Annotated in this window: 75 protein-coding genes and 1 pseudogene (1 of these 76 only partly in view); 62 read left to right on the plus strand and 14 right to left on the minus strand. The window is 42.8% G+C overall.

The genetic code is table 11. The features are described from left to right. A protein-coding gene (locus tag KHM83_RS01785; RefSeq protein ID WP_213235184.1) for an extracellular solute-binding protein crosses the window boundary here: on the plus strand, positions 1-678 show its 3' portion. The gene continues 765 nt to the left of window position 1, outside the view; the window shows 678 of its 1,443 coding nt (coding positions 766-1,443); its start codon lies beyond the left edge, outside the window; its stop codon occupies positions 676-678. Positions 679-688: 10 nt separating this feature from the next. Continuing rightward, positions 689-2,833 (plus strand): sensor domain-containing diguanylate cyclase, encoded by a 2,145-nt coding sequence (locus KHM83_RS01790; RefSeq protein ID WP_213235185.1) that lies wholly within the window; start codon positions 689-691, stop codon positions 2,831-2,833. A gap of 21 nt (positions 2,834-2,854) precedes the next feature. On the opposite strand, the gene KHM83_RS01795 is transcribed toward KHM83_RS01790, so the two are convergent. After that, complete coding sequence (locus KHM83_RS01795; RefSeq protein ID WP_213235186.1) at positions 2,855-3,643, minus strand: hypothetical protein; 789 nt, start codon at positions 3,641-3,643, stop codon at positions 2,855-2,857. Between the two features lie 119 nt (positions 3,644-3,762). On the opposite strand from KHM83_RS01795, the gene KHM83_RS01800 reads away from it, so the two are divergent. The 4 genes from KHM83_RS01800 (at position 3,763) to KHM83_RS01815 (ending at position 7,654) form a co-directional block, all read left to right on the plus strand. Next, a complete protein-coding gene (locus tag KHM83_RS01800; RefSeq protein ID WP_213235187.1) occupies positions 3,763-4,707 on the plus strand; it encodes a 2-thiouracil desulfurase family protein in 945 nt (314 codons plus the stop codon). 339 nt (positions 4,708-5,046) lie between these two features. Further along, a complete protein-coding gene (locus tag KHM83_RS01805) occupies positions 5,047-5,493 on the plus strand; it encodes a hypothetical protein (RefSeq protein WP_213235188.1) in 447 nt (148 codons plus the stop codon). A 1-nt stretch (position 5,494) separates the two neighbouring features. Next, the gene (locus KHM83_RS01810; RefSeq protein ID WP_213235189.1) at positions 5,495-7,021 is read left to right on the plus strand and encodes a sodium:solute symporter family transporter; all 1,527 of its coding nucleotides are present in this window, start codon (positions 5,495-5,497) and stop codon (positions 7,019-7,021) included. Between the two features lie 24 nt (positions 7,022-7,045). Then, positions 7,046-7,654 (plus strand): flavodoxin family protein, encoded by a 609-nt coding sequence (locus tag KHM83_RS01815; RefSeq protein ID WP_213235190.1) that lies wholly within the window; start codon positions 7,046-7,048, stop codon positions 7,652-7,654. Positions 7,655-7,893: 239 nt separating this feature from the next. On the opposite strand, the gene KHM83_RS01820 is transcribed toward KHM83_RS01815, so the two are convergent. The 3 genes from KHM83_RS01820 to KHM83_RS01830 all read right to left on the minus strand — a co-directional run bounded on the left by KHM83_RS01820 (position 7,894) and on the right by KHM83_RS01830 (position 12,339). After that, positions 7,894-10,344 (minus strand): M56 family metallopeptidase, encoded by a 2,451-nt coding sequence (locus KHM83_RS01820; protein ID WP_213235191.1) that lies wholly within the window; start codon positions 10,342-10,344, stop codon positions 7,894-7,896. A 2-nt stretch (positions 10,345-10,346) separates the two neighbouring features. Further along, positions 10,347-10,709, minus strand: a complete 363-nt coding sequence (locus KHM83_RS01825) for a BlaI/MecI/CopY family transcriptional regulator (protein WP_213235192.1) — start codon at positions 10,707-10,709, stop codon at positions 10,347-10,349. Positions 10,710-10,923: 214 nt separating this feature from the next. Further along, the gene (locus tag KHM83_RS01830; protein WP_213235193.1) at positions 10,924-12,339 is read right to left on the minus strand and encodes a sigma-54 interaction domain-containing protein; all 1,416 of its coding nucleotides are present in this window, start codon (positions 12,337-12,339) and stop codon (positions 10,924-10,926) included. Between the two features lie 245 nt (positions 12,340-12,584). Between KHM83_RS01830 and KHM83_RS01835 the strand changes: the two genes are divergently transcribed. Both KHM83_RS01835 and KHM83_RS01840 read left to right on the plus strand, forming a co-directional pair. Beyond that, positions 12,585-13,610 (plus strand): 3-oxoacyl-ACP synthase, encoded by a 1,026-nt coding sequence (locus KHM83_RS01835; RefSeq protein ID WP_213235194.1) that lies wholly within the window; start codon positions 12,585-12,587, stop codon positions 13,608-13,610. Between the two features lie 4 nt (positions 13,611-13,614). Then, on the plus strand, positions 13,615-14,943 hold the full coding sequence (locus tag KHM83_RS01840) for an acetyl-CoA hydrolase/transferase family protein (protein WP_213235195.1): 1,329 nt from the start codon (positions 13,615-13,617) through the stop codon (positions 14,941-14,943). Positions 14,944-15,014: 71 nt separating this feature from the next. Here KHM83_RS01840 and KHM83_RS01845 read toward each other — a convergent pair whose 3' ends face one another. After that, on the minus strand, positions 15,015-16,424 hold the full coding sequence (locus KHM83_RS01845; RefSeq protein WP_213235196.1) for a DUF6179 domain-containing protein: 1,410 nt from the start codon (positions 16,422-16,424) through the stop codon (positions 15,015-15,017). Continuing rightward, positions 16,421-16,897, minus strand: coding sequence for a DUF6323 family protein (locus KHM83_RS01850; protein WP_213235197.1), 477 nt, complete (start codon positions 16,895-16,897; stop codon positions 16,421-16,423). Before KHM83_RS01850 ends, KHM83_RS01845 begins: the two co-directional genes overlap by 4 nt. 215 nt (positions 16,898-17,112) lie before the next feature. On the opposite strand from KHM83_RS01850, the pseudogene KHM83_RS01855 reads away from it, so the two are divergent. Then, positions 17,113-17,565, plus strand: a pseudogene (locus KHM83_RS01855) (O-acetyl-ADP-ribose deacetylase); the annotation flags it as partial. Positions 17,566-17,635: 70 nt separating this feature from the next. Here KHM83_RS01855 and KHM83_RS01860 read toward each other — a convergent pair. Then, complete coding sequence (locus KHM83_RS01860; RefSeq protein WP_213235199.1) at positions 17,636-18,982, minus strand: hypothetical protein; 1,347 nt, start codon at positions 18,980-18,982, stop codon at positions 17,636-17,638. 145 nt (positions 18,983-19,127) lie between these two features. Here KHM83_RS01860 and KHM83_RS01865 point away from each other — a divergent pair, with 145 nt between their 5' ends. From KHM83_RS01865 to KHM83_RS01960, 20 genes are all read left to right on the plus strand, one after another. Continuing rightward, the gene (locus KHM83_RS01865; protein WP_213235200.1) at positions 19,128-20,345 is read left to right on the plus strand and encodes a M20 metallopeptidase family protein; all 1,218 of its coding nucleotides are present in this window, start codon (positions 19,128-19,130) and stop codon (positions 20,343-20,345) included. Between the two features lie 15 nt (positions 20,346-20,360). Continuing rightward, a complete protein-coding gene (locus tag KHM83_RS01870) occupies positions 20,361-21,083 on the plus strand; it encodes a DUF5058 family protein (protein ID WP_213235201.1) in 723 nt (240 codons plus the stop codon). A 10-nt stretch (positions 21,084-21,093) separates the two neighbouring features. Then, entirely contained in the window at positions 21,094-21,828 is a 735-nt protein-coding gene (locus KHM83_RS01875; protein ID WP_213235202.1) for a hypothetical protein, read from the plus strand. 151 nt (positions 21,829-21,979) lie between these two features. Beyond that, positions 21,980-23,101 (plus strand): aldo/keto reductase, encoded by a 1,122-nt coding sequence (locus KHM83_RS01880; RefSeq protein WP_213235203.1) that lies wholly within the window; start codon positions 21,980-21,982, stop codon positions 23,099-23,101. 194 nt (positions 23,102-23,295) lie between these two features. Further along, on the plus strand, positions 23,296-24,528 hold the full coding sequence (locus KHM83_RS01885; protein ID WP_213235204.1) for a GGDEF domain-containing protein: 1,233 nt from the start codon (positions 23,296-23,298) through the stop codon (positions 24,526-24,528). 294 nt (positions 24,529-24,822) lie between these two features. Continuing rightward, positions 24,823-25,671: a CPBP family intramembrane glutamic endopeptidase gene (locus KHM83_RS01890; RefSeq protein WP_213235205.1), complete on the plus strand. Its 849-nt coding sequence runs from the start codon at positions 24,823-24,825 to the stop codon at positions 25,669-25,671. A 179-nt stretch (positions 25,672-25,850) separates the two neighbouring features. Further along, positions 25,851-26,123: a hypothetical protein gene (locus tag KHM83_RS01895; protein WP_213235206.1), complete on the plus strand. Its 273-nt coding sequence runs from the start codon at positions 25,851-25,853 to the stop codon at positions 26,121-26,123. A gap of 447 nt (positions 26,124-26,570) precedes the next feature. Further along, positions 26,571-27,128 (plus strand): DUF4825 domain-containing protein, encoded by a 558-nt coding sequence (locus tag KHM83_RS01900; protein WP_213235207.1) that lies wholly within the window; start codon positions 26,571-26,573, stop codon positions 27,126-27,128. A 355-nt stretch (positions 27,129-27,483) separates the two neighbouring features. Then, a complete protein-coding gene (locus tag KHM83_RS01905; RefSeq protein ID WP_213235208.1) occupies positions 27,484-28,506 on the plus strand; it encodes a BsuPI-related putative proteinase inhibitor in 1,023 nt (340 codons plus the stop codon). A 341-nt stretch (positions 28,507-28,847) separates the two neighbouring features. Beyond that, positions 28,848-29,264 carry an SRPBCC domain-containing protein gene (locus tag KHM83_RS01910; protein WP_213235209.1) on the plus strand — a complete coding sequence of 139 codons (417 nt, stop codon included), beginning with the start codon at positions 28,848-28,850 and terminating at the stop codon, positions 29,262-29,264. Between the two features lie 27 nt (positions 29,265-29,291). Continuing rightward, the gene (locus KHM83_RS01915; RefSeq protein ID WP_213235210.1) at positions 29,292-29,909 is read left to right on the plus strand and encodes a DNA-3-methyladenine glycosylase family protein; all 618 of its coding nucleotides are present in this window, start codon (positions 29,292-29,294) and stop codon (positions 29,907-29,909) included. 283 nt (positions 29,910-30,192) lie between these two features. Next, positions 30,193-31,680, plus strand: a complete 1,488-nt coding sequence (locus KHM83_RS01920) for an aminotransferase-like domain-containing protein (protein WP_213235211.1) — start codon at positions 30,193-30,195, stop codon at positions 31,678-31,680. Between the two features lie 10 nt (positions 31,681-31,690). After that, positions 31,691-32,671, plus strand: a complete 981-nt coding sequence (locus KHM83_RS01925; protein WP_213235212.1) for a S66 peptidase family protein — start codon at positions 31,691-31,693, stop codon at positions 32,669-32,671. Between the two features lie 42 nt (positions 32,672-32,713). Then, positions 32,714-34,537 carry an ABC transporter substrate-binding protein gene (locus tag KHM83_RS01930; protein ID WP_213235213.1) on the plus strand — a complete coding sequence of 608 codons (1,824 nt, stop codon included), beginning with the start codon at positions 32,714-32,716 and terminating at the stop codon, positions 34,535-34,537. Positions 34,538-34,546: 9 nt separating this feature from the next. Next, positions 34,547-35,515, plus strand: a complete 969-nt coding sequence (locus tag KHM83_RS01935; RefSeq protein ID WP_213235214.1) for an ABC transporter permease — start codon at positions 34,547-34,549, stop codon at positions 35,513-35,515. 136 nt (positions 35,516-35,651) lie between these two features. Further along, positions 35,652-36,500 (plus strand): ABC transporter permease, encoded by an 849-nt coding sequence (locus tag KHM83_RS01940; protein WP_213235215.1) that lies wholly within the window; start codon positions 35,652-35,654, stop codon positions 36,498-36,500. Between the two features lie 14 nt (positions 36,501-36,514). Continuing rightward, positions 36,515-37,474, plus strand: coding sequence for an ABC transporter ATP-binding protein (locus KHM83_RS01945; protein WP_213235216.1), 960 nt, complete (start codon positions 36,515-36,517; stop codon positions 37,472-37,474). Next, positions 37,474-38,487 carry an ABC transporter ATP-binding protein gene (locus tag KHM83_RS01950; RefSeq protein ID WP_213235217.1) on the plus strand — a complete coding sequence of 338 codons (1,014 nt, stop codon included), beginning with the start codon at positions 37,474-37,476 and terminating at the stop codon, positions 38,485-38,487. Before KHM83_RS01945 ends, KHM83_RS01950 begins: the two co-directional genes overlap by 1 nt. Continuing rightward, the gene (locus KHM83_RS01955) at positions 38,480-39,688 is read left to right on the plus strand and encodes a M20 family metallopeptidase (protein ID WP_213235218.1); all 1,209 of its coding nucleotides are present in this window, start codon (positions 38,480-38,482) and stop codon (positions 39,686-39,688) included. The genes KHM83_RS01950 and KHM83_RS01955 overlap by 8 nt, the downstream gene beginning before the upstream one ends. Beyond that, on the plus strand, positions 39,688-41,103 hold the full coding sequence (locus KHM83_RS01960; protein ID WP_213235219.1) for a Sapep family Mn(2+)-dependent dipeptidase: 1,416 nt from the start codon (positions 39,688-39,690) through the stop codon (positions 41,101-41,103). Before KHM83_RS01955 ends, KHM83_RS01960 begins: the two co-directional genes overlap by 1 nt. A gap of 221 nt (positions 41,104-41,324) precedes the next feature. Here the strand turns inward: KHM83_RS01960 and KHM83_RS01965 are convergent, their stop codons facing one another. Further along, entirely contained in the window at positions 41,325-42,377 is a 1,053-nt protein-coding gene (locus KHM83_RS01965) for a threonine aldolase family protein (RefSeq protein ID WP_213235220.1), read from the minus strand. A gap of 212 nt (positions 42,378-42,589) precedes the next feature. Here KHM83_RS01965 and KHM83_RS01970 point away from each other — a divergent pair, with 212 nt between their 5' ends. The 3 genes from KHM83_RS01970 to KHM83_RS01980 all read left to right on the plus strand — a co-directional run bounded on the left by KHM83_RS01970 (position 42,590) and on the right by KHM83_RS01980 (position 45,843). After that, positions 42,590-44,044: a DNA-3-methyladenine glycosylase 2 family protein gene (locus KHM83_RS01970; RefSeq protein ID WP_213235221.1), complete on the plus strand. Its 1,455-nt coding sequence runs from the start codon at positions 42,590-42,592 to the stop codon at positions 44,042-44,044. A 61-nt stretch (positions 44,045-44,105) separates the two neighbouring features. After that, on the plus strand, positions 44,106-44,576 hold the full coding sequence (locus KHM83_RS01975; protein ID WP_213235222.1) for a methylated-DNA--[protein]-cysteine S-methyltransferase: 471 nt from the start codon (positions 44,106-44,108) through the stop codon (positions 44,574-44,576). A 121-nt stretch (positions 44,577-44,697) separates the two neighbouring features. Beyond that, positions 44,698-45,843 (plus strand): J domain-containing protein, encoded by a 1,146-nt coding sequence (locus tag KHM83_RS01980; protein ID WP_213235223.1) that lies wholly within the window; start codon positions 44,698-44,700, stop codon positions 45,841-45,843. A gap of 184 nt (positions 45,844-46,027) precedes the next feature. Here the strand turns inward: KHM83_RS01980 and KHM83_RS01985 are convergent, their stop codons facing one another. Together KHM83_RS01985 and KHM83_RS01990 are read right to left on the minus strand one after the other, a co-directional pair. Then, positions 46,028-46,780, minus strand: a complete 753-nt coding sequence (locus KHM83_RS01985; protein WP_246542822.1) for a TPM domain-containing protein — start codon at positions 46,778-46,780, stop codon at positions 46,028-46,030. Between the two features lie 25 nt (positions 46,781-46,805). Further along, positions 46,806-47,375 (minus strand): LemA family protein, encoded by a 570-nt coding sequence (locus KHM83_RS01990; protein WP_213235224.1) that lies wholly within the window; start codon positions 47,373-47,375, stop codon positions 46,806-46,808. A gap of 500 nt (positions 47,376-47,875) precedes the next feature. Here KHM83_RS01990 and KHM83_RS01995 point away from each other — a divergent pair, with 500 nt between their 5' ends. The 4 genes from KHM83_RS01995 to KHM83_RS02010 all read left to right on the plus strand — a co-directional run bounded on the left by KHM83_RS01995 (position 47,876) and on the right by KHM83_RS02010 (position 52,989). Continuing rightward, positions 47,876-50,056, plus strand: a complete 2,181-nt coding sequence (locus KHM83_RS01995) for a methyl-accepting chemotaxis protein (RefSeq protein WP_213235225.1) — start codon at positions 47,876-47,878, stop codon at positions 50,054-50,056. 336 nt (positions 50,057-50,392) lie between these two features. Then, complete coding sequence (locus KHM83_RS02000) at positions 50,393-51,118, plus strand: 5-oxoprolinase subunit PxpA (RefSeq protein WP_213235226.1); 726 nt, start codon at positions 50,393-50,395, stop codon at positions 51,116-51,118. Positions 51,119-51,250: 132 nt separating this feature from the next. After that, entirely contained in the window at positions 51,251-51,967 is a 717-nt protein-coding gene (gene pxpB / locus KHM83_RS02005) for a 5-oxoprolinase subunit PxpB (protein WP_213235227.1), read from the plus strand. Next, positions 51,946-52,989, plus strand: coding sequence for a 5-oxoprolinase subunit C family protein (locus KHM83_RS02010; RefSeq protein ID WP_213235228.1), 1,044 nt, complete (start codon positions 51,946-51,948; stop codon positions 52,987-52,989). Before pxpB ends, KHM83_RS02010 begins: the two co-directional genes overlap by 22 nt. Before the next feature lie 112 nt (positions 52,990-53,101). Here the strand turns inward: KHM83_RS02010 and KHM83_RS02015 are convergent, their stop codons facing one another. Then, positions 53,102-54,736, minus strand: a complete 1,635-nt coding sequence (locus KHM83_RS02015; protein ID WP_213235229.1) for a methyl-accepting chemotaxis protein — start codon at positions 54,734-54,736, stop codon at positions 53,102-53,104. 373 nt (positions 54,737-55,109) lie between these two features. Further along, the gene (locus KHM83_RS02020; RefSeq protein ID WP_213235230.1) at positions 55,110-56,081 is read right to left on the minus strand and encodes a LysM peptidoglycan-binding domain-containing protein; all 972 of its coding nucleotides are present in this window, start codon (positions 56,079-56,081) and stop codon (positions 55,110-55,112) included. Positions 56,082-56,447: 366 nt separating this feature from the next. Here KHM83_RS02020 and KHM83_RS02025 point away from each other — a divergent pair, with 366 nt between their 5' ends. From KHM83_RS02025 to KHM83_RS02070, 10 genes are all read left to right on the plus strand, one after another. Beyond that, positions 56,448-56,735 carry a CC/Se motif family (seleno)protein gene (locus tag KHM83_RS02025; RefSeq protein ID WP_213235231.1) on the plus strand — a complete coding sequence of 96 codons (288 nt, stop codon included), beginning with the start codon at positions 56,448-56,450 and terminating at the stop codon, positions 56,733-56,735. An 88-nt stretch (positions 56,736-56,823) separates the two neighbouring features. Next, the gene (locus KHM83_RS02030; protein ID WP_213235232.1) at positions 56,824-57,786 is read left to right on the plus strand and encodes a 2-hydroxyacid dehydrogenase; all 963 of its coding nucleotides are present in this window, start codon (positions 56,824-56,826) and stop codon (positions 57,784-57,786) included. A gap of 380 nt (positions 57,787-58,166) precedes the next feature. Beyond that, the gene (locus KHM83_RS02035) at positions 58,167-58,967 is read left to right on the plus strand and encodes a DeoR/GlpR family DNA-binding transcription regulator (protein ID WP_213235233.1); all 801 of its coding nucleotides are present in this window, start codon (positions 58,167-58,169) and stop codon (positions 58,965-58,967) included. Next, positions 58,933-59,862, plus strand: coding sequence for a 1-phosphofructokinase (gene pfkB, locus KHM83_RS02040; protein ID WP_213235234.1), 930 nt, complete (start codon positions 58,933-58,935; stop codon positions 59,860-59,862). The genes KHM83_RS02035 and pfkB overlap by 35 nt, the downstream gene beginning before the upstream one ends. Before the next feature lie 143 nt (positions 59,863-60,005). Continuing rightward, positions 60,006-60,452, plus strand: a complete 447-nt coding sequence (locus KHM83_RS02045; RefSeq protein ID WP_213235235.1) for a PTS sugar transporter subunit IIA — start codon at positions 60,006-60,008, stop codon at positions 60,450-60,452. A 36-nt stretch (positions 60,453-60,488) separates the two neighbouring features. Continuing rightward, positions 60,489-61,859 carry a PTS fructose transporter subunit IIC gene (locus KHM83_RS02050; RefSeq protein ID WP_213235236.1) on the plus strand — a complete coding sequence of 457 codons (1,371 nt, stop codon included), beginning with the start codon at positions 60,489-60,491 and terminating at the stop codon, positions 61,857-61,859. 85 nt (positions 61,860-61,944) lie between these two features. Then, positions 61,945-63,654 (plus strand): phosphoenolpyruvate--protein phosphotransferase, encoded by a 1,710-nt coding sequence (gene ptsP / locus KHM83_RS02055; RefSeq protein WP_213235237.1) that lies wholly within the window; start codon positions 61,945-61,947, stop codon positions 63,652-63,654. Positions 63,655-63,656: 2 nt separating this feature from the next. Further along, positions 63,657-63,911 carry an HPr family phosphocarrier protein gene (locus KHM83_RS02060; protein WP_246542823.1) on the plus strand — a complete coding sequence of 85 codons (255 nt, stop codon included), beginning with the start codon at positions 63,657-63,659 and terminating at the stop codon, positions 63,909-63,911. 292 nt (positions 63,912-64,203) lie between these two features. Next, positions 64,204-64,641 carry an Hsp20/alpha crystallin family protein gene (locus tag KHM83_RS02065; protein WP_213235238.1) on the plus strand — a complete coding sequence of 146 codons (438 nt, stop codon included), beginning with the start codon at positions 64,204-64,206 and terminating at the stop codon, positions 64,639-64,641. A gap of 175 nt (positions 64,642-64,816) precedes the next feature. Continuing rightward, positions 64,817-65,641 (plus strand): nitroreductase family protein, encoded by an 825-nt coding sequence (locus KHM83_RS02070; protein ID WP_213235239.1) that lies wholly within the window; start codon positions 64,817-64,819, stop codon positions 65,639-65,641. Positions 65,642-65,796: 155 nt separating this feature from the next. Here KHM83_RS02070 and KHM83_RS02075 read toward each other — a convergent pair whose 3' ends face one another. Then, positions 65,797-66,573 carry an ABC transporter permease gene (locus tag KHM83_RS02075; RefSeq protein WP_213235240.1) on the minus strand — a complete coding sequence of 259 codons (777 nt, stop codon included), beginning with the start codon at positions 66,571-66,573 and terminating at the stop codon, positions 65,797-65,799. Between the two features lie 3 nt (positions 66,574-66,576). Then, on the minus strand, positions 66,577-67,257 hold the full coding sequence (locus KHM83_RS02080; RefSeq protein ID WP_213235241.1) for an ABC transporter ATP-binding protein: 681 nt from the start codon (positions 67,255-67,257) through the stop codon (positions 66,577-66,579). Between the two features lie 142 nt (positions 67,258-67,399). Between KHM83_RS02080 and KHM83_RS02085 the strand changes: the two genes are divergently transcribed. The 16 genes from KHM83_RS02085 to KHM83_RS02160 all read left to right on the plus strand — a co-directional run bounded on the left by KHM83_RS02085 (position 67,400) and on the right by KHM83_RS02160 (position 81,114). Then, on the plus strand, positions 67,400-67,714 hold the full coding sequence (locus tag KHM83_RS02085) for a PadR family transcriptional regulator (protein WP_213235242.1): 315 nt from the start codon (positions 67,400-67,402) through the stop codon (positions 67,712-67,714). A gap of 194 nt (positions 67,715-67,908) precedes the next feature. Further along, the gene (locus tag KHM83_RS02090; RefSeq protein WP_213235243.1) at positions 67,909-68,475 is read left to right on the plus strand and encodes a glycerol-3-phosphate responsive antiterminator; all 567 of its coding nucleotides are present in this window, start codon (positions 67,909-67,911) and stop codon (positions 68,473-68,475) included. An 18-nt stretch (positions 68,476-68,493) separates the two neighbouring features. Next, a complete protein-coding gene (locus KHM83_RS02095) occupies positions 68,494-68,844 on the plus strand; it encodes a Lin0368 family putative glycerol transporter subunit (RefSeq protein WP_213235244.1) in 351 nt (116 codons plus the stop codon). Positions 68,845-68,855: 11 nt separating this feature from the next. Further along, a complete protein-coding gene (locus tag KHM83_RS02100) occupies positions 68,856-69,185 on the plus strand; it encodes a Lin0368 family putative glycerol transporter subunit (protein ID WP_213235245.1) in 330 nt (109 codons plus the stop codon). A gap of 19 nt (positions 69,186-69,204) precedes the next feature. Then, a complete protein-coding gene (gene glpK / locus KHM83_RS02105; protein ID WP_213235246.1) occupies positions 69,205-70,701 on the plus strand; it encodes a glycerol kinase GlpK in 1,497 nt (498 codons plus the stop codon). A 267-nt stretch (positions 70,702-70,968) separates the two neighbouring features. Then, positions 70,969-72,429, plus strand: a complete 1,461-nt coding sequence (locus KHM83_RS02110; protein ID WP_213235247.1) for an NAD(P)/FAD-dependent oxidoreductase — start codon at positions 70,969-70,971, stop codon at positions 72,427-72,429. Beyond that, on the plus strand, positions 72,416-73,690 hold the full coding sequence (locus KHM83_RS02115) for an NAD(P)/FAD-dependent oxidoreductase (RefSeq protein WP_213235248.1): 1,275 nt from the start codon (positions 72,416-72,418) through the stop codon (positions 73,688-73,690). Before KHM83_RS02110 ends, KHM83_RS02115 begins: the two co-directional genes overlap by 14 nt. Then, positions 73,687-74,052: a DUF1667 domain-containing protein gene (locus KHM83_RS02120; RefSeq protein ID WP_213235249.1), complete on the plus strand. Its 366-nt coding sequence runs from the start codon at positions 73,687-73,689 to the stop codon at positions 74,050-74,052. The genes KHM83_RS02115 and KHM83_RS02120 overlap by 4 nt, the downstream gene beginning before the upstream one ends. A 21-nt stretch (positions 74,053-74,073) precedes the next feature. Then, positions 74,074-75,435: a sigma-54 interaction domain-containing protein gene (locus KHM83_RS02125; RefSeq protein ID WP_213235250.1), complete on the plus strand. Its 1,362-nt coding sequence runs from the start codon at positions 74,074-74,076 to the stop codon at positions 75,433-75,435. A gap of 303 nt (positions 75,436-75,738) precedes the next feature. Then, complete coding sequence (locus KHM83_RS02130; RefSeq protein WP_213235251.1) at positions 75,739-76,404, plus strand: MBL fold metallo-hydrolase; 666 nt, start codon at positions 75,739-75,741, stop codon at positions 76,402-76,404. A 33-nt stretch (positions 76,405-76,437) separates the two neighbouring features. Beyond that, positions 76,438-77,577, plus strand: coding sequence for a glycerate kinase (locus tag KHM83_RS02135; RefSeq protein ID WP_213235252.1), 1,140 nt, complete (start codon positions 76,438-76,440; stop codon positions 77,575-77,577). A gap of 148 nt (positions 77,578-77,725) precedes the next feature. After that, complete coding sequence (locus KHM83_RS02140; RefSeq protein ID WP_213235253.1) at positions 77,726-78,166, plus strand: Lrp/AsnC family transcriptional regulator; 441 nt, start codon at positions 77,726-77,728, stop codon at positions 78,164-78,166. Positions 78,167-78,195: 29 nt separating this feature from the next. Then, a complete protein-coding gene (locus tag KHM83_RS02145) occupies positions 78,196-78,780 on the plus strand; it encodes a LysE family translocator (protein WP_213235254.1) in 585 nt (194 codons plus the stop codon). A 180-nt stretch (positions 78,781-78,960) separates the two neighbouring features. Further along, positions 78,961-79,371, plus strand: a complete 411-nt coding sequence (locus KHM83_RS02150) for a hypothetical protein (RefSeq protein WP_213235255.1) — start codon at positions 78,961-78,963, stop codon at positions 79,369-79,371. 212 nt (positions 79,372-79,583) lie between these two features. After that, the gene (gene ybaK, locus KHM83_RS02155; protein WP_213235256.1) at positions 79,584-80,084 is read left to right on the plus strand and encodes a Cys-tRNA(Pro) deacylase; all 501 of its coding nucleotides are present in this window, start codon (positions 79,584-79,586) and stop codon (positions 80,082-80,084) included. A gap of 52 nt (positions 80,085-80,136) precedes the next feature. Next, a complete protein-coding gene (locus tag KHM83_RS02160; RefSeq protein ID WP_213235257.1) occupies positions 80,137-81,114 on the plus strand; it encodes a GNAT family N-acetyltransferase in 978 nt (325 codons plus the stop codon). Positions 81,115-81,448 lie beyond the last annotated feature (334 nt).

An 81,448-nucleotide genomic window follows, 5' to 3' on the forward strand; every position in this document is an offset into this window, starting at 1 on the left:
AAGGGCTATATCAATGGTTACTTTGAGAAGACTGGGCGTTTTAGTTCGGATGACGCCAAAACGGGAACGGTCATCAGTTACACGGGCTCAACTGCCGGTGCTGCGTATTTTCCGACGGCAGTGGTCATCGGCGAAGAAATGCCCATGACAGTTGAACCTATTGTGATGCCGTATCCCCATCATGAAGCGCTTCAAAGCATTTCAATACAGCAGGGGGCCGGCATGTGTATTGCACATAGTGACGAAGCGCATGAGTATGCTGCGGCACTTTTTTTAAAATGGTTTACAGCAGCAGAGCAAAATACAAAATTTGCTGTTTCAACGGGCTATTTTCCGGTGACAAATGATGCGCTGGAAGGTGAACGGCTAGGGAAACAAGCAGAAGCGCTCAGCATTGACAATGCAGCAATATTGGGGTCTATCAGTGCATCCAAAACGATGTTTGAAACCTATACGCTTTATAATAATAAACCTTTTGAAGCCAGTTATGAAATGCGTGAATTGCTGGAAACACATCTTTTTAATCAGGTTATTGGAGACTTGGCAATCGTGGATCGTGCAGTCCAAAACGGTGAGGATCGAGAGGCTGTTATACAGGAGTTGACATCAGAAAAAGCATTTATGGCGTGGTATACGGATCTGAAAAATCAGGCGGAGCAGCTTTTAAGCAGGCAGTGAGAGGAAACACATGGATCATATGACCGAACATTCAATAAACCGAACAGTACATCAAAAAACCATTGTCACGAAACTAACGCGTTTTGTTCTTGGCATTATTATATTACAAGCCATTATCTTCAGTGTTATTCTCATTGTTGGCGGCGTTATTGAGCAGGCACGTGAAAGTGCATTTCAACTCTTTCATGATAAAGTAACCAATCGGAGAGATTACGTTCAGCGCGAAATGAAGAACAGCTGGATTAATTTTGATCCCTATGTTTCGAATATTGTCGAATATTTGCCGATGGATTCAACTTCTCCGGATCGTTTCTTTGAAAGTGCTGTTCAGGATTTGATTGCAATGCTTAGAGCAACACAAGTGACAGGAGCCTATGTTATTCTGATTCCAGAATACAGCCGTATGAGCAATGATCTAAAGAGCTTGCCAGCACTCTATCTCAGAGATTATGATCCGTTAATGAACAGTTATGGCGATGATGATATCTATATGCTCTGCGGTCCATCTGGACTCGCTGGGCAGTTAAAACTGCCATTGGATCAAACATGGCTTAAAACATTGAATGTTGCGCAAGCCGATAATGCATTTATAGCAAGACCTTATCAGAATGTGACCACAGCATCAAAAGCGGCTTATTATGGCTATTGGAGCAAACCGTTTAAACTCAGTGACAATGATGTTGCCATCGTCACGTATTCCATGCCGCTGTTTGATAAATCCGGAACGCTTCGAGGCATTATCGGCATCGATTTAACCCTTAATTATCTTGCAGAATATTTGCCGGCATCAGAATTGCAGCCTCAGGATTCGCTGGGATATCTCATTGCATATCGCGAGCTGGATGAAAGAGGCGAATTTGCTTATTATCCAATGATTATGGGAGGCCCACTACAGCAGCGTATGATCGATTCCAACAGCGCACTTTCACTAAAAAATGTTGATGATAATTTAGGGATTAGCGAGCTGATTAATCATGAAGGGAATGAGGCGCTCTATGCTTCAATGGAAAGAATTGGGCTCTATCAAACCAATACGCCATTTGAAGATGAAGAGTGGTATCTGGTTGGGATTATGCGTTCAGATTATTTGTTCAGCTACGTTAATCGTATTCGACAGACGCTGGTGGTGTCGTTATTTGTCGCCATTTTAATTGGTGCTATTGGGGGTATTATTATCAGTATCCAAATGACAAAACCCATTGTCGCCTTGGCCAAACAGGTGAAAGAGGGTGAGCGCCATCGCGAAATAAAATTTGAGCCCACAGGGCTTGCGGAATTGGATGCACTGGCATCAGCAGTTGAAAGTGCAAATCAGGCGATGATGGAATCCGCTTCGAGATTGTCAAAAATTGTTGATATGTTCGAACTGCCAATTGGTGCTTTTGAAATGAATATGACGATGAACAGAGTCTATATTACGGATCATTTTGGTGAAATTATTGGTTGGCCGGAGATTGGTGAACACACTGAAATGACGCCTGAAGCATTTACCTCCGTGCTTCAAGCGGTTTTTACAGTCCCCGAAGGCGACAGCCCAGATGTATTTGAAATTGGTGATCGCTGGATACGGTTTAAAAAGACGGACAATGGCATTGGCATTGTCATGGATGTAACGGATGAAATATTAGAAAAACGTCAAATGATATTAGAGCGGGATCACGATGCACTAACGATGATTCTTAACCGCAAGGGATTCCAGTGGGCGTTTGAACGATGGTATGCATCTAAGCGAGAAGGTGAAGCGGCACTTATCATGCTGGATCTCGATAATCTTAAGGGTATCAATGACAGCTATGGTCACCACTGGGGCGATCAGTACATTATCTATGCTGTTAAGCATCTCATAGGGATGGCATCAGCGGAGAATACAATCATTGGACGGCGGTCGGGCGACGAAATCGTCGTATTGCTGCACAGCTTTGAAACGAAAGCGATTATTCGGCAGCATCTGGATTCTTTCTATGAAACATTAAAAGACAGTCCGATGTCATTTCCGAATGATACGTGGAAAACGGTTACAATATCCGCAGGTGTCATGTGGATTGAATCGGATTCTATGACATATGAAGGACTGCTTCACTATGCAGATGAAGCGTTATATGAGGCAAAACGAAGCGGTAAAGACCATTATGTGGAAAGTGATAGAATCAGCTGATCGTGGCGGGCAAGAGCCTGCTTAGACTGGCAGTGTCAAAATTAGATACCCGCCTAAGACCAAGCTAGCCAGATTAGCAACAATGGCGTAAAGAATGCGTCGAAGCGCACGATGTTCACGAATAAAGAGCCCAAAGGCAAAGCTTTCGACGATGATGATCCAGAATTCATAATAGACGAGTCCGAATATAGCGTAACCGTTATAAGGTGAAAACATGCTCAAAAGGTAATTGAGAGTGCCTTGTGTTATGAGGTTAATGATAAGGAAGCCAATCCAGCTGCGGCGTGTACGGAAGCCAAAGAGCCAAAAGGCAGCACCTTCTAAAAGCAATGTCAACATGACGCGAAGTGAGATCAGCAAGGCGTTGCGTGATGGCAGCTTGCCTTCTGTAATAGAACGTGTTGCTACATCCAGTGTCACAATGCTGTTATAATGATTGAGCAATTCAGGCGGCAATGTGATCAGAAAATGATCTTCGGCAGTATCAACATATAAACTCGCATTGGAATCTAAAAACTCGTGACGGTAAAAGGCGGTATAATTTTCCCAAGCTGCTTTTCGCTGATTGCCCGATGTTACGGACAAGTGTCCCGATTCATCGTAAGCTTCGGAGTCTGAAAGAAAAGCGTCACTTGTTACCAGTGCTTCTACAGCCGTTAAATCGGGCTCATCATCGCTGTTGACGAGTAAGACCGTCGTATCATCCGGTATGATAACGATCAGCGAAGGGGGTTCTGCGGCATTGGCAAAAGCAGCTGACTGACATGTAATAACTGCAGCGATTATGAATAATAGTATGTATCGGCGCATGGTGATACCTCCTAAGATTAAGCATAGAATTAATTGGGTATAGTTTATCATAAATATGTGGCGATTACGTGTCCTAAATAAAAAGCGAGGCATTTTGGCGCCAATTGGAGGATGAAAAGATGTCCAACCAACCGATCATTATCACAACCAAACTTAAAATTGGCATTAGCGCATGTTGCATGGGATGTCCAGTACGATACAATGCAAAAGGTTGGGACTTGGTGAAGTCCCTCGGCAGAGAGAAGAGCGACTTTGTCTGGGTACCGGTCTGTCCGGAAAGTATGGCGGGGCTTGGCGTGCCGAGAAATCCTATACATGTGGTAGGTGCTGATGGTCGTGCGATTTGGACGAATGAAGCAAAAGTAGTTAATCGCGGCGGCGCTGAAGTAACCGATGCTGTAAAGGCTGGTGCGTCAGCCTGTATGGAAGCGCTTGAAAGAGCTGACATTACTGCTTATATCTATATGGATGGCAGCCCGACATGCGGTGTATACCGAACGACATTAAAAAAACAGAAACGTGGCAATCCGCCTGGCGTCTTTGGTGCGTTATTGCTGGACAAGGGTTACTTTCTCATTCCGGCATCTGATCTTCAAAGTCCATTGAAATGGTGGGACTGGCGTAGGCGGCTTTTAGCTTTTCATTGGATCAAAACTGTTGAGATTGAAGATATGAAGACATTGTATGCTGTTTGGCATCAGTTGAAATTCATTTGTCAAGAGCTTGATGAACCTTGGGCAAGAGCGTTGGGGAAAAAACTGGCGGCTGTTAATCGAGAGGCTTTTATGGATTTTGTCGAAGTTTTTCGCAGTGAAATTATGATGGTTCTGAGAAAACCGTCAACACCGGCTAAGATTACCAATCGGCTTTGGAAGCATTATGCGCATTATCGAAAAGCGAGCGGTAAATCAATTCCGGAAATTAACGAACCGACTTTTAAGCGCAATGTCACGACGATTGCAGGTGAATTGATTAAAATGGAAAGAGCAGCCGTTGACGATGGTATTTTATTTGGCAATACGCCGGTCATCTACCGTCACCGTAAACCGGATTACGATTCATAGATAAAACGGGTGAAGGCAATGGCGGTAGTGTGATCAATCTTGATAAAAAACAATCCTTTTGGGATTGTTTTTTTATTGCGGTCAGCATTCAAATGATGCGATTGGTAGCAGCCGAAATGCACTTCGATTTAATGAGGCATTTGATGTATATCTGACGGATCGTTGTATCATAAATGTGACGATTTTCATGAAACATACAATGCTTATAGATGATTATATCTCAAGAATGCTCAAAAAAACTCAGTTTACTGCGCTATTGCGATTGGCATGTCATTTGCAATAGTATAGGGCACGTTCGCAGATAGGCCTGCTGCGGGTAGTAAATGACAGGAGGGTTTTATGGAAATTGGTCAATACAAAACACAAATGGTTTTATTGATTACGGGGTTATGGGTTGCCATTACTTTGTGTGGTTGGTTTGGTCACTGGTATATTGGTTTACATCTCAGTGTTGTCCTTATGCTTTTGCATATGATGATGGGCGCGGCTCAAAATGGTAAGCTGGATCGAAAGCTGCTCGTTTATCCGATGCTGACGTGGGCGGTCGTATGGATTATAGGCTTCGTATTGGCAAAACAGAATTCAGATGCATTCTTAAATATGGCGCCAACATACAAAATATTCGGTTTTCATCCTTCTTTTGCATGGATTATTCTTTGCTATTGGATTGGTGGTGTGCTGACTTTGACCATTGGGTTTGTTAAATACAAAAACCTATGGCTCAGTGATGAAGCTTGGGATCGTTTTACTGAGAAAATGAAGCAATTCAATAAAGGAGGTCAATAAGATGACGGATTCGGTTAAGTGGCTTATACTACTTTTTTCATTTGGAATGATTGTTGTTTCATTTCTCATTGGCTGGGCAGCGAAGAAAAAGGCATCAGATGCACAGTCGTTTTTTGGTGGAACGGCGCTTTTTGGTCCCTTGACGGTAAGTTTATCAACGGTTGCTGCCGTTGCCAGTGCTTTTGCGGTAGTTGGCGTTCCAGGGCTTATTTACTCGACGGGCAATACGATGAACCTCTGGATGCTGTCATCTTGTGCTTTTGCCATGGCGTATATGGCAATTGGCAAGCGTATTCGTGCAATGGCAGAAGTGGCGCCGATTGCCAGTTTGGGTGATATAGCCGACTTGAGATACGGCTATCACAGAGGTATTAAAGCATTGTTGTCTTTGGTGCTGTTTATTGGTGCCATTGCCTATTTAGCATCTCAAATTAGTGCTTGTTCAGCACTTTTTGCGCATTTGTTGGGATGGGATCCCTATGTTGCTGGGTTTATTATTTTTGGTATTTTAACGGTTTATACAAGTTTGTCGGGTGAAGTTGGTGGCGTGCTGACACAGGCTTTTCAAGGTTTTATCATGGTGCTGGCAGGGCTTATTATGATTATTGCATTTTTCTTTATTACAGGTGGCTTCAGTGGTGTTGTGGACATCGTCTCATCAGCGGGTTCTGTTTCAGCTGTGGTTGACGGGAAGGAAATCGTAAAGCAGTTTACGCCAAATGCTATGAATGCGTGGGGAGCACTTCCAGGTTCTATAGCCATGGCGTGGATGGTTATTCCGATTATTGGCACAATGGGACAGCCGCAAGTCTTAACCCGCATGTATGCATTAAAAAATCCAAAGGATATGCCGAGTTTAGGGCTTTATGCCGGACTTGGACACTTTGTCGTCGGTTTTTTTGCACTGACCATGGGCTATGCAGCACTTTACCTCGTTGGAAAGGGACTGATATCACCTTTGGCAGTTGCAGACAATGCTATTTTTGCCGTTGCCGATTATGTTGGCGTTTATGCGCAGCTATTTGTCTACGCGGCGATTCTTGCGGCATCCATGTCAACAGCGTCCATGTTTTTAACACTTTCAGCCAATATATTATCACGTGATTTGCCCAATGCATTCGGCTTGCGTCTGGAAGGCAAGAAGCAAATGAATGTCTCCAGAGGGATTACCGTTGTGATCGGAATCGTGTCAATTTTGTTTGCGTTATCCAGCGGGGAGGCGGTTGCCATATTAGGAACATTTGGCTGGGGGACATTAATGTCTGCAACTTTTCCAACATTTATACTGGGTCTGAACTGGAAAGGCGCCAGCAGTGAAGGTGTCTTTGCCGGGCTTATTACGGCCTTTGTCGGCAATATTGGCAGCCTTTGGCTCAATAATCACGGTTTTGTTTGGCCTGGTGGATTGCCATGGTATGTCAATGTCATCACGGCATCTATCGTCGTAACAGTTATCGTTTCATTGGTGACAAAATCAAATAAGGAAACACAGATTGATCCGCGCGTTGATGCTGTGATTGATTTATAGCAAATGCAAACAGGAGGAAATAAAATGAAGGCAATTGGTATTTGCGGCAGTCCGAGGGAGGGCAATACGGAAACTTATATTAAAAAAGTTTTGTCACAGCTCTCACAGGCCGATCACGACACAATTTATTTGCCGCTAAGGCTTTTAAACATAGCGCCATGTGAAGGTTGTTATCAGTGTGTGAAAGAGGGGCGCTGTGTGATTGAAGATGATTTTCAAGCGGTGTTTAAACACATGACGGAGGCGGATTGCCTTGTTGTTGGCAGCCCGGTCTACAACGGTTCAATAACGCCAAAACTGAAAGCGCTTCTGGATCGCGCAGGATTTTCCGCAAGGTGGATGAAGAATGCACTTGAGACTTCCGATGATAATTATCAATGGGGAAAGATGGTGTTTTCGGGGAAACTCTTTGCACCCATCACAGTGGCGCGCAAAACCGGACAGACATTTGCACTGGCGCAGCTGATGCTGTGGGCGCAGGTAAACGACTTGATAACGGTGGGCTCAAATTATTGGACGGTGGGAACTGCCGGGACTTCCGGCAGTATTAATGCCGATGAAGATGCAGAGGGCATGTCGATTATGTCCCACCTTGCAGAAAATTTGAATTTTTTAATGGAACGCATTGGTTAAAAGATTACGCATGATCGGCGGCATCCGAAAAAAGAGGCCGTTAAACAGCATCTTATTTAGAATACACTGACGATGTTCAGTGCCTCGAGCACATCCAAGAACTGAAACATTGATTTGAAATGAGATGTTTTCATAAAGAATGGTCATTAAAACGAAAGTCGTCTATTAATTCAGTAATTCAACGCAGTATTATTATGAATGCCCGCAGTCACTTTAAAGGACTGCGGGCATTTTTTAATCTATTCCATTTCCGGTAGCATTGTAAGCATAAGGTATGATTTGGGATAGCGTTCGCGCATTTCATCTTCTCCTATGGCGGATAATTTATTCTGTCCGTGTTCACGCCATGTGTTAAAATACGCCTGGCCACTCTCTGCGGCTATAGGCATCCCATCGTTGGCAATCAAGTCGTCCATTACAATCCGCATGAGGCGTCCTTTCAGACCTATCTGACCACCTTTCAGAAATTCTGAAAATATATACTGCAAGGTATAATCACCGTAGTAGGTTAATTCACGATAATCCAGTCTATGCGCAACAATATAATCTTCCGGATTGGAAGAACCTGCTGGAGAAGACATCAATCTATCAAAAAGGTTTTCAATAATGGAAGTGGTATCAAGTTGTTTATAAATGATGGCTTGAGCATAGCTATTCTGAATTTGTGCCAAAATATACTTTTGTGTATCCAGTGCATCAGCCCAGATGGCAGGGGGGAATTTTTCTTTAATATCGGGCCCATAATAAGAACCATCGCGAGGAATCCAGTATTCTTTTAATAGGTAATTTCCAGATTTATTTACATCGAAGGTTATAGCTGTCGGAATGTGACTGCCTCCAACCGGATCCAAGCCATCATTTACAAAGTCGTATTTCTGAACAAGTACCATTGTATAAACGGTGACCATATCAACATTCTCGCTGTTGCCTGTCGGACTGTGTCTTTCGGTCATTAGTGTCACGTGGCTTTCACAGAGAAACTCGCTACTGGAGCTGTCTTTTTCTCGATCCAAAATCGCAGCAGAGATTGCAAGTTCAAGCGGATCAATAAACGCCTGTTCGCCGCCGTCTGTTCCAACACCGGCAATTTCAAAGTTGCCAGTGCCTAAAGCCTTTACATATAACTCGCGGAACAAGTTCTGAAAAGTTCCTTTCCCGGAGGCGCCGTCACCGGGGGCAAAGTATTCCTCTGATGCTGTGGCAATGTCGTAGTTAACCCGTACCACATAGTGGTATTCCATATCCGTCCATTTTTGCCCCACCTTAGGATCGCCGGCAATGACTGTGACTGCATTGATTGTGTAGTCTGCAATCCGTTCTGTTGAGGCAATATTTTCTTCCATATGAGACTTTAACCAGATATTCGCTGCGGTTTCGCCGATGACCTGTACAGGTTCATCAGGCTTGATAAAAAAGGAAAGTGCGATGTGCTGTGAAGGGGTTGATTTTTCGGAATTTTCAGTGATTTCGGACGTTGCGCTGCTAGGGGCTGTTGAATTTTGCGACTGCTTTACAAAAGAAATGTAGAATCCTTCAAAATCCTCTAGGTAAATGATGTTTTCATTCAGACCGCTCTGATACAAGTGGTTTCCTGCATATTTTTCATCCAGTCCCACACCTTGAAAATTGTGTTCCGGCATACTGCCGGGAATGTGCAGAATGCTGTCTAATGTACCTATTTCATAAGCGTTGGCAGGGAGCGCACCAACAGTTTTACGATTGCTTTCATATAGTGCATTATTTGTCATAATGATTGCTTTGCTGCGAGGGTTTGCCATAAGGCCGACAATCATGGTACCGCAAAACACGATGGCTATCACTGCAATCCAGAAAGGCTGTTTTTTATAGTTCAGCACATTTTTGATGCGGCTTTTCGTATCCCCTTCGCCAAAGGCCAAAGGAGTACCGCCGATCATCCGTCGTTCGACAGCAAGAGAGAGTAGTGAGGCAGAGTATTCTTTTTTTACATCATTACCCAGTTTTTTGATAACTGTTTCATCGCAGGACATTTCCATATCCCGACCAGAGAGGAAAAACGCTACCCATGCCAATGGGTTGAACCAATGAATACAAAGCACCAGAAAGCTGACAAGCTTAATAAGATAATCAAGCCTGCGGATATGCGTCTGCTCGTGAAGCAGAATGTAGCGTTTTTCCGTTTTGGAAAGTGACAGCGGTAGATAGATTTTAGGCTGAATCACGCCCATGACAAAGGGCGTCGACAAGTTGGCTGAAAGATAAATATTCTCCGTATCATGTACAGCGCCTTTGAGCTGTTTTTTCAGTTTCAGCATCATCATTAAATTGTAAATCATCAAAGTAGCTATCCCTATGAGCCAAATCAATGTAAAGATATTATCGAAAAGAGGTTCTTTCAGCGCATGAGAAACAGGGGCTAGCATTATCCCGTCCCCATTAGTGATCACAGAGCTGTGGACTGTTCCCAGCGTCACAAATTGTTCGGGAAGAGGCTGAAACTGCTCTGTAGTTCTTCCGCCTATTGATAGCAAGCTGAAAGCACTTTCAAATGACCACGGGCAGATGAGCCGAAATAAGACGACGCTCCACAGCGTATAGGAAAAACGCTTAGGCGCTTTTTTGATCAAAAGTCTTATCAATAGAACAGCAAGGATGACATAGCTGGCGGTATAACTCATATTTAGGATCTTTAAAAAAACTGTATCCAGCACAGCTATCCCTCCTTATGTGTGTCAATCAAACGTTGGATCTCCAAAATTTCTTTTTCGCTCAATTTATTTCTGCGGGTGAAAGCGGCAAGAAACTGCGGCAGAGATCCATCAAACGTTTCTGTCAAAAACTGTTCCCCCTGTATGACTAAAAAATCTTCACGGGCGATTAGCGCCGTAACCGTTCCCTTTTGGTTTTCAAATATACCCCTGTCACACAATCTTTTGAGCATGGTGTACGTCGTGGATTTTCTCCAGTCAAATGCTGTATCACAAAGCTTGACAAGCTCTCCTGAGGAAATCGGTTCACGCTGCCAAATCAAATCTGCAAACCGTTGTTCCATTTCTCCAAGTTTATAAGTTTCCATATAGTAAGCCTCCCGATAAAAAAAGTCTAATCGTGTTAGACCTATGTAAGTCTAACACGATTAGACCCGATTGTCAACGTGTTGATTGCAGTATGCCGCTTTATCAGTGATATAACGACTTGGAATGCCTGTGCGGCAGTTGTGCTCAAAATCGAGCAGCTTACGAATGAGATCAGTGTCTCGACTTGTCGTTATGAATGTTTAGACGCCAATGCTATTTTTTTAACTTTCGATACAGTGTCATACGCTTGATTCCAAGGAGATCAGCAGCTCTCGACTTATTGTTGTCGCAGAGTTTTAATGTATCTTCAATGATCTGCGATTCAATTTCTCGCATGATATGGTTTAGGGTACTGCGGTTTTCAAGCAGGTCATTTGGATCGTACTGATCGGCGTAAAGGGAAAAATGCGCTTCTAGAATATCCTTTGGAATGAGCTCGTGATTGATCGTCTCAGCTTCGGCAATGACCATTAAGCGATAGACGATATTTTTAAGTTCGCGAACGTTTCCCGGCCAACCGTAAGCGGTTAGTATTCTCAATGCTTCTTTTGAAAAGACCTTATAAATACCGTTTTTTTGATAAAAAAGCGATTTAAAATGTTCAATGAGTAGCGGGATATCCTCTGAGCGCTCTCTCAGAGAGGGGATGTTGAGGTTGAGTACGTTAAGACGATAATATAAATCAGAACGAAAAGTTTTGTTTTCAATATTTTCTAAGAGATCGACATTAGTTGCTGCAATCACGCGAACATCAATTTCACGTGATTCACTGCTGCCGATTTTTTCGATCTGATTTTCCTGTAAAACGCGAAGGAGTTTAGACTGCATCATTGGCGGCAATTCGCCAATTTCATCAAGGAAGATGGTGCCGCCCTGTGCCATTTCAAATTTGCCGATTTTTCCCTGTTTGCTGGCACCGGTAAAAGAGCCAGCTTCATAGCCGAAGAGTTCTGATTCAATAAGGGTATCGGGAATAGCGGCACAATTGATACTGACGAATGGTTTGTCGCTTCGTTTGCTCGCATTGTGAATGGCGTGTGCAAAGAGTTCTTTACCGACACCGCTTTCACCGGTAATAAGCACGGGAAGATCTGTTTTGGCGAATGAGCGTGCACGCTGTTTAAAGTGCATAATGAGCTTTGATTTAGAAATAATATCGTCAAAAGTGTATTTTGCCTGATTTGGCCCGCCATCCGTTATTTTGTCAAAAGGATAGTCAGGGCGAATTTTGCGAATGATGGAGCATCTGATTTTGTTCTCAATGCAATCAGGTGGTAAATTGTCCATGAAGACAATGCCTGCGCCGCCAATAACGCGATCACCATCGAAAATGGGAATGCGATCAACAATTGCTTCTTGGCCGGATTTAAAGCGGTGCTTGTGACCAATTTCAGGAATGCCGGTCTGGAGGACGACTGGAAAACGCGTCGTATTGTCAATATCGACGAGATTCTGGCCGACAGTGTCCTTTAACGGCAAATTAAGGTATTCTACAAATGCGCGATTCATGACGAGAATATTGCAATTATGATCGACAAAATTAATGGGAAGCGATAATTCATTAAACAGCGACGCAGGAATGTCTTCCATGAATTTGTCGAGTTTTTGATTCAACATATATTCGTTCATAGTGCCCCCTTCTATCAATTTGACTCAAATAATATCCCTCTAAATTATATCATTGATGCGGCGGAACGCATACTGTCACAAATTATCAAACTGTATCATGGCGTTACGGCAAACCGTGTCGCTCTTGTCGTTCCACAAAAAATATACGGAATAGATATATTAAAATTTCAATGTTTTCATACTGTTTGGACGATTTTTATGCTTTGGCAGCAATTTTGCAATAGTATCGTTCAGGAGGTAATCACATGAAAAAACAAAACATAGGGATTGTCGATTTTGAATTGTATTTGCCCGAGGAGACTGTGAGTGCTGAAATGCTAAGTGAAGCAGTCAATATTCCTGCAAATGTCTTAAGGGAGAAGATGGGCGTGAACGCAAAACACGTCGGCGGTCCGGAAGATCATTCAGCCATGATGGCAACAAAAGCGTCGAAACGGCTTTTGGAGAAAACGGGTACAGACCCAAATGAACTGGATATGATCTTATATGCAGGTGAAACTTATTGCGAGTATATTTGCTGGACAGCAGCGATTAAAATTCAAAATGAGCTCGGTGCGGACAGAGCCTATGCATGGGATATGGGCTTCCGCTGTGCGGCAACGCCGCTGGCGCTAAAGGTGGCAAAGGATATGATGCTGGCGGATTCATCGCTAAATACGGTTCTCGTGACAGGCGGAAATACCAACGCATACCTGGTAGACTATCAGGACAAAAACCAGTCTTTCATGTTTGACATGAGTCCGGCAGGGTTGGCTTTACTGCTCAAGAAAGACCACAATCATAATATCATTTTGGAGACGGGGATTATAACCGATCATGTTTTTTGTGATGATGTTATTGGCAAATGGGGTGGTTCACTATATCCGATTACAGATGAAATTGCAAGCGATTCTGAAAGTTTGCGACGCGCTAGGCTATTGCATCTACCGGATCCGGCGGGGATGAAAGTCAGACTAGGCGAACGCTCACTGCCGAATTTTGTTGAAGCAGTCAATCGGGCAAAAAAGGGTTCCGGTTTGACGGCGCCACTTGATTTTATCGGCATTACACATATTAATCCAAAGGCGCACCAGGCGATTTTAAAAGCGATTGACATGCAGGAAAATCAAAGTGTTTACCTGTGTGATGATGGCCACTGCGGTCATGTTGATCAGTTTTTGGCGCTGCAATATGGTTTGGAACGCGGTCTCGTAAAAGCGGGGGATTATGTTGGGCTGCTTGGCGCCGGCACTGGCTATGCTTTTGCCTGTACCGTGGTGAAATGGGGGTAATGACATGCAATATGAAAGAGAAAGACAGCATAAAACGATGTCGATTGAGAATATTTTATCGACTATAGAGGACAATGACTTTATCGTGGTGGGGCTGGGCGGCAGTGAACCCATACCATTAATGGAAGCAATGCATCAGCTGGCGGCATATGATGTCAAGGGATGCGAACTCTCCAATACATTGCCTGTGGGCAATTATCCGTTTTTTGATATGCCGGCGTTAAAGGAGACGCTGCATATCAACAGTTGGTTTTTTAATGGCGGTCTGCGGAAAGCACATGGAAAGGGTCATATTTCATTTCAACCGCAGCACCTTCACCGCGCTCTGGATAAGCGACTTGATGCAATGACAGGAAGGCGAAAAGTGTTGATGGCCGTTGCATCACCTATGGATGAACATGGCTATTTTAGCTTATCAATCGGCAATACCTATGAGATGCAGCTTATTCGCTCGGGTAATGTTCACATTATTTTAGAAGTGAGTCCGCATTTTCCAAGGACGTTTGGTGACAATCAGGTACATGTAAAAGATGTTGCTTGTATTTTGGAAACAACGCGCAGTTTGCCGATTTTGCCGGCAGGCGAGATTAGCGAAAAGGATGAGGCAATCGGCGCCTATATTGCAGAACTGATTGAAGACGGTGCCACCATACAGCTGGGAATCGGCGGCATTCCAAATGCAGTTGCAAAGGCATTAAAGACAAAGAAAAATCTCGGGATTCACACAGAAATGTTTACAGACGGTATGATTGATTTAATTGAGTCGGGTGCGGTGACCAATAAAAACAAAACGCTGTACCCAGATAAGACCATTTGTACTTTTGCGCTGGGTAGCCAAAAGCTCTATGACTATATTCACAACAATCCATCTGTTTGGTTTATGCCGGGCAGATGGACAAATGATCCTTATGTCATTCGTGAAAATGACAACATGGTTTCTATTAACACGACAATAGAAGTCGATCTGACGGGGCAATGCTGCTCGGAGAGCATTGGCTACAAGCAATTTTCAGGAACAGGCGGGCAGGCGGATACGGCAATTGGCGCACAGCTCTCCAGAAATGGGAAGTCTATTATTGCGCTCTATTCGACGGCATCTGTCAAAAATGAAAACGGCGAGAAGGTACTGACATCCAAAATCGTACCGTGTTTAAAAGAAGGTGCCGTTGTTTCCCTTACCCGCAACGATGTGGACTATGTCGTCACAGAATATGGTGTCGCATGGCTGCGAGGACAGTCGATTGGCGAGCGCGCCAAAAGGCTTATCGCCATTGCACATCCCGATTTTAGAGAAACACTGACGGCTGCGGTTAAGACATATTGCTATTTTTAACGGATTTGGATAAAAATTTTAGAAAAAATTTTAATCTAGCCATAACCAATAAACAGATGCAATAGACTTAACTATTTAGGTGTATGACGTGATGCTGACAACTGTTTTGAAAAAGTCTGCTGTTTAAAGGTCACAGAAGCCGAAAGATTGTGAAGCGACAGGTGTTCATCAGGTGCCAGTGACTGCATGTAAAGTGACAGTGCCTGTCTGAGGGCTCTGTCGCTGTCATTTTCATCGGGGTCGTATTCAGATGTGGCAAAAGGGTGACGTACCAGCAGTGCAGCCAATGTTATATCAGGAAGTTTACGAAATAGCCTATGCAGTGTTTCCGGCGGCATTGGCACATCTAGCAGCAGATTTTCGAGATCGCGAAAGTTATGGACATCTTTTAACAGCAGCTGGCATTGATCTTTAGCATGGCGGCAGCTTATCAGTTCATGATAAAGGCGTCGATAATCTGGAAGCGGCATGGTCGTCGATGCATCTACAAAAACCAAATCTCTTTTGATAGGTGAACGAACAATACAGAGCCGCTGTTCCAGCGTATCGGTTTCGATAGCAAAATGGAAGTTGTGGTAAAGTTCGCGTTCATAAGCCAAAAGATAATTCGAGGCAAGCGATGAGGCCGTTAAGTTTAAAAGTACAATTAGGTGCAAAAGACCGAGATGAATGGTCTCGGAGAGATCCTCTTTCATCGAAAGAACTGTATACAGCTGTGCGGCATCGGTGGCTGACAGATTCAGCTGAAGTGGTGGACGTCCAGCGTACAAGCAGCCTAAAGCCTGCGTCATCATGATATCCAATAAATTGACGATCATGATGGCATAATGACGGTGGTACCGACGCATACAGTCTAGGATCGCCTTTTTTGGAAAGGCACTGAGAATGAGATTTTCAAGGTAGATTGCCTCTAAATAGTCAATGATGAATTCAACGCCCTCTGAAACTGGACGCGGCGAAGCAGTTGGGTAATCTGCTGTAATGTGTATTTCATGCGCGGCATAAATCGGGTCATACAATTTTAAAAAACCTTTAATACCGCCGCGGATCGTCGATTGATAGACGTGATTGTTAACTGGACAGCGGGTTTTAAGGACTTCAAGATGGCGATGTTTGACAGTGTTGATTTTTATGCAAATACGTTTTTGTCCAATTTCAAAGAGCTGATCAACGCGACTGCTCTTCACGAGGTTTACGGCATTTATAACAGACATGGGTTTTAAGCCGATACCAATGGTGTAGAGGATGGAAATGAGAACGTTTTCAGCAAATTCAGCGGGAACAGAACTGCTCTCTCCAAGTGTGTAACGCGAAAGCAATGACGCTAAAAGCGCATAGGTTTCTGACTCGATCCGATCAAGCTGATTTTGAAGAAACCGGTCACATAAGCTTCTAAAATAATGGCGGGTGGCGCAGGTGTATCGCATGGTTTCAAATTGATCAAAAGGTGTTGAGAGCGCATTTGAAGATGATATTGTCATTTTTCAACCTCCGAAAGGGCGTATTTGGCAGCGCGGGTAAAAGGCATGCCCTGATCAAGTGCAGAAGCAAGCGATGGCAGGATTAAATCTGTCAGCAGCGTGACAGCGCCGTTACAGGGATCGTCATAAGCCCTTCGCATAAATGCAATAAGGGCATCATCCCCCATGCGGTCGTGCAGTTCGTTTTTAAAATAATAAAAGGCATCAATGAGATCGGTGAGTGTTTCAACGTATTCCGATGCCATTAGATAAGGTGAATCATAAAAAGCTTCAATTATTTTGTCAATGATCCCACTGCCGAATTCCAGTCTTCCCGTTGATTTTAAAGCGGTGTCGCGTGTGGCTAACAGCAGTGCCGCATCCGCCTGCGTCAAAGATAAACCGTAGGGAGCGGTTATGTCATTAAGCGTCATTAATTGCGGGACGGTGGTTTTTAATTGTCTAGGGACGAGATCAATCGCGTTGAGCGGCATAAAGAACTCCTTTCAAAAAACATTTGACAAAACGATTTAAATATGCTATCATTTTATTGTAACATAGGCTTGCTGTTTTGACTGTAAAATACGGCGCGTGTAAGTTTAATTATATGACTTCTGGTGATTTTTGTCAAGTACCGGAAGTTTTTTTAATGCACAAATCATATGAAGTGGTATGATGATAATGACGAACAATAAAAGGAGTGAAAAGTATGTCTCTGGAAATTGTAAGAGGTGATATCACGAGATTTAGCGTTGATGCGATTGTCAATGCGGCCAATACATCTTTGCTGGGAGGAGGCGGTGTTGACGGTGCGATTCACCGAGCGGCCGGACCGGAGCTCTTGGCGGCATGCCGGCTTTTAAATGGCTGCGCAGTTGGTGATGCGAAGATAACGGCTGGCTATCAATTGCCTTCGGCGCATGTCATCCATACCGTCGGACCAATTTGGCGTGGCGGTACGCAAAATGAACGTGCCCTTTTAACCTCGTGTTATAAAAAATCAATTGCACTTGCAAAGGAACATGGCTTAAAGTCGATTGCTTTTCCATTAATTTCATCAGGTGCATACGGCTATCCAAAAGCTGAAGCGCTTGAAGTCGCGGTCAATACGATTTTAGACAGTATCACTGACGCAGACCTTAAGGTTATACTGGTACTTTTCAGATAATTAATCCCCCATCCAGAACACAAATGTTTTAGGTGGGGGATTTTTGAAACTTTAAGAAAAACGGTTAAACCTGAAATCGGATGAGGTTGCCGTTAGAATCTAAAAACAGCATTTGATAATATTTTTTAGGGCGTCCTTTGGACGCTTGTTTTTTTTCTGTCATGACAACGGCACCGCCATGATCGACAATGCGATTTAAGATGCGGTTGGCAGATCGAAGCGCAATATCTAAAAGTGATGCCACTTCGTCAGTAGCAAGGCGATTCGTTTTATTTTTTGCAGCGTAGGCGATCAATTTTTGAAGGTAGGCGCTACTGATGTTTAAATCATTTGACAGGCGCATGATTGCGCCATTTGGCTGATTTGAATATAACAGTCGTTCACCTGCTTCCAGTGGACCGAAAACCCTGTGGTCGTCATCGACAAAATAGCTTTTGTCACCGCCGGATTCAAGTGCATTGTTCAGCGCAGTCACGGCATTTGTCTTTGCCTGTGTTATGTTTTGGCCGCTGCCGTATCCGATAGCGATTTTTTTTCGAATAGTGTCTTTGAAGTGCAGTTGCAGCTGACAGTTCGTAAAGTCATTGGTAATGAGCGCAATTTCTTCAAATGTCGAAAACATGGCAATGACTTCTTCCCGCTGCTGGATGACGAACTCGTAGTCTGATGTTTTGGCGAAAGACATCGTTTCCCGATAGAGCTTGTCAATATAGTATTCCCGCTCGAAATTGTCTTGTGAAAGGCGTTCGTCTGGTGCAAACGAAATATAGCCAACGACGATCTTATTGGCACTTAGCTTTTCAAGTTTGACATGATTAATGGCCTGCATTAGTAAGTTATAAACGTATTTTTCAGATGGCTCAACAAAATAACAGCGCATACCGGCAGCTTTCATTCGATCGATGTGCATACCGAAGCGTGTGACAGACAAGTCGATTTGATTGTTCTGCCAAAGCGACAAATGCTTTTGAAATATTCTTTCTGCATACAGATCAAGATCTTCTTCAAAAAAAGGAAAGACATAGGGTCTTTTATCTGCGGGAAATATTTCTGAGAGTGTTTCGATCATATTATCACTGGCAGAATCGAAATAGACACGAGAACTGTCAATTTCTGGATGATTGACAAAGAGCTTGAAAAGATGCTTTAAAATATTGGCATCATCGTCATAAATGACATAACAGGGTTTGTCGATCGGATTTATGTTTTTGTTGAGATAATTACTGAGGGTGGGACCGCTGAGGATAAAAGCATCAACGTCGTTGTAGTGTTTTAAATAACAATTGACGATGTCGGGAAAATCTCTAATAACGCATAATTGCATCTGGCAATAGCGTTCGAGTTTTTGCTGCATCTCTTTAATATACACAACATGACTTTCAGAAATGATTAAGCCCAATTTAACGATCAAAAAAATCAACTCCTTGTAGCAAGTATACCATTATTCAATGAAAGACGGTAACCTAAACCTAGAAAATCATTGACGAAAATTAATATGTTTGTTAAGGTTTATTAAAGGACGTGACCATAAATGTCATAAAATGTGGAGGGAAATTATGGAATTGAAAGCACGATTATTGGAATCATCAAGGGCGATGCAGGATGAACTCGTTGCATTTAGACGATATTTGCATCAGAATCCAGAACTTTCACTGGATTTGCCTATCACGACAAAATTCGTGAAGGAACAGCTTATCGCGATGGGTTATGAACCTCAAGACTGCGGGAAATCAGGTATTGTTGCCATCGCAGGTGGACAACGGCCAGGAAAAGTATTTTTGATCCGGGGGGATATGGATGCGCTTCCTGTCGAAGAGGCAGCAGATGTCCCTTTTAAATCAGTCAATGGCAATATGCATGCCTGTGGTCACGACCTACATACGGCGATGCTTCTGGGTGCAGCTAAATTACTTAAAGCGATGGAACCCGATATTCAGGGACAAGTAAAGTTAATGTTTCAGCCGGCAGAGGAAACCTTAGCCGGTGCAAAGAACATGATTGAAGCTGGTGTTTTAAAGGCGCCGGATGTCGACGCAGCGATGATGATTCACGTGATGACGGGATTTCCGCTGCCTGCCGGCAAAGTAATTGTTTCCCAGGCTGGGCTTACAGCGGCAGCATCCGATTGGTTTGAGATACATGTTCAAGGAAAAGGCGGTCATGGTGCGATGCCCAATAATGCCGTCGATCCCATCAATGCTGCAACACATATTTTTCAAGCGATCCAGACGATTCACAGCAGAGAATTGGCACCGGGACAGGCTGTAGCATTGACGATCGGCAAATTTGTCTCCGGAACAACTTCAAATGTCATTCCGGATACAGCGCATATGTATGGAACACTTCGTACTTATGAGCCGGAAACGCGAACTTTTGTCAGAGAGCGTCTCGAAGCCATTGCCAAGGCAACGGCAGAAGCAGTACGTGCGACAGCTGAAGTGAAAATAGTAGATGGTTGCCCTGCGCTTAATAATGATGCGGCACTAGTTGAATCAACCAGAACGATTTTGAAAGAATTACTACCTGAAAATGATTTGCTCGATATGAGTGTTTTAACAGGTGGTGGTAAAATGAGCGGTTCTGAAGACTTTGCCTATGTTAGTGAAAAAGTGCCGACAGTCATGCTGGGGTTATCTGCAGGCAATGCTGACGAAGGTTATCGCTTTCCACAGCATCATCCGAAAGCTATTTTTGATGAGAGCGTTCTGTCAACTGGCGCAGCTGTCTATGCTTATGCGGCAGCAAGATGGCTGGATGAACACAGCAAAGCGTAGAGAGGGGGCGCACAGATGACTTTTTTTGAAATTTCAAACAGTAAACTGCTTTATGGACTCGTTATTATTGGTCTGCTCTATATTTTGGGATTTGCAGCTGTTTTTTTAAAGCGCAGTTACCAGCGGTGTGTCGAACTGGGGATTGACCGTTCGACTGTTAACGATGTTATTAAGTCGAGCCTTGCCTTTACGCTGGTGCCAAGTATCGCCATCGTAATTGGGTTCTTTTCACTTTCGGCAGTCATGGGAATTCCATGGCCGTGGTGGCGTCTTTCGGTACTCGGTTCTGTTGGTTATGAATTGATGGCAGCCGATCTTGCTTCGAAGGGTATGTCTTATGCCAATGTTGCGGCAATGGCTGAAGCCAATGATCCACAGGTTTTTTCAGTTATCATGATTGTGATGACCATTGGTATACTGGGCGGATTTTTAGTGCTGCTGCCATTTGGCAAGAAAATGACGACAGGTCTCATGGCTGCACGGGAGAAAAAAGACAGTACGTGGGGCATCGTCATGAGCAGCTGCTTTATGCTGACATTGGCATCTGTTTTTTTGCCAGTCATGATCTTTGGCGATGCCGTCAGTGCAGCGACGCTTTTTACGAGTGCGCTGATCACACTGTTGATGACGCTGATCATTAAACAATTTAAAATACACTGGCTTAGTAACTTTGTACTGGCGGTAACGCTGCTTTTGTCGATGGTTGCTTCTGTGGGATGGCAATCAATCTTAGGATAGGGGGGAAACCATGAAAGAGAAGAAAGAAACCGTTATACTTGATGACTACACGAACTGGGTGCACCGCTTCGGTCGCATTGGTGCGTTAATTGCCATTCTTTATATGATGTTTATTCCAATTGCAATTGCAGTAGCTTATGATAGCTTTCCGCCCCTTTCGGCTATTTTAAAAGGTGGTATTGGCGTTATGGCGCTCTTCATCCCAATTGGTATTTCAGAAGTTATTAGTTATACGCCAATCCTTGGCTCGGCGAGTTACTTGACATTCTTGACAGGGAATATCTTAAATTTAAAATTGCCTTGCGTACTCAATGCGTTAAAATTAGCAAAAGCGGATCAGAATACACCGGAGGGCGATGCAATTGCAACTGTTGCCGTAGCAGCATCTTCCATACTGACAATGCTGATTATTGCAATTGGCGTATTACTGTTGGTACCGCTTCAACCGCTCTTTCAGACTGAGTTTGTCAAAAGTGCGACCTCCTATATGCTGCCGGCGCTCTTTGGCGGTATGTTCTTAGGCATCCTTGGCCCTGAACAGGGTTCATTTCGCATTAAAAACAAACTGCTCATCATGATTGTTCCAGTAATCATTGTATCGATAACCGTGATTACAGGTATCCTTATCAGCGGATTAGAAGGTGTGGCCATTCTGCTTATGCTGCCGATTGCTATTGGTATTGCAAGAGTTTTATGGAAAAAGGGTATCGTTCACGTTGTGGCCAATGAAGTGAAAGATAATTGATCAAAAAGTGATGCATTTATAAGAACCGACCGATTGAATTGCTCAAGCGTATCATGCTGGAAGGCGTGATGACTTCCATGTGCCCTTTGTTTGAAATGCACTGTAAAAAGAGTATAATAATGCTAGAGACAAAGTGTAAGGAGGGAATCGAATGACGTATTTAGGTGAAGACATTCGTAAATTAGGGTTCGGACTAATGCGCCTGCCAAAGCGTGACGGCGAAATTGATATTGAACAGACAAAAGCGATGGTAGATGTCTTTATGGCAGAAGGCATGACGTATTTTGACACAGCTTATGGCTATGATAATGGCAAATCAGAGGAAGCGGCTAAAATAGCTTTAGTGGATCGATACCCAAGAGATTCATTTCAGCTGGCTACAAAGCTTCCGGCATGGGCTGGTGCCAAGAGTGCAGAGGAAGCAAGGCAAATGTTCTGGACGTCACTGGAAAGAACGGGTGCCGGGTATTTTGACTTTTTCCTGCTCCACAATCTAGGCGATGATAGAACCAAGTGCTTTGATGATTACGATATATGGACATTTCTTGAAACGCAAAAATCAAAAGGGTTGATTAAGCACTTGGGTTTTTCATTTCACGATAAAGCGGCAGTGTTGGATAATCTATTGACGAAACATCCGGAAATGGAATTTGTTCAGTTGCAGATTAATTATGCTGATTGGGAAAGTTATGCCATCGAATCCCGAAAATGCTATGAAGTTGCAAGAAAACACGGTAAGCCGATTATTATTATGGAACCGGTCAAAGGCGGTCTTTTGGCGTCGCTGCCTAAAGGGATCGACAACTATTTCCTTGAATATGCACCGACGGCATCCGTGGCTTCATGGGCGGTTCGGTTTGCTGCTTCTCTTGAAAGCATCATAACAGTGTTAAGTGGTATGTCATCCATTGAGCAAATGCAAGATAATCTTTCTTATATGAAATCATTTAAGCCGTTGGTTCACGATGAGCGGCAAATTATTGAAAAAGTGCAGAAAGAGCTTGATAAAATAGACAGCATTCCATGCACAGACTGCCAGTACTGCATGAAAGACTGCCCTGAAGGCATCCCGATTCCAAAAATCTTTGATGCTGTCAATCTTTATTATATCTATGACGATTTGTCAACTGCCAAGCGCAAATATGGTTTTGCGACTTATAACAGCAGTCTTGCATCACAATGTATTGCCTGTGGTCAATGTGAGACAGCTTGTCCTCAGCATATTCAGATTATTGAGGCATTGAAGCAATCGGCTGTATTACTTGAAACATAATAGAGATGCGGTTATAAAGACAAATAAGAAACGCCTGCAAAGCATATTTACTTTGCAGGCGTTTTAAAATGACACAAACATTACACAATTGCAAGGTTTGGGAGAAGAAAACTACTTTTCATAGGCATGATAATGGCATAAAATAGGTTATAATAGTAATTTGATACCAAAATAATTAACAAAGGAATAGTAGTATGAAACAATTGGATATCTATACGGTTGTTCAGATTTTTATTCTCATCCGCTTGGTCTGTACAGCTGTACTCCTTTTTTTATGGATAAAATATGGGAACCGCTATCTAGGTATTCGGGATATGGCGTTATCATTCGGTTTAACGGCAATCGCACTAATTCTTTTCCTCTTTGCTGATCAGCTGTCGGTTTTTGCAGGACTTGCATTGCCGAATATACTGGTATTGGTGGGGATTTGTACTTTTGGCATAGGTGTGCTGACTTTTGCTGAAGCAGCAGTCCACAAAAAAGAACTGATTGCTTACGTGGCTATTTTTGTATGCGTCATGAGTTATTTTACATACAATCAGTTTTCGGTTCGTTACATAATGCTAATTTCGTCAAGTTTTACGATACCTGTGTATATTTATATTATATGGCAGCTTCATTGGCGAACATCCACCTTTTACCGTACCTTTACAGCCAGTGTTCAATGGGTTGCATGCGGGTTTGTCTTGATGCATATGATGAGAGTGGGCTGGCTGCTTTATTGCCATCCCGTTTTGAATTATCATGGAGACTGCGACAATACTCAAACGCTCTTGTTTGCCCTATCGCAAGTGCTGACGCTCTTGCTGGCATTTGCCATTGAGCATATGATCGCCAATAAGCGTGCTCATGAAGCGTATAATGAAACGAAGACATTGGCAATACAGTTGGAAAAAAAGGAAGCGCTTGCATCGACAGATGCACTGACGGGGATTTACAATCGTCGTAAAATTGAATCGCTCATTCGCGAACAGCATCATATTCTGGTTAGTGCTGGAACGGCTTTCTCAGTTTTGCTCATTGATGTAGACCATTTCAAGAATGTGAATGATCAATATGGGCACACTGCCGGTGACGCTGTACTCAGGCACTTATCGCAATGTATTCGAGATAATATCAGAGGATTTGATGATGTCGGCAGATGGGGTGGGGAAGAATTTCTCGTCCTTTTGCCAAATGCTGCTCTGGATGAGGCGCGAAAAACAGCGGAAAGACTTCGCCGCATTGTATCTGACAATGCTTATACGCAATTGCCTGAATTGACACTGACCATTAGTATTGGGGTCATTGAAGCCAGCAGTGCGATGAGTATTGACGAAACGCTTAAAAGGGTTGATCAAATGCTTTATAGTGCAAAAGCCAATGGTCGGAACAGTGTGTTTTCGGGGAATGCTGAAGTGCTGACATCCGTTTCCGGAGTTGATTAAGTTAGCGAAATATCGATCCTCAATAACAGCGGATTATCTTCGCTGTTATTTTAATGCAAATATTGATCTGCCAAGTGCTTGACATTATGAAATACATATTGTAAAGATTACTTGCAGCAAACAGCTGAACTTGCAACGGCATATAATTTTCAATATAATATGAAGGGTACATGAAAGAGGATTCTTTCTATCAGCAGGAAATCGCTCAGTACAAATCTATTGAGTTTATGCCGACAATGTATGCAATAGGATTTGACAAATCTATATAAGCATTTGACTTAAGGAGTATTTCGTTTGAATGAATTAGTCGTTATAACCATGATCTTGTGTGGCATTTTGAGCATCCCCTGGGGAATCTATGCGCTTTCTGCCAATAAAGAAATGCGATTTTTTGAATGGGTGGATTATAAACAAATATCAAAGTTTGAATTTATCTTTCTCGGTCTGTGCATCGTATGGCTTTATTTAACCAATACGATCAAGGTCATTCCATTTGTCATTGCATTGTTTATTTTACTATTTTCTCTGGATTCTATTTCAAATGACGCGATTAAAATTGAAAAAAATCAAAATTTAATGAAGGCGTTTGTTGCCTCATTTCTGTTGTATATGAGCATACAGCTCGCCTGCAAATACTTAAATCTGTTTAGCAATGTGCATCTGTATAGACTTGTTTTAACCACCAGTGTTTTTTTAGGTTACTTGTTTAACATTAAAGTGAGCAGCTTTCATTGGACGACAGCCATTAAAACTATTATAGTGATGCTGGTTGTTTATTTTTTTATCGAGATCCCATATTTGCTTATCTATGATATTGAAGCGTTAAAGGCTGTAACATTCAGCGGCTATTTAGCAAGCTTTGTGGGATCACTTTATTTTCCAAGCATTGTAGAGGAAGTGATTTTTAGAGGATTTTTACTTGGGGGTCTTGTTTCGCTTGGCATTAGAAAAGATAAAGCAAATATTTTTCAGGCGATTGTATTCGGTTATATTCATCTTTTAAATTATGAATCAATCACCCTCGTTTCTTTTTTATGGCCAAGTTTTCAAGTGTTCGCAGGGTATCTCTTTGGCAAAATCTATTTATCGACAAAATCATTAACGCCATGTTTGATTTTACATGCGCTGTTTGATACGATTTAATGTCAGCGTTTATACTTGTATCTGCAATGGATAAAGACAGAGAAAGTTACATCATTCAAATATTAATCCTTTCGGCAAATTAGGGCTGGTTTTCATGAGATGGAAATTTAACCAATTGTGGTGAAGGATCAACGAAAGGCTATTATTCGATTGCCTTGAATAGCAGAAAAGAGAAAATTATGAGAAAAGAAAATTTTAGTGAACGCATCATCATGGCAGGCTATAAAACGATTGTTCTGGGTATTTGTCTGTACATTATTGAATTAATGCTGCTGCCCATCTTTGGTTTTCTGCAAAAAGAACAAGTAAATGGCAATGGTTTTTACACGGAGTTTTGGCGATATACAGGCGAGCAGCCCTATCCAACGATTTTTTTCTTAACGGGTGTCATCGTTGTGCTGGGCGTGATTTTGCTATACCTCGGCATGCGTGAAAAGAAAAAGAATGGCTAATGGATCAATCGATTAGCGTTGCTGGCAAAAGAATTTCTAAACAATCGTGAAAAATGTTGGCGATTTATTTGGAGAAGATGGTGAATAAGCTGATTTCGGTGAGCCTTGGGATGGTGTAGGAAAAATGGCTTACTAAATTTGGCATTGCGGCAAAAAAACCTTTATGAGATAATAAATGCAGATGTGATAGCATACTGGGAAATGATGTCATATTTGACGATTACAATCACGTGAACTTGTTCACTTTTTTGAAGCAAATAGGGATGGGGCCTAAAGTAGATGACGTATATAATCGAAATGATCCTTTTTTGTTTTTCTAAGCAATGGCAATATGGAATCACTGTAATATGAAAGTAATCATGATATTTGTACCGTTATCATTAATCATTAGAAGGCATCGTAAACCGACTAACGGTGAATTGTTTGATTGAAGGGATGTTCAATAAGATGAATAGGATAAAATGGGTCAATCAATTGGCTGTTTTGATGACAATGTGTATGATGCTGATCGGTTGTACAGGCGGAGTTCTAGAAGAAACAGCGACAGAGGATGTGCAGATGCGTGATTTGCTGGAAAATAAAATGCAGTATGTCAGCGATCGTACACAACTTGTGACCTTAATAGATCTGTTGCCGATGCCAGCTGGTATAAACCACCTCACAACGACTGTGGAGACGTCGGATTCGTCAAATGGTGTTGCTGTTGATTATGAGGTCTTTCATTATGACGGCATTTCGCCGAAAGGTTATATTGAAGAGGCACCTTTTTTTAGAAGTGCTGTTATACTGCTAAGTTTAATTGAAAATGCAGATTTTGTAACCTATCATTTGGTCGATAAACAATCAGAATATCCTGGTGCTGAGTATAGCTATACCATTACAAGAGAAACAGCTGATGAGCAATTAGGTTATGCTGTCCTATCGCAGACTGATTCGTTAGCAAATTTTGAATTATTGCTTGCAGATATTGAAAGTAAAATAGTAGAAATGGATTCACCTCAATAACGGTTGTATCCTTAAGATCAATACGAGTGAATATGCAAAACGATGAACTGTTTTTATACAGCATGATGTTACAAAATAATGTTAAAAAAATGAAAATCAAAAGTGGGGGAATAGCCTTGATAATGCAATTGATAAACCTAATAATCTTTCTGGCGCTTCTGATAGGCGTGCCGTATTTTATGTTTATGACATTAAGAACATTGGACCGCATTGAACAATTATTAACCGTACTTGTTGAAAAATCAAATCATGAATAAATAGAAGCTATTAAACAGGATGCTGTTTATTAAAGATATAGGGAACTTTTTGCATACGGACAACGTCTTATCATATGACATAAACAGGAGGGATCTACATGAAAAAAATGATAAAAACTTTTACCGCAGTCGGATTGATGCTGGTTATCAATACATCTATGGTATTTGCATCAGTGCCATTTAACGATACGGCGATGACATCTTATAACGATGCCATTGAAGCGCTTGCCTCGCAGGAAATTGTTGGCGGTGTGGGGCATGGTTTATTCCAGCCGGATCGACAGATTACCAATGCTGAAGCAATCCAAATGATTACAAAAGCATTTAATATTAATCTTTCGTATATGACATTTATCAAGGCGCCTGAATTATCAGATTTCTTTGATTTTGCCAGTGCAGATGCATGGTATGAGGATGCGTTTATTAATGCCGGCGCCAACGGATTGCCGATAGATCGTACAATTATGCCAAATGAAAGTATGACACGCGAAAACTTTTACAGCATTTTAGAAGCGGCAATGGAAATGCGTAACGAATTGCCCATGATCAATTTAATCCCAACTGCCATTGAAGATTTTGAAAGTATGGACGTTCTAAAGTCAGGTGCCATTCACAGGGCCCTTGCTTATGGTATTTTAAAGTTAGACGAAGACGGAATGTTCTATCCAAATGCATACCTTACGCGGGGAGAAGCTGCACAAGCAGTATATGATGCTATGAATGTGGAACATAAACTTGAAGCAGCAGGTAATGCAATGACAGGGAAATTAGAAGTGACAGAGGCTGAAGATGGTGTGACGTTGACGTTTACAATGAAAAACGATTCCGACGAAACGGCGCTGCTAACGTATCATAACGGTCAACGATACGATATTTACATTTATGATTCTTATGGTACTTTAATTTATCAATGGTCAAATGATAAAGTCTTTACCATGGCAATTGAAAGTGTCGTCGTCGATCCCGGTAAAACCATTGAATATGAAACTGTTTGGCCGATGACAGATAATGAAGGCAAACGGGTATTGCGCGGTCAATACAACGTTGTCTTTGAAAGTGCTTATGACATCGTTGGCAATAAGGCAACCACGACAGACAGTATGTTTATCATTGTACCGTAAAAAAGTAAATGGCCCCGTTATGACATGATTGCGATCAATGTCGTAACGGGTTCTTTTTTTGCTGTGGTTTGTTAGGTCATGTTATTTTGAGGTATAAATGCAATAAGTTTATAATGAGGTTATTTAGCCAATGGTCATGTGTCATAATCAGAAATAAATAGATTATTCTTGGTAGGTGCTTAGTACAGTTCCAAAAGCTGAACAATGCAGATGGCTAAAAGATCAGTTTGACGTTCCGTGGAAAACTGGATATTGCTGCAATTGATGCCGCCCGAGGAGAATAAAAGTCTTTGGAAGAAGCGGCTGAAATAATTTTCAACAATTTTTTAAGGAGGTTTACAATGTCAAAGACGGTTATTCAAATTGGCACAAAAGTAGGCAGCACGCTTGAGAAAGTATGGCAGTACTATACGATGGCAGAACATGTTGTGAACTGGAATCATGCCTCTGATGACTGGTATACCCCGGAAGCGGAAAACGATCTAAAAACAGGCGGATACTTTACGTACAAAATGGCGGCAAAAGACGGCAGTTTCAATTTTAATTTTGCAGGAATTTACACACTCGTCGAACCGCTTAAAACCATTGCTTATACACTGGGTGACGGCCGTAAAGTAACAATTGTTTTTTCTGAAGCAGAAGATGGTATTGTCATTGATCAAAGTTTTGAAGCGGAAGCGGTTCACGATGTCGAAATGCAGCAGCAGGGTTGGCAGGCAATTCTTGACAACTTTAAACAATACACAGAAACCCATTGAAATAAATTCGGAAGATAAGGAGAGGTCATGCAGCAATTGCAAACAACACAATCGGCATGTGACTGCTTAGCCAATGATCCCATTATGGCAAAACTAATGGATACGATTGGGCCATTGTCATACGCGCTGAGCGACAATCAGTTTACAGGGCTGGCGAGCACCATTATCGGACAACAGCTTTCCAATAAAGTGGCAAGTGTTATATGGGGGCGTCTGCACACTTATTTAGAGGGTAATGTAACGCCTGACTCTGTATTGGCAGCTGATGCAGCGTCGTTGAGAGCACTTGGGATCTCATATGCCAAAATACGTTATATTAAGGATTTGGCTGAACACGTTAAAGACGGAAGACTCGTCTTTGATGAACTGCCGACGATGGCAGACGATGATGTCATGAAGAAGCTGACGGCGGTTAAAGGCATCGGCCAGTGGACAGCAGAGATGTATATGATCTTTGCGCTGGGACGCAAAGATATTTTTTCACTGGGAGATGCGAGCTTGCAGGGTGCCATTCAATCGTTGTATGGCGTAGCCGGCAAGACGTCTTTAATTGAACTGTCGGATAAATGGCAGCCTTATAGAAGTATCGCTTCACTCTATTTGTGGGCATATATTGATCAGGATATACAGAGCCTGTGGGCATAAGGCGAAGCTTAAAAAATCGATTTAGAAAAGGCAGAGATGTAAAACCGCTGCAAATCAATTAATTTAATAATGTAAGATGCCATTAAATGGGCCGTATAAACGAAATGTTTTTCAAGTTTGTTGTTTATAGGGTCTATTTTAATACTTTTAAACAGTTGTATTGGATTGCAGCAGAGATCACAATTTTGGACTACGCCAAAAAGCGTTATTTGGTACTTTTGGAATAGTCCAAGAAGTGCTATAATTCACTTCATAAATATGACAAATTCTTAAAAGGTGATGTATGGAGATTAAAATTATTAAAGATCACAAGACACCTCTTTACATGCAAATACGCAATGCCATCGTGGATATGATTATACGTGGCGAGCTTTCCGACGGCAATAAATTGCCAACGGAACGCGCACTGGCAAAGCGTTTGGCAGTACACCGAAATACAGTCATCAAAGCTTACAGTCTATTGGTTGATGAAAAATATATTCGTGTTTCACAAAAACCGAAAGGTTATTTTGTGACCTACGGCCAAGGTGAAGCGAATCGTCAAAATCATTTTTTGGCACGACACTTTACGCCATTTGAATACATTGTTTCAGATGAGTTCTTACAGACAAATGCACTTTTTAGCCGATTGTTTCATACATCAATTGACCGTAAGATCATTTCATTTGCCACGGCGATGCCGTCTCCAGCGTGCTATCCAAAGGATGACTTCAATGCTATTCTGACAAATCTCGTTGCAGAGAAAACAGATCAAATTTACGGCTACGCCAGTCCTCAGGGAGTAATGCCCCTTAGGAAACAACTTTCAGAAATGCTTGAATCCAATCACATATACGCGAATGCATCCGAAATAACCGTTTGTGCAGAGACATACCAGGCGCTGGATTATCTTGTAAAATTAACGGTGTCGCCGGGTGAAACCATTATTGTTGAAGAACCAATTAATCCGGATATTTACGATCTCATCAAACTTCTTGGGATCAATATTGTGACGATTCCAACCGATGAAGACGGCATGATCGTCGCTTATTTGGAAAATCTCATCTTGAAATTTAAACCAAAATTTATTTTAACCATCCCAACATTTCATAATCCGACGATGACCGTTATGTCGCTGAACCGACGCGAGAATCTTCTTGAGCTTTCTTACCGCTATAATATACCCATTATTGAAATAAATCATGACTCTGGTCTTCGCTATGAAGGCATTGCAATACCTTCACTAAAGGCGATGGATACACTTGGCAATGTCATTTACATCGATTCTTTTATCTTCCGTGTTATCCCGGGGGTGAAAATCGCCTATATTGTTTTGTCAAAGGGAATTGCGCAAAAGTTAGCGCGTATCTTGGAAAAAAATCAAATCTTTCTGAGCTCTTTAGACCAGTATGCGATGGCGGCATACTTAGAATCCGGTGTGTATGAAGCACACCTTGCGGAGATTACGGATACTTACCGTGAAAAACGCGATTTTATGGTGGCCATGCTGCGGCAATACTGTTCAGATTACTTAACGTATGCCATTCCGGCGGGGGGCGCCAGTCTTTGGTGCCGATTTAAAGTGCCAATTGATCAAACCAAACTGCTGATCCATGCTGAGACGGCTGGTGTTTCCTTTGCGCCGGGACATGTATTTTACCCGTATGGCAATGCCGATGCCGATTATATTCGTTTGAGCTATAGTGCCATGGAAAAACGGGATATTAAAGAGGGGGTAAAATTGATGCAAATAGCGATTGAAAAAGCCCTGTCGAATGAAAAGAAAACCTAGGAGGATGCCTATGCCTATGATAAATCTGATTACCAAACCGATTATAAAACCAAAAAGGCTTAAACCTGGCGATACCATTGCCATCGTATCACCATCAAGCGGTATTTGGGAACGACGGGAGCTTTCACAGAGCATTGAGGCGCTGGAGTCAATGGGGTATCATGTCAAACTTGGCGATCATGCACTGAAACGTCATTACTACTTGGCCGGATCAGATGAACAAAGGGCAGAGGATCTCATGTGGGCATTTTCTGATGACACTGTTGATGCCATTTTTGCAAGTCAAGGCGGCTACGGTGCCGCAAGGCTGTTAAAGCATCTTGACTTTGATAGGATACACCAGAACCCAATGATCTTTATGGGGTACAGTGATATTACATCGCTTCACTTAGCCATTGCAAAAGAAACCGGACTTGTGACATTTCATGGTCCAAGTGCCCTTAGCTTTGGATCTGAAGCAATGACGCCCTATCGTATGACGGGTATTCAAAAGGCGATTATGCTGTCAACACCTATTGGTGTGATAAAAAGAGGCTCATTGCCAAAGGCGATTGTCAAGCTCAATGGCGGGACTGCTGAAGGGGCGCTTATCGGCGGCAATTTGTCGCTGGTATGTGCGACGCTTGGGACGCCTTGGGAAATTGATACGCGCGGCAAAGTCCTGTTCCTTGAAGATATAGAAGTCGAACCGTGGCAAATGGATCATTTGCTGACCCATATGATGAACGCCGGAAAATTTGAGAATGCAGCGGCAATTGTCATTGGCGAATGCAAGGCGTGTGAACCTTTTGAGCATCGGCCCGGTTTTCCAAACCAATGCAGTTTGGAAAATTTAATTTATGAGTTTTTTGAAGGACTTGAAAAACCTGTCCTGTATGGCTTTCCAATTGGACATACCAAGGATTTAGCAACACTTCCCATGGGTGTCAGGGCGAGGGTCAACGCAGATGACGGCGTTTTTGAAGTAATAGAAGCAGGTGTCTGCGATTAAAAAAAGAAATTAACGTTTAATGATTGACAAGGAGGGGGAACAATGAAAAAGAAAATCAGTATCATGTTGGTCACAATACTGGTGCTCATGAGTGCAATGCCACTGATGAGTTTTGGTGCAGCACAAGATGAGACCATTTTAAAAATCGGCGTCAAACAAGAGCCCGATTCACTCAACCCATTTGTTTCATGGGAAATGGCATCTTTTGAAATCTTTATGCTGACGTATGATTCACTGGTCAAATTTGACCGCAATTACGAAGTGGTGCCGTCACTGGCAACGTCGTGGGAACTTTCAGACGATCAACTCACTTGGACATTCCATTTGAGGGATGACGTCAAGTGGCATGATGGTGAGCCCTTTACATCGGCTGATGTAAAGTATACCTATGAAGCATTTCAAGAAAGCGAAATGGGCATGTATTATACATCACTCGGTGGTATTACGGCGATTGAAACACCGGATGATTACACAGTTGTTATCTCAACTGATTCGCCTAAGGCCAATATGCTGCAGAATGTGACACCGATTTTACCGGCACATATCTGGCAGGATCAGCCGCTTGACAGTATTGCCGATTTTGAGGATACGGCAATGGTCGGTACGGGGCCGTTTAAATTTGTCAGCTGGGATATGAACCAGCAGGTCGTTCTTGATAGAAACCCAGACTATTTTGGTCAGCCTGCTAATGTTGACCACTTAATTTATGTCATTTACGCCAATAACGACACCATGGTTCAAGCCATTCAAAACGGCGAAATTGATGTGGCGCTTGAACTGGACTATGTTGATATAAAAAGTGCATTGAGCAATGAAAATATTACGGATTATGCTTATGAAGAGAATGGCTTTACGGAATTGGCGTTTAACCAGTCTGAATGGTCAGGCAACTTCAATCAATTAATACAAAATAAAATGATCAGACAAGCCATCAGTTATGCTATAGACAAACAGAAAATTGTTGATCTGGTATATGACGGTTCTTCGACGATCGGCTCTACTTATATTCCACCATCACAAGGTGAATGGCATTATGCGGTGGAAGGCGATAAGTTAAGAGGCTACGATCCTGAAAAAGCGATTTCGCTCTTAGAAAGTGAAGGTTTTACAAGTGTTGATGCCGATGGTTACCGAAGCAACGATTCAGGTGATAAGCTGTCATTCTTGCTGTTGTCCAGAAGTGACAATACTTCAGAAGTCAAAGTTGGACAGATGGTTCAAAGTTATTTAAAAGCAGTGGGGATTGAACTCAATATTGAAACCGTTGATGACGGCGTACTCTATGATCGAACCATGGGCGAAAAAGACTATGATATGTTTATATGGGGATGGGGCGGCGACATTGACCCAACCGTTCTTTTAAATGTCTTGACAACAGACAATATTGATAATCTAAACGATATTTTTTATTCTAATCCAGAATACGATGCCATTGTGGAAGCGCAGACGCATGAAATGGATCGCGCAAAACGTGTTGAAATGGTTCATGAAGCACAGGCACTTCTTTACGAAGAATTGCCATATGATATTTTGTATTACGCTGAAAACCATCAGTTAGTGCGCAACGACCTTATTACGGGGCTTACACCAACTGTTTCGGGCGCAGTATTTTTCGCCAATACCATTGTCAACTATGCGGATGCTACTTTTATAACAGAAGCTGCTGAAAGCAGTATGAACAGCAGTGCGCCTGCCGAAAATACAGCTGACAGTACGCCGGCAGAAAGTGAAAGTGAAAGTGATGGCGGCGGCAGCAGCGGACTCGTCATTGCCATTGTGGTGATTGTCGTCATCGGCGGCGGATTCTTTATATGGCAACGAAACAAATCGAAGAAAGCGAATGAAAACCAGAAAAATGAATGGTGATGGTAAAAAATGAATCGAAAGTATATTGTCAAAAAACTCTTTTATGCATGTATTACGTTGATGGGCGTTCTGCTCATCAACTTCTTTCTATTTCGCATCATGCCGGGTGATCCCGTCAGCATGCTCGTTCGAAACCCCAACGCCAATATTGAGACGGTTGAGAAAATGAAAGCAGCTTATGGTCTTGATAAATCGTTGGCTGCACAGTTTGTAACGTATGTCAGCAGTATGTTCATCGGCGATTTTGGCACCTCGTTTCATTACAATATGCCGGTGATGAAGGTCATTGGTGACCGCGTGTTTGCCACCATTCTCCTTGTTGGGACAGCAGAGATCATCGCCATCATCTTTGGTACTTTTCTCGGAATCGTTGCAGCGCACAAAAGGGGAACAAAACTGGACGTCGGTGCACTAAGCTTTTCACTTGTCACTTATGCGATGCCGTCATTCTGGCTCGGCATTCTTATGATTGCCTTTTTCAGCGGTTTTTTGGGTATTTTACCGACTTCCGGCATGACATCGCCTTCTCTCTATTTTGCTGTGGGCATGCAGCGGGCGTCTGATATAGCGGTGCACTTAGTGCTGCCCGTATTGACGCTTGCACTGGTATTGCTGGGAGAGTATATGCTGGTGATGCGCAGTTCGCTGATTGAGGTACTGACGGAAGACTATATTCTAACAGCGCGCGCAAAAGGATTCGATGATAAAACCATTCTAAAGAAACACGCGCTGCCCAATGCCATGATACCAATGGCGACACTTGTGGCAATGAGTCTTGGCTTTGTGATTGCAGGCGCGCTGCAGGTAGAGACTGTCTTTTCATGGCCGGGACTGGGGCGTTTGATGTATGACGCGCTCCAAAACAGAGATTATCCGCTGCTGCAGGGGATCTTCTTTATCACGAGCATGTGCACCATTGGCACGAATCTTATCTCAGATCTGTTATACGGCTACCTTGATCCAAGGGTAAAAGAGTAAAGGCATCAAAAGGCATCAAAAGGCGTGGAAACACAATAAAGGGTTAACATCGTGACATATAAAAGGACAATCGCTTATTAGCAATATAAAGCGAATTGAAGCAGTAACGAATAAAGCAACATAAAGGATTTAACATATGAAAGAAAATCAGTTTATCAAACAGTTTCTGAAGAATAAAATGGGCGTCGTCGGGTTTAGTATGCTCGTCATCTTCATACTCATTGCACTCTTTGGCCCAATGATCGTCCAATACGATCCTCAGGTCTTCGGCGAGAGAGCAGATGTTTTGAATCCGCCAAGTGCGGCACACTGGCTTGGAACCGATGATCTGGGGCGAGATGTCTTTAAAGCGCTGATTGCCGGCAGCCGCGTCTCCTTAATCGTCGGTGTTGCGGCGACGTTTATCTCGATGTTTATTGGCACCAGCGTCGGTATTTTCTCCGGCTATCTGGGCGGAAAGACGGACAACGTGCTCATGCGCATTACCGATGTGTTTCTGGTTTTACCGTGGCTGCCGCTAATGCTCGTGCTTGCGGCACTGCTTGGCTCAAATATCTGGAATATTATTTTTGTCATTGGCATCACGGGGTGGGCGGGTACCGCCAGAATTGTCAGAGCGCAGACACTCACTGAAAAAGAGCGTCAGTACATTGAACGGTCAAAATCGTTTGGGGCATCGAATCTCTTTATCATTTGGCATCATATATTCCCAAATGTATTCCCGTTGGTATTTGCCAATACGATTTTGGTGACAGCTACCTCTATTTTGTCTGAAACGACGCTGAGTTTCCTAGGCATGGGGGATGTATCGAAGCCGAGCTGGGGAACGACACTGCATTTTGCCTTTGAATCAGGTGCACTGAGCAATAAGGCTTATTGGTACTTTATGCCGCCCGGGGTTTGCGTGCTGCTGTTGGTGCTGGCATTTACACTTATGGGGTTTGCACTGGATGAAATCGTTAATCCTAAATTGAGACAACGTTAAACGGGGAGGCACAATTGGCATTATTAGAGGTTGATTCACTAAAAATAGCATTTGAACTCACCGGCGGCAAACGCTTAAAAGCGGTTAACGGGATCAGTTTTTCCCTAGATGAAGGCGAAACACTGGCACTCGTAGGCGAATCCGGTTCGGGTAAAACGACGGCAGCGCTGTCGCTAATGCGGCTGTTGCCTAAGAATGCCGTCATTGATGGCGGTGAGATTCGATATAAGCAGAGAGATGTCCTGACGGCACCGGAAGGCATGATCCAAAAGTTAAGATGGAAAGAGATCGCCATGATTTTTCAAGGGGCGATGAATGCATTAAATCCCGTTTTGACCATTGAAAAACAAATGGTTGAGGCGATTTTACTCCATGAAACGGTATCAAATGAGGCCGCCTACGCGCGTGCTGAAATGCTGATGCGGCGCGTGGAGATTGACCCAAAACGGTTGAAACAGTATCCGCACCAGTTCAGCGGTGGCATGCGTCAGCGGGTTATGATCGCAATGGCGCTTGCATGTGAACCGAAAATTGTTATTGGTGATGAGCCGACGACAGCATTAGACGTCATGGTACAGGCACAAATCTTTGAATTGCTGGAGTCATTGAAAAAGGAAATGGGCTTGTCCATGATTCTCATTACACATGATTTATCCATTCTTGGGGACATCTGTGATAAAGTAGCGGTTATGTATGCAGGTGAAATTGTGGAAAGCGGCAGTGTAGAAGCGATTTATGAAGATGCTCGTCATCCCTATACGCAAAAACTGCTGGCGGCATATCCGATTATTGGGAAAAAGAGAGGGTTGCCGGATTTTATTCCCGGTCAACCACTGGATATGACGAAACCTGTACAAGGATGTGCTTTTTACAGCCGATGTCACAAGGCAATGCCGATCTGCCTATCGCGGCCGCCGCTGCGAACGGTTGAGGGTGCACATCAATTTCTTTGTCATTTAGAGGGGGAAGCATAATGGACGCATTAATTGAACTTAAAAATGTCACCGTGAAGTTTCCTGTAAAGCCCAGTTTTATAGATGTGCTAAAAGGCAAGCCGCAACGGGTTGTCCACGCGGTAAATGGCGTTGATTTAACCGTGATGCCCGGTGAAATCATAGCGCTTGTCGGTGAAAGCGGTTCTGGCAAGACGACGTTGGGCAAGGCAATCAATGCACTTCATCCAAGTGAGGTTGTGGGCGGTACGATTTGCTTTGAAGGGGAGCCGATATTTGGTACGGATGGAAAATTAAAACCGGGTTACCGTGAAAAAGTCGCCATGATTTTTCAAGATCCCTATCAGTCGCTTAACCCTAAGCAAACCATTGAAAAAATTGTCGCAGAGCCCCTTATGATTCAACAGAAGAATCTCTCGCGGGATAAAATGCGGGCAAGTGTTGTGACAGCATTGGAGCAGGCTGGTTTAACACCGGGAGAATCGTTTTTAAATCGGTATCCCCACGAACTCTCCGGCGGGCAGCGCCAGCGTGTTGTCATAGCAGGTGCGCTTATTGTTAAACCAAAATTGATTATTGCCGATGAACCTGTTTCAATGCTGGACGTATCCATCCGCTCTGAGATTTTAAAATTACTGATGGAATTGAGAGAACGCCAACAGATTGCCTATCTCTTTATTACACATGATATTGCTTTGGCTTGGGCCATTGCAGATAAGATTGCCGTGATGTACCTAGGGACGATTTTAGAGTATGGCAGTGCTGAAAATGTTATTCAATCACCCAAAAATCCCTATACGCAAGCACTGATTGAGATCATGCCAAAGATGAAGATGCGACGTTCGGAAAAGCGCGCACTGTTGACTGGTGAAATGCCTGATCCAATTGATTTGCCTAAAGGCTGTGTTTTCCAAAGCAGATGTCCACGTGCAGCAGATGGGTGCATGCATGAAAAACCTAAGCTGACCCTTGTGGGTGAAGCGCATTACAGTGTGTGCGAATGTCAATTAGAGGAGATGCGTGTGAATGAATAATCATCACTGGATTTGGGATGTAGTAACGTCGGACGAAGTTGTTGAGGCGACGGCAAATGCAGTCAAAACGGCAAGTTATTCGGGATTAGAGAATCAGGAAGCGCAGATGGCAGCCTATATTGGCCGTATTCTGGCTTCAGAGGGGATTGAACATACAATTGAGTGCGTCGAGAAGGGGCGCTATAACGTCATTGCAAGACTGAAAGGCGGGCGAAAAGGCAAAAGACTGATACTGAACGGCCATATGGATACGGTGCCGCTTTATGGTATGTATGATGGTTTAATGCCACGCATTGAAGACGGCAAGCTGTATGGACGCGGTGCCGTTGACATGAAAGGCCCTTTGATGGCGATGCTCTACGCGATCATTGCCATCAAGCGCAAAGCGATTGCCTTTGACGGTGAAATTATACTGGTGTGTGTTGCCGATGAAGAAGAGCGCAGTCTTGGCAGTATTCATTATTTGGAAAATCATACAGATGGCGCTGATGGCGTCGTCGTGGGCGAACCGACAAATTTAATCATATGTCCTGCTCATCGCGGGCTGCAATGGATTGAAATTATGGTTGAAGGCAAAACCGTGCACGGCGGTAATCAGGCATCAGGGCTCAATGCCATTGACGTAGCAGGTGAATTGATCTGCTATTTAAAAGTCGAGATGGCAAAAGTTATCGAAGCATCCAGCCATCCGCTGATTGGCAAGGGCTCTTTTAATATTGGAACGATCAATGGCGGCACACAGCCGAGTACAGTTGCAGGAAAATGTATGCTCACTTTTGATCGAAGATGGGTGCCGGGCGAAACGCTCGAGACCATACTCAGTCAAGTGTCAGCGATGCTCGAATGTTTTCTGAAATTGCATCCGGGGTATAAAATATCGTATCGGTCAATGGCAGAAAACGTTATGAAGGGCGACTACAGTCATGAGAGCATGAACACACCATTAAATGCGGCAATTGTACAGGCTGCGGTGAAATCAGTCGAATCGATTGGCCGCCAAAGTGAAATCAGCTTTTTTCCCGCGTGGAGTGATGGCGCACTTTTTCAGCATTTTTTTAATATGCCGACGATTGTTTTCGGACCCGGCAATTTAGCGACGGCACACTCGGACGAAGAATACATTGAAATTGAAGAACTCGTTGCAGGAACAGAAGCATATGCGGGATTAATACGATCTTTTTTTGAAGAGACGGTGGTGTGATGCATAAGCAGAAACAGAAACGTGATTCGAAGCGTGCTTTTAAAGCGTTGGATCGCCTTAAATTTAATAAAGATCTTTCACAGTTAATTGCCATTCAAAGTGTTTCTGAAAATCCGACAGGCGTTAAGCAAGCACTGCATACAATGCTTACCTTGGGCAAAGCAATGGGGTTTGAGACACATGCGCTGCTTGAAGATCGCGTCGGGGTTATCGAAATCGGAAAAGGCCTTGAAACCGTAGGGATTCTCGTGCATGTTGACGTCGTCCCGGCCGGCAATGATGCACATTGGCATTATCCGCCGTTTGAACTGACAGAAGCACATGACAGCTACTATGGACGAGGTGTGGCAGATGACAAAGGGCCTGCTTTGGCAGCGCTTTATGCGATGGCACAGCTTCTGCCCTATAAAAACGAAATGAAAAAACGCGTTCAGATGATTGTCGGGACACAGGAAGAAACCACTTGGCATGATATGGCTGCTTATTGCGAAACACAAGTGCTGCCGGATTACGGTTTTACGCCAGACGGTGAATTTCCCATTACCAATATGGAAAAAGGTTATGTTGACGTCGAATTAAAATTCCCTCGGCATTTTCAAGGCAGGACAATTGATTTGATGGGCGGTGATTCCAAGAACACCATTCCAGATTTTGCACAAATTGAATTGAGTCATTTTTCTAAGGAGATGCTCAGTGTCTTGCGGGACACGGAGACAATGACTGAAAACGATAATGGTACGACAACCGTGCGCGCTATGGGAAAATCAGTTCATTCCTCAAGCCCTCAAGATGGTGAAAATGCCATTGTCAAACTTTGCCACACACTTTTTGGCAAACTGTCATTGCTGCCGGAAATTGCAGCACTCGTCATTTTTGTTGAAAGAGAATTGAAAGACGATCTCTTTGGGACTTCTTTGGGACTGAATAGGGGACAGCAGATTTATGAAGGCCAAGATGCGCATGTCACCGTGATATCGCCAACCATGCTGCGAACAACTGAAGATTCCTTTATTTTAAATATCAATATGCGCCAAACGATTGGACTGACTCAATCGCAAATTGCTGCAGCTTTTCATGAAAAGGCGGCATGTTATGGATTCACATTTGAGATCGTCGACTACAAACCTTTTTTGTATGTTTCACCGAAACGGCCATTTCTACAGTGTATGGCTGAGGCATATGAAAAGGAAACCGGAAGGGAAAATGCGTTTGTTTTGGCACATGGGACTTCATATGCAAAGGCAATGCCGAATTTTGTAGCGTGGGGTCCTTATTTTCCTGAGGATGAAGACACCTGTCATGAAAATGATGAAAGTATTCGGATAGAAACGCTTCATGCTGCTTACCGCGTTTATGCAGAGGCGCTGTTTCAAATGGCGTTTGATGAGCGGCTTTTAATAGGCGGGAATGATTGAATCGTGTGATACATGGGGCGCTTATGTCATCATATCGCCATTGAACCATCTATTGAACATCCATAGAGCCATCCATCGAACCATCCATTGAGCCATCCATATCCATCGAGTCATCCATAGAGCCATCTATAAAACTATCTAAAAAGCCGATCGATACGCTTTCCCATAAGAAAGTTTAGTCGATCGGCTTTTATCATGGCTGAATGAATAAGGTGATTGATCTAATGAAGCGCATCAATGAATTTTATCAGTGTTTTAACATCTTCGGGACGCGTTGCCCAGCTTGTGCAAAAACGAACGGCACTGTGTGTCGCATCAATGCGCTCGATGTATGCGTAAGTAAAATATTTTTCAATTTCTAGGAGATCGGCATCAGGTAGAATAAAGAATTGCTGATTGGTGGGGCTGTTGACATAAGGGGTATAGCCCTTTGCCAGCATTGCGGTCTTTAAATGCATTGCCAACTCATCTGCGTGATTGCCGAGCCGACGATAGAGATCCTTTTCAAAAAAAGACAGAAACTGAATGCCCAGCAGGCGGCCTTTGGCGAGCATAGCGCCCTTTTGCTTCATGATATATCGAAAATCCTGCTTTAGCGCCGGATGATTAATGACGACAGCTTCGCCAAAGAGTGCACCCATCTTTGTACCGCCAATGGTAAAAACATCAGAAAGCGCTGAAAAAGTCTTATCATCCAGATCATTGTCAGCGCTGCTGAGACCGTAGCCGAGACGCGCACCGTCGATAAAGAGATAGAGACCATGTTTCTGGCATATTTGATAGATAGCGGTTAAGGCATCTTTCGAATAAATGGTGCCAAGTTCTGTTGGCTGAGAAATATAGACCAATTTAGGCTGTGTGATGTGTTCGTGTGTTTCATCATTATAATGTGCTTTAACATAGGCGTCGATTTGCTCGGCGGTGATGGTGCCTTCGTTGTGCGGCAATCCGATAACCTTGTGGCCGCAGGCTTCAATGGCGCCTGTCTCATGGACATTGATATGGCCCGTCTCTGCACAGATAACGGCTTGATGCGGTCTTAGGGCCGCGGCAATTACAGTTAGATTGGCTTGCGTGCCGCCGACGAGGAAGTGAACATCAGCCTGTTGACATCCGAATTGACGTTTAATGGCATCGCGGGCAGAATCGCAGAAAGGGTCTTCGCCATACCCGGCGGTTTGAATCATATTGGTTTCGTTAAGACGTGCCATAATCTCTGAATGCGCGCCTTCGCTGTAGTCGTTGTTGAATCTGATTTTCATTTCAGGTTTCATAGCGTACTCCTTTATAATGGCTTGTTCTGAACAGCATTATACGCTTTGTCTGCTAAAAAAGCAATGAAGAGGGCGATGATTACAATTTATGTATCTATGCGGCTTCAGCAAAAAATGATCAAGAGACTGATGAGATACAATTGCCGAAAAGTGCTAGAGCCGGTGTGTCCTTTTAAGGTATAATGACCATAAGGGTAGGTGATGAGCTAAAGATGAAATCAACAGTTACTGAATTGGAATGGCTTAATTTTGAAAAAGCGAGGCAACAAAAGGATATGGGCTTTGACGGCGTATTTTACTTTGCCGTTAAAACCACAGGCATTGTCTGCAGACCCTCTTGTCCGGCACCACCGGCAAAAAAAGAGAACGTCACCTATTACAAACAGTTAAAAGATGCCTTTGAAGACGGCTATCGGCCTTGTCACCGATGTCATCCCGAACGCGTCACCCTCGTTGATGAAGCTGCGCAAATTGTTTCCAAAGCGATGATGCTGTTGGGAAGCGGTGCCTTAAACGGTGCAGATACTGAAAAGCTTGCAAAAGCACTATTTATTAGCGAGAGACGATTAAGACAGGTTTTTAAAACCGTTCTGGGCATTTCGCCGACAAAAGTTTTAAATTATCAGCGTATTCTGTGCGCCATTCCACTTATTCAAGAGACGGCACAAAGTATGACGAGCATTGCATTTGAAGTAGGATACAGCTCCGTTAGACAATTTAATGCGCAGTTCAAATTAATTGTCGGATGTACGCCGACGGCAATGCGCGATAAAATGATGCCGACTTATCCAATGCCTAAACTCACGCTCTATCTTCGGTCGAAATCTGAAGTGGGATTTGAAACTGTTTTTTCATTTATGAAACCAAGACTCTTGCGCGGGGTTGAGGCGATAAACGGTGATGCCTATCAACGTACATATTATATTGAAACGGGCAGCGGCTATTTTACAGTTTGTCCCGGCGATCATCCTGCATTACTAAAGCTTGACGTTTATACTCGTGATTTTGACAGCATTTTTGACGTTTTTCTGCGTGTTCGGCGGATGTTTGATATGGATGCTCCCATTTCAGAGATCACAGCCTATTTAAAGCGTTTTGAAATGCTGCAATCAGGCTTTGTCGATCAGTATGTACCGCGACTGCCGACAGCATTTGATGCTTTTGAATTTTTAGTCAGGGCTATTTTAGGACAGCAAATCACCGTGAAGGCGGCAACGACTTTAGCCCAACGCATTGTCGAAAGGGCGGATTTGAAAACAGCCGATGATTTTCCGACTGGCTTGACACATTTTTTTCCCAATATTAATACGTGCAGTGTGCTTTCGCTTGAAGGATTGGGGATTACAGCAACGCGTCAGGCGACGCTAAAGCGCGTCATGCAAGCATTGTTGGACAATGAATTCAGTTTATCACCCTACCAGTCCTATGACGTTTTCAAAAAGGCGTTTGGTGTTGTAAAAGGCATTGGCGACTGGACGGTCAATTATGTTGCCATGCGCGGGCTAGGCATGAAAGACAGTTTTCCGGCATCGGACCTCGGTGTGATAAACGTTCTGGCGGCTATGAACGATGGACAAAAGATGAAGCCGAAGGCAATTGAACAGCTTGCCGAACAATGGCGGCCGTATCGGGCGTATGCAACGCTTTGCCTGTGGCGAAACTATTAAATAGAATAAATTGATAAGCGATTTGAAGCGGCAGTCAGTACAATATATTGGAGGCATAGAGATGAAATACACATCTTTTGAAACGAAATTCGGCATGATCACCGTTGTTGGCGATGAAGAAGGGATTCAAATTGTCCATATTGAGACGCCTGAAAGTAAACGGACATTAGCATTGGCGCCGGATTGGCGGCGGGATGATTTCTTTTTTGACGAAGTGAGACGGCAGCTTGTTGAATACTTTGATGGTCAACGTAAAACATTCGATGTAAAGCTGAATCCTCAGGGAACTGTTTTTCAAAAACGCGTTTGGCATGCACTTAAAGCTATTCCATATGGTGAGACGCGAACTTATGGTGAAATTGCGGCAGCCATTGAGATGTCAACGGCAAGCCGCGCTGTAGGTGCGGCCAATGGGCGCAATCCGATTCCAATTATCATACCGTGTCATCGCGTAATCGGACAAAACGGCAAGCTCACGGGATTTGCCTTTGGCCTCGAAATGAAACGGCAGCTACTGGGTCTTGAGCAATAGAAGGGAATGACCTTTTACGTAATCTTTACAGAATGGCAATGCATCATGCCGTTGATTTATTGAATAAAAATCATGAGCGGGGTATAATAGTGAAAAGAAAAAGAACTGAATGGAAAACATTATGCCTCAAAGAAAAGCAAAATATCACGATAAAAACTATATTATGAATTGTATGATGCCTTCTCAACTTTTTACAGTGAAAGGCATAAAAGGTGAGTATAGAGCGCTTGCGAAAATATGGCATCCGGATGTGTCCGATGTAAAGGAAGCACTTTTTATCATGAGTAAAATTAATGCGCTCTACAATGAGGGGCAGTTGCTGATCAGCGAAAATCGCTTTTACGAAAAAGAGCGAATCCTCAACCGCAATCGGCATAAGGACGCGTATGAAAAAGACAAAATGGCAGCAGCAGATTGGCATACATCATTTGCTGGTGAAGATACGGCACGTTCAAATGTTCAAAAGGATCCATTTAAAAGGGCACCTCAAAAGCGCAGCAAGAAAAAGCGTACGATTGAACTCATTGCCACAAGCGGCAAATGTATACGCTTTAAGTATTTAAAACGCGTTATGATTGAACTGGGATTTATGTACGTTTCAGAAACTTACATTATGCTGGAAATTACGAAACTCAAGCTCAAAATATTTTTGGATTCACTGCACATTGTCGAAGAACAGCCTGAAAATTATTTTCATATTTCAACGCCCCAGCTCATCGACAGTTTTGAGACGACTTCACACGGATATCTCGTCTTCAAGAAAGAACGGGGCATTGAACCCATCGTTGTTTTGGAAACGGTTATGGGCTATTTAAAACCGCTGGGATGCCGTAAAATATGTGAGGGACTGTTCTACGATTTAACAGCACTCAAACATCAGGGACTGACGTCTACAGGATTAGACAAGGACTTGTGGTTTATAGATGTCAACACTGGAAAACTCTATAATTTCGGCTTGTTTTTCTACTTGCACGAATTTAGCTCTAAATTAAGTCGAGCGCCCAGTGAGATAACGGATATTTTAAATGCATTGCAGCCAAAAGACAATGAATCAATGATTATCGATCTCGTCAAAAAGGCAATTATGGCATTGAGTGTCAAGAGCGGGCTTAAAAAAGATGATTTCTATTGCTGGCTCGAAGCGCTTGGCAGCGATTCGCTAGAGGCTTCGCTTGCGGAAAGTCAAGTATTCAACCGTTCAATTGCATCGGTGACAACGCATGGTTTTGACTTGGATTCTTATTACCGTGCGATTTCCTATTCATAGGAATGGTATCACAAGTGAGATGATATCATACTGCAACTTACATTTTAAGATTAAACGAAAAGCTAGATTTTATCTATTGTAGGGCATAAAAAAAGCGCCGAAAGCCATGTTGGTTTTCAGCGCTTTTAATCATTTTACAAACAGTGTGCGATTGAAACTTGACGGAATGGTTTTGGAATCCCTGTTAAAAGCTTCTGGAACTGCCGCCGCCGCCGCTTCGACCACCGCCGCCGCCGAAGCCGCCACCGCCGCCTCTGCCGCCGCCTCGCATGGATGCGTAAGCGAGCATTCGGATAATGCGGCCGCGGTTAAAGATAATATCAAACAGCATTAAGATGAATACGATAATGCCGATAATGATTTTGCCAATCGTAATGCCGCCGCTGTCACTGGTTTCGGCAACTGGATTGTAATAAACATTCTGCGCTGCCAAATCGTCAGCGCTTAAATCGTATTCTTGATAGACTTCTTCGGCAATGGCGAGGTAAGTGCCGAGGACGCCTGCATCATAGTCACCGGCTTTAAGGTTTTCGATAAGGTAGTCATCTTGAATCCTACCGGTTTTACCATCGTTCAAAATGCCTTCGAGACCGTATCCAACTTCGATTCGCGTCATTCGGTCGTCCATTGCAATCAGAAGGAGAACGCCGTTGTTTTTATCGGCATCGCCAATTCCCCAATTTTGGAATAAATTATAGGCATAGTTTTCAACAGTATCGCCTTCAAGCGAGGGGACGGTAACGACGACAATCTGAGCGCCTGAAGCGGCTTCAAGCGCTGCTGATGTTTCAATGATGGTCTGTTCAGTATCACTCGCCAAGAGATCTGCATAATCTTCTACATAGAAATCACTGGTAGGTGAAGGATAGTCAACGGCAAATGCAAAGGGCATTGCCAATATGAGTATTGCGAGCAAAACAATTAGCTTTTGCTTCAAAATAACCTCCCGGTATGGTTAAGTGTTAATTGGTAAAGTCGACTGTTGGCACTGTTTCGGCACCTTCAGCTGCTTCAAAATAGTTGACGGTTTCAAAACCGAACATGCCGGCAAAGATGTTCATAGGGAATTGTTTAACTGAAGTATTAAAAGTCCTTGCTACACCGTTGTAAGACTGCCTAGCGACAGCAATGCGATTTTCAGTGCCTGCCAGTTCATCTGAAAGCTGTATAAAGTTTTCATTGGACTTGAGTTCTGGATAACTTTCAGAAATTGCGAGGAGCCTTGACAACGAAGAAGACAGTGCCGCATCGGCCTCGGCTTTTTCTGTGATGCCTGTGGCACCAATCAATTTAGAACGTGCATCGGCAACGTTTTCGAATATTTCTTTTTCTTGTGAAGCATAGCCTTTAACCGTTTCAACAAGATTTGGAATCAAATCGTTTCTGCGCTGCAGTTGATTTTCAATTTGACTTTCCGCTTCATTGACCTGTTCGCTTAGAGAGACCAGTGCGTTATATTTGGAAATGATTGACCCGCCAATTGCGAAGATGACGAGTACGATGACGAGCAGTACGATCATGCTTTTTTTCATAATTCACCTCAATAAGTATTTGTAATGTTTACATCATTTATTATACTGAACGAAAGTTAAAAAACTGTTAATAAAAGCCTTAAAAAACATTAAACAGCGAAATATTGATTGGTGTGCCTCTATATAGAAGGGTAAAATGTTGCTGGGGAAGAGTAAAAAATTGATATAAGACGTGTATTGTTGCATCTCAATGTCGCTCACTGAGCATGATATTAAAGAATATAAGCTATAAGTCCTATGTTTATATGCTTTTCGATTGACAAGCGAAAGGCAAAACATTAAAATTGACACAGGGAAACGAGAGTCTTTACCACAATTAAATGAATTGAGCAAAGCAGCTCTATGCCATCTATAAAGAGAAATGGCATAGAGTTTTTTGTTTTTAAATGTGTTGAGGAAAAATGGTGACTGATATTCACCATAAGAGAGAAATGAAGGGCAAATGTACGGTATTGTTCCAAACAAATGGGCAAATAAAGAGAGATAAAGGAGATGAAGTCATGAATATCGTTAGAAGAAAGCTCTCGTTTTTCCTAAACCCGGGGCTAAAAGGTCATACAGAAAACACATTCAACGGCATCGCAAAAGGCAGGGAAAAAGCACTATACAATTGGTTTGATGATTCTTGGACGGCTATGATGCTCACTGTTAAGCGCTTGCTCGTCGAACCATCAAACCTTACGAAGGAAACGTCATCGGCATTAAACAATTGCTTAAAGCAGCAGCATGCACTTTTTAGTGATTTTTCAGAACTTTTTGTCGCGAATGCCAAACAAACGGTTATTGCATCGACGCATGCATCACACATGGGGAAAAAAATTAATAAACCCTATGTGAGCGCATTTGGGAGTGCGCCCTATATGTATGGTCCCTATGCAGATGAAGATACCATGACGGTAAAGCACTTTAATTCACGATTTTCAGATGAGATCACGCTGATGTTTATTCAGCCGATTCCGGTAGAGGATGCCGTATTCTACTTATGTGGAAGGGTTCCGAATGATGTGATGAGCGATGTGCTTCAAGATGAAGATGCCCATGTTTATAAAGAATCAGGAGACAACTATTTGTTTATGATTCAGAATAAACGCGGTATACCTAAAGGCAGTGCCATTTCAAGGAGTCGTTTTGAAGACAACGCTTTTACGCTTGGCGACAATTTAAAAGACGGCATTCGAACCAATGGTTTTGGGACGGTAAAAGTAAAAAAATATACAGAATTTGAGATTGTTTTTAACGACCCAGCGACGGATAAACTGCATGAAGGCGTACAAAAGACAATTGATAATGGCGAAAATTTGAATGCATGGCCGGGTTATCCGGAATATCGTCATATTGATGTTGGCGGCAAGGGGATTACAATAAGGCCGCCGCATACAGATGAAATCTGGGGCCTTCTATGTGAGGGCGATATTGATGAAATCTATAAATACAGAAGTCTCAATTTGAAATTTTTACTGGCGCTTGGTTTTTTGTATGCATTGATTCTGATTGTCGGCAGTGCTGCTGGTACGATGCTTCACGGAAGCGAAAGCATACGCATGATCGTAGAATGGTTGCTGCTCTTGTTAAGTGCTGTTGTGACGCTGAATATATTGGCGATTAGGCCGTTGAGCGATACGATTGGTCTTGTCAATGAAATTGCAGAGGGTGAAGGTGATTTGACGAAGCGCGTCAAAAGCAATAAATACGATCAGATGGGTGAACTGTCAAAGTGGTTTAACAAGTTTATCAACAACCAGATGAATATTATTAAACGCATTAAATTTGCAACCAATATTTCAAAGTTTTCTGTGGATGAAATGGAAAAACTCATGGGAGATATCAATGATAACTCAACGCAAATTGACGGCACAATGCAAAATGTGCTTCATGTATTAGAACAATCCACAACGGATTTAAACCATATGAAAACGGATTTTGGAAAATTGAGCAAATCCATTGATGATGTTAATCAGACTATCTTGGAAGCAACCAGCCAAATGCAGTACATTAATAAAAATGCACTAGACAGCAAGGAAATTTCAATGGAAACGTTTAAGATTATGTCTGAAATCGTCGGTGAGATTCAAGAGACGACACAGTCGATTAATCAATTAAAAAAGTATGCTTTTGAAATTAACGAAGTGATTGATATCATTGGCAATATTTCGAGTCAGACAAAGCTGTTGGCACTTAATGCATCCATTGAAGCTGCAAGGGCAGGGGAACACGGTCGCGGTTTTGCCGTCGTTGCTGATGAAATTGGTACGCTTGCTGAAATGACAATGGATTCAACGAAAAAAATATCGGAGAAAATTGTGAATATTCAAGATGAAGTCAATGTAAATACCGGCAATATTCTTCAAATCAGCGATCGTATTAATGCAGGCAGCGACAGCGTTAACAAGACGATTGACAGTTTTTCTCAAATTCAGCTGGATATCGATAAAGTCACAGGTGATATTACGGCATTGTCTAAACAGATGAAGGCGGATACAAAGCTTATTGGAGATATATTACAGGCCCAGGATCGGTTTATCGACAGTTTTGAGCGCAAATCATCCGAGGCGCAAAGCGACAGTAAACGTATGATGCGAGCGCTTGAAAGCAATAGTCTCAATTTGCAGCAAGTAAAGGAAACGCTTAATTATACGGCATCCAACATGTATGCGATTGTTAGTCAATTTACCATTGAGTAGTAGATCGCAATGAGGCAATAGCAGCAGCTGGACCATATGTATCGTATGATAATAGAATAATGGATAAAAGAAACCAGCTTTTGAGGCGTGCTAATCGCAAAAGGCTGGTTTCTCGATGTTCATTGTTATAGAAGTGATGCTGGAAGTGATGCTGGAAGTGATGCTGGAAGTGATGCTGCGGACTAGATTAGTACAATGTAGGGGCGGGTTCTTTACAGCGATTTGACTTCGCGGTAAACTGAGTAATAAGATAAAATGTGTTTTCGATCAAGGGGTATATATTAGATAAATGCAGGATGAATGCTTCTCGTTGAGAACGGCTAAGGAGTGGATACAATGAAGATTGATATTAACAGTGATGTAGGTGAGAGTTTTGGCATTTATACCTTGGGCAATGATGCTGCGTTGATGCCCTATATTACATCGGCAAATATTGCATGTGGTTTTCATGCCGGCGATCCATTCGTGATGAAGCGAACGGTTGCACTGGCTTTGAAACATTACGTTAAAATTGGGGCGCATCCCGGTTTCGATGATCTTGCTGGATTTGGCAGAAAGACAATGAATATATCGCCTGCTGAAGTTGGACCGCTCATGCATTATCAAATTGGTGCGCTTTACGGTATCGTTCGGGCGCAAGGCGGAGAATTACACCATGTTAAGCCGCATGGTGCGCTTTATAATATGGCTGTTAAATCAGATGTGCTGGCAGAGGCTGTTGTCGTGGCCGTTAAGGCATTTAATCCGGCGCTTTTTCTTTATGGTTTACCCAATAGTGCTCTTGAAAGAGCAGCACATAAATATGATTTACCATTTAAAGCGGAAATTTATGCTGATCGGAATTTGACGGATGAAGGGATGTTGGTACCTCGGGATGCGTCAAATGCGATGATTCATGATGTCGACGTCAGCGCGGAGCAAATTATGCGCGTTATTGAAGAAGGCTGTGCGTTAAGTGTGCATGGTAAATGTATACCAATGCGTGGCGAAACAGTATGTGTACATGGTGATAATCCTGCAGCGGTGACATTCGCCAAGACGCTTTATGCACGCTTGAAATAGATGTTTTGGGAATGTTCCGGGTGAGTGTTTAAAAATTGGGAATAGGAACATCTGATAGAAAACACTTGAATGGATCGTTTGAACAACCACTGGAAAGTGGTTACGATTTAAGATAACAGACTGGGGCGCAGTATGATGAAAAAAATTGAAATAATGACAGAAAGTGAGTCGATGCTGCTCATTCGATGGCAATCAGTCATCGATGTATCATTAAACCAGCAAGTGCATCACACAGCACAAGCAATTCGTACGGTATTTAATGAATCGATACGCGATGTTATTCCGGCCTATCATAGTATTGCGGTGATCGTTGATCCTCTGGAGACTTCCGTGAGCTCACTTTGTGATGCCGTCGAAGCATTTCTGCTTACATTTGATGAAGTGATGATACAGCATACCATACGTAAGCTTTATATTCCGGTGTGTTACGAAGGTGATTATGCACCGGATATGGATGAACTTAGCCAATACGCACAGATGATGCCGGATGAAGTTGTAAAGCGCCATACGGCGCCAGACTATCCAGTTTACATGATTGGCTTTTTGCCTGGATTTCCATATTTAGGCGGTCTTGATGAAAAGCTTCATATGCCAAGAAAAGAGCGGCCTAGGAAAGCTATTGCAGCGGGTTCGGTAGGCATCGCAGGTGGACAGACCGGCATTTATCCGCTTCAAAGCCCGGGCGGCTGGCAGCTGATTGGCAGAACCCCTATAAAACTTTTTGATGTGGCGGCACTTTCGCCTTCGTGTATTCACGCAGGCGACGTGGTAAGGTTTGTCGCTATTTCTGAACAGGATTATGATGCGATAGAGAAAGGTAAAAAAAGATGGGATCTATACACGTTGTAAATGCAGGCGGAATGGTCACGGTTCAAGACATGGGGCGATATGGCTATCAGTCGCTGGGGGTACCTGTCAGCGGTGCAATGGATACGAATGCCCTTAAAATTGCCAATCGTCTCGTAGGAAATGATGATGGTGAAGCGTGTTTGGAATTTGTGATGACAGGTGGTCAATACCATTTCAGTACTGATACGGCGGTAGCGCTGACCGGTGCTGATATGGATTTCAAAGTAAATGACCGGACAGTACCAATGTATGAGACGCTTTATCTCCATCAGGGTGATGAACTAACGGCAAATTACGCCAAAATGGGCGTTTATGCCTATATGGCGGTTTCGGGTGGCATTGATGTGCCCAAGGTACTTGGAAGTCGATCCACTTTCATAAGAGGGCGATTTGGCGGTGTAGAAGGACGGGCGCTGAGGCCTGGCGATCAATTGCCGCTTATTGATACGGCAATGCCCAAATACTTAAAAATGCCAAATTCGCTGGTTAAAATACCTTATGAGGAAAGAACGGTGCATTTTACACCTTCTTCAGTTGACCGTGAGCAGTGCGCATCCTATCATCAGTTATTTCAAAAAAATGATTATCGCATTGACGCGATGTCTGATCGAATGGGGTATCGACTTTCAGGTGATGCGATTCAAATGATGGGCGGCAATGACATGCTGTCAGTGCCGGTGGGGGCTGGCACAATACAGCTTCCTGGTAATGGACAACCAATTGTCCTGTTGGCGGATCGTCAAACAACGGGTGGGTACAGACAGCTTGGTCAAATATGGACATCGGATATGTCGTATTTCGTTCAGCAGCAGGCTGGTAGCCGCATACGGTTTTGCGCCGGAGCGATATCGGCAGCTCGGGCGCAATTAAAGGCCTATGAGGATGCGTTAACGGCTTTTTTTTCAAATTCGCCATCCAAGAAAGTAAAAAATGCGGCACCAAAACGGTACCGCATTACCATAGCCAATAAGACATATCAGGTTGTTGTCCAGCCATTAAATTCTGATGAGTCTATCTTTTAAAGCTATTCTGACTGATCTATCTGTGCAAAGCTTCAACATTAGATTTAAATGAGATCATGATGTCATTACTTTAAACAGTACTTTATACATTACTTTAAATAAGCGGCAATCGTTATGAAAGGGCGTTTTCACCTTTAAAATGCATAAAATCTGAGGCTTCAAGGCCGCATTGAACGACGTATTGATGATCGTTCGTAATGATACCCGCATACTTGAATAGTTTTCCGTCGACATCTCTAAAATCTGATTTTTGGTTGACGCGACGTGATGGGTTTTTGAAAATTTGCATAAAGTCATAAGTTTGAGAACCGGGTTCACTGGAAAATTGAAAACCGATAATGGCTTGGCTGCTGCTGAATTTAATAAAACCATTGCGATCGATAATATGAATTTCTGTTAGACCGACGGTTTTAGACAAGGTGATCAATGCCTCATTGGAGAGCGGCAGACGAGAGGCAATCTTTTCGCAGACGGCAAGCAGTTGATCGCCAATATTACTGTCGAATACAGCCATTGTTTTGTCAAGGTTACTGGCAATTTTCAGTAGGTCAGCAGCGCTCTGATTATTCTGAGCGAGAAAGTCGAGCTGTGTTTCGACAACACTGGTAATTTCTTCGACTGACGCTGTGCCGGTTTCGGCCTGTGAAGTGATTTCCTGAATGCTGGCAGAGATCCCGGTCGTATTGTCTGATTGAAATTTTACATCATTGGAAATATTATCAATAAGCGTTTCTGCCAGAGATACGGCACTAATGATATTAGCTAAACTATCGCCTGCATTTTCGGCGACGCCGACGCCTTCATCCGCTTCATCATGTACTTTTTGAATGGATTTGACAACATCGGCAACCTCAATCTGCATTGCGCTAATAAGGGTATCAATCTTTTGAGCGGCATGATGACTTTCGTCGGCGAGCTTTCTTACTTCGTCTGCAACGACAGCAAAGCCTCTGCCGTATTCGCCGGCACGTGCGGCTTCTATGGCGGCATTTAATGCCAATAAGTTTGTCTGCTCTGATATTGCGGCAATGGTTTCTGTAATATTGCCGATCTCAGATGAAGCTGCTTCGAGTTTTAAAATCATGGCTTGTGCATTCTTAACATCTAAATTGATGCGCTTCATAGCACCAACGACTTGTGTAACGGCTGCACCGCCGGATTGAGCGGTATCAGATGCGCTGTGCATTTTGGCCACTGCTTCATTGCTATGATCGGCGATGGTTGTACTGCTCTGTGCCAAATCAACAGTTAAGCCGGAAATGTTGGAGAGCATATGTGTTGTCTCTTCAAAGATCTTTCGGATATCACTGAGACTGTGGTTGAGGACCTGGATGCTGTCGAAAGTTTGTGTTGTTGCTGTGTTGATTTTTTCAGAAGATGTTTTGACAGCAACAGCAGAGTAAAGCAAGTCTGTCATCCATTGATTAAACATTATTCTGAGTTTCTCAAAGAGCGTGCCGGTTTTGCCGAAATGCATATGTTTCGATTCGGCAGCAGCCAAAGAGGTAAAATTTCCGTTGCTAAGTGAATCGAGATTGTCGTTGACGGTTTCCATTAATGACGAGGCTCGTCTGTTGGCAGCCCAAAGTAAAATAGCGCTGAAAATAAAGATGATGATACCAATAATTAAGGCAATGATCGGTGTACTGAATTTCGTATGGTATTGAAAGGTCAAAGTCAGATAAAAGACGATGCTGTTGATAACTGCCAAAATTAGGGCATAGATTAGGATATTTTTATTACGCATGTGCATGCCTCCTTTATGTTTATGTAATGTGCAAAATGATACTGCTAACGACTTGTATAAAATATGGTAAAACATCACAGAAAGAAGGGAAAATGCAGACGGTTTCAACGTCTTAGAAAGTTAGAAATGCGAAAACAAGCTTTGTCATAAAGCTTATTTTCGCATCGTTGCGACATAGTTTTCTTCAAAAGAAAATGATGTATTTAGACTAAAACGACAAGTAAGGCAGAAATATCTGCGGCAACGTTTGCCCTTACGCTGTCCATTACTTATCATTTGAATAGTATTTGATAATATTATCACATTCACCTTTGAATCTCAAGTCTTGACACAAAAAAAGCCAGCTGAAAGCTGGCTTAAAATGATCTAATCGTTATTTTACAGGTGTCCTGTTTGCATATGCATTTGCAAGTGCCCCTAGAAAATCGCCATGGGCATCACGAATCGACATTGTCGCACCTGAGACGACGTCAACATGGACTTGCATTTCGTCCGGTGTAAGTGCTGCCAGTTTGGCGAGATCCTCTTCATTTGTCGTATCAAGTTTGATCGGACGTCCCGCTGATGTTGTGTTCTTTGCGAACCATTCTTCCAGTTCAGCGACTGTTTTACCAACGAAGAATGATTGATAAAAGTCCATTTGCTCATACCATTCATTGGATTCATTCATATGGTATGAATCACCGCGCTGGCGCTTTGTTACCCAAGCGTTGACTTCTGCGGCAGCCGATTCGGCAGTATTAACAGATACACCTGAAACTTTTTCTGTTTCGTGATCCGTAATATTGTAACCTTCTTTATCGGGCCATCCTGAAAAATGCGGCATAGAGGCACCATCGTAATTTGGCGTCGCAATTTCGTAACCATCAATGAAAACGTCTACGATACGGCCTTCAGCATCAAAAATGGCACTTGCCATCGCAATGTTAAAGCTGTATACAGGAACATCTTCGCTGTCTTTTCCCGGGCCGTTTCTAAAAGCGACGGTATGGCCGAGACCTTGGTAGAGCTGACCGTTTACCGCAGTCATGGCAATTGATGCTTTGAGGTTGAGCACTTGGCCAACTGCGATGCTGTCTGGTGTTTTAAGCTGTGGATTAACAGCAAGCAGTTCTTTTAAAGTCATACCATTGTCCATTGCGATTTTCCATAAGACATCGCCGGCTTTAACGGTGTAAGTGGCATAGTTGCCTGATACGGCAACCGGCACAGCAATTGACGGACCCATCGTCGGCGTCTCTTCAACCCAAGTAGACGCTGAAGTCGTTGCATCGACATCGCCGAAAACGAAAGTAGATGACAACATGACAAAAAGAGCAAGTGCAATTGAAAATTTCTTGTTCATAGGACCCCTCCCTTTAATAATTTCAGTAGATGATCAATCATTATCTATAATCTGTATGATTGTAAACACCTCACATCGTTTATATATTAACACTATTATAAATAAAATTCTATGATATTTTTTGAAAATTCAAAAAAAAGCAAACGCATTGTAAATAGCACGGTTGATGGGGTGTGTGAATTTTGAAAATGAAGTTTTTAAAAGCAAATAACGGGTATAATATATTATTAATACTGTTATAAACAAGTGTGTGTGCGGCAACAATAAAAGATCTCGTTATATTTATGACGATAATGCCCTGCAGTGACATTGACGACCTGAATGATAATGATTATACTCAAAGTGTAAAGTATGAGGAGGCTGAGTATGCAAATTGAAATATCTGAAAAGGCTAAAAATTATCTGGACAAAAAGAAATCGAATATCTTAACGGTAGGACTTGTGATTGCAGGTGCCTGTGTTGAGATTGGCGAGCCCAATGTTACTATAGGCGAACCGAAAGATGATGTCAGCAAATACGACGTTTTTAATGTTGAAAACTATACGGTATATTTTTACAAGAATCCAAGTTTAAAAACGGATACGGTTACGATTGATACGAGTAAATTTCTCGGCATGGAATCATTATCCGTCAAAGGACTGAAACTGATGTAGACTGAGCAGCAGATGGACAGGTGCTTTTAAAGGATTAGGTAAATGCTCTACAGCATCTGAAACGCAATTGATTCAAAGGAGTATTCATATGAAACCTACGATCCTTGTGACACAGCAACTGCCGGAATCGGTGAGTGCTTTCTTAAACGCGCATTGCGAATGCCGTTATTGGACACCAAATGACAACAGTTCAATAGAAGAAGCGCTTAAAGATGTTGATGGCGTTATGGTCAGCGGTATGCCAGTCACGGAAAAAACACTGTCGAAGGCAGATCAATTAAAAGTTGTCAGCACTATTTCAGTAGGATACAATCATTTGGATTTAGAGGCAATGAAAGCGAAAGGCGTTGTTGGGACTCATACACCGGAAGTATTGGATGATACCGTTGCAGATCTCGTCATGGCTTTGATGCTTGGGACTGCCAGGCGTATTGCCGCACTGGATTCTTATGTTAAGTCCGGCAATTGGCAGCCAACTGATGTAGAGACCCTCTTTGGCTTGGATGTTCACCATAAAAAATTAGGCATCATCGGCATGGGGCGTATCGGCAGAAAAATCGTTCAGCGGGCAAAAGCCGGATTTGACATGTCGGTGGTGTATCATAATCGACACCGTGATGAAGATGCTGAAAAGGCATGGGGGATCGCATATGCGTCAATGACAGCATTGCTTTCAGAATCGGATTTTGTCATTCTCATGGTGCCGCTGACTGAATCAACGTACGGCATGATGGATGCTGCTGCTTTCAAGCAGATGAAAAAGACGGCTGTTTTTATAAATGCTTCAAGAGGTCAAACAGTTGACGAAGCCGCACTGTTTGATGCCGTTAATACAGGTGGTATATGGGGTGCTGGATTAGATGTATTCTGCCATGAACCCATCAATACAGATAGTCCGCTGTTAAAGCATCCAAGGATCTTAACGGTACCGCATATAGGATCGGCAACAGAAGAAACGCGAACGCGTATGGCAATGGCGGCTGCTGAAAGCCTTGTTGCTGTTCTTTCAGGTAAAGAAGCCCCATATCTTATCCCAGAATTTAAAAAATAGTGTTTTTAAATGTACAAATAATTTTTAGGAACGGTTTTAAAATGATTATTTTGAATCGGCTATCCAATCAGTTCGTTTTTATGCAAACTGATTGAGTGCGGTTCATAATGCATTTGAGATCGTTCTTTTTTGTTAAAAGAAAGTATAAAAGAGATAAATATAGTAAAATGCGTTTAAAACGAAAATAAACGAGTATAATAAAAAATAAAAGAAAGCGAATCGTATTGACATTTGAATAAAACTAAATTATCATAATTTTAAAACGACAAAACGAAATAAATCGAAACGAATCAAAAAACAAATTAAAACAAGGCGAACTGAAACAGAGCATAACAATCGCAACGGTTGATACACAAAATGATAAATGTTTGGAGGCATTAATGTTTGCAGAAGAACGAAAACGGGAAATACTTAGATTGCTTCATATGAATGGCAAAGTAAGAAATCTGGAATTGGCACAAAAATTCGCTGTTTCAGAGCCGACAATTCGAAAAGATATCAGCGAATTGGAAGAACAGCATTTACTGATTAGGACGCATGGCGGTGCAATGGCCATTGATGAAGGCGAGTGGGAACCGACTTATATTGAAAAGTCAGATCGCTATCAAGAAGAAAAGCGTACGATTGGTTTTTTGGCGGCAATGATGATAAAAGATCATGATGTTGTGATTTTGGATGCGGGCACGACAACGGTTGAAATTGCAAAGCGCATTAAAGCGAAGCATTTTACGGTCATTACCAATTCTCTTGATGTCGCCAATGTGTTGGAGAATAATCCCGATTGTGAAATCATAATGACCGGCGGTATGATGCGATGGAAAACGCATGCGCTGGTGGGGCCACTGGCAGATAAAAATCTTCAAACACTAAGTGCAGATATCGCATTTATTGGTACCAATGGGATTTCTAAAGATGGCTTTTCAACGCCGAACTTGATTGAAGCTGAAACGAAGGCGACGATGATCAAACGGGCTCGCCGAAACTTTATCGTTTCAGACAATAACAAGTTTGGTCATGTAAGTTTGGCGTACTTTGCCGATTTAACGGAAGTAGACGGAATCATTACCGATCAGTCCCCTAATAAAGAATTTTTTGAATTATTTGAAAAATCAGGGGTAGATTTAATCATGAAAGCAGGTGATTCAATTGATATTAACGGTAACACTGAACCCGGCAATTGACAGAACGATTATTATCGACAACTTTCGTGTTGATCAAGTTAATCGTGTTCAGCGCATTCGCCGTGATATTGGCGGCAAAGGATTAAATGTTACAAAGACCATTAATGCCATGGGCGGATCTTCTAAGGCGCTCCTCGTGCTCGGCGGTGAAAACGGCAAGTTTATCAAAGAAAGGGCTAACGCTGACGGGTTAAATATTGCAGTATTCGAAATAGAGGGTAATACACGTGAGAATATAAAGCTAGTTGATCCGGTCGATCATACATTTACAGATGTTAATGAACCGGGGCCTGCATTAAATAGGGAAACATGCCAATTGTTGGCGAAGACGATTACACAAGCCGTTAAACAACGCGATTGGCTGGTGATTTCCGGATCATCACCCAAAGGGATTGATACAGCATTTTATGAAACGATCTTCTCACATGCTGAAGCCATTGGTGTAAAGATTATTGCTGATGTCAGCGGAAAACAACTGGAAACACTGCTTCAATATAAGCCGTGGCTCATCAAGCCCAATATTCATGAACTCGGTGAATTGTTTGATGTCGAAATAGAAGATTCAGTATCTGCCATAGCATATGCAAGGCAAATTATCAAAAGAGGTATCTCAACGGTTGTCGTCAGTATGGGGGAAAAAGGTTTGCTTTGGGTTGATGCCGAGCGGGCCATTGTAGCAAATGCAGTGAAGGTTCCGGTTAAGTCAACGGTTGGTGCAGGTGATGCCATTGTAGCAGGACTTACACTCGGACTTAGCCGTGGTGAAGCACCGGAGACGATTATTCGCGAAGCCATAGCGGCAGCAACCTGTGTTATTACTACAGAGGGCAGTATGACAGGTGATTTGGCAAAGATGCCTGATTATCAAAAGCGTGTGATTGTTCAAAAATTATAGCGTGTTTAAGCAAGCGCGAGCGTTTGGGATAAGTTGTACTCAGATCTCGACGACAGTCTTCATTGAATGATTTAACCATCATATCATTTAACGTGTAGGATAGGTGAGAATGCTTGTATTCACATAATAGGGAGGAGCAAAGGATGATAACGGATTTATTGACAAAAGAACTTTTTATTGAATCGCTTGAAGCAACTGAAAAGGCAGATGCGATTGAAGCGATGATTGATTGTTTGGAAGCGAGCGGAAAGCTCAATAATCGAAGTAAGTATGCGGAAGCTGTATTTCATAGAGAGGCTGAATTCAGTACGGGTATTGGCATGGGCGTTGCTATCCCGCATGGCAAGAGCGATGGCGTTAAAACACCGTCGCTGGTATTCGCCAGAAGCCAAAAAGGCGTTGAATTTGAATCGATGGATGATGCGCCGGCTTATCTGCTTTTTCTGGTAGCCGTTCCTGAAGCAGGAGGCGATGAACATCTTAGAATTCTTGGGATGCTCTCGCGAAAATTGATGCATCAAGCGGTTAGAGATGCGTTGATGCAAGCCAAAAGCTATGAAGACGTGATTCGCATCTTAGAGGAATCATAAATTTAATTGAGGTTGTTTTGAAAAGGAGGCATTGCTATGAAAATTGTAGCTGTAACTGCATGTCCAACCGGGATCGCCCATACTTATATGGCGGCCGAAGCACTCCAAATCGCAGCAAATGAAATGGACATCAACATGAAGGTTGAAACAAGAGGGTCAGTTGGTGCAGAAAACGAATTGACTGAAGCGGATATTGAAACAGCGGATGCGGTGATTATTGCAGCGGATACAAATGTGCCGCTCGAACGGTTTGCCGGTAAAAAACTCGTGAAAGTATCTGTTAAAGATGCCATTAAAAATGCTAAGGGTCTAATTGATGAAACGAAGACGGCATCTGTTTACGGCAGTGACTTGCTTGAACAAGTCGCATCTGCGAAACAGGACAAGAAATCCAAACAGCCAGCTTTTTATAAGCATTTAATGACGGGGGTATCTTTTATGATCCCATTTGTCGTCGCAGGCGGTATTTTGATTGCATTGTCGTTCGTATTTGGCATTCAAGCATTCCAGGAGGAGGGAACAGTTGCAGCAGCGCTTATGACTATTGGCGGCGGATCAGCTTTCGCACTGATGGTGCCAATCTTAGCTGGTTATATTGCATACTCCATTGCCGATAGACCAGGTTTGGTTCCCGGCATGGTTGGAGGGATGTTGGCAGCATCTATCGGCGCAGGTTTTCTAGGCGGCCTTCTCGCAGGCTTCTTTGCAGGCTATACCGTTGAAGCCTTGAAAAAAGTGATTAAATTGCCGAAGACACTTCAGGGGCTAATGCCAGTTCTTATTTTACCAGTACTGAGTACGTTAATTGTCGGTCTCGGCATGATTTATATTATCGGCGGACCGGTCAGTGCAATCAATACAGCGTTAAACAACTGGTTGTCTGGCATGAGTGGTACCAATGGTTTTATACTGGGGATTATCTTGGGAGCAATGATGGCATTTGATATGGGCGGGCCTATTAACAAGGCTGCCTATGCCTTTGGTGCCGGCACCCTGGTAGCGGGTCAACCTTCGATGGTCATGGCAGCTGTCATGGCAGCCGGAATGGTGCCACCACTTGGTATTGCCCTTGCAACCACACTTGCAAAGAAAAAATTTACAGTTGAAGAATATGAAGCCGGTAAAGCTGCCTATGCACTTGGTGCTTCCTTTATTACAGAGGGCGCCATTCCGTTTGCAGCGGCAGATCCAGCACGTGTTATTCCAGCCATTGTCATTGGTTCTTCTTTGGCAGGCGGGTTGTCAATGCTCTTTAACTGCGGCTTAGCAGTACCGCATGGCGGGTTATTTGTTTTCTTTATACCAAATGCCGTCACCAATTTGTTAATGTACGTGGTATCAATTGTTGCTGGATCAGTAGTAACCGCTGCCATTTTGGTAGCCATAAAACCCAATAAGCGAGACTAGATAGACATGCACTTTGCTGCAAGGCGATTTTGGTGACAGGCCGAAATCGCCTTCATCAAAGATTAGTAGAATGTGAGGTTAAATCATGAATGGAATTGCGGCATCCGACGGAATCGGCATTGGAAAGGCACGAATTGTCAACAAGCCAATCATAGAAGTGACAAAGCAGAATAAGGTACAAACTGATGTAGAACGGCAAAAATTGACGGACGCTGTAGCGATGACAGAAAAACAGCTTAAAAATTTAGAAGACGTAGCTAAACGGCAGATTGGTGAAGATGAAGCGAAGGTTTTTGAGGCGCATCAAATGATTCTTCAGGATCCCGAGTGGATGAGCAGTATTGAACAAATTCTCAAAGAAGAGAAGTGTGATGCGGCCTATGCGACTGATAAGGCGACGCGTGCCTTTATTCAAATTTTTGAAGGGATTGACGATGCCTACATAAAAGAGCGCGTTGCAGATCTGCGAGATGTTTCGCATCGTTTGCTCAGTAACATGCTCGGCATCGATCTTGTGGACTATTCACTTATTCAAGAAGACACTATTCTCGTTGGCCGTGATTTTGAACCCTCAGATACCGTTGGCTTTACAAATCCATTTATTAAAGGGTTTATCACTGAAATTGGCAGTGCCAGTTCACATTCTGCCATTATCGCTAAAACGATGGGACTTCCAGCTGTCATTGGTGTTCCCGAAGCAACAAAAAAAATTGAAGAGGGCATTCAACTGATTATTGATGGCGGTACAGGCGAGGTTTTTGAATCTCCTAGTACAGATATGATGCAAAAGCTAACGACAAAACTTGAACAGCAAAAAGAAGAAGCGGAAGCGCTTAAGAAACTGATTACAGCTGAAAGTATGACGATAGATGGCATTGCCGTTGAGATTTCCGGCAATATCGCTAATCCGAAAGATGCTGTTCACGTTATGGAAAACGGTGGTGATGGTGTTGGACTCTTTAGAAGTGAGTTTCTCTTTATGGATCGTGAAACGGCACCAACGGAAAATGAGCAGTTTGAAGCGTATAAACGCGCGGCTGAGATTTTAAAAGGCAAGCCCCTAATCGTTCGGACATTGGATGCAGGCGGTGATAAGCATGTACCTTACTTAAATATCGCTTCAGAAATGAATCCATTTTTAGGCTATCGGGCGATTCGCATATGTCTCGACCGCGATGATTTGTTTCAGACGCAGCTCAGGGCAATATTGCGGGCAAGTCATTACGGCTTTGTCAAAATTATGTTTCCAATGATTGCAACATATGATGAGCTTCGGTCGGCAAAAGAAGCTGTTCAAAAGGCGAAAGAGACATTAAAAAAATTGAATCAGCCTTATGACGAGGCAATTCAAGTGGGAATTATGGTAGAAGTGCCTTCGGCAGCTGCGATTGCCGATATTTTAGCGACAGAAGCTGATTTTATGAGCATTGGTACCAATGATTTGACACAGTATGTTATGGCAGCTGATCGTATGAATGAATTGCTGGGCAATTTGAACAATACTTTCCATCCTGCTGTTTTGAGGATGATTTATCAGACCATTAAAGCGTGTAAGAATGCAGGTAAAATGGTTGGCATGTGCGGTGAAGCAGCTGGTGATAAATTATTAATTCCGCTTTTACTGGGTATGGGACTTGAAGAATTCAGCATGTCGCCAACAAAAATTCTAAAATCAAGAGAGATTATTCGTCGTTTGGATACAAGAGCGCTTGGTACATTGGTGGATACCGTGATGGCACTTAAAACAGCTGACGAAATAAAAGCATATCTCGAAACATTTTCAAGGAGGTTATGATCATGAAACAAGAAATCGTTATCGCAGCAGAGGCAGGCTTTCACGCAAGACCAGCTTCTATTTTTGCCAAAAAAGCAATGGGTTATCAGTGTGATATTAATATCTCTTGTGAAGGAAAAGAGATAAACGGCAAATCCATCATGAGTATTTTAACGCTTGGTGCCGCAAAGGGGTCTGTTGTAACACTTACTTGCGAAGGTGCAGATGAAGCAGAAGCGATGGCTGAATTGGCTGCTTTTATTGAAACCATGGATTAATGATGCCGTTACAATGGCGATGTATAAATAGGAAGATCAAAGAGAATGTATCAAGTGAACCAAGTTAATGGACACGAATTTTAATACAAAAAGCTGTCAGATCATCAAGTGAATGACAGCTTTTTTATCGTTACAAACGGTTTACATAATCGTTACAAAAAAATATGTAAAAACCCCTTGAAATTTTTAGAAGGAGGGTGTATAACATAATTAAGAGTTAGCACTCAACGAGATAGAGTGCTAACAATTCAAATATATTACCAATTATAAAAATTGAAAGGAGTTGTTTAACATGACAGGTTTAGTACCATTTAACAGAAGAAGAGGCGATGTTTTTAGTAATGATTTTTACAATGTTTTAGACGACTTTTTCTCAGATAGCTGGCCAGCACGCAGAAGTCTCGCAGCAGATACGTTTAAAGTTGATGTTAAAGATGAAGCTGATCACTACGAAATCGTCGCAGAAGTGCCAGGCGTTCGTAAAGATGAAATTAATGTTACATTAGATGAAAATCGGCTGATGATTAACATTGATCGCGATGAAACAGTAGAAGAAAAAGAAAATAATTACCTTCACAGAGAAATAAGAAAATGCGCCATGAAGCGCAGTGTCTATTTAGGTGATGTCGATTCTGAAAACATCAGTGCGAAATTAGAAGATGGCATGCTGAAACTTTATGTGCCAAAACAGCAAAAAATCGAAAGCAAACGACAAATCGAAATTCAATAATCTGCACATTTGTGTGTGATTGGCAACCTAATATAAGGGAGGTTGTTTCGAAGCGATTTAGAAAAGCGATGCAATTTATTTTAACCTTTGGAAATAGCCAATTGAGTTGGCGTTCCAAAGGTTTTTTTATGTTATAATGAGCATGAGTATAACAATATAAAGAGGGAGATTAACCATGTTTATCGTTAACCAAGAAAAATGTACAGGGTGTGGAAAATGTATAGCGGATTGTTTTCCAAGAGATATCAAGATGAATGAGAATGGCAAGGCTGTTATCCGAAATCGTACTTGTATTGCCTGTGGGCATTGCGTTGCGATTTGCCCCGTAAACGCGGTGACTTGTGATCATTTAGACATGTCGGAAGTTGTTGAATACAATGCTGATGACTTTGATATTGCGCCGAAAAAGTTGATGAATTTTATTCATTTCAGACGTACGATACGCAATTTTAAGAATCAGCCATTGACACAAGAACAGATTTTGAAAATTATTGATGCAGGCAGATTTACACAAACCGGCGGCAACTTGCAAGATGTTTCATTTATTGTTGTACAAAAAGAACTCGATGCTTTAAAAAGTCTTATCTTTGAAAGTTTAAATGACGCGGCAAAGTTTTTTATTAAAGAAGTCGAAGAAGGCAAACGCGAATCGTCCGGCTATGCAAAGCTGTGGTTAAAAATGTATGAGGCATATCAGCTGGATCCGGTTGCCAATGACCGACTTTTCTTCAATGCGCCCGCCATTATTGTCGTCGTTGCTGATTCGCAGGTAAACGGCGCATTGGCATCTTCGAATATGGAACTAATGATAAACGCAATGGGTCTCGGAACCATGTTTAGCGGTTTCTTTATCCGAGCATCTGCGATGAATCCGAAAATTGCTGATTTTTTAGGTGTGCCAGATCGTACGAAAATTGTGACATGCATGGTTGTTGGGCAGCCAAATGTCACCTATAAGCGAACGGTGCCGAGGAATAAACCGGATGTTGTTTGGATGTAGTGCTTTTAACTGGTATTAAAAGTACAATAAAGATTTTTGCATAAACAGGATTTTTATTGATTTCACAGCGTATTGATCATCGAAAAACGGTATCCATCATCAGTGTGTTGGATACCGTTTTGTATAAACTAAAAAAATTGACTGTATTTGAATACTTAGGGAAGCCGAATCTGCTGTCGATGATTATAAAGAGATTGATAACCAAAAGTGAGTGATAAAAAGACAGAAAGGCAAACCGCTGTACAGATGGCAACCATAATGGCGATTTGATACATGATTGCTGTAAGCGGAAGTGTCCCCGAAAGAATTTGACCGGTCATCATCCCCGGAAGTGAGATGATCCCCATGCTCAACATGCTGTTGAGCGTCGGTAATAATGCTGTCTCAAGCGCTTGATTAACATAGGGCAATAGTATTTTCCGCGGTTCGACACCAAGATTCAGCAGGGTGTCTATTTTATTGCGATCTGAGGCGAGGTTCGTCATAAAAGTTTTTATGCCAAGTGAAACGCCAGTCATTGCATTGCCAATAATCATGCCGCCTATGGGAATGGTATATTGCGGATTGAAAACGCTGATTCCAATGACACCGCCGATAAAGTAGAGAATGACAAGTAAACCGCTCAGGGCAATGGAAATCATAATGCCGATTTTGAAGGCGCGATTGAGCCCCGGCTGTTTTGACAGAACACGGTGAAAAGCAAAGGCGATCATCGAAAAGATATAGAGAAGCGTCCAGAGCGGGTGTGGATTATCAAAGATGTAAGTGAGAACAAGCCCTGCGAGAATAAGCTGTATCGTCATGCGAATACTGGCGATGACCAGCAGCTTTGACTGTTCTATTTCGGCACGTTTCATGACAGCTAGAACGACGAGCAAAAGCAGGTAAATGCTGCTGAACTGAATGAGGTTTAACTGAATAATATCATTCATGGATTATGCCTCCTTTTGGGTCAAAGCCGTATTGACGACAGATCGCTGAGTCTGTTCTTTTATAGCATCAAGGTCGATGACAGCATCTGCATATGTTTCGATCAGCCGCTGGTCATGACTGACGACAATAAGCGTCCTGTTTGTATCAGTCATCAGTAGTTTTAGGTTTTCAAAGAGTTTCCGGCTCGTCGTTTCGTCAAGTGCCGAAGTTGGTTCGTCAAGCATCAAGACGTCTGATTGAAATGAGAGAAAAATTGCGATATAAATGCGTTGCCGTTCACCGCCGGAAAGTGTTTGACAGTGTGTATCCAGTGGAAACGGTGCTAAACAGAGCGTGAGATACTTTTGTATGGTGTCATCATCGGGTATTGCCAAATTTCGATAACGGTAGTAATGGGCGAAATTTTCGCGAATGGTGCTGTCGAATAAGTAGACGGTTTGACCACATAGCAGCAATTGTTGCCGCAGCAAAACTGCGTCAATAGAATCGATGGATTCATCATTTAAACAAATGGTGCCGGATGCAGGTGATGTCGTCGCATTCAACAGTTTCAGCAGTGTTGTTTTGCCGGTACCGCTTGGTCCTTTAATAAAAGTAAGCTTTTCAGCCTGAATTTGAAGATCCGGATACCGAATCATATGGTTAAAATTAAGAGATTCTGTTTTTATTAAAATACGTGGCATAAATGCCTCCTTAGCAGGGTATATCATTCATGGTTGATCGGTTGAAATAGAGATGCCGCCATGTTACAATATCATTACGGTAAACGATATCGAAATACGATATCGTTATTAATAATCATATTATAGCAGTAGGAGGCAATTGATGCAAGAAAGGATCTTGAGAAAGCTTTTTCTCGGTTTTATAGAAGTTCATATTTTATACCATGCGGAAAAAGCGCCTGTTTATGGCGCTTGGCTAATTGACGAACTCGCTTCACATGGCTATGCGCTTAGCCCTGGAACACTTTATCCTATTTTAAAGCAAATGCTGTCTATGGAACTTTTAACGCAGGAAATGGTAACCGTTTCAGGAAAACAACGGAAGTACTACTACATAACACCGACTGGCAGGACGGCGCTAGATGAGGCAAAAAAGCGCGTTGATTTGATGCATGAAGAATTAAATGGTGATCATTAACAGCCTTAAATATGATTTAGCAAGTATAAAACGACGCAAGCGTTGGTAAAAAATATCAAAACGATGCGAAAAAAACGCGAGCAACTTGGGAAAATTTTACCTTTCTAACTTGCAGATGTACGTCAAACAGTACAATATGCGCAATTCTATGTTTGGCATGACATTTGCAACGTATATTAGTTGTGGAGGTGCAAATGGGAAACCAATTATTATCTGGTCTTCATATTAATCCTATCATTGCAGCTATCCATCATGAAGATGCACTGGATGAAGCGCTTAATTCACAAGTGGAAATTGTTTTTCTTCTGACGAGCAATATTCTGTCACTTGAAGAAACGGTGAGTCGTGTGAAGGCGACCGGTAAAAAAGTATTTGTTCACGCAGACCTTGTGGAGGGATTGTCGAGGGATTTAATGGGGCTGAAATTCATATGTGACGTCACGAAGCCCGACGGGATCATTACGACAAAAACGCATTTGATTAAGGCGTGCAAAAAAATGAATGTCATGGCCATTCAACGTATTTTTTTACTGGATTCTCACAATTTTGAATCAGGTGTGAAGTCCGTGTACGACTGTTCTCCCGATGCAGTGGAAATATTGCCAGGAATCATGCCGACGATGACCAGTCAGTTTGTCAGCTTAACGAAGAAGCCGATTATAACTGGCGGCCTCATCACGACAAAGGATGACATTATCCAGAGTCTGAAGGCAGGTGCGAGCGGTATTTCAACGAGCAAAAGGGAAATATGGAACGACTAAGAGAAGGGGTGGAATGAAGTGAAACATTTATTTACGATCATTGGAACTGCGATTGCAGGTATGTTCGTCATGAGCGTTTGGGGCGCATTCTCAGGTGCTTACGGCATTGGCGGCGGCTGGTTTGCCGGCTTTTTAATTATCGGCTCAATGTGGTATATGAATCACTATCTCGGTGTACATAACAATGACGGCGCTTGGGTAGACATGGCACTCGGTATTGGTACGGCGGGTTTAATGCGCGGCGTGTTTGAAAATGGGATCAGCGTTGGCGTGGATGCGCTTCCAACTTTATTATTTGTTGCTATCGGTGGGATTCTTGGTGGGGTCACAGCCGTTGCTTTTCAACGCTATAAAGCGAAAGCAGAATAGGAGGCGGAATCATGACAATGGCAAATATCATTACGACAATCGCTGGTGGTTTTATTTTTCCATTTTTAGTCAGACTTTTATGGGATAAGTTTGTTGAAGATTTTGGACCGATTGGTGGCTGGATGGCTGCATCATTTATCGTCGGTCTTGCATGGACCATTAATCACGGCGTCGGTTTGATCGTTCAAACAGGCGCATGGGTAGATATGGCATTTGCAGCGGGTATTGGCTTGTTCGTTGCCTCTGCTGTTTCTGGTGATCACGTTGGCAAAGGCCTTACCAATGCACTCTTTGCAATTATCGGTGGTACACTCGGCGGTTTCATTTTATCTTGTTTATAATATTTAAGGAGGCATATCCATGGATAAAAAGTACATCTTAGCATTAGATCAAGGGACGACGAGCTCGCGCGCAATTCTCTTCAATAAAGCGGGACAAATTGTCAAGGTCGCTCAAAAAGAGTTCACACAAATCTATCCAAAGGCAGGCTGGGTTGAGCATGATGCGATGGAAATCTGGGGCTCACAGTCAGGTGTTGCCAGAGAAGTTCTGGAAACAGCAGGCGTTAGCCCGGATGAAGTTGCGGCAATTGGGATTACCAATCAACGTGAAACGACGGTGGTTTGGGATAAGGCAACAGGCAAACCCGTCTATAATGCAATTGTCTGGCAATGCCGTAGAACAGCTGCAATTTGTGATGATTTGAAAGCAAAGGGCCTTGAAGCATATATCCGTGATGCGACCGGACTTGTTGTTGATGCCTATTTCTCAGGGACAAAAGTAAAGTGGATATTGGATAATGTAGAAGGTGCCAGAGAAAAAGCTGAAAAAGGCGAACTCTTATTTGGCAATATTGATACATGGCTCGTTTGGAACCTCACTCGTGGTGCAGTACATGTGACTGATTACTCGAATGCATCTAGAACGATGCTTTACAATATCGGCGATCTTAAATGGGATGATAAGATTTTGGCAGAGCTCGGTATTCCAAAATCAATGCTGCCGGAAGTGAAACCTTCATCTGAAGTATACGGTCATACAGATGCCAAAACATTTGGCGGCGCGAATATTCCAATTGCAGGAATTGCAGGGGATCAGCAAGCAGCTCTCTTTGGACAGGCGTGTTTTGAAGACGGTATGGTTAAAAACACTTATGGCACAGGCTGCTTTATCCTGATGCAAACAGGTGAAAAACGCGTTCAATCTAAGAATGGCCTCTTGACGACCATCGCTTGGGGTGTTGACGGCAAAGTAGAGTACGCACTTGAAGGTTCGGTCTTTATGGGTGGCGCAACGATTCAATGGCTTAGAGATGAGCTCAAGCTCATTAATGACTCTGCTGATAGTGAATACTTTGCGACAAAAGTTGACGATACAAATGGCGTTTACTTAGTACCTGCTTTTGCAGGTCTTGGCGCACCGCACTGGGATATGTATGCACGTGGTACGATGGTTGGTTTAACACGCGGTGCGAACAGAAATCATGTGATCCGCGCAGCGCTCGAGTCAATTGCATACCAGTCAAAAGATGTCATTAGTGCGATGGAAGATGATTCCGGCATTAAACTTGCAGCACTGAAAGTTGATGGCGGTGCAACTGCGAATAACTTCTTGATGCAGTTCCAGTCTGATATTTTAGGTGTCGAAGTACATCGTCCAAAAGTTACGGAGACGACAGCGCTTGGTGCGGCTTATTTGGCAGGTTTGGCAGTTGGCTTCTGGCAATCTAAAAATGAAATTGTCAAGAACTGGGCGGTCGATCAAGTTTTTGAACCGGCAATGGCTGACGCAGACAGTGCAAAAATCTATAAAGATTGGGTCAGAGCAGTTGAACGTGCGAAAGCCTGGGAAAAATAGTTATCCGGCTATACAGGACAGTTTGACTGTGATATACTGGAAATAACAATTGGATATTGAAAGGTAAGAGTGATGAGAACCGCTAATAAGTGGCCCACGGGAGTGGGCTTGCTTAGTAGCGGTTTTTTTTATGAAGAGATCATAGAAGAGATCATATAGATTTAAACCTGTCCTTGGTAGCCATGAACCAAGGTGCAGTTTGATATAGACGCTGTTGGGATCGTCTCGGCGGCGGGATGGATCAAATGGAAATCTAGGGGGATATCTATGTACGATATTGCAATTATTGGTGCGGGCGTTATTGGCAGCGCCGTGGCAAGAGAACTCTCACGCTATGCATTAAAGATCGTCATACTTGAGCGTGGCAACGATGTCGCCGTCGGTACGACGAAGGCAAACAGTGCGATTGTTCATGCAGGCTATGATGCACCTGCGACTTCATTAAAAGGCAAAATGAACGTGAAGGGGAATGCCATGTACGATGAAGTCTGCCAAGCACTGGATGTACCTTTTAAACGCGTGGGATCACTGGTCGTGGCGCAGCATGATGAGGAACTTGAAACACTGGAATCGCTGCTGGAAAACGGTAAATTGCTTGGTGTTCCCGGACTCGAAATTTTGTCAGGCGATGCCGTTGCTGCGCGAGAGCCGAATCTTAATCAGTCTATAAAAGCAGCACTGTATGCGCCAACAGCAGGTATTGTCGAACCGTGGGAACTTGCAATTGCCTATTGTGAGAACGCAATGGACAATGGTGTATCGTTAAAGCTGAATTTTGAAGTTAAGGGAATTGATCGGAAGGCAGGATGCTTCGAAATTCATTCAAAAGATGAAACGGTGACTGCTAGCACCGTTATCAATGCGGCTGGTGTCTATGCAGATGCCGTTTACAATATGGTTGCTGATTCACACTTTACAATAAAACCAAGACGCGGACAGTACTATTTACTTGACAAAGAAGCGAATGGCCTTGTCAATCACGTTATTTTCCCATGTCCGAGTAAACTCGGCAAAGGGATACTCGTCGCACCTACTATTGACGGCAATGTGCTCATTGGCCCTGATTCGCAGGACTTAACGCCATTTGATAAGGAAGCGACCAATACCACCGGGGATCGGCTGCAATATATCAGGGAGACAGCGGCCGCTATATGTGAAGTTGTGCCTTATAAACTGAATATAACAACCTTTGCGGGTCTTCGTGCAGAACCGTCAACCGGCGATTTTATTATTGAAGAATCAATGGAAGTCAAAAATTTCATTAATGTAGCCGGCATAAAATCGCCTGGGTTGTCATCAGCGCCCGCCATTGCAGAGCGCGTTGCCAGTATTTACCTTGACATTAATCCGAATACAGCTGAAAATCCGGCCTTTAATCCAATCAGGCGACCGAGGGTCAAGTTTGCGGATATGACGATTGAGGCAAAACAGGAGATGATTGAAAAAGATCCGCGATATGGCAGGATTATTTGTCGGTGTGAGATGATTTCAGAAGGTGAGATCATTGATGCGATACACCGCAATGCCGGAGGCAGAACACTCAACGGCATTAAGCGGCGTGTGAGACCGGGAGCCGGTAGATGTCAAGGCGGTTTTTGCGGCCCACGCGTAATGGAAATTCTGACGCGGGAACTTTCACTCAAGATGACAGATATCAAACAAGAAGGTTTGGATTCTTATATCTTGACGGGCAAGACAAAACGGGGGGATGAAGATGACGCAATATGATATTGTTGTAATTGGAGGCGGTCCGGCGGGGTTGGCTGCGGCAGTTGAAGCGCGGGAGCAAGGGGCTAAGTCGATTTTGGTCATTGAGCGCGATCGCGAGCTTGGCGGTATTTTGCAACAGTGTATTCATAACGGTTTTGGTCTTCGCGTGTTTAATGAGGAATTGACAGGACCGGAATACGCAGAGCGGTTTATCGATGAACTTGAAGCAATGGCCATTGAATACCTTTTGGATACGATGGTTCTTGAGATTACACAAGATCGGCAAATCATCATTAGCAATTCGGAAAAAGGCATTCAAATAATCAATGCGAAGTCGATTGTGCTTGCCATGGGCTGTAGAGAGCGCACGAGAGGTGCCTTAGCTATCCCAGGATATCGCCCTGCAGGTGTTTTTAACGCAGGGACAGCCCAGCGCTATATCAACGTCGAAGGTTATATGGTTGGCAAGCGCGTCGTCATTTTAGGATCAGGCGATATTGGGCTCATTATGGCGAGAAGAATGACACTTGAAGGTGCGCAAGTGTTGGCGGTTGCAGAAATTATGCCGTTTTCAGGCGGTTTAACGCGTAATATCGTTCAGTGTCTTGACGATTATAATATCCCACTGATGCTCAGTCATACAATAACGGCAATTAAGGGAAAGGATCGTGTTGAAGGGGTTGTTATTCAGAAGGTAGATCAGAAAATGCAGCCAATTCCCGGCACAGAAATTGAATACAAATGCGATACCATCCTCTTGTCGGTAGGTCTCATTCCGGAAAATGAACTCTCCAGAAAAGCTGGCATAGCAATTGATCCTGTGACAAACGGCCCTGTTGTCAATTCGAATATGGAAACGACAATACCGGGGATCTTTGCCTGTGGCAATGTGGTTCACGTTCATGATCTCGTCGACTTTGTAACAGAAGAAAGTCGCCATGCCGGCAATGCGGCAGCAAAATATGTTATGGATGAATCGCGTTCTAATCATAAGGGAACTGTTATACGAACGAAAGCGGAAGAAGGCGTTGGGTACATTGTTCCACAGCAAATTGATATGGATAGTATTGATGGCAAAGTGGCACTTTTTATGCGTGTACGCAATGTCTATCACAATGCGTCGCTCTCAGTAAAATTAGGAGGTGTGGAAATCAAACGCGTTAAACATCGCCATTTGGCGCCGGGCGAAATGGTACGCGTTGACATTGATAAGCAGCTGATTAAAGAGACACAGGCTGAAATGACGGTATCAGTTGTATTAGAGGAGGGAAGGGTATGACCAAGGAAATGGTATGTATTGTCTGTCCAATGGGCTGTCGCTTAACGGTGACGTCAGCAGATGATACAGGAACATTAAATGTGATTGGCAATCAATGCAAGCGCGGTGAAGCATATGCCATTGAAGAAATGACGAATCCAACTCGAATGCTGCCGACGACGATGATCATACGTGGCAGCTTGCTAAAACGTTTGCCTGTGCGAACCGAAAAGCCAATACCAAAAGAACTCATTTTTGAAGCGATGAAAAAAATTGATGACGTCGTTGTAGAAGCGCCGATTAAACGTGGCGATGTCGTCATCAGCAATTTATTGGGAACGGGTGTTAATGTTATTGCGTCGAGAAGTATGAAGCATATTTAGGAAATCACTAGGGGGTGCAATGTGAATATTTCTAAATTACCGATTCAAGAAAAGCGATCTCAGGACTTTATCATTGAAAATGCACATGCGATTTTCGATGGCATACCAAAAGGCGTCATCGTTGTCGACGTCAGTGGACGGGTATGGTATGCAAACAAGAAATATTGTGAATTATTTGGCGAATTACAAAGTCATATGATCAAAGATAAGCTTTTTAATCATCGTCATGATGATCTGCTCCTCAAGTCTTTAAAGACTGGACGGTCAATGGAAGGCTATGTGAACACCCAACATGCCGTTTACCGTGTTGAGACAAGCCCTATTGTCAACAATCAAGCATTGGAGGGGATTATTGCATTTTATCAAGCCGTTGATAAAACACCTGTTAAAATGATGTCAATGCAGTCAGATTCTCTTTCGAATCCGTTTCCAAAAATTATCGGTCAAAATAATCGACTTATTAAAGAGCTCAATGTCGCATATCGTGTTTCGAAAGCAGATGTCAATGTTTTGATAAGGGGTGAGAGCGGTACGGGAAAAGAGCTCGTGGCCCGTTCGATACATGAGTACAGTGAACGTGAAGCCGATCGTTGGGTAGCGATTAACTGTGCGGCAATCCCTGAGAATTTGATAGAATCCGAATTGTTTGGGCACGAAGCGGGTGCTTTTACAGGGGCAATTAAACGGAAGATCGGTAAAATAGAAGTAGCTCAGGGCGGAACCCTGTTTTTAGATGAAATTGGCGATTTGCCGCTGCAATTGCAAGTGAAGCTTTTGCGCGTACTGCAAGAGCGTGAGTACTGCCGTGTCGGCGGCAATGAAATGCTTCAAATGGATACGAGAATCATTGCTGCAACACATCGGAACCTTGAAGAAATGATTGAAAATGGCCAGTTTCGTGAAGACCTATATTATCGGCTAAACATTGTAGAAATTCATATGTTGCCGCTTAGGGAACGGCAAGAAGACATTCCGATTCTCATCGATTATTTTGCAAAGCAGATTGCAGAAAAATATCAATTAAAGGACTTTCAAGTTGATGCAGAGGTGATTGACCTCCTCTCGCAACACTCATGGAAAGGAAATATTCGAGAGCTGAAAAATATTCTCGAACGGTCGATTATACTTAGTGACGGAATGAAATTGAAATCAGAGAATTTGCCGACAACTGTGACGCAGTATTATCAATCCATTCCCGTAAAAAAACAGTCGCAGCTTATCAACTTAACACCACAGGGCGAACTGGCGCCGCTGGAAGCCTATGAAAAAGAAATTTATTGTATGGCGATTGAGAAATACGGCAGTTACAATTCTGCTGGAAAAATACTCGGTGTAACCCATAAAACAGTTGCGGCAAAGCACCGAAAATTCTGTGATGTATAACGGATGCACTTATTTATAAAAAGCGCGCATTTACATTTTCTAATTGCGCAGAAGTTGTATGAGACGACTAAAAGAAGGGGGAAGAAGATGACCAATCGGTCATCTTCTTTGTCTGTGATAAAGAAAGGGCGCATGCTATAATAAGGAAATAGCAATGATTTAACAAAGTCATAAAATGATACATACTTCAAAACGTTAAGATAGGTTAATGACAAGCAATAAAAGGGAGAAACTTATTCGTAAATGGTGCACATTGCATTAAAGAATGGGTATATAAACTTTAATGATGAGAGAGGAGAGCGTATGAGAGTAGTACATCTTAGGCATAGCGGCGTTATGGTGACACATGAAGAATATCAACTCTTCTTTGATGTCATTTCTGATATTAGTGCATACATTGATTTTAGCAAGAAGATTTTTATTTTTGTTTCACATAGTCATTCAGATCATTTTGTTAAATCATTCATTCAGTTTAAAACGGGAAAAGTACATTACGTTTTTTCTGAGGATGTGCCGACAGACGGTTTTAAAAATGTCTTAATAATGAAACCCGGCGACCAGCTTAAGATTGCCGGACTGTCCATCAATGCTTATGCGTCAAGTGATCTGGGCAATGCCTACGCGGTTTCGCTAGCGGCGTTAAATGTCTTTTTTGCTGGCGATTTAAACTGGTGGCACTGGGAAAATGCTGGAACTGAGGCCAATCGTGCAGAAGAAAAGCTTTTTAAGGACATTGTCGACACCATTGAAGTGAAATCATTTGATTTGGCATTTATCCCTGTAGACCCGAGACTGGGAGATGCCTATTGTTGGACGGGTAATTACTTCTTAGAACGTTTTGAAGTACGCCATTTTATCCCAATTCACTTCGGGACTAATTTTGCGATCACAGAAGCCTTTCAGAAAAAGCATCACACTCGAAGCAATATTCATTGTATTCATCATCTAAATGAAACGATTATTTTTTGATGAACATACAAGGATTAAAGACAGGAGCGCGGCATGAAACAAATTGTTGTTGCATCAGATTCATATAAGGGTAGCCTTTCGACGATTCAAGTGGCAAATGCTATTGCCCGCGGCATTAGGCGCGTCTATCCCGATGCATTGATTAAATCGTTTCCGGTTGCTGATGGCGGCGAGGGAACACTGGACTCGATTTTGTCAGCAGGAGGTGGTGAGCGTATAACCGTTCCGGTACATGATCCGCTTGGCAGAATTGTGCAGGCGGATTACGGGATTTTGAAAGCAGGTACTGCCATGATTGAAATGGCAACAGCTTCTGGTTTAACGAGATTATCACAAGATGAGCGAAATCCAATGATCGCGACGACCTATGGCACAGGTGAATTAATGATGGATGCTTTAAGTAGAGGCTGTCGGGAATTCTATATCGGCATTGGCGGCAGTGCGACAAATGATGGCGGTGCAGGTATGGCGCAGGCACTGGGTGTAAGATGTCTTGATGTGAACGGAAACGAGCTTCCACAGGGCGGTGCTGCGCTTAAAAGACTGCATCGAATAGATTTAAGCGGTATTGATCCACGTATTGCAGAAAGCCGGTTTACAGTATTGTCGGATGTAGATAATCCGCTCTGTGGTACGCGGGGAGCATCGGTTGTCTATGGGCCGCAAAAAGGTGCAACGAAAGCAATGACATTTGAGCTTGATCGTGCATTGCATCAGTTTGGCAAAATCATTACGCGTGATTTGGGGATAGATGTTGCAGAAAAAGCAGGTGCAGGTGCTGCAGGCGGACTTGGCGCGGGATTAATGGCATTCTGTGGTGCAGCGCTAATGCAGGGTGTTTCGGCAGTATTGTCCCTTTTAGACATTGAGCAGGCCATGAAGTCGTGTCATTTGGTGATAACTGGAGAAGGCCAGATGGATTACCAAACTGCCTTTGGAAAAGCGCCTGTCGGTATTGCTAAAGTGGCAAAACAGTTTCAGCGCCCAGTTGTCGCAATCGTTGGCGGCTTAGGGGAAGGTTATAAAAAGGTTTTTGAATGCGGTATTGATGCCGTTTTTAGCATCGTCGACAAACCAATGACACTGGATGAAGCGATGTTAAACAGTGCAGACTTAGTTGCAGATTGTGCTGAAAATGTAATGCGGCTGTATCAGTTGTCTGAAATATTTTAGGTATGATGGTTATCAAGTCAGAAACATCGAAAATATTTTAAATTTCAAACAGTAAAAACTTAAAGTTGTTTTGTATTCATGGCGATATCTTTACAAATTTAAATCGATTATATACAATAGGTTAAAGAATAAAATTGGGGGAATAGTAATGGATGCAATTGATCATGATATTTTGGAAGTGATGAAGATGAATGGGCGTGCGACGGCATCTGAAATAAGCAGGAAGGTGAATCTTTCTGTGCCGGCTGTGTCTGAGCGCATTCGAAAATTAGAAGATGGCAATATTATTGAGCAGTATACCATTAAAGTGAATCGAGAAAAAATGGGCTATAAGCTCATGTCAATTATTTTTGTCAACATTGATCAGACGGAGAATATCGAAAACTTTAGAAGTGCCGTTTTACAAATGGAAGAGGTACTGGAATGCCACCATCTCGCCGGTGAGTATGATTTTATGCTGAAAGTGCTATTAAAGGATACGGGGGAGCTAGAGCATTTTCTTAGCAATCGCATAAAACTCATCAAAGGGGTGAAAAAATCCAATACATTGATTGTATTGACAACGTTGAAGGAATCAATCAACCGATAGCGATGTTGATAAGCGGTTTTAAATTTGGCATGCTGTTGCAAATTGCGATTGGCCCCGTTAGCATTTTTATTTTTAACCTTGCGATGACGAAAGGGGTGTGGCATGCTCTTTCAGGGGTTTCAGGCGTTGTTTTAGGCGATGCATTTTTTATAGTTCTTGCAATTATCGGAATTGGAGCACTCATTGATCGATCGCCAAAAGTGAAAGGATGGATGGCTTATCTCGGTGGTATCATTCTCGTTCTGTTTGGCCTAAAAATGAGTATTGATGCGGTTCAGTTGAAAGAAGCTGTGGGACTGACGGATCACGCGTTTGCAAAGGCGCTCTTTTTAACGGTTTCCAGTCCGTTGACCATTGTTTTTTGGGGAGGCGTTTTTTCATCTAAGATAGTGGAAGCACATTTGAAGCGATATCAGCTTTACTTATTTGGGTTTGGTGCAGTCCTTTCGACAGCGCTTTGTCAGTCGGCAATCGCTGTCTGTGGGACTGTTTTTAAGCAATTCTTGCCACCGATAATTCAGATGCGGCTAAATGTAGTCGTAGGTGTTGTCCTGATTGTGTTTGGTGTACGAAGTATTGTCAAACAATACAGACTTGCTTGCGATCAGTCGTGATTGAAGTGATAAGAGGATAGGATAAGATAGGACCCTTATATTGTAAGAATGAATGATCGCAGTTTAGTTGTTTAAAACATACAAGATTAGTAGTGTTTCGTTAAAATTTGATTGTCTGTATGGTTTTATGAAATCAAAAAAGGTATGATGGTGTCGAATGAAAATGAGAGGTGGCTTATTATGAAACGCTTTTTAACGGGGCTCCATTTTTTTATCGGTATCGGTGCCATTGCAGGCGGCAGTGCTGCTGTAATCAATCCTATTAACCCAATGGGAATGCCTGTATCTGCTTTGGCACATTCGCCGTTTACATCCTTTTTAATTCCCGGACTTTTCTTGGTGGTGGGGATCGGTATCGTTAATTTATTGGCCGGTGCAGTATTTCTTATCTTGCCGGACAAGTGGTGCTATAGCAGCGGTGTTTCAGGTGTTATCCTGATGGCTTGGATTGTCATTCAGTGCATAATGCTGCAAAATGTGAATATTCTGCATGTTATTTTTGGCGGATTCGGTATTTTGATTACACTGTTGGCATTGCGTGAAGCTGTAAAAATGCGTATATTTCCGATAAATTTATTATTTGAGAAATGACATCGTTACCTTAAACTCGAAATTAAATAGTGATGTTTCTAAAAAAGCTCGTGTTAACATGCCTATTGGTATGCTAATACGAGTTTTTTTAGAATAGTGAGACATTTGGCTTGCGTCATCGGTACGAAGACGTAAAGCATATTGACTTCAAATTCGTTTTGAAGTATTTACGAATACCAAATAAAGTTGTACGATGATAACGAGGTGACAGAATGGGAAAAGCATCAAAAACAGTAAAAACCAACGCCTTGCGCATCGTTGCTGCCGAAGGTATAAAACATGAAGTGTTGACGTATCCAACGGATGATGGCGCACTTGACGGCGTATCGGTTGCAGCGAAAATTGATATGCCGATGGAAAATGTCTATAAAACATTGGTGACACGCGGCAATGGCAATCAAATCTATGTCTTTGTCATACCGGTTGCAGAAACGCTGGATTTAAAATCGGCGGCGCAGGTCGTTGGCGCTAAACGTGTTGAAATGGTGCATGTCAGTGAAATTACACCATTGACTGGTTACGTAAAAGGAGGATGTTCTCCCATCGGGATGAAAAAGCATTATCCAACCTATATAGATGCATCTTGTCTGCATCTTGAAAAAATTGTTGTCAGTGCCGGCAAAATAGGCATACAGTTGGTTATTGAACCAGAAGCGCTGATAAGACTTGTCAGTGCGAATACAACAGCACTGACGCAGCGGCCTTTATATTAAGAAATAACAGTATAGCATAAATGGATGCAGCAAAAGGGGAGCGTAGAGGGGTATGATGAAAATAGAGATTTATAAGGGATTAAACGAAGCCTTGTATGATTTGATTGATAATTTGGCAACTTTTTGTGCTGCGAGAGATCACGTTACATTAAAACTTGAGCTGGGCGGCAAGCAGAATCCAGATTTGACACCGGTTGTGTTGCCATTAAAGAATGCGGTTGAGACATGGAAAACCGTTGCGAACCGCGGAAGTTATTCGGAATTTCTATGTTATGAGGGAGCGCAGCTTGTAGGGTATATAGGTATCTGCAACTTTGGGAATTCACCACTTGAAGTCAACGGCATGGTGCATCCAGAATTTCGACGCAGAAAAATTTTTTCGACACTGTTTCAACTGGTTGTCTTATCGTGGCATCAGCTTGAAAATAGGGGGCTTCTCTTGCTCACAGACCGTTTGTCTATTGGAGGTCAGTCCTTTGTACAAATGCATAACGGCGCTTACTCTCATACGGAGTTTGAGATGATTTTAAATCGATTTGAGGCAGATGATCTCCTGCAGGGCACGATTATGTTGAGAAAGGCCACCGATCGAGACGCAGCAGAAATTGCTTATCAAAATTCATTGTATTTTTGTTGTGATTTTGATGAAACACAGATGACGATGCCTGAAGCAGAAGAAGCAAAAGGGATACGAACTTATTTAGCAGAATATCAACACAAAGTCATTGGCAAAGTCAGCATTGAGGTAGATCGTAATGTCGGCGGTATTTACGGACTGGGCGTTTTGCCAACCTATAGAGGGCGAAGTTTCAGCCGTATAATACTCCAGAAGGCGATAAAAATGCTGAAAGATGAACATGTTTCGCAAATAAAACTTCAAGTTGAGGCAAGTAATGAAAGGGCATTGGGACTCTATCAGTCCGTAGGGTTTGAAACGGTAGCATCTATGGATTACTATTTGTTTAGCCAGCCTCGAAAAACCGAGATTGCAATTGATAAAACGCTGGCAGCAAATACAGAGGAAGCATAGCGTGTTGATTGACATGTTCTGTTTTGCAGGATGTATTGAACAGATGAGATAGAAGAGCGTCTCATCAAATCCTTCAGATTTTTGGTACAACATGATACCAAATGTCGGGATAGAGTTTAAGATAATGATCGTCGTGGCAATAGAATAGAAATGATAAAATGAAAGAAAGAGCTATCTTCAACAATGCGAAGATAGCTCTTTTTAGTGGTGTGCCCGGTATGGGCGTAATCTAACGGGTGAGAGTCCCTAACACACCCTGGTAGTGGGAAGTGTATAGCTTAAGGCAAGGGTGTCCTTGGCGACGAGGAATCTGAAGAAAGCCGGCGGCAAATCT

It is taken from the genome of Fusibacter paucivorans (genome assembly GCF_018390735.1).
Lineage (GTDB): Bacteria > Bacillota > Clostridia > Peptostreptococcales > Acidaminobacteraceae > Fusibacter > Fusibacter paucivorans.

What these genes read in the sequence shown, in the direction of transcription:
- KHM83_RS01845 (WP_213235196.1), bottom strand. Translation starts at nt 16,424, where the DNA reads ATGACAATATCATCTTCAAATGCGCTCTCAACACCTTTTGATCAATTT.
- KHM83_RS01990 (WP_213235224.1), bottom strand. Translation starts at nt 47,375, where the DNA reads ATGAAAAAAAGCATGATCGTACTGCTCGTCATCGTACTCGTCATCTTC.
- KHM83_RS01795 (WP_213235186.1), bottom strand. Translation starts at nt 3,643, where the DNA reads ATGCGCCGATACATACTATTATTCATAATCGCTGCAGTTATTACATGT.
- KHM83_RS02030 (WP_213235232.1), top strand. Translation starts at nt 56,824, where the DNA reads ATGAAACCTACGATCCTTGTGACACAGCAACTGCCGGAATCGGTGAGT.
- KHM83_RS01805 (WP_213235188.1), top strand. Translation starts at nt 5,047, where the DNA reads ATGGAAATTGGTCAATACAAAACACAAATGGTTTTATTGATTACGGGG.
- KHM83_RS02110 (WP_213235247.1), top strand. Translation starts at nt 70,969, where the DNA reads ATGTACGATATTGCAATTATTGGTGCGGGCGTTATTGGCAGCGCCGTG.
- glpK (WP_213235246.1), top strand. Translation starts at nt 69,205, where the DNA reads ATGGATAAAAAGTACATCTTAGCATTAGATCAAGGGACGACGAGCTCG.
- KHM83_RS01830 (WP_213235193.1), bottom strand. Translation starts at nt 12,339, where the DNA reads ATGAACGAATATATGTTGAATCAAAAACTCGACAAATTCATGGAAGAC.
- KHM83_RS01915 (WP_213235210.1), top strand. Translation starts at nt 29,292, where the DNA reads ATGCAGCAATTGCAAACAACACAATCGGCATGTGACTGCTTAGCCAAT.
- KHM83_RS01875 (WP_213235202.1), top strand. Translation starts at nt 21,094, where the DNA reads ATGAAAGAGAAGAAAGAAACCGTTATACTTGATGACTACACGAACTGG.
- KHM83_RS01895 (WP_213235206.1), top strand. Translation starts at nt 25,851, where the DNA reads ATGAGAAAAGAAAATTTTAGTGAACGCATCATCATGGCAGGCTATAAA.
- KHM83_RS02050 (WP_213235236.1), top strand. Translation starts at nt 60,489, where the DNA reads ATGAAAATTGTAGCTGTAACTGCATGTCCAACCGGGATCGCCCATACT.
- KHM83_RS02130 (WP_213235251.1), top strand. Translation starts at nt 75,739, where the DNA reads ATGAGAGTAGTACATCTTAGGCATAGCGGCGTTATGGTGACACATGAA.
- KHM83_RS02025 (WP_213235231.1), top strand. Translation starts at nt 56,448, where the DNA reads ATGCAAATTGAAATATCTGAAAAGGCTAAAAATTATCTGGACAAAAAG.
- KHM83_RS01810 (WP_213235189.1), top strand. Translation starts at nt 5,495, where the DNA reads ATGACGGATTCGGTTAAGTGGCTTATACTACTTTTTTCATTTGGAATG.
- KHM83_RS02000 (WP_213235226.1), top strand. Translation starts at nt 50,393, where the DNA reads ATGAAGATTGATATTAACAGTGATGTAGGTGAGAGTTTTGGCATTTAT.
- KHM83_RS02115 (WP_213235248.1), top strand. Translation starts at nt 72,416, where the DNA reads ATGACGCAATATGATATTGTTGTAATTGGAGGCGGTCCGGCGGGGTTG.
- KHM83_RS01905 (WP_213235208.1), top strand. Translation starts at nt 27,484, where the DNA reads ATGAAAAAAATGATAAAAACTTTTACCGCAGTCGGATTGATGCTGGTT.
- KHM83_RS01920 (WP_213235211.1), top strand. Translation starts at nt 30,193, where the DNA reads ATGGAGATTAAAATTATTAAAGATCACAAGACACCTCTTTACATGCAA.
- KHM83_RS01825 (WP_213235192.1), bottom strand. Translation starts at nt 10,709, where the DNA reads ATGGAAACTTATAAACTTGGAGAAATGGAACAACGGTTTGCAGATTTG.
- KHM83_RS01980 (WP_213235223.1), top strand. Translation starts at nt 44,698, where the DNA reads ATGCCTCAAAGAAAAGCAAAATATCACGATAAAAACTATATTATGAAT.
- KHM83_RS02150 (WP_213235255.1), top strand. Translation starts at nt 78,961, where the DNA reads ATGAAACGCTTTTTAACGGGGCTCCATTTTTTTATCGGTATCGGTGCC.
- KHM83_RS02140 (WP_213235253.1), top strand. Translation starts at nt 77,726, where the DNA reads ATGGATGCAATTGATCATGATATTTTGGAAGTGATGAAGATGAATGGG.
- pxpB (WP_213235227.1), top strand. Translation starts at nt 51,251, where the DNA reads ATGATGAAAAAAATTGAAATAATGACAGAAAGTGAGTCGATGCTGCTC.
- KHM83_RS01790 (WP_213235185.1), top strand. Translation starts at nt 689, where the DNA reads ATGGATCATATGACCGAACATTCAATAAACCGAACAGTACATCAAAAA.
- KHM83_RS01940 (WP_213235215.1), top strand. Translation starts at nt 35,652, where the DNA reads ATGAAAGAAAATCAGTTTATCAAACAGTTTCTGAAGAATAAAATGGGC.
- KHM83_RS01885 (WP_213235204.1), top strand. Translation starts at nt 23,296, where the DNA reads ATGAAACAATTGGATATCTATACGGTTGTTCAGATTTTTATTCTCATC.
- KHM83_RS01865 (WP_213235200.1), top strand. Translation starts at nt 19,128, where the DNA reads ATGGAATTGAAAGCACGATTATTGGAATCATCAAGGGCGATGCAGGAT.
- ptsP (WP_213235237.1), top strand. Translation starts at nt 61,945, where the DNA reads ATGAATGGAATTGCGGCATCCGACGGAATCGGCATTGGAAAGGCACGA.
- KHM83_RS01955 (WP_213235218.1), top strand. Translation starts at nt 38,480, where the DNA reads ATGAATAATCATCACTGGATTTGGGATGTAGTAACGTCGGACGAAGTT.
- KHM83_RS02080 (WP_213235241.1), bottom strand. Translation starts at nt 67,257, where the DNA reads ATGCCACGTATTTTAATAAAAACAGAATCTCTTAATTTTAACCATATG.
- KHM83_RS02035 (WP_213235233.1), top strand. Translation starts at nt 58,167, where the DNA reads ATGTTTGCAGAAGAACGAAAACGGGAAATACTTAGATTGCTTCATATG.
- KHM83_RS02070 (WP_213235239.1), top strand. Translation starts at nt 64,817, where the DNA reads ATGTTTATCGTTAACCAAGAAAAATGTACAGGGTGTGGAAAATGTATA.
- KHM83_RS02100 (WP_213235245.1), top strand. Translation starts at nt 68,856, where the DNA reads ATGACAATGGCAAATATCATTACGACAATCGCTGGTGGTTTTATTTTT.
- KHM83_RS02145 (WP_213235254.1), top strand. Translation starts at nt 78,196, where the DNA reads ATGCTGTTGCAAATTGCGATTGGCCCCGTTAGCATTTTTATTTTTAAC.
- KHM83_RS02015 (WP_213235229.1), bottom strand. Translation starts at nt 54,736, where the DNA reads ATGCGTAATAAAAATATCCTAATCTATGCCCTAATTTTGGCAGTTATC.
- KHM83_RS02065 (WP_213235238.1), top strand. Translation starts at nt 64,204, where the DNA reads ATGACAGGTTTAGTACCATTTAACAGAAGAAGAGGCGATGTTTTTAGT.
- KHM83_RS02120 (WP_213235249.1), top strand. Translation starts at nt 73,687, where the DNA reads ATGACCAAGGAAATGGTATGTATTGTCTGTCCAATGGGCTGTCGCTTA.
- KHM83_RS02090 (WP_213235243.1), top strand. Translation starts at nt 67,909, where the DNA reads ATGGGAAACCAATTATTATCTGGTCTTCATATTAATCCTATCATTGCA.
- KHM83_RS02020 (WP_213235230.1), bottom strand. Translation starts at nt 56,081, where the DNA reads ATGAACAAGAAATTTTCAATTGCACTTGCTCTTTTTGTCATGTTGTCA.
- KHM83_RS01880 (WP_213235203.1), top strand. Translation starts at nt 21,980, where the DNA reads ATGACGTATTTAGGTGAAGACATTCGTAAATTAGGGTTCGGACTAATG.
- KHM83_RS01870 (WP_213235201.1), top strand. Translation starts at nt 20,361, where the DNA reads ATGACTTTTTTTGAAATTTCAAACAGTAAACTGCTTTATGGACTCGTT.
- KHM83_RS01965 (WP_213235220.1), bottom strand. Translation starts at nt 42,377, where the DNA reads ATGAAACCTGAAATGAAAATCAGATTCAACAACGACTACAGCGAAGGC.
- KHM83_RS01950 (WP_213235217.1), top strand. Translation starts at nt 37,474, where the DNA reads ATGGACGCATTAATTGAACTTAAAAATGTCACCGTGAAGTTTCCTGTA.
- KHM83_RS02135 (WP_213235252.1), top strand. Translation starts at nt 76,438, where the DNA reads ATGAAACAAATTGTTGTTGCATCAGATTCATATAAGGGTAGCCTTTCG.
- KHM83_RS01900 (WP_213235207.1), top strand. Translation starts at nt 26,571, where the DNA reads ATGAATAGGATAAAATGGGTCAATCAATTGGCTGTTTTGATGACAATG.
- ybaK (WP_213235256.1), top strand. Translation starts at nt 79,584, where the DNA reads ATGGGAAAAGCATCAAAAACAGTAAAAACCAACGCCTTGCGCATCGTT.
- KHM83_RS02075 (WP_213235240.1), bottom strand. Translation starts at nt 66,573, where the DNA reads ATGAATGATATTATTCAGTTAAACCTCATTCAGTTCAGCAGCATTTAC.
- KHM83_RS02010 (WP_213235228.1), top strand. Translation starts at nt 51,946, where the DNA reads ATGGGATCTATACACGTTGTAAATGCAGGCGGAATGGTCACGGTTCAA.
- KHM83_RS01850 (WP_213235197.1), bottom strand. Translation starts at nt 16,897, where the DNA reads ATGCCGCTCAACGCGATTGATCTCGTCCCTAGACAATTAAAAACCACC.
- KHM83_RS01800 (WP_213235187.1), top strand. Translation starts at nt 3,763, where the DNA reads ATGTCCAACCAACCGATCATTATCACAACCAAACTTAAAATTGGCATT.
- KHM83_RS01925 (WP_213235212.1), top strand. Translation starts at nt 31,691, where the DNA reads ATGCCTATGATAAATCTGATTACCAAACCGATTATAAAACCAAAAAGG.
- KHM83_RS01815 (WP_213235190.1), top strand. Translation starts at nt 7,046, where the DNA reads ATGAAGGCAATTGGTATTTGCGGCAGTCCGAGGGAGGGCAATACGGAA.
- KHM83_RS01970 (WP_213235221.1), top strand. Translation starts at nt 42,590, where the DNA reads ATGAAATCAACAGTTACTGAATTGGAATGGCTTAATTTTGAAAAAGCG.
- KHM83_RS02160 (WP_213235257.1), top strand. Translation starts at nt 80,137, where the DNA reads ATGATGAAAATAGAGATTTATAAGGGATTAAACGAAGCCTTGTATGAT.
- KHM83_RS01995 (WP_213235225.1), top strand. Translation starts at nt 47,876, where the DNA reads ATGAATATCGTTAGAAGAAAGCTCTCGTTTTTCCTAAACCCGGGGCTA.
- KHM83_RS02045 (WP_213235235.1), top strand. Translation starts at nt 60,006, where the DNA reads ATGATAACGGATTTATTGACAAAAGAACTTTTTATTGAATCGCTTGAA.
- KHM83_RS01930 (WP_213235213.1), top strand. Translation starts at nt 32,714, where the DNA reads ATGAAAAAGAAAATCAGTATCATGTTGGTCACAATACTGGTGCTCATG.
- KHM83_RS01960 (WP_213235219.1), top strand. Translation starts at nt 39,688, where the DNA reads ATGCATAAGCAGAAACAGAAACGTGATTCGAAGCGTGCTTTTAAAGCG.
- KHM83_RS01835 (WP_213235194.1), top strand. Translation starts at nt 12,585, where the DNA reads ATGAAAAAACAAAACATAGGGATTGTCGATTTTGAATTGTATTTGCCC.
- KHM83_RS01840 (WP_213235195.1), top strand. Translation starts at nt 13,615, where the DNA reads ATGCAATATGAAAGAGAAAGACAGCATAAAACGATGTCGATTGAGAAT.
- KHM83_RS02060 (WP_246542823.1), top strand. Translation starts at nt 63,657, where the DNA reads ATGAAACAAGAAATCGTTATCGCAGCAGAGGCAGGCTTTCACGCAAGA.
- KHM83_RS01975 (WP_213235222.1), top strand. Translation starts at nt 44,106, where the DNA reads ATGAAATACACATCTTTTGAAACGAAATTCGGCATGATCACCGTTGTT.
- KHM83_RS02085 (WP_213235242.1), top strand. Translation starts at nt 67,400, where the DNA reads ATGCAAGAAAGGATCTTGAGAAAGCTTTTTCTCGGTTTTATAGAAGTT.
- KHM83_RS01910 (WP_213235209.1), top strand. Translation starts at nt 28,848, where the DNA reads ATGTCAAAGACGGTTATTCAAATTGGCACAAAAGTAGGCAGCACGCTT.
- KHM83_RS01935 (WP_213235214.1), top strand. Translation starts at nt 34,547, where the DNA reads ATGAATCGAAAGTATATTGTCAAAAAACTCTTTTATGCATGTATTACG.